Below are 112987 nucleotides of genomic sequence, written 5' to 3'. Positions count from 1 at the left end.
CGCTGAGCGTGGTCGCGGCGATCGCCCCGCCCAACCTGACCCTGCTGGCGCTCGGCCGGCTCGACCTGGCGATGTACACGATGGCCGGATCCCTCTGCGCGCTGTACGCCCACAACCGGCCCTACGCCGCCCGGGCCGGGGCCCTGGTGTGGGTGGTGCTCGGCATGCTCGGCGGGCTCGCCGTCGCCCTGGTCGCGGCCTCGCTCACCGGCAGCGCCGTCGTGCTGGTCACCGTCGGCGCACTGCTGGCCGCCGCGCAGAAGGCGCTGTGCGACGCGACCCGGGTCGGACCGCCCGGCCATGTCGTCCTCACGTTCGTCAGCTCCGCCTCGCTCTTCGCGCCGCAGACCCTCGCCCAGGTCCCCGGTCATCTGGCACTGGCCGCCGCGACGGGTGGCTGGGCCTGGCTGGTCTGCATGGCGCCCGCGATGGTCCGCCCGCACGGCCCTGAGCGCCGCGCCACCGCCGCCGCGCTGAAGGCCGCCGCCGCGTACGCCGACATGAGCGGCACCGGCGGCACCGGCGAGGGCCGGGCCCGGGCCCGCGCTGCGGGCTACGCCGCCGTGCAGGCCGCCTGGCAGTCGCTGCTGTCCACGGGCGCCGGGTTCCGTACCCGGCGCGCGCTCGAACGGCTCGTCGTCCGTGCCGAGGTGGCCCTCGCCGCACCGGCGGAGGCGGACGCCGGCCGGCTGCGGGCATGGGCGGACGCGCTGCGCGGCACCGGGCCCGTCCCGCAGGCCGGGCTGCCCCGGGCGGCCGCCGACGAACTCGTCGGTGTGGACGCCGCCCGCGGCCTCTGGGCGCGGCTCGGCCCGCTGTCTCCGCTCGCGGTACGCACCGCGCTCGGCTGCGCGCTCGCCGGCTACGCCTCCCTGGCCCTCGGTATCGGCCGCCCCTACTGGGCCCTGGTCACCGCCGCCTCGCTCTACCAGGCGAACATCACCCTGACCTGGAGCCGGGCCGTCCAGCGCGTGGTGGGCAACGTCGTCGGAGTGCTCGTCTTCGCGGCCGTCGTACCGCTCGCGCACCTGGGCGAGGCGGCCCTCGTGGTGTGCTGCCTCGCCTTCAGCTTCGGCGCCGAGCTGCTGATCAGCCGCAACTACTGGCTCGGCAGCGTCTGCGTGACCCCCATGGCCCTGCTCATCACCGAATTCGCCGGGTACCAGAAGCCGGGCGAGCTGATGACCGAGCGGCTCGTGGACACGGTCGTCGGTGCCCTGGTCGGCTTCGCCGCCGCCGTGGCCGTCACCAACCGGCGGGCGGGCGACCGGGTCGAACGCGCCCTGACCGCCGCCGACCGGGCCCGCGAGCGCGCCGCCCGCCTCCTGGCCGAGCCGCACCCCGACCCCGCCGCCCTGGAGGCCGCCCGCCGCGCACTCGCCGTCGCCCTGGCCGATCTGCGCGCCACCGCCGACGCGGCGGCCGGCGAATGGTGGCAGCGCGCCCTGCCCCAGGAGCGGGTCGTGCTCGCCGAACAGTCCGGACACCGTACGCTCGCGGCGACGGCACGACGCCAGGGGCTGCTCCCGGACCTGGGCACGGACACGAAGACGGAGGACGCACGGCCATGACGGCGACGGAGGGACCATCGCCCAACGGAGGCGGCACCGGGGACGGCCCCCAGCCGGCGACGGGGGCCGTGGGCCCGGGGCCGGGGGCGGAGGTTTCTGCCCTGGGCAGGGGAGCTTCCGCCGCTCAAGCCGGCCAGGGCAGCGATGCCTCTGCGGCTGATGGGAATCCGGGCCGTGAGGGAGCTGCGGCTCCGGCCGGTGAAACCCCTGCGGCCGGAGCAGGCCTGGACGGTGAGCCCCCGGCGGCTGGACGGGCACCGGTCGGTGAGCCCCCCGCGGCCGGGCGGGAACCGGTCGGTGGGGACCCGGGCGGGCCGCGGCGGGGCGATACCGTCGCCGGCGTCGTCCGGCAGTGGCAGGCCGTTCATCCCGGGCTCGACACCGGGCCGATGGAGATCATCGGGCGGATCAACCGTTGCGCCGCCCTCCTCCAGCAGGCCGAGGACGCGCCGCTGCGCAGGGCGGGGCTCACCCGTCCCGAGTTCGATCTGCTCGGCGCGCTGCGCCGCACCGGGCACGAGCTGACGCCCGGGGAACTGGCCCGGGAGACCTTCTCCTCGGGCGCCGCCGTCACCAAGCGCCTCAAGCAGCTGACCGAACGCGGCCTGGTCGAACGACGGGGAGACACCCGCGACCGCCGTGTCGCCCATCTCCGCCTCACCGACGCCGGACGCGAACTCGTCGACGGCATCCTGCCCGCCCAGCTCGCCTACGAGACCGCCGCCCTGTCCGGCCTGGATGCCCCCGAGCAGAGCGAACTGGCCATCCTGCTGGGAGAGTTGCTCGCCCAGCTGGAAGGCCGTCTGGGCGCGCTGCGGAGTTGACGCGTCCACCACGGCCCGCCCGTACCGTCAGAGCACGTCGTGCGCTGTGCGGCGGTGTGTGGAGCGGCGGTCGTCGATCGCCGGCCAGCGGTCGCCGTAGACGTTCCCGGTGATGGCCGGATCACGGAGGAAGTCGTGCGGGAAGCCCAGCGGCACCGCGCTCACCTCGTCGAGACGGGCGAGGGCGTCCGCGTCGAGGCGGACGTCGACGCTGCCCAGATTGTCGGCGAGCTGGCTCTCCTTGGTCGCGGCGATGATCGGGACCACGTTGCCCGGCCGGGCCAGCAGCCACGCGAGCGCCACCTGGGCCGGACTCCAGCCGCCCTGCTCCGCGACCTCCAGGACGGCGCTGATCACCGCCTCCTCATGCGGGTCGACATCCCCGCCCGTGGTGTCCAGCCGCCCGGTCTCGCCCCTGCGGTACTTGCCGGTGAGCTTCCCGGCCGCGAGCGGCGCCCAGGCCAGCACCGCCAGATCGAACGCCCGGGCCTGGGGCAGCAGTTCGCGCTCCGGGGCCCGATCCAGCAGGCGGTAGCGCAGCTGCGATCCGGCGAACGCGGTCCAGCCCCGCAGCTCCGCCATCGTGTTGGCCTGCGCGATCTCCCAGGCCGGCCAGTCCGAGACACCGACGTACAGCACCTTGCCCGTGCGGACCAGGTCGTCGAGCGCCCGCATGACCTCCTCGACGGGCGTGAAGTTGTCCCGGGCGTGCACCCACAGCACGTCCAGCCGGTCGGTGCGCAGCCGCTCAAGGCTCGCCTCCACCGACTGGACCAGGTTCTTGCGGTGGTTGCCGGCGGCGTTGACGTCGCCGTCGCGGATCGCGCAGGTGTACTTGCTGGCCAGTACGAACGTGTCGCGCCGGCCCTGGAGCAGCTCGCCCAGGATCCGCTCCGAGCTGCCGTCGGTGTAGTTGTTGGCGGTGTCGATGAAGTTGCCGCCGGCCTCCGCGTAGGCGTCGACGATCCGGGCGCTGGCCTCCTTGCCGGCGCCCCAGCCCCAGTCGTCGCCGATGGTCATGGCGCCGAGGCTGAGCTCGCTCACGCGCAGACCGGTCTTGCCGAACAGTGTGTAACGCACGGTCTTCCCTCCGGGCAGGTCGTCCGCACGACGCTATGAGCTGGAGCGCACTTCAACGCAAACCACGGCCCCGGCGTCACACGCCTTCTTCAGCCCTCGTCGCCCGCCCGGTACACACCGAACATCGCCCCCTGCGGGTCCCGCAGCACCGCGATGCGCCGGCCGCCGGGCAGGGAGGTGGGGACCATCAGGACGTCGCCGAGCTTCTGGACGACGGCCGTCGTGGCGTCCACGTCCGCCACGGCGAAGTACGGCAGCCAGTGCGCCGGAACCTCCGGCGGGAACTTGTCGTCCATCGTCACCATGCCGCCGAAGTCCGCCCCGTCGACGCCCCACTGGGTGTACCGCTCCGCGGCCTTGACGGTCCAGCCGAAGACCCGGCTGTAGAAGGCCACGGCCTGTTCGGGATCCCGGGTGTACAGCTCGGCCCAGCCCAGCGAACCCGGCGCGTTGAACAGCCCGGCACCCGGGAAGGTGCCCGCCTGCCACAGCTGGAACAGGGCACCGCCCGGATCGGCGGCCACCGCGAACCGGCCCGCGTCGAGCACGTCCACCGGGCCGAACAGCACCGTCCCGCCCGCCTCGATCACCTCACGGGTGGTGGCATCGGCGTCGGTCACCGCGAACGACACGTTCCACGCGACCGGCTGCGACGGCTGGTACAGCGGGGCGAGCGCGGCGACGGCCGCGTCCCCGAGGTGCGCGACGGTGTAGCCGCCCACCTCCTGACGCGGGTCCGTCCTGGGCCGCCAGCCGAACAGTCTGGTGTAGAACCGCTGGGCCGCCTCCAGGTCGGTGGTCCCGAGCTCGGTCCAGCAGGGCCCGCCGGTCACCGGTGCGTCGAGCTTCATGGTGTTCCTTCCGCAGGGAGTCCCCGGGCATGGGCCTCTCCAGCACGCTAAGCCGCAGCCCGTTCTCCCTGCCATCCGAGGAAACCCACTGGTGTTCCGCACCGGCCCCGGCCTACCCTCGTCCCGTACCGCACCGCGTGGCGGCCTCCAGCTCCTTCACCCTGCCCGGAGGTTGTCCCATGCCCGCGCTCGAGGTGCGCCCCTTCCGCCGAGCCGACCGCGACCAGCTCACCGACCTGGTCAACATGCACGTGGCGGCCGTCGTCCCCGGAGTCTCCGTCTCGGTGAACACCGTCCTCAGCGACCTGGAGCGGCAGCCAGGCGAGTTCATCACCGACCCGTGGGTGGCCGAGCGGACGACGCTCGTCGCCGAGCAGCGCGAGTACGTCGTCGCCGCGGCCCATCTGCTGCGCTACCGCGCCGACGCCGAGGTGGGGGAGGCCTACCGGGACGCCGCCGAGATCAACTGGTTCGTGTGCCGTCCGGCGGCGTCGTTCTGGCCGGACGCCGACCAGGCCGCGGACTTGCTGATGCGGGCGTGCCTGGCACAGTTCGCACGCTGGAACGCCCGCGTCCGGTACGCCGACGGCGCGCTGCCCGCCCCCCTCGTCTACGGCCTGCCCCGCAACTGGCCGCACATCCGGGCCGTCTACGAACGCGCGGGCTTCCGGCACGCCGGGGACACCGAGGTCATCCTGATCGCCCGGGTGGCCGACCTGCCGGAGCCCGAGCCCCGGCCGGGTGTCACGGTCGAGCGCACACTGGGGGAGTGCGGCACCCGCTTCACGGCCCGCGCCGGCACCGGCGCCCCAGGGGGTGTCCGTAGAGTCCCGCCTGCCCTGCGACGCCCGGCACGCCCTCTCGCCGCACCGGGCGAACACCCGCGTACAACCAGTACGCGGGCGTCCGCCCGGCAGGCCGAGAGCCCGCACCGGACGCCGCCGGGCCCGCCCTCCGGGCGGACGGCGGGACTTTACGGACACCCCCTGGGCTTCGTCGAGATCGACACGGCCCTGGCCCGCCCGGAACGGCACGCCCGCGCCGCCGGTCTGGCCGACATCGGCAACCTGCACATCGACCCGGCGCAGCACGGCACCGGACTGGAGCACTGGCTGCTCGCCCAGGCCGCCGACTGGCTCCGGCTGTGCGGCGTGGACCGGCTCGTCGCCTACGAATCCGCCGCCGACAGCACCATGCTCGGGCACCTGACCGGCGCGGGCTTTCGCGAACTGACCCGGACCGACCGGGGCTGGGAGCACCGCCCCGGGTGACCTCAGATGCCCGGCCGGTAGCGCATCGGGTGGTCCGCCGGGACCTCCACCAGCACGATCGGCGTCCCGTCCGGATCCGCGATCCACATCTCGACCAGCCCCCAGGGCTCCTTCACCGGCGGCCGGACGATCTCCACGCCCTTCGCCCGCAGCTCGTCCTGCGCCGCCGCCGCGTCGGCGACCTGGAGCCACAGCCGCGTGGCCGGCACGGGCGGGGTCTCGGACCGGCCCGAGACCTCCAGGAAGCCTCCGCCGAGGAAGTAGACGGTGCCGCGTTCCGGCCCCGTACCGAACTCCCGGTACACGGCGAGCCCGAGCTGTTCACCGTAGAAGGCACGGGAGCGCTCGGGGTCGGTGGGACGGAGCAGAATCCGGCTGCTGAGTACATGCACCATGCACCGGAGCCTAGTGGCGGAGTTACTCTCATCCCTGCCCGCGCGCCCCACGAAACGGAGACCTGCCCATGGACACCGCCGCCACCGGACTGACCTTCCGCGATGCCACGGACGCCGACGTGGACGAGCTGGTCGCGCTGATCGAGTCGGCGTACCGGGGCGACGCGAGCCGGGCCGGGTGGACCACCGAGGCGGACATCCTCCAGGGGCAGCGGACCGACCCGGAGGGGGTGCTGGCCGTCATCAAGTCGCCCGACGGCCGGCTGCTGACGGTGGAGCAAGAGGGGCGGATCGTCGCCTGCTGCCAGCTGGAGCACCGGGGAGACCACGCCTACTTCGGCATGTTCGCGGTCAGCCCGCGGCTCCAGGGCGCGGGACTCGGCAAAGTGATCCTCACGGAGGCGGAGCGGCTGGCCCGTGAAACGTGGGGTGCGACGGAGATGCACATGACCGTGATCTCCGTACGCGACGACCTCATCGCCTGGTACGAGCGGCGCGGCTACCGCCGTACGGGACGGATGACCCCGTTCCCGTACGGCGACGAGCGCTTCGGCGTCCCGCAGCGCGACGACCTGCAGTTCGAGCTGCTGGTCAAGGAGCTCGCCTGACCGCTAAGCGGTGAAGCGGCCCGTGCGCTTGATGTCCGGGTGGTCGGTGGTCGCGCCGTCCAGGCCGAAGGCGCGGACGAGACGCAGATGGTCCTGCGTGTTCACCACCCAGCCGATGATCCTCAGGTCGGCCTTGCGGGCCCGCTCCACGATCTCCAGGGTGAGCCGCCGGATGTTCAGGCAGACGGTCTCGGCACCGGCCGCGACCGCGCGGTCCACGATGTCGGTGCCGTAGCGGCTGGCGATCAGCGCCGTGCGCACACCCGGCACCAGTGGCTTGATCTCGGCGATCGCCTCATCGTGGAACGAGGACACCTCCACCCGGCCGGCCAGCCCGCGCCGGTTCATCACCTCGGCCAGGGCCCGCGCCGCCTGCGCGTCCTTGATCTCCGCCTGGAGCGGCGTCCGCACCGCGTCCAGGACCTCCTCGAAGACCGGCACCCGCTCACCCCGGCCCGCGTCCAGGGCCCGCAGTTCGGCGAGGGTCTTCTCGGCGATCGGCCCGGTGCCGTCGGTCGTGCGGTCCACGTCCGTGTCGTGCATGACGACGAGCGCGCCGTCCTTGCTCAGATGCAGATCGAGTTCGATGGCGTCGAGACCGGCCTCTTGCGCGGCGACGAAGGACCGGAGGGTGTTCTCGGGTTCCACACCCATGACTCCGCGGTGACCGATGGTGAGGAAGTTCAAGACGCGACTCTCTTCCGTCGACAGGCGGCACTGGGGGCCTGACGGCCCACCTGACCGTATCGCCTGCACCCGCCCTGTGCAGAGGGCGAGGGCATGGTCGGCGCGCGTGCGGGCAGAAGGGTGACCGGCAGGAAAAAGTGCGGTGAAGGGCCGGGTGAGGCAGGATAATTTCCCGAGGTGGCCCTTGCTGGGAGGAACCTCGTACGTATACGGTCGGCGTACGCGAGATTCTCCCGTGGAAGGTGTGACATGACGGAAATTCTTGTGCAGGTGGGTTCGGAGGAGCGGGTTCCTCCCGTGGCCAGGGTGGTGGAGCACCCGGCATGGCCCGTGCTCAAGGATGCCGTGGAGCGGATCCGGCCATGGCAGTCCAAGGACGGGTCGATCGACTTCGACGCCGAGGGCGCGCCCGACCGCGCCGACGCCGAGCTCGCCGTCCGCCGGGTCACGGACGCGGTCCTGGAGCTCTCCCCGCTGCTCCCGCACGACCGCGCCTACCACGAGGCCCTGGCCAAGGATCTGACCCGGTGGGCCGACGGCGGCTTCCAGGTGCCCGACTTCCTCGACTCGCTGCTGGCCTTCCAGCCCGCCGCCAACCGCGCGGACGGCCTCCAGCACCTGGTCGTCTTCCCGATGTACACGCAGAACGGCAACCCGGACCGCAACCTCGAAGCGGTCGTGCTGCGCATGGTCTGGCCGGACTGGCTGGCCGAACTGGAGCGTACCCGCTACGACAACCCGCTGTTCTGCGGCATCAAGTTCGAGGACTTCACGGCGGGCTACGACACCAACTCCGCCGTGCTCTTCCCCGAGACCATCGCCGTGCGCGAGGCCCCCGAGCGGTTCAGCTGGGGCGGCATCTTCTGCGACCGCGAGGCCGCCCGCTTCCGCCGGGTCACCGACGCCGCCGTCGAGATCCTCGGCCTGGAGCTGCCCGAGGACGTCGCCGCGATGGTCCACGACCAGAAGCGCTGCGAGGAGGCGTTCGTCCTGTGGGACATGGTCCACGACCGCACCCACAGCCATGGCGACCTGCCGTTCGACCCGTTCATGATCAAGCAGCGCCAGCCGTTCTGGATGTACGGCCTGGAGGAGCTGCGCTGCGACCTCACCGCCTTCAAGGAGGCCGTGAAGCTGGAGAGGGACGGTGTTCCCCAGGCCCGTGACGTGCAGGTCGCGGTGCTCTTCGACCGTATGTTCCGCTTCCCGGTCACCGGTGAGCGCGTGCGCAACTACGACGGCCTCGGCGGCCAGCTCCTCTTCGCCTACCTGCACAAGCACGACGTCGTCCGCTGGCGGGACAACAAGCTCTCCATCGACTGGGAGCGCGCCCCGCAGGTCACCAACGAGCTGTGCGCCGAGATCGAGCAGCTGTACCGCGACGGCATCGACCGCCCCAAGCTCGTCCACTGGTTCGCCGGGTACGAGCTCGTCTCCACCTACCTCGCCCCGCACCCGGGGTCGAAGTGGGCCAAGGGCCCGGACGCCCTGGATCTGACGCAGCCGCCGCGCAAACTCGTCGATGACGTGCTTCCGGACGAGTTTCCGCTGAGCATGTTCTATGAGGCACTGTCCAAGAAGCTCAAGAACGTGATCGCCTCCACCAAGGGCATCACGGCGGACGGCGCCGAGCGGATCGCCGCGTGAGCGATCGGCGAAGCGAGAACACGGCTCAGGAGGCGAAGACCATGGCGGGGAACGGGGCGCTCAGCGGCGCGGTGATCGCGGTGGCCGGAGCGGGAGGACCCGCCGGGCGGGCCGCGCTGCTCAGGCTGGCCGAGGCGGGGGCGACCGTCATCGGCTCGGACAACGATCCGGAGCGGCTGGCGGAGGCGGTGGACGCGGCGAGTTACGCGACCGGCGGCGCCACCGTCACCGGTGACACGGTCGACCTGCTCGACCTGCGGGCCACCCGAGACTGGGCCACCCGCATCGAGAAGGACTTCGGCCACGTCGACGGCCTGGTCCATCTCGTCGGCGGCTGGCGCGGCAGCGAGACCTTCACCCGGACCAGCCTCGACGACTGGGACTTCCTGGAGATGCTGCTCGTGCGCACCGTGCAGCACACCTCCCTCGCCTTCCACGAGGCGCTCCAGCGCAGCGACCGCGGCCGGTACGTGCTGATCAGCGCGGCGGGCGCCAGTAAGCCCACCGCGGGCAACGCCGCGTACGCCGCCGGCAAGGCGGCGGCCGAGGCGTGGACGCTGGCCATGGCCGACTACTTCCGCAAGGCCGGGGGCCCCGAGGGCCCGACCTCGGCGGCTGCCATCCTGGTGGTGAAGGCACTGGTGCACGACGCGATGCGCGCCGAGCGACCCAACGCGAAGTTCGCGGGCTTCACCGATGTCAAGGACCTGGCCGAGGCCATCGTCGAGGTCTGGGAGAAGCCCGCCGCCGAAGTGAACGGAAACCGTCTGTGGCTCACCGAGAAGCCGTGAACCCGCCGAAGACCGACGCCCGTCGCCATCACGACCCCGAGGTCCGCGGTTTCGCCAGCGACAACTACGCCGGGGCCCACCCGGAGGTGCTCGCCGCCCTGGCCCTGGCCAACGGCGGGCACCAGGTCGCCTACGGCGAGGACGCGTACACCGAGAACCTCCAGCACCTGGTCCGCAGCCACTTCGGGCCCACGGCCGAGGCGTTCCCGGTCTTCAACGGCACCGGCGCCAACGTCGTCGCCCTCCAGGCGGTCACCGACCGCTGGGGCGCGGTGATCTGCGCCGAGAGCGCGCACATCAACGTCGACGAGTGCGGGGCGCCCGAGCGGGTCGGCGGCCTGAAGCTGCTCACGGTGCCAACGCCCGACGGCAAGCTCACCCCCGAGCTGATCGACCGGCAGGCATACGGCTGGGACGACGAGCACCGGGCGATGCCCCAGGTCGTCTCCATCGCCCAGGCCACCGAGCTGGGCACGGTCTACACGCCGGACGAGATACGCGCCATCTGCGAGCACGCCCACGCGCACGGCATGAAGGTGCACCTGGACGGCTCCCGGCTGGCCAACGCCGCGGCCACCCTGGACGTCCCGATGCGCACGCTCACCAACGCCGCCGGCGTCGACCTCCTCTCCCTGGGCGGCACAAAGAACGGCGCCCTGTTCGGCGAGGCGGTCGTGGTCCTGAACCAGGACGCCGTCAGCCACATGAAGCACCTGCGCAAGCTGTCCATGCAGCTCGCCTCCAAGATGCGCTTCGTGTCGGTGCAGCTGGAGGCCCTGCTCGCCCGGGACCTGTGGCTGCGCAACGCCCGCCACTCCAACGAGATGGCCCAGCGCCTCGCCGAGGGCGTACGCGCCGTGCACGGCGTGGAGATCCTCTACCCGGTGCAGGCCAACGCGGTGTTCGCCCGCCTGCCGCACGACGTGAGCGAGCGCCTCCAGAAGCGGTTCCGCTTCTACTTCTGGGACGAGGCCGCGGGCGACGTCCGCTGGATGTGCGCCTTCGACACGACCGAGGAGGACGTGGACGCGTTCGTCGCAGCACTGAAGGAGGAGATGGCCCGCTGAGGCCGCCACCCGCCCGCTGCATAAGTATGCGGAGAAGTGAAAATGGATTGACCGGGTGGAGATCTCGTCCCTATGCTCTGCGTGCATGCAGCTGATCCAGGAAACCCCGGACCTCTCCGCCTACTTGGCCGCTGACGAGGCGATAGACCATCACCATCCGCTCGTTCGCGAGACAGCGGCCCAGCTGGCCAGAGGTGTGGCGAACTCGTATGAGTATGCGAGGGCGGCGTTCGAGTTCGTGCGTGACACGATTCCGCACTCGCAGGATGCGGGCGACCCGCGCGTCACCTGGCGCGCCTCCGACGTCCTGGAACAGCGCACCGGCATCTGTTACGCCAAGGCCCACGCGCTCGCGGCGCTGCTCCGGGCCGAGGACATCCCGACCGCTTTGTGCTACCAGACGTTCGACGTCGTGCACGGTCTGGTCGCCGTGCGGTTCAACGGGGCATGGCACCGGCAGGACCCCCGGGGCAACAAACCCGGGGTGGACGCGCAGTTCTCCCTCGACGGCGAGCGGCTCGCCTTCACGCCCGATCCGGCACTCGGCGAGACCGACTGTCCGGTCCTGTACGCCGCGCCTCACCCGGTCGTGCTCGACACCCTCAAGTCGGCCGTCGACCGGCCCCACTTGTGGAGGACACTTCCCACCGCGCTCTGAGGCGGGGCCGGAGGCCGGGCCGACCGGCCCCGGGTGTCAGTGCGCCTCGGTCTCCCGTACCTGCTCCGGCGTCGGAGCCGTGCCGCCGAGGTGGGCCGGCATCCACCAGGTGTCGTCCGGGCCCTTCGGGCGTACGGGGTAGGCGCGCTGGGCGGCCTCCAGGAGTTCCTGGACGCGCTCACGCAGCTGACGGGTGATCGCGCCGGCGTACTTGTCGCGGGAGGCCTCGATCGCCTCGCCGACCCGGATCGTGATGGGGATGTGGCTGCGCTTGAAGTTGCGGGGGTGGCCCTTGGTCCACAGCCGCTGCGTGCCCCACACCGCCATCGGGATCAGCGGGACGCCGGCCTCCTGCGCCATGCGCGCGGCACCCGACTTGAAGCTCTTCAGCGTGAACGACTGCGAGATGGTCGCCTCCGGGAAGACCCCGACGATCTCGCCCGACCGCAGCGAGTCGAGGGCGTGCGCGTAGGCCGCCTCGCCCTGCTTGCGGTCCACCGGGATGTGCTTCATCCCGCGCATCAGCGGGCCCGAGATCTTGTGGCGGAAGACGGACTCCTTCGCCATGAAGCGCACGAGACGTTTCTGCGGCAGCGCCGCCAGGCCGTTGAAGACGAAGTCCAGGTAGCTGATGTGGTTGCTCACCAGCACGGCGCCGCCCGAGCGCGGGATGTTCTCCGAACCCTGACAGTCGATCTTGAGGTCCCACGCCTTGAACAGCGTGCGGGCGAAACCGACGACGGGACGGTAGACGAGCTCTGCCATGGGCGGGTCGGACCCTTCCTGCTCTGCCTGGGAAGGGATTCCCAGTGGAAGTTACGCAGCCGTAGGTTTACGGCTTGTCGCAGATCGTGCCCCAAGAACGGCCGGGTAGCCAGCCCCCGTGCCCGCGCGGGAGGAGATTCTCGTCACGTAGTCGCCGGATCCCACCTCGTGCTTTTACGCGCCCATTACTCCGCGCGTACCGTCACCCGCCGCATGAGCAGGTACATCTCGCACCCCATGCAGTACCCGAACGCGGCGTTCAGGAAGGCGGCCGCGAGTGCGGCGCCGGTCGCCGCGAGACCCAGCCAGCCGGGCCCCAGGGCGTAGCCGACAAGCCCGAGTCCGGCGAAGACCAGCCCCACCGCCTGGGCGAAACGCGGCGGTTCGGGCGCCTCGAACGCGCTCGGCGGCCCGAGTCGCGGTCGTACGGCCTTGGCGAACAGCAGGCCGTAGGGCGACCGGGCCACCCCGCCGGCCGCGCCCAGCAGGAACGCCAGCGTCTGCCACGCCAGCAGCCACGCGCTCCCCGTGACCAGGACGACCGCCAGGACGACGGTCGTCACCGCCGCACCGAAACGCGGCCCTCGTGCATCGATGTCCATGGGAACCAAGCATTCCGCACCACGGGCCGCTGGGGTGGGCGGGAATCTTTGCGGTCTCGTGAACGCTTGCAGCAGGTGATGACCGGACTGGTGGTGTGCGTACTGGTGCTCGCGGCGGCGAGCGCCTACGGAGTGCTGCGACGGCGGCGGAGCGGGAGAGTGCGGGTGCGCGGGCGGGACGACGGCAAGCGGCTATACGCGGCCGAGCTGGGCGCGGACCTGGGGGAGCGGGCCACACTCGTGCAGTTCTCCAGCGCGTTCTGCGCGCCCTGCCGGGCGACCCGGCGGGTCCTCGGCGAGGTCGCCGGCATGGTCCCGGGCGTGACCCACGTCGAGATCGACGCCGAGGCCCATCTGGACCTCGTACGACGGCTGGACATCCTCAAGACCCCGACCGTGCTGGTCCTCGACGCCGACGGCCGGGTGGTGCGGCGGGCCACCGGCCAGCCGCGCAAGGCGGATGTGATCGCCGCGCTGGGGGAGGCGGTGTGAGGGACGTGACCCGGTCAGTGAGTCATCTCCCACATCGGGGAACGAACTTGACTGCGCCAACCATTTATCGTCAGCCTGACCCCATGCCTGCGGACCTTCTCGCCACGCCCGACCTCCTGCGCTCGGTCTTCCGGCGGCACGCGGCAGGGGTCGCCGTGATCACCGCCCGTGGCGACACCGGCCCGGTGGGCTTCACCGCCACCTCCCTCGCCTCCGTCTCCGCCGAGCCGCCCCTGCTGTCCTTCGGGATCGGCACCGGCTCCTCGAGCTGGCCCGTGATCGCGACGGCCGGCCATGTCGGCGTCCACATCCTCGGCGAGCACCAGCAGGAACTGGCGGCCACCTTCGCTCGCAGCGGAGCCGACCGCTTCGCGCCGCCCACCGTCTGGCGGGACGGACCCGAGGGGGTCCCCGTGCTCGACGGCGTGCCGGCCTGGCTGGTGGGGCGGGTCGTCGCGCGCGTGCCCGCCGGAGACCACTGGATCGTGATCGCGGAGGTCGTGCACGGAGACGACGCAGGCACCGGGCGGCCGCTCCTCTACCACCAGGGGCGTTACAACCGCCTGCGCGACTGATCCGTGCGTCCCCCGGGCTGCGTGACGGTCGAGTTCCGGTTACGCTGCGTTGCGAAGGTCACAGTTCAAAGCGCTTGCTTAGCGGGAACGAACTGGGTGTACTGACGAGTAATATTTCGCTCGGAGCGTGGATCGCCCCGACCGGGATCGGCCGCTTGAGGCGCCTATGCTGCCTGCGAGTAGGCAGCATGGAAATGACGATGCAGTAGGAGAGCCGGCGTGAGCTTGAGGATCGTTGTCACTGTGAAGTACGTGCCCGACGCCACTGGCGACCGGCACTTCGCCGATGACCTGACCGTCGACCGGGACGACGTGGACGGTCTGCTCTCCGAGCTCGACGAGTACGCGGTCGAGCAGGCGCTGCAGATCTCCGAGAACTCCGACGACGACGTGGAGATCACCGTCCTGACGGTGGGCCCCGAGGACGCCAAGGACGCCCTGCGCAAGGCGCTGTCCATGGGCGCCGACAAGGCGATCCACGTCGAGGACGACGACATTCACGGCACCGACGCCATCGGCACCTCCCTGGTTCTGGCCAAGGCGATCGAGAAGGCCGGCTACGACCTGGTGATCTCCGGCATGGCCTCCACCGACGGCACCATGGGCGTCGTCCCCGCGCTGCTCGCCGAGCGTCTGGGCGTGCCGCAGGTGACCCTGCTCTCCGAGGTGTCGGTCGAGGACGGCACGGTCAAGGGCCGCCGCGACGGCGACGCCGCCTCCGAGAACCTTGAGGCCTCCCTGCCGGCGGTCGTGTCGGTCACCGACCAGTCGGGCGAGGCGCGTTACCCCTCCTTCAAGGGCATCATGGCGGCCAAGAAGAAGCCGGTTCAGTCCTGGGACCTGTCCGACCTCGACATCGAGGCGGAGGAGGTCGGCCTGGAGGGCTCCTACACCACCGTCGAGAACGTGGCCGAGCGTCCGGCCCGTACCGCGGGCACGATCGTCAAGGACGAGGGCGAGGGCGGCAAGCAGCTCGCTGAGTTCCTCGCGGGCCAGAAGTTCATCTGAGCCCCGCATTCGCTGACCGCCCCTCATCTTTCGCAAGCAGGAGAGAAGAAGTCCCATGGCTGAAGTTCTCGTCTACGTCGACCACGTGGACGGTGCCGTCCGCAAGCCCACCCTGGAGCTGCTGACCCTGGCCCGCCGCATCGGCGAGCCGGTCGCCGTCGCGCTGGGCAACGGCGCCGCCGACACCGCCTCCGCCCTCGCCGAGCACGGTGCGGTGAAGGTGCTCACACACGAGGCGTCCGAGTACGCCGACTACCTGGTCGTACCGAAGGTGGACGCCCTCCAGGCCGCGGTCGAGGCCGTGTCCCCGGCCGCCGTGCTGGTGCCGTCCTCCGCCGAGGGCAAGGAGATCGCCGCCCGTCTGGCGCTGCGTCTGGGCTCCGGCATCATCACCGACGCCGTCGACCTGGAGGCCGGCGACGAGGGCCCCGTGGCCACCCAGTCGGTGTTCGCCGCGTCCTTCACCACCAAGTCCCGTGTCTCCAAGGGCACCCCGGTCATCACGGTCAAGCCCAACAGCGCGGCCGTAGAGGCAGCCCCGGCCGCCGGTGCGGTCGAGGCGCTGTCCGTGACCTTCTCCGACCAGGCCACCGGCACCAAGGTCACCGGCCGTACGCCGCGTGAGTCGACGGGCCGTCCGGAGCTGACCGAGGCCGCGATCGTGGTCTCCGGCGGCCGTGGCGTCAACGGCGCGGAGAACTTCGCGATCATCGAGGCCCTCGCCGACTCCCTCGGCGCGGCCGTCGGTGCCTCGCGCGCCGCCGTCGACGCCGGCTGGTACCCGCACACCAACCAGGTCGGCCAGACGGGCAAGTCGGTCTCGCCGCAGCTGTACATCGCCTCCGGCATCTCCGGCGCGATCCAGCACCGCGCCGGTATGCAGACCTCGAAGACGATCGTGGCGATCAACAAGGACGCCGAGGCCCCGATCTTCGACCTGGTCGACTACGGCGTCGTCGGCGACCTCTTCGACGTCGTCCCGCAGCTGACCGAGGAGATCAAGACCCGCAAGGGCTGATCGACTCCGTTTGTGGAAGGCCCCTGTGACCGTACGAACGGTCATGGGGGCTTCTTCTCATCCCAGGGTCATCGAGGCCTGCACCGGCAGGTGGTCGCTCGGGTACGTCCCGTCCATGGAGAAGGTGTTCATCCCGGCCCAGTGCGTGGTCACCCCGGGCGTGGTGAGGATCCAGTCGATGCGCCGCCCGCCCGGCTTGGGCCCCCGGTAGCCGTGGTGCGTCCCGTACGCCGGACCCCGCGAGGCCGCCGCGTCCCAGGCGTCCACCAGTCCGATGTCCAGCATGAGGTCGTACACCCGGTTGGCGTGGGCCTCCGCGTTGAAGTCGCCGGTGACGATGACCCGTAACGACCGGTCCCACCCGGCGATCGTCTCGCCGATGAGCCCCGCCGAGCGTTCCCGGGCGTACTGGCTGACGCTGTCCAGGTGGGTGTTGAGGACGTAGAACTCCCGTCCCCCGTCGGCGCGATCGGCGAAACGGACCCAGGTCACCATGCGCAGCCAGTCCGCGCCCCAGGTGTTCGAGGCGATCGTGTACGGGGTGTCGGACAGCCAGAAGTGGTCGAACTCGATCGGGTCGAGTCTGCGCGTGTCGTAGAAGACCGCCATGAACTCGTCCTTGCTGCCGCCCCCACGTCCGGTGCCGATCCAGTCGTAGTGCCCGCCGAGATCCTTCTCGATCGCGCGCACTTGCCGGTAGAGCCCTTCCTGAGTGCCGATGACGTGCGGTCGCTCGCGGCGCAGCAGTTCTCGCATCACCGGTCGGCGCACGTCCCAGCGCGGTGTCGTGTCGACGACGGTCCCGAAGCGCACGTTGAACGTCATGACGTTCAGGGCGCCCGGGTGCTCGCCGGCGGAAGCGGGCGGTGTGGGGCCCGCGGTGGTGAGCAGCGGCCCGGTGATGGCGGCGGCCGCCGCCGCCTTGAGCCCGTGGCGGCGCGTCACTCCGACCTCGTTCGGCACGTGATCTCCCTCCCCTTGCACGTCAGGATGACGCTTGCCTTCTGAATACGGAAGAAGACGGCGGGTCGACAGTGGCCAAAGGTGAAGGATGGGGAACACCACTTCAAGACGGTGTTGACCAGGCGGAAGGGTGGCCGATAACTTCGCTCTACGGATTGTTGATTCCGTAGAGCGGAAAATAGGAGGGTCTCGGAATGGGTCAGGGCCAGCAGGAGAAGGTGGCGACGAGCCTCGCGGGCGCCGTCAGCGAGGAGATCAGCGCCTCCCTCGCGCCGGTCGACGCCGAACTGGAGCGCCGCTACCCCGGAGACCCCGGCACCCGCCAGCCCGTCCACACCGTCTACGTCCCCGGTGATGTCTTCGCCGCCGACACCCTCCGCTCCTGGGGCGACCGGGCCCTGGCCGCCCTCGACGAACACGCCCCGGACGCCGCGTCCTTCGCCGCCGTCCTCGGCCTCTCGGACGAACTCGCCGAGCCCGTCCACGCGCGCGTGCGCGCCAAGCTGGAGCGCGAGCCGATCGAGGACCTGCGCGTCGACTTCGAGGACGGCTACGGCAACCGCCCCGACGCCGAGGAGGACGAGGACGCGGCCCGCGCCGCCCGGCTGATCGCCGAGGCGTACGAGGACGGCACCGCGGCTGCGTACATGGGCATCCGCATGAAGTGCATGGAGGTGCCCGTACGGGCCCGGGGCATCCGCACCCTCGACATCTTCCTCACCGGCCTGATGGAGGCCGGCGGACTGCCCGGCGGACTGGTCCTCACCCTGCCGAAGGTGACCTACGCCGAGCAGGTCACCGCCATGGCGCGGCTGCTGGACGCCTTCGAGAAGACGCACGGCCTGGAGCCCGGCCGGATCGGCTTCGAGATACAGATCGAGACCAGCCAGTCCATCCTCGCCGCCGACGGCACCGCCACCGTCGCCCGCATGATCCAGGCCGCCGAGGGCCGCGCCACGGGTCTGCACTACGGCACCTTCGACTACAGCGCCTGCCTCGGCGTCTCCGCCGCCCACCAGGCCAGCGACCACCCGGCCGCCGACCACGCCAAGGCCGTCATGCAGGTCGCCGCGGCCGGCACCGGCGTCCGCGTCTCCGACGGCTCCACCAACGTCCTGCCCATCGGCCCGACCGAGAAGGTGCACGCCGCCTGGCGCCTGCACTACGGCCTCACCCGCCGCGCCCTGGCCCGCGCCTACTACCAGGGCTGGGACATGCACCCCGGCCACATCCCCACCCGCTACGCGGCCGTCTTCGCCTTCTACCGCGAGGGCTTCGAGCAGGCCGCCGCCCGCCTCGCCCGCTACGCCAACCGCACCGGCGGCGACGTCATGGACGAGCCCGCCACCGCCAAGGCCCTCAGTGGCTACCTGCTGCGCGGCCTGGACTGCGGCGCCCTGGACATCGGGGAGGTCGCCCGGCTGACCGGTCTGACCCGCGCCGACCTGGAGAGCTTCGCGGTGCCCCGGCGGGGGAACCTGACGGCGTCCGCCTGACCGCTTCTCCCCGGGCCTGCCCGGAGGTTCCGTCCCACGTACCGGCCTTGTCACAGCCGCCACCACCGGCTGTCCGTGTCACCGCCGCCCCGTACTCTGTACGCCACACACTGACGTGTCAGTGATCCAGGGGCGTCACGAGAACGGGGCAGCAGTGCCGACGGGGGAGTACGGGCAGGCCGACGGGACCGGCCGGCTGCTGGCAGGCCGTTATCGCGTCACGGCCCAGCTGGGGCGCGGCGGCATGGGCGTCGTATGGAGGGCCGTCGACGAGGTCCTCGGCCGTGAGGTGGCCGTCAAGGAACTGCGCACCTACACCGACACGGCCGGCCCCGAACTGGCCGGTCTGCGACTGCGGATGCAGCGCGAGGCGCGTGCGGCGGCCCGCGTGCGCCACCCCGGCGTCATCGCCGTGCACGACATCGCCGAGGTCGACGGCCGCCCCCTCATCGTCATGGAGCTGGTCGACGGGCCGTCCCTGGACGACGTCCTGCGCGAGCGCGGCACGCTGGACGCGCGCGAGGCGGCCGGGATCGGCGCCAAGGTCATGGACGCCCTGGCCGCCGCCCACCGGGCGGGCGTCCTGCACCGCGACGTGAAGCCCGGCAACATCCTGCTCGACCGCTCAGGCCGGGTCGTCCTCACCGACTTCGGCATCGCCACCATGGACGACCCCGGCGACGGTTCGGCCACGCACCTCACTCGCAGCGGCGAACTCGTCGGCTCCCTCGACTACCTCGCCCCCGAGCGGGCCCAGGGCGCCGACCCGGGCCCCGCCTCCGACGTCTGGGCCCTCGGCGCCACGCTGTACGCGGCCGTCGAGGGCGCCTCGCCCTTCCGCCGTACGTCCACGTTCTCGACGCTCACCGCGATCGTCACGGAGCCGCTGCCCGAGCCCCGCCGCGCCGGGCCCCTCGCCCCCGTCCTCCAGCAGTTGTTGGACAAGCGCCCCGAGGGCCGCCCGGAGGCGGACCAGGCCCGCGAGACACTCCAGGCCGTCGCGGACTCGTCCGGCACGGACACGCCGACGTCATCGCTGCGAGGGCCGGTGCCCGCTCCGTCCTCACGCCCGGAGACAGAGCGCGGTGTCCCGTCGGTGCCGCCCGGGTTCGGGCCGCCGCAGCAGGCGCGGCCGGGCGCCGCCGGGCCGCACGAGAGTCAGAGCACGCCCGGGTTCGGCCCGGCAGCGGCCTCCGGGGCCGCTGGGGCACCGGGAGCGACAGGGCAGCGGCCGGGAGCTGACGGGCCGGGCACCGGGCAGCCGGCACAAGCAGGCCCCGGCCCGCAGGGCCCGAACGCCGGCCTTCAGACCCCGGGCCCCGGTCAGCAGGCGTCAGGACCGCAGGGTCCGAACCCCGGCACCGAGGCCTCGGGCCCCGGCCCACAGATGTCAGGACCGCAAGGCCCGGGTCCCGGCACCCGGGCCTCGGACCCCGGCACCCAGGGCTTCGGCCCGGCCGCCCCGGGCGGCACCTCGCCGACCGGCCCGATGAACCCGAGCCCTGCCCCCCGCCGCAAGACGACCCGCGCCCTGCTCGCCGCCGCGGCCGTCACGGTCGTCCTCGCAGCGGCCGGCACCACGGTCGCCGTGCTCAGAGGCTCGGGCGGCACGGACCCCGGCAAACGGACCGACGCCGCCGGCGTGGACGCGGCGGCCTCCTCCGAGCCCGGCCGCACCGACGACGGCTCGAACGAGCAGAGGCCCACCCCCCAGGGCGACGAGCAGGGCAGGTCCCCCTCCGAGAAGGCCGAGGACGACAAGACGCCCGAGTCCTCCGGCCGACCCTCCGCCCCGGCCCCGGAGAAGTCCTCCGGCGGCGCCACCACCGGCGGTTCCGGCGACGGCACGACAGGCGGCGGCTCCACCACGCCCGCACCGGTCTGCGACCCCATCGGCGGCGGCAAGTACAACTGCACCGTCTGGAAGACCGCCACGTCGTACACCGCCTCCGGCACCGAGGTCGGCGTCCTCAACGCCGGCACCAACTACTTCTACTGCCAGCAGAACCTGGGCCGGAGGGAGACCGACGGCCGGTGGACCAACATCTGGTGGGCCAGGACGGACGACGACAGCGGCAACACGGACGTCTGGGTCAGCGACGTCTACATCAAGGGCGGCGACAACGACGCGCCCGTCCCCGGACTCCCGGTCTGCTGAGCGCGCAGCGACACCGCCGCGTACCGCTCCAGCCCGGAGGCCGTCACCAGCTTCTCCTCGACGAACAGCCGCGTGCCCCGTTCACACAGCCGCCGGTCGGAGCGGGCCCGTGCGCAGAACTCCTCGGGCACGACACCGAACAGCTCCCGGAAGCGCGGCAGGCCGACGAGCAGCTCGGTGAGCAGCACGCGCTGGCCCGGGTGGGTGCGCGGTACGCCCGTGCCGTCGTGCAGGACGCCGTGCCGGTTGACGTACGCGTACGCGCCCGGCAGGCGGCTGCCGTCCTCGAGGTCGATGCGCACGTCGGGCGAGGGCAGCCAGGCACGGTCGTAGTTGCCCGTCGGCACCGGCACGCCCTCGCTCGCGTCGATCACGGCGAGCTGCTCGGCGTCGAGCCAGATGACGAACAACTCCCGCACAGTGTCCGGGGCGCTGACCGGCGAGGCCGACACGTACCCCATGCGGCTCACATGCGCCGACACGCCGGCGTCGACGCCCGTCACCCGCGCCTTCACCATAGGGATCGGCGACATGATCCCGAACTCCTCCATCTTGTGGCGCAGTTGCCCTGGGCAGGCGTTGGAGCCGATGGCGAGAACGGGGGCGCGGTCCTCGTGCACGAGCCGGTCGAGCGGCAGGTAGCGGTCCCCGTCGAGGAGCCCGGAGCCGGCGGGCCACGCGCCCGGGTAGAGCAGGGGGTGCTCGCGCGGGGCCTCGGCCAGGCCCAGTGCGCGCAGCGTGCGATCGGTGAGGTGCTCCATGCGCTCCGTATGTTCCGTCGGATGTTCCGTGGGATGGTCCATGGGCCGCTCAGGCCGCCGGGGGCAGCTCGCCCGAGCCGCGGGTGATCAGCCGGGTCGGCAGCTCGATGCGTTCGGGGGCGACGAGGGTGCCGTCCAACTGCCGGAAGAGGCGCTCCGCCGCGGTACGGCCGATGGCCGCCGCGTCCTGGGCGACGACGGTGACGCCCGGCTGGAGCAGGTCGGCGAGCTCGATGTCGTCGAAGCCGACCAGGGCGACGCGGCGGGGGTGCTCGGCGAGCACGCGGATCACGGTGACCGTCACCCGGTTGTTGCCCGCGAAGACCGCGGTGACCGGCTGCGGGCCGGACAGCATCTCCTCGGCCGCTCTGCGCACCCGCTCGGGATCGGTCACACCGAGGGACATCCAGGAGTCCGCGACAGGTATGCCCGCGTCCTCCATCGCGGCCCGGTAGCCGCGCAGCCGCTCGGCGGCGGTGTGGATGCGGGGCATGTCGCCGATGAAGCCGATCCGGCGGTGCCCGTGCGCGATGAGGTGGGCGACGCCGTCCCGGGCACCGCCGAAGTTGTCCGACAGCACCACGTCGGCGTCGATGTGCCCGGCCGGCCGGTCCACGAACACCGTGGCGACACCCGCCTTGAGCTCCGGCTCCAGATACCGGTGGTCGTCACCGGCCGGGATCACCACCAGCCCGTCCACCCGCCGCGCGCACAGGGCCAGTACCAGCTCCTGCTCGCGCTCCGGGTCCTCCGCGCTGGAGCCGTTGATCAGCAGGGCGCCGTGCGCGCGTGCCACCTCCTCGACCGACCGGCTCAGCGGCCCGTAGAACGGGTCAGCGAGGTCCTCCAGCACCAGACCGATGCTCGCCGTCCGGCCCTTGCGCAGCACACGCGCGCTGTCGTTGCGGCGGAAACCGAGCGCCTCGATCGCCTCCTGGACGCGCCGCTCCGTCTCCGGGGTCACGCCCGGCTCCCCGTTCACGACGCGGGAGACCGTCTTCAGTCCGACCCCGGCCCGTGCGGCGACGTCCTTCATGGTCGGCCTGGTGCCGTAGCGCGCTGCGGATCGGAGGTTGGTCTGGGGCACGGTGCGGTGTCCTGTCCTGTCGTCCACGGGGGTGCGTCGGTCCTGGGTTTTGTATGAGGATGTGGCGTCGAGCATAGAGCCTGGACAACGTTGTCAGGCTCGGGGGAGACTGTCCACCGCAATCTCCGGACCGTGCTCCGCTGCTGGCCGGCCAGTTCTTTCACCGTAGACGGGGAGTTCCGACACTCATGCACACCGACCTCGTGGCCGCGCTCGACATCGGCGGTACAAAGATCGCCGGCGCTCTCGTGGACGGCCAGGGACGGATCCTGGTCCGCGCCCAGCGGCCGACGCCCGCCCGGGAGGACGGCGACACCGTGATGCGGGCCGTGGAGCAGGTGCTCGGCGAACTCACCGGGGCGCCCCTGTGGGCGCGGGTCACGGCCGTGGGGATCGGCAGCGCCGGACCGGTCGACCGGTTGGCGGGCACGGTGAGCCCGGTGAACGTGCCCGGCTGGCGCGACTACCCGCTCGTCGGGCGCGTGCGGGCCGCGGCCGGGGACCTGCCCGTCGAGCTGATCGGCGACGGTGTGGCGATCACGGCGGCCGAACACTGGCAGGGCGCCGCCCGCGGCCATGACAACGCGCTGTGCATGGTCGTCTCCACGGGCGTCGGCGGCGGCCTGGTGCTCGACGGCCGGCTGCACGCAGGGCCCACCGGCAACGCCGGCCACATCGGCCACATCAGCGTGGACCTTGACGGCGATCTGTGCCCGTGCGGCTCGCACGGCTGCGTGGAGCGCATCGCGAGCGGCCCCAACATCGCCCGGCGCGCCCTGGAGAACGGCTGGCGGCCCGGCCCCGACGGCGACACCTCCGCCGCCGCGGTGGCCGCCGCGGCCCGGGCCGGTGACGCGGTCGCCGTCGCGTCCTTCGAGCGGGCCGCCCAGGCCCTGGCCGCAGGGATCGCCGCGACCGCGACCCTCGTGGAGATCGACATCGCCGTGATCGGCGGGGGAGTGGGCAAGGCGGGCGAGGTCCTGTTCGCCCCCCTGCGCAAGGCCCTGAGCGCCTACGCGACGCTGTCCTTCGTCCGGCACCTGACCGTGGCCCCGGCCCAGATGGGCACCGACGCCGGGCTGGTGGGCGCGGCGGCGGCAGCGCTGGCGAAGCGGACGGACGCGGCCGCGGCGGGGGTGTGAGACCGGGCAGGAACGTTCATGCGGGGTATCTCCGGAGCCCGCCGCGTTTCTGACCCCGGCACGTTCCTGACCCCGGCAGCTCCTGACCCCGGGCAGTCGCTGATGCGGAGGGAACCACTCCGGCGCGGGCGGCATCTGGCCCGGCGTGGGTGTCGGGATGATGTTCTTCGGGCTCGTGTTCATGGGTGGCTGGGCGGCGGCGGCCGGCGCCCTGGTGTACGCCGCCGCCACGCTCGTCCGTGTCTGGCCGGAGGACTGGATGCGGCGCGACGGACACCCCGCGGCGCGGCTGCTGCTGCCGGCACCCGCTTACCTGCGCTTCGACGTGGCGCTCGCCGTGACGGCCTTTCTGGCCGACCTGTGGCTCGTGTCGGTGGTCCTCGTGTTCGGGGCGGACGGCGTCTTCACCGAGGACTGGATGGGCTACCCCGGCATGATGGACCCGACCGGGCACGGATACCAGGCCGGAGTGGTGAACGTGTTGCACGGGACGGCCTGGTGGACCTTCGGGACAGCGGTCCTGTGCCGGTGCTGGATCACGGCCGGCGTGCAGGTCTGCCTCCTGCCGCTCACCGCGTGGTGGATCGCATCGTTCGACACCTACTACACCTGACGGGGGCCGATCCGGAATACACGCTTTCCCGCGGAAAGCGACCGAATGTCAGTGCGATGTGGCACGATCGCGCATGTGAGCAGCAGACCCGCCCCGACGCAGCATCTGCGCGACCTCGCCCTTCTGCGCCGGGTCAAGGACCGGATCGACCGGGAGTACGCACGGCCGCTGGACGTCGAGGCGCTGGCCCGGGGTGTGCACATGTCGGCCGGGCATCTCAGCCGCGAATTCAAACGCGCCTACGGTGAGTCGCCGTACAGCTATCTCATGACGCGCCGCATCGAGCGCGCCATGGCGTTGCTGCGCCGTGGGGACCTCAGCGTCACCGAGGTGTGTTTCGAGGTCGGCTGCTCGTCGCTGGGCACGTTCAGCACCCGCTTCACGGAACTGGTCGGCATGCCGCCCAGCGCCTTCCGGCGCCAGGCCGTCCTCGCCACCGCGGGCATTCCGTCGTGCGTGGCGAAACAGGTGACCAGACCGATCAGGAATCGAGAAGCGCCCGCCCCGGGCCGAAACTAGCGTGATGGCCATGGACCTCACCATTCACGCCAGCTTCCTCCCGCACGACGACCCGGACGCCGCCCTGGCGTTCTACCGCGACACCCTCGGCTTCGAAGTCCGCAACGACGTCGGGTACCAGGGCATGCGCTGGCTCACGGTCGGCCCCGTCGGGCAGCCCGGCACGAACATCGTGCTGCATCCGCCGGCCGCCGACCCCGGCATCACCGAGGACGAGCGCAAGACCATCGCCGAGATGATGGCCAAGGGCACCTACGCCAGCATCGTGCTGGCCACCCGCGACGTCGACGCCGTATTCGAACAGGTGCAGGCGAGCGACGCCGAGGTGGTCCAGGAGCCCGTGGACCAGCCGTACGGCGTTCGCGACTGCGCCTTCCGCGACCCCGCGGGCAACATGGTCCGCATCCAGCAGCTCAAGCCGTGACGGCCCGGTAGCGCCGGCCCACGGATCCACCCGCACCATCCCCGCGCCGCACCTCCGGGCCGGTGCGGGGAGAGCAGATCGCCCGACCGCGACAGCGCCGCCCGACAGAGGGAGACCGATGAGCATGGCCACGAGGACGGACAGAGAGTCGTCCGGACCGCACGTCGCCGACAGCCACGATGTGATCCGTGTGCACGGCGCGCGCGAGAACAACCTCAAGGACGTCAGCATCGAGATCCCCAAGCGCCGGCTGACGGTGTTCACCGGCGTGTCCGGCTCGGGCAAGAGCTCCCTCGTGTTCGACACGATCGCCGCCGAGTCGCAGCGGCTGATCAACGAGACGTACAGCGCCTTCCTGCAGGGCTTCATGCCCAACCGGGCCCGGCCCGAGGTCGACGTGCTCGACGGGCTGACGACCGCGATCGCCGTGGACCAGCAGCGGATGGGCGGCGACCCCCGCTCCACGGTCGGCACCGCCACCGACGCCAACGCGATGCTGCGCATCCTCTTCAGCCGGCTCGGCAAGCCGCACATCGGCCCGCCCAGCGCGTACTCCTTCAACACCGCCTCGGTCCGGGCGAGCGGCGCGATCACCGTCGAGCGCGGCGCCAGGACCAAGGCCCAGAAGGCGACCTTCGAGCGCACCGGCGGCATGTGCAACCGCTGCGAGGGCCGCGGCAAGGTCTCCGACATCGACCTCACCCAGCTCTACGACGACTCCAAGTCGCTGTCCGAGGGGGCGTTCACCATCCCCGGCTGGAAGGCGGACAGCCAGTGGACCGTGCAGCTCTACGCCCAGTCGGGCTTCGTCGACCCGGACAAGCCGATCCGCGAGTACACCAAGAAGGAGATGCACGCCTTCCTCTACGGGGAACCGGTCAAGATCAAGGTCAACGGTGTCAACCTCACCTACGAGGGACTGATCCCCAAGATCCAGAAGTCCTTCCTGTCCAAGGACAAGGAGGCGATGCAGCCGCACATCCGGGCGTTCGTGGAGCGGGCGGTCACGTTCACCGTCTGTCCCGAGTGCGACGGCACCCGGCTGAGCGAGGGCGCCAGATCCTCGAAGATCGACGGCATCAGCATCGCCGACGCCTGCGCGATGGAGATCAGGGACCTGGCCGAGTGGGTCCGGAAGCTCTCGGAGCCGTCCGTGGCGCCGCTGCTCACCGCGCTGCAGGGGACGCTCGACTCGTTCGTGGAGATCGGCCTGGGCTATCTCTCGCTCGACCGGCCGGCGGGCACGCTGTCCGGCGGTGAGGCGCAGCGCGTGAAGATGATCCGCCACCTCGGCTCCTCGCTCACGGACGTCACCTACGTCTTCGACGAGCCGACCATCGGCCTGCACCCGCATGACATCCAGCGGATGAACAACCTGCTGCTGCGGCTGCGGGACAAGGGCAACACGGTGCTCGTCGTGGAGCACAAGCCGGAGGCGATCGCGATCGCCGACCACGTCGTCGACCTCGGTCCCGGCGCCGGTACGGCGGGCGGCACCGTCTGCTTCGAGGGCACGCTCGAGGGGCTGCGGGCCGCGGACACCGTCACCGGCCGTCATCTCGACGACCGGGCCACCCTCAAGGAGACGGTGCGCAAGGCCACCGGCGCGCTGGAGATCCGGGGCGCGTCGGCGAACAACCTCCGGGACGTCGACGTCGACATCCCGCTCGGGGTGCTCACCGTCGTCACCGGTGTCGCCGGCTCCGGCAAGAGCTCCCTGCTGCACGGGTCGATGCCGGCCGACGCGGGGGTCGTCTCGGTGGACCAGAGCCCGATCAAGGGCTCGCGGCGCAGCAACCCCGCGACCTACACCGGGCTGGCCGACCCGATCCGCAAGGCCTTCGCGAAGGTCAACGGCGTGAAGCCGGCCCTGTTCAGCGCCAACTCCGAGGGCGCCTGCCCCACCTGCAACGGCGCCGGCGTCATCTACCTCGACCTCGGCATGATGGCCGGCGTCGACACCCCCTGCGAGGACTGCGAGGGGAGGCGGTTCCAGGCCTCGGTGCTGGAGTACCACCTCGGCGGCCGGGACATCAGCGAGGTGCTGGCGATGTCGGTGGCCGAGGCCGAGGAGTTCTTCGGTGCCGGCGAGGCCCGCACCCCGGCCGCGCACAAGATCCTCGAGCGGCTCGCCGACGTCGGGCTCGGCTACCTCACCCTCGGCCAGCCGCTCACCACCCTCTCCGGCGGCGAGCGGCAGCGCCTCAAGCTGGCCACGCACATGGCGGAGAAGGGCGGCATCTACGTCCTCGACGAGCCGACCACCGGCCTCCACCTCGCGGACGTGGAGCAGCTGCTCGGCCTGCTCGACCGGCTCGTGGACTCCGGCAAGTCGGTCGTCGTCATCGAGCACCACCAGGCGGTCATGGCCCACGCCGACTGGATCATCGACCTCGGCCCCGGCGCCGGCCACGACGGCGGCCGGATCGTCTTCGAGGGCACACCGGCCGACCTCGTGGCGGCCCGCTCCACCCTGACCGGGGAGCACCTGGCCGCCTACGTGGGCGCCTGACGACGTTCCGCGGAGGCCGTGAGACGAGTACACCGAGCTCGTCGCACGGCCCCTGCCTTTTTGGACATAAGCGGCAAAAGTGTGAATACCGGCACACCTTCGAGGGCACTCCGTCCCCTGACCCCTGGTCCCCCCACAGAACGGAGCCGCTGATGATCATCAAGAAGATGCACGAGATGGGCGTCCGCAGCGAGCACGCCTACATGGCCGCCATGGCATCCATCGGCCTCAGTGTCGCCGCCTGGGTGGGCTCCCTGAAGATGGAACCCGGCGTCAACGTCGCCCGCGCCGACCGCTGGGGCATCTTCGTCGGCGAATGGGCGCCCACCTTCTTCGGTCTCGGACTCGCCCTGTCCCACTACGAACAGCACGACGGCACGCTCACCGCGGACGTCCACGAGTTCCGCCAGACGCAGAAGGCGGGCTGAACGGCCCACTCCGGCGAGCGCCCGGCACCGTTCCCGCGCACGCTGGTGCCATGGCGTCCGTGAAACCCGTCGTCGTCTACCCGCCCGCCGCGGACGGTGGCCGGCGGGTGCGCGTGGACGACCAGTTCCTCGGGATCGCCTACGGGCTGCTGGACGTCGCCGAGTTCCTGCGGCGGGCGGGGATCGAGGACGCGGACGAGGCGTACGTGGCGGCATCCGGGCTGATCGAGTGGCGTGGCGGCGGCCCCGCCGCCTGGGGCACCGCCCCGGACGACGACTCGGCGTGACGCCCCGGCTTCGCCCGGTCGGGTCCGGGTGCGTGACCGCGCGGCGGATCCGGCAGTTGAGCCGGGCATGAAGAAGCGCAGCATGCTCGCCATCGCCTCCCTCGCCACCGGGTTCGTCGTCGCGGCGGTCACCCCGTCGCACGCCCTCGGAGAGAACCTCGGCCCTCTCAACATGGACGAGACCCTCCGCACCCTCCCCGACACCGTCGCCAAGGACAGCCTGTCCCTGGACAGGGAGGACGGCGCCCAGGGGAAGGAGAAGGGCTGACGGCTCGCCCGTCCCCGGGCCACGGCGCCGGCGCACCCCAGTGAGGGGGCGCCGGCGCCGTCGTCATGCGCCCTCAACTGCGGCTGGTTTCCGTGGCAGGGTGGAGCGGGCAAGCCTCAGGGGGCCAACAGAAGAGGGGGACCTGTGACCGTCGTCTGGATCAACGGCGCGTTCGGTGCGGGGAAGACCACCACCGCACAGGAACTGATCGAACTGATCCCGAACAGCACGCTCTTCGACCCCGAGGTCATCGGCGGAGCGCTCCGGTACCTGCTGCCGCCCAAACACCTCGCCGAGGTCGGCGACTTCCAGGACCTGCCGATCTGGCGACGGCTCGTGATCGACACGGCGGCCGCGATGCTCGCCGAGCTCGGCGGGACCCTGGTGGTTCCCATGACCCTGCTGCGCCAGGAGTACCGCGACGAGATCTTCGGCGGCCTGGCCGCCCGCAGGATTCCGGTCAGCCACATCCTGCTCGCTCCGGCCGAAACGATACTGCGGGAGCGGATAGCGGGCCGCGAGGTTCCGCCGGACCTGCCGGACGGCGAGACGCGAATACGCCGGTGGTCCTTCGACCACATCGAGCCGTACCGCGCCGCCCTCGCCTCCTGGCTCACCACCGACGCCCACCTCGTCGACAGCAGCGACCTCACGCCCCGCGAGACCGCCGCCCGGATAGCCGAGGCCGTCACCAGCGGGTCCGTGTCCGCCTGCGACATCGTGCAGACGCCCGAGCCCACCGCTGAGACGCTCGCCGCCGGAGTGCTCCTCTTCGACGAACAGGATCGGGTGCTGCTCGTCGACCCCACCTACAAGGCCGGCTGGGAGTTCCCCGGCGGGGTCGTCGAACCCGGTGAGGCGCCCGCGCGTGCCGGAGTGCGAGAGGTCGCCGAGGAGACCGGCATCCACCTCGACGAGGTACCGAGCCTCCTCGTCGTCGACTGGGAGCGTCCCTCGCCCCCCGGATTCGGCGGACTGCGGCTCCTCTTCGACGGTGGCGTCCTCGACTCCGCCGAGGCCGGGCGGCTGCTGCTGCCCGGGCCGGAGCTGCGCGCCTGGCGGTTCGTCACCGAGGAGGAGGCCGCCGACCTGCTGCCACCGGTGCGCTACGAGCGGCTGCGCTGGGCCCTGCGGGCCCGCGAACGCGGAGCGGCGTTCTATCTGGAAGCCGGGGTGCCGGTCGGCTGACGCCGAGCTTTCCGCTCGCCCTTTACCCGGCGCGGGGGATTCCGAGGCAAAAGCAAAAGGAAACGTCCACGGCGCCACTGCCAACCGCTGCCCAAGGAATCTCCCGCACTCCCTCACGCGGCGGGTAATCACACTCCCCGTGCTCGTCAACACTTTTCCATGACCGCAAACAATCCCTTTTCCGGCCCCTGCTCGGCTTGACCGGACTCGCACGCCGTTGCGAAAGTCCGCAGAGTCTCACGGCGGCACTTTCGACCGCCACTCAATTTCCTTGCCTCAGGGGCAGATCCGGGATGTCCGTACGATGACCACGCAACACCAGCCGGCCGACGCCGGCGGCACCGCCCTGCTGGCCGAGCCGTCGACGCAGGACCCCCGACCCGCCGGCACGGCCGTCGCCGGCCGCTCACCGGCCCGCATGGCCTGGAAGCGGATCAGGCGGGACAAGGTCACCACGGCCGCCCTGGCGGCCACCCTCCTGTTCATCGCGGTCGCACTGCTCGCACCGGTCCTCACCGCGCTGACCAGCTGGGGACCGATCACCCCCGACAACAAGGCGATCAATCCCGACACGGGCAACTTCCCCCACGGATCCCTGGGCGGCATCAGCGCCCAGCACCTCCTCGGCGTCGAACCGGGCACCGGCTACGACCTGTTCGCCCGCATCGTCTACGGCCTGCGCACCTCCCTCTACGTGGGTTTCGCCTCGGCCCTGCTGTCCACCGCGGTCGGTGTCGTGGCGGGGCTCGCGGCCGGCTACTTCGGCGGCTGGGTCGACTCCCTGCTGTCCCGGGTCATGGACGTCATGCTGGCCTTCCCGCAGCTGCTGTTCATCATCGCGCTCACCCCGGTGATCCAGAACGCCCTGCAGACCAACAGCCACGGCGGCACCGACGAGAACCTCCGGCTGCTCGTCCTCGTCCTCAACATCGCCGTCTTCGCCTGGGCGTACACCGCCCGGCTGGTGCGCGGACAGGTGCTGTCCCTGCGCGAGCGGGAGTTCGTCGACGCCGCGCGGCTGATGAGCGCCGGCCGGCGGCACATCCTCTTCCGGCAGCTGCTGCCCAACCTGTGGGCGCCGATCCTGATCTCCTTCGCCCTCGCCGTCCCGCAGAACATCACCACCGAGGCGGCCCTGTCGTACCTGGGCGTCGGCGTCATCCCGCCCAACCCCGACTGGGGATCCCTGCTGTCGGACGCCTCCCAGTTCTTCCTCCAGGACCCGATGTACCTCTTCGTGCCCGGCGTCCTGCTCTTCCTCCTGGTCCTGGCGCTCAATCTCCTCGGGGACGGCGTCCGGGACGCCCTGGACCCCCGCGCCCGGCGCGGCTGACAAGCCACCCCCCGAGTGTCGGCCCGGCGGCCCCACGAACGGCCGCCGAGCCCGTAGCAAGAAACGGAGTTTCCTCAATGACGCGCAGCACGCGCAGATCGCGCACGGTCGCTCTCACGGCCTCTGCCGTGGTGATCGCCCTGGGGGCCACCGCATGCGGAGGGTCCTCCGGCAACAGCGCCGGCGGCTCCCCGTCCAAGGGCGGCACGCTGACGATCCTCGACGACGCCGACTTCAACCACATCGACCCTCAGCGGACGTACACCACCGAGGGTTCGAGCATGGACTACGAACTCGTCCGCACCCTGACCGGATGGAACGAGACGGGATCCGCGCCCAAGCTGGTCGGCGACCTGGCCACCGACACGGGCACGCCCAGCAAGGGCGCCACCGTCTGGACGTTCCACCTGCGCCACGGCGTCAAATGGCAGGACGGGTCGGAGGTCACCGCGCAGGACGTCAAGTACGGCGTCGAGCGGGCCTTCTCCCCGGACATCAACGGCGGCCCGCCGTACGCCAGTCAGTGGCTGGTCGGCGGCGACTCCTACAAGGGCCCGTACCAGGGCAAGCAACTGGCCTCGATCCAGACACCGGACAAGTACACCCTCGTCTTCCATCTCAACCAGCCCGTCGCCGACTTCAACGAGACCACCACCATGACCGGGTGGTCGGCGGTCCCCAAGGCCCATGACACCGGCGCCACCTACGACACGCACGTCTGGTCCGACGGGCCCTACATGATCAAGTCGTACGCCAAGAACAAGGAAATGGTCCTCGTCCGGAACAAGAACTGGAGCCAGGCGACCGACCCGATCCGTCAGCAGAACCTCGACGAGATCGACGCGAAGTTCGGGCAGGACCAGGCCGCCATCGACCAGCAGATCAAGTCCGACGGCGGCTCCGCCCAGACCGCGATCACGCAGACGCCGATCGCCGGATCCGACCTGACGACGATGGCGAACGACCCGTCGCTCAAGTCGCGCTACTACAAGATCCCGGCCCCGGGCATCAACTACATGGCGATCAACATGAACCGGGTCAAGGACATCAAGGTCCGCGAGGCGATCGAGTACGCCGTCGACAAGACCACCGTACGCGGCGCCTTCGGCGGCTCGGCCTACGGCAACTACGCCACCACGATGCTCGCCCCCGGGATCGACGGCCACAAGGACTTCAACCTCTACAGCAGCAACCCCGCCGGTGACCTCACCAAGGCCAAGGCCCTGATGAAGCAGGCCGGCAACCCCAAGCCGACGATGTCGCTCGCGGTGGAGAACATCCCCACGCACGAGCACTTCGCCGACGCCGTGAAGACCGCGCTGGCGAAGATCGGCATCACGGTGAACATCACCCCGATCGACAAGAACAACTACTTCAGCACCGTGGACAACGTGAAGAACCAGTACGACCTGACGTGGGGCGACTGGATCGCGGACTGGCCGAACGCCTCCACCGTGCTGCCCACCCTCTTCGACGGGCGCCAGATCAAGAAGCTCCCGCAGTCCAACAACGACATCTCGTACCTGAACGACCCGAAGGTCAACGCCCAGATCGACAAGATCGGCAAGATGACCGACATCAAGCAGCGCAACGTCGCCTACGGGGCGCTGGACGAGCAGATCCTGAAGGACGCCGCCGTGGTCCCGCTGATGTACATGAACTTCAGCGAGGTCAGCGGCTCGAAGGTCGGCGGTGTCATCGACGACTCGATCATGGCCGAACCCAGCCTGGTGCACGCCTACATCAAGCAGTGACGCACCCCCTCTGAACCCCGCCGGCGGCCCGGTCCGCCGGCGGGCACCCCACTCACGTCAGGTCCCGGCACCCCATGTTTCGTTACCTCATCAGACGCCTGCTGGCAGCGGCCGTGATCATGCTGGTGATCACGACGATCACGTTCTTCATCTTCTTCGCGCTGCCGTCCAACCCCGCGCTCCTGGCCTGCGGAAAGACCTGCTCGCCCTCCCGCCTCGCGGAGATCAAGCACTCGCTGGGCCTGGACCAGAGCTATCTGACGCAGTACTGGGAGTTCGTCAAGGGACTGGTCGCGGGCCGCGACTACGGCGACCAGAGCGTCCGCATCCACTGCGCGGCGCCCTGCCTCGGCATCTCCTTCCAGACCGACACCCCCGTGCTGACGACGCTCCTCCAGGACTTCCCGGCGGACCTCTCCCTCGGGCTCGGCGCCGCGGTGGCGTTCCTCGTCCTGGGTGTGGGCCTCGGCACCGTCGCCGCCGTCCGCAGGGGCAAGGCCGCCGACAAGGCGGCGGTCGGACTGGCCCTGTTCGGTGTGTCGGTGCAGATCTACTTCATCGGTCTGCTCCTGCTGTACCTCTTCGTCGACAAGTTCCAGATCCTGCCGACCTCCGGCTACACCTCGATCACCGAGGACCCGGCCGGCTGGTTCAAGGGCCTGATCCTGCCCTGGGCCACCCTGGTCATCGTCTACCTCGCGATGTACACCCGGCTCACCCGCTCCTCCATGCTGGAGGTCTTCGCCGAGGACTACATGCGCACCGCCCGCGCCAAGGGACTGCCGGCTGCCACCGTCGTCCTCAAGCACGGACTGCGCGCCGCCATCACCCCCATCATCACCATCTTCGGCATGGACGTCGGCTCCCTGATCGGCGGCTCCGCGGTCATCACCGAGTCCGTGTTCGGCATCAACGGCATCGGCAAGCTCGCGGTCGACTCCGTCCAGAACTCGGACCTGCCGGTCATCCTCGGCACCACGCTCTTCGCCGCGACGTTCGTCGTCCTCGCCAACGTGATCGTCGACCTGGTGTACGGCCTCGTCGACCCGCGCGTCCGCCTCGCCTGAGCCCCTCTTTTCGTCCTTAGGAACACCCGTGTCCGTTCAGACCTCACCGCAGCCCGCGGACGTCACCCCCGCGCCCGCCCCCTTCCTCGACGTACGCGACCTGAGGGTGCACTTCCCCACCGAGGACGGCCTCGTCAAGTCCGTCGACGGCGTCTCCTTCACCCTGGAGAAGGGCAGCACCCTCGGCATCGTCGGCGAGTCCGGCTCCGGCAAGTCGGTGACCTCGCTGGCCCTGCTCGGACTGCACAAGGGCACCCGCGCACAGGTCTCCGGAGAGATCTGGCTGGAGGGCAGGGAACTCGTCGCGCTGCCCGAGGCCGAGACGCGCGCACTGCGCGGCCGCACGGTCTCCATGATCTTCCAGGACCCGCTGTCCGCGCTGCACCCCTTCTTCACCGTCGGCTCCCAGATCGCCGAGGCCTACCGCGTCCACCACAAGGTCTCCAAGAAGGAGGCCAGGGAGCGCGCGGTCGAGATGCTGAAGCGGGTCGGCATCCCGCAGCCGGAACGCCGGGTCAGGGACTACCCGCACCAGTTCTCCGGCGGCATGCGTCAACGCGCCATGATCGCCATGTCCCTGGTCTGCGACCCCGCCCTGCTCATCGCCGACGAGCCCACCACCGCCCTGGATGTCACCGTCCAGGCGCAGATCCTGGACCTGATCCGCGATCTCCAGGAGGAGTTCGGCTCCGCCGTCGTCGTCATCACGCACGACCTCGGCGTGGTCTCCGACATCGCCGACGACATCCTGGTGATGTACGGCGGCCGTCGCATCGAGTACGGCACCACCCGCGAGGTCCTCAAGCAGCCCCAGCACCCCTACACCTGGGGTCTGCTGCAGTCCATGCCGCACCTCACCGGCGACGTCGGAGAACGGCTCAACCCGATCCCCGGCACCCCGCCGAGCCTGATCAACCTGCCGGACGGTTGCTCCTTCCACCCGCGCTGCGCCTACAAGGGCTGGGTCCCGGAAGGCCGTTGCACCGCGGAGCGGCCCGAGCTGCGCCTCGTCCCCGGCACCGCAGGGCACCTCGCCGCGTGCCATCTCAGCGATGAGGCCAAGCACGAGATCCGTGACGGCGTACGAAAGGGAGCATGACGTGAGCACCCCCCAGTCCCTCGCCGGGCCGACCACCGACCGCCCCACCGGCGAGAACCTCCTCGAAGTGCGCGGTCTCCAGAAGCACTTCCCCCTCCGGCAGGGCATCATCTTCCAGCGTCAGATCGGAGCCGTACGAGCCGTCGACGGCATCGACTTCTCGGTCGGACCGGCCGAGTCGCTGGGCCTGGTCGGCGAGTCCGGCTGCGGCAAGTCGACCACCGGCCGTCTGATCACCCGGCTGCTCGAACCCACCGGCGGCTCCGTCGTGTTCGACGGCGAGGACATCACCCACCGGCCCCCCGGACGGATGCTGCAGGCCCGTCGCAACCTCCAGATGATCTTCCAGGACCCGTACTCCTCCCTGAACCCCCGGCACACCGTCGGCACCATCATCGAGACGCCGATGCGGCTCAACGGCATCAACCCGCCCCAGGGCCACAAGCGGCGCGCCCAGGAACTCCTGGAGACGGTCGGGCTCAACCCCGAGCACTACAACCGCTACCCGAACGAGTTCTCCGGCGGCCAGCGCCAGCGCATCGGCATCGCCCGCGCCCTCGCCCTGCGGCCCAAGCTGATCGTCGCCGACGAACCCGTCTCCGCGCTGGACGTGTCCATCCAGGCGCAGGTCGTCAACCTGCTCCAGGACCTCCAGCGGGAGTTCGGCATCGCCTTCGTCTTCATCGCTCACGACCTCGCCGTCGTACGGCACTTCTCCGAACGCGTCGCCGTGATGTACCTCGGCAAGATCGTCGAGGTCGCCGACCGGGAGTCGCTCTACACCCGGCCACGGCACCCCTACACGCACGCGCTGCTGTCCGCCGTACCCGAGGCCGACCCGGACGCCACCGAGCGACGCGAGCGCATCCGGCTGGCCGGCGACGTGCCCTCACCGATCGACCCGCCCTCCGGCTGTCGCTTCCGCACCCGCTGCTGGAAGGCCCAGGACAAGTGCGCCACCGAGGAACCGCGGCTGGCGCGGGCCGAGGGCAGCCCCTCGGGCCATCTCACCGCCTGCCACTTCCCCGAGGAGCCGACGGTCGCACCGCGCGAGGAGGACATCGTCCTCGATCCGGCGCTCGGCTAGGGGGGTTCGCCAGGGGCCGGCTACCCCCGCGCCGCGTTCCGCAGCGCCCGGGTCGCCTGCCCCAGCACTGGATCCCCGTGACCGAAGCAGGCCACGTCTGCGTCGAGCTTGGCCAGTCGCCCGCAGGCGGCGAGGACCTGGCCGCGATCGAGGTTGAACACACCGGGGATCACCGAGCCGTCCACGGGTGACGCCGCGACCGTGTCACCCGTGAACAGCACGCCGTGCCCCGGGAGATGGAGCGCGATGCTGCCCGGCGTGTGGCCCGGCACGTGGACCACGTGCGCGCCGCCGCCCACGTCCAGCACGTCCCCGTCCGACACCGCGGTGACCGCCCGGGGCCGGACGTGGTCGCCCTCGGGCAGATGCTTGAGCGCCTGCTCGTGCAGGGGCCGCTCCCAGTCCTCGAACACCGGCTCCGGGCCCGGGACTTCGCCCCCTACGACGGGCGCCTCCAGCCGATGCGCCAGCACCTCCGCACCGCTGAGCGCGGCGAACTCGCCCGCCCCGCCCGCGTGGTCCCAGTGGAAGTGGGTGAGCACGATCCGCCGTACGTCCCGCGGATCACGGCCGAGCGCTGTCACGGCCTCGGCGATCGGGGCGCCGGAGCCGGGCGGCCCGGCGTCGATCAGCGTCAGTTCGGCGTGGCCGGCGCGGTCGTCGCCGTCGCACCAGAGGTAGGCCTGGCCGACGGGGAAACGCAGTAAGTGGAGGCGGGGGAGGAGCTCGATGACGTCCATCGGACGACCGTAGGCAAGGCCCCCGTCAGCGGACGAGGGCCTTGGCTGTCGGCAGAGCGGTCAGCTCGCCGCGTAGTTGCGCAGGAACAGCACCTCCGCCACCGACAGCCGCTCCAGCTCCTCCGGCGACACGCTCTCGTTCACGGCGTGGATCTGGGCCTCCGGCTCGCTCAGCCCGATGAGCAGGATCTCCGCACGCGGGTAGAGGGCGGCGAGGGTGTTGCACAGCGGGATGGAGCCGCCCTGCCCCGCGTACTGCATCTCCTGCCCCGGGTACGCCACCGCCATCGCGTCCGCCATGGCCTGGTAGGCCGGGCTGGTGGTGTCGGCGCGGAAGGCCTGGCCCTGGCCGATCTGCTCGGTGCTCACCCGCGCGCCCCACGGCGTGTGCGCCTCCAGGTGCGCCTGGAGCAGCTTGGTCGCCTCGGCCGCGTCCACGCCCGGCGGCACCCGCAGGCTGATCAGCGCCCGGGCGCTCGCCTGCACGGACGGGGTGGCGCCGACGACGGGCGGGCAGTCGATGCCGAGGACCGTCACGGCCGGGCGCGCCCAGATGCGGTCGGCGACCGTCCCGGAGCCGATCAGCTCCACGCCCTCCAGCACCTTGGCGTCCTGCCGGAACCGCTCCTCGTCGTACTGGAGGCCCTCCCAGGCCGAGTCCCCGGTGAGTCCGTCGACGGTCGTCGAACCGTCCTCGGCGCGCAGCGAGTCCAGGACCCGGATCAGGGCGGCCAGCGCGTCGGGCGCGGCACCGCCGAACTGGCCCGAGTGCAGATTGCCGGCGAGCGTGTCGATCCGCACGCGGACGAGCGTCATACCGCGCAGGGTGGAGGTGACGGTCGGCAGCCCGACCCGGAAGTTGCCCGCGTCGCCGATGACGATCGTGTCGGCCTCCAGCAGGTCCGGGTGCGCCTCCGCGTACCGCTCAAGGCCGCCAGTGCCCTGCTCCTCCGAGCCCTCGGCGATCACCTTCACGTGGACCGGGACACCGCCGTTCGCCTTCAGCGCACGCAGCGCCAGCAGGTGCATGATGACACCGCCCTTGCAGTCGGCGGCCCCGCGCCCGTACCAGCGACCGTCCCGCTCGGTCAGTTCGAACGGCGGGGTCGCCCAGCCGGCCTCGTCCAGCGGCGGCTGCACGTCGTAGTGCGCGTACAGCAGGACCGTCTTCGCGCCCTCGGGGCCGGGCAGGTAGCCGTAGACCGACTGCGTGCCGTCGGGGGTGTCGAGCAGGACCACGTCCTGGAACCCCTCGGCGGCGAGCGCGTCCGCGACCCAGCGGGCGGCGCCCTCGCTCTCGCTCCTGGGGAACTGGTCGAAGTCCGCCACCGACCGGAAGGCCACCAGTTCGGTGAGCTCTTCCTTCGCCCTGGGCATCAGGGAGGCGACGGTCTCGGCGACCGGATGCGACGACATGGGCACGCTCCTCGTGGGTGCGACGTTGTAGCGGTGGGTGCCGTAGATCCTCCCACAGCGGCCTGTGGCCGGGTCCGCCGTAGGATGCGGGAGACAGCAGGGGCAGGCGGCTTGATCGGGAGCAGTAGACCATCGTGAGCAGCGAGAACTCTTCGGCGGACGACGTGCGACAGGTGTGGGACGTCGTCGTGGTGGGCGCGGGACCCGCGGGCGCTTCGGCCGCGTACGCGGCGGCGGTCGCCGGCAGACGCGTGCTGTTGCTGGAGAAGGCGGAGCTGCCGCGGTACAAGACGTGCGGCGGCGGCATCATCGGCCCCTCGCGCGACGCCCTCCCGCCCGGCTTCGAGCTGCCGCTCAGGGACCGCGTGCACGCGGTGACGTTCTCCAACAACGGCCGCTTCACACGCACCCGCCGGTCCAAGCAGATGCTGTTCGGGCTGATCAACCGCCCCGAGTTCGACCAGCAGCTCGTCGAGCACGCGCAGAAGGCGGGCGCCGAGCTGCGCACCGGTGTCACGGTCCAGCGGGTCGAGCAGCACGGCTCGGCGGTGCCCGACCGGCGCACGGTCGCCGTGCTCCTCCAGGGCGGCGAGGTCCTGCTCGCCCGGGCCGTGGTCGGCGCGGACGGCAGCGCCAGCCGCATAGGGGCGCACGTCGGGGTCAAGGTCGACCAGGTGGACCTCGGCCTGGAGGTGGAGATCCCGGTGCCGCAGACCGTCGCCGAGGACTGGCAGGGGCGGGTGCTCCTCGACTGGGGCCCGATGCCCGGCAGTTACGGCTGGGTCTTCCCCAAGGGGGACACCCTGACGGTCGGGGTGATCTCGACGCGGGGCGAAGGCGCCGCGACGAAGCGGTACTTGGAGGAGTTCGTCGGGCGGCTCGGCCTCGCCGGCTTCGAGCCGAGCATCTCCTCCGGGCACTTGACCCGCTGCCGCGCCGACGACTCGCCGCTCTCGCGCGGGCGGGTGCTGGTGTGCGGCGACGCGGCGGGGCTGCTGGAGCCGTGGACCCGCGAGGGCATCTCCTTCGCGCTGCGGTCCGGGCGGCTCGCGGGGGAGTGGGCGGTGCGGATCGCCGAGGCGCACGACGCGGTGGACACCCGCCGGCAGGCCCTCAACTACGCGTTCGCGGTCAAGGCCGGGCTCGGGGTGGAGATGAGCGTCGGCAAGCGGCTGCTGACCGTGTTCGAGCGCCGCCCCGGGCTGTTCCACGCTGCGCTGACGAGCTTCCGTCCGGCCTGGCGGGCGTTCAAGGAGATCACGCAGGGCTCGACGTCGCTGGGTGAGATCGTCCGCACGTATCCGGTGGCCCAGCGGGCCCTGACCGCGCTGGACCGCCGTCCCGCCGGGACGGGCGGGGAGATCAGCTCTTCAGAGTGATCTCGAAGACCGGGTGGTCGGGGGCGATCCGGCGCAGCTGGTCGTCCGGGGAGTCGGGTCCGACGCCGTTGAAGAAGACCCCGACCTCCGCCTTCCAGCGCTTGAGGTAGGCGCGCAGGACCGGGGTCTTGTCGTCGTCGGCCACCTCGGTCGCGGTGAAGGCGTCCACGCGCTTGCCGAGGTGCAGTTCGCCGCCGCCCGCCGCCCGCATGTTGTGTGTCCACTGGACGTGGCCGCGGGGCGCGACCAGGTACTGCCGGCCGTCCAGGGTCAGCAGGTTGACCGGAGTGGTGCGCCACTGGCCGCTCTTGCGGCCGCGGACGGCGAGGACGCGGGAGCCCCAGACGCTGATGCCGCGGCGGGTCAGCCAGGCGACGAGCCGGTTGAAGACGTTGACGGTGAACCAGCCGGGCTTGCGGACGTGTGCGGACATGGGATCCCCCTGGTCGATGTGGAGCGCCGATGTGGAGCGGTGCTCTCTTTTGTGAGCGCTGCTCTCGCTCTCTGGTGTCAGTCTGCACGAGGTCGGTGCTCCACGACAAGAGCACTGCTCTCGTTTTTGATTACTGCTCTCGTTTGTGTGCACTGCTCTGCTTTCGTGGCACGATGACACGCATGAGCACCGCACACGGCGCCCGTGCCCGGGCCAGGATCGAAGTCACCGCGGCCATCAAGGACGAGGCCCGCAGACAGCTCGCGGCCGACGGCGCCGCCCGGCTCTCGCTACGGGCCGTCGCCCGCGAGCTCGGCATGGTCTCCTCCGCGCTGTACCGCTACTTCCCCAGCCGTGACGACCTGCTGACCGCCCTCATCATCGACGCCTACGACTCCCTCGGCGAGGCCGCCGAGGCCGCCCACGAGGCCGCCGCCGGCTCCGGCCCCCTGCAGCGCTGGGTCGCGGTGTGCGAGGCGGTGCGGAGCTGGGCGCTCGGCCATCCGCACGAGTACGCCCTCATCTACGGATCGCCCGTCCCGGGCTACACCGCCCCCGACACCACCGTCCCGCCCGCCGCCCGCGTCGGTCTCCTGCTCATCGGCATCGTGCGCGACGCGTACCGCGGCCTCGGCCTGGCCCGGCCCTCGCTCCCGGCGGACCTGCGCCCGGAGGCCGAGCGGATGGCCGCCGACCTCGCGCCGGACCTCCCGCCGGAGGTGGTGACGGTGCTCGTCGCGGCCTGGGCCCAGCTGTACGGGCTGGTCGGGTTCGAGCTGTTCGGGCAGTTCAACCGGGTGGTGGAGGACCGGGAGGCGTTCTTCCGGTACGCGGTGGGCCAACTCGCCCACGGGGTGGGGCTGGTGTATCCGCAGAAGGAGTGACCAGAACTCTCAGCCCACCGGAACCGGCGTCCCGGGCAGCAGCGCCGGATCCTGGCGCAGGACCCGGGCGTGCAGGGCTCGCAGGCCGGGCCCCGGGTCCGCGCCCAACGCGTCGGCGAGCCGCCGCCGTGCCTCCTCGTACACGGTGAGCGCGTCCGCCGGGCGGCCGGTTCGGCACAGGGCGAGCATCAGCAGTTCGGCGAGGCGTTCGCGCAGTGGGTGGGCCGCGACGAGCCGGACGAGTTCATGGACGTACTCGAAGGAGCGGTCCAGTTCGATCTCGCCCTCCAGCCGCGCTTCGAGGACCGTGAGCCGCTTCTCCGTCCAGCGCAGCCGTTCCGCGGTGAGGTACGGCGCCCGCAGGCCCTCGGCGAAGTCGCCGCGCCACAGTTCCTCGGCGCGGCGGGCCAGTTCGACCGCACGCCGCACCTCGCCGGCCCGCCGTGCCGCGAGCGCCTCGTCCACCAGCAGCCGGCGCTCCGCCAGATCGTCGGCGCGGATGCCGGTCAGCCGGTAACCGGAGCCGGTCCAGGACAGCTCGGGTCCGTCCCCGAGCGCCCGGCGCAGCCCGGAGACGTACTTCTGCACGAGGTTGCGCACATGCACCGGCGGCGCGCCGCCCCACACGGCCTCGACCAGACCGTCGTACGACAGGGGGCGGCCCTCCTGCAGCAGCAGGACGGCGAACACCACCCGCTGCTTGGGCGGGCCGAGCGGGATCTCCGTGCCGTCGCGCACCGCGCGCAGCGGGCCGAGCAGTTCGATGCGCACGGCGTGCGAGGTCCCGGACGTCTGCTCAGCCATGCGCCGAGCGTATCCCGAGCCCCGCGTTCCAGTGGATCTTCCAGTGGGCCTTCCAGCGGGCGGGCCGACGGTGTTCGCACACCGAAGTCCCTGCGACTTCCCCGGACTCGCTGCGAAAGGCCACCTCATGCTCACCCGGCTCGGCCGTCGGTCCGCGCGGTACAGCCGTGCCGTGCTGCTCGGCTTCCTCCTGCTCTTCCTCGGCCTCGGCGGCTACGGCGCCGGCGCCCAGAACGACCTCGACCTCTCCCGCTGGAGTTCCCCCGGCACGGAGTCGGTGCGCGCCGCCGACGCACTGCGCGACGGCTTCCGCACCGGCAACCCCAACCTCGCCCTCCTGGTCACCGCGCGCGACGGCGACGTGGACAGCCCGCGCACCGAGCGGGCGGCGAGGCAACTCACCGACGAGATCGAGCGGTTGCCCCTCGTCACGGACGTCACCGCCTACTGGGACGCCGACAGCCCCGCCCTGCGCGGCAAGGACGGCCGACGGGCCCTGATCCTCGTCCACCTGGAGGGCACCGCCACCGAGACCCGCGAGGAACTCGCCTCCCTCTCACCCCGGTTGACCCGCACCACCTCCGACATCGAGGTCCGCGTCGGCGGCCAGGAGGAGATCTCCCGGCAGGTCGGCGAGCAGGCCCGCGCCGACTTCCTGCGCGCGGAGGCGTTCGCGCTCCCCGTCGTGCTGCTCCTGCTGATCCTGGTCTACCGGCGCACGGTCGCCGCCCTGCTGACCGTGGCGGTCGGGCTGTTCTCCGTCGTCGGCACGCTCGCCGGGCTGCGGGTGATCGCGCAGTTCACGGAGGTGTCGACGTTCGCCGCCAACCTCGCGCTGGTGCTCGGACTGGGACTGGGCATCGACTACAGCCTGTTCATGATCAACCGGTACCGCGAGGAGCGGGCCGCCGGGCACGACCAGTGGGCGGCCGTGCCCCGCGCCACCGCCGCCGCGGGACGCACGGTCCTCTTCAGCGGCGTCACCGTCGCGGTGTCGCTGTGCGCGCTGCTGGTGTTCCCGTTCTTCTTCCTGAGTTCGTTCGCCTACGCGGGTGTGCTCGTGGTGGTGACGGCGGTCGCCGGGGCGGTGCTGTTCCTGCCCGCCGCCCTCGCCCGCTGGGGGCACCGTGTGGAGCGTGCCGCCGCGCCCCCCTCCGGCTTCTGGCACCGCGCCGCCCTCACCGCCATGCGCCGCCCGTTCCTCGCCGGCGCCGGAGTGCTGACCGTTCTGCTCGTCGCCGCCTCACCCCTGCTCGGGCTGCGGTTCGGCCTGCCCGACGAGCGCACGCTGCCCGAGGGCACCTCCTCGCGCACCACCTCGGAGATCGTGCACCGGGAGTTCGCCGCCGAACCCACGGACACCGTCCAGGTCGTCCTCGGCGCACCCGCGGCCGAACCGGCCGGCACGCGCGCCTACGCCGCCGAACTCTCCCGCCTGCCCGGCGTGTTCCAGGTCGACGCGCCCGAAGGCGCCTACCGGGACGGCCTGCGCACCGGTCCGCCCGGCCAGGACCGGATGACGGCGTCCGACGGACGGGTGCGCCTGGCCGTCGTACCCACCCAGCAGGCCCTGTACGGTGACGTGCCCGCGTTCGTCGAAGGCGTCCGGCAGGCACCGGCTCCGGCGCCCGTCCTGGTCGGCGGCTATCCCGGCGAGACCACCGACTTCCGCTCCACGCTCCTGGACCGGCTCCCGTTCGCCGTGGGGATCGTGCTGGTGGCGACGTACGTGATCCTCTTCCTGATGACGAACAGCGTGCTGCTGCCGGCGAAGGCCACCGTGCTGAACCTGCTCAGCCTGTCGGTGATGTTCGGCTGCCTGGTGTGGGTCTTCCAGGACGGTCACCTGTCCGGCCCTCTCGGCTTCACCGCCACCGGGTCGATCGAGCCGAGCGTCCCGGTGCTGATGTTCTGCGTGGCCTACGGATTGTCGATGGACTACGAGGTGTTCCTGCTGGCCCGGATCAAGGAGGAGTACGAGCGCACCGGCGACACCCGGCGCGCGGTCGGCGAGGGCATCCGGCGCAGTGCCCCGCTGATCACGGCCGCCGCGGGGATCCTGGCGCTGTCCTTCCTGGCGTACGCCACCGGAGGGGTCGTCTTCCTCAAGGAACTCGGCATCGGCACGGCCCTGACGATCCTCGTCGACGCCACCCTGATCCGGGTCGTGCTGCTGCCGGTGACCATGCGGCTGGCCGGCCGGGCGAACTGGTGGGCGCCGCGGCGGCTGCGCCGGCTGCGGATCAGGGAGGGCGAGGCCGTCCCGGCGGATGACGTACTCCGCGGGGAGTACGTGTGATCACCACGCCCGGGTGACGCCGCCGCGACCCGGCGGCGTCTAGCGTGGCCGGTATGGACGAGCAGCGGGTGCGGGGCGGTCCGCCGCAGTGGTGGCGGCACGGGCCTCCCTGGTGGGACCGGTGGGGCGAGGGGGAGCGTGCGCCCCGGTGGCCCTGGCGGTCCACCGTCGTCGTCACGGTCTTCGTGCTGGTCGGCTCGAACTTCGCCGCTCATGGCCAGGAGGGCGGGCGGGCGGCCCTGGACCCGTTCGCGCGGGTGCTGCTGCTGGTGGCCGGGGCGCTGCTGGTGTGGCGCAAGCGGTATCCGGTGGCCGTGGTCTTCGGCACCGCGGGTGCCGTCTTGGTCTACCTGGGGGCCGGGTATCCGTACGGGCCGGTGCTCCTCACCGTCGCTCTGGCGTGCTTCAGCGCGATCGTCGCCGGGCATCGCCGGGCGGCATGGGCGGCGATGGGCACCCTCTGGGCCGGGCACGTCCTGGTGGCGCACTGGCTCTACCAGTGGCTGCCGCCGTCGGGGGACTCCGCCGCATCCTGGGGCGAGGAACTGGTGGTCGCCACTTGGGTGGTGGCGATCGCGGCGGTGTCGGAGCTGGCCCGGGTCCGGCGCGAGCAGTGGGCCCGGGACCGGGCCGAGCGCGCCGAGGCCGCGCGGCGGCGGGCCGACGAGGAACGGCTGCGGATCGCGCGGGAGCTGCACGACGTGCTCGCCCACAGCATTTCCGTGATCAACGTGCAGGCGGGTGTCGGCCTCGCGCTCCTCGACTCCGATCCCGAACAGGCCCGTACGGCACTCACCACGATCAAGGCCCAGAGCAAGGAGGCACTCGGCGAGGTGCGCCAGGTGCTCCACACGCTGCGCGCCCCCGGTGACGCGCCGCGCGCGCCCGCGCCCGGGCTGGACCGGCTGCCCGAGCTGGTGGAGCAGGCCGCGAGCGCGGGTCTCACGGTGGCGGTCGAGGGGGAGCCGCCCCGGCTCGCTCCCGGCACGGACCTCGCCGCCTTCCGGATCGTCCAGGAGGCCCTGACCAACGTCGTACGGCACTCGGGCTCGCGCCACGCGCGCGTGCGCCTGGCGCACGACGCGGACGTGCTGCGGCTGCAGGTCGACGACGACGGGCCCGCGACCGGCGCCGATGCGGGCGGCAGCGGCAACGGGCTGGCCGGGATGCGGGAGCGGGCCGCCGCGCTGGGTGGCACCATCGAGGCGGGACCCCGCCCGGACGGCGGCTTCCGGGTGCTCGCCGTCCTTCCGTTGAGGGCTTCCGCCGGCCGTTGAGCCGTACCCCAGAACCACGTCAGGAGGACGACGGTGATCCGCGTACTGCTCGCCGACGACCAGGCACTGGTCCGGGCCGGGTTCCGGGCGCTGCTCGACGCGCAGCCCGACATCGAGGTGGCCGCGGAGGCCGCCGACGGGGAGGAGGCCGTGAACGGGATCCGCGAACTGCGGCCCGACGTCGTCCTGATGGACATCCGCATGCCCGTGCTCGACGGCCTGGCCGCGACCCGCCGGGTCACCGAGGACCCGGACCTGAAGGACGTCAAGGTGGTCATGCTCACGACCTTCGAACTCGACGAGTACGTCTTCGAGGCGATCCGCTCGGGCGCCTCCGGCTTCCTGGTCAAGGACACCGAGCCGGACGAACTCCTTCGCGCCGTACGGGCGGTGGTCGCCGGCGACGCGCTGCTCTCGCCGGGGGTGACGCGCCGCCTGATCGCCGAGTTCGCGGCGCGCTCCAAGGAACCCGCGGCGGACGGCGCGCTGACCGGGCTCACCGAGCGGGAGCGGGAGGTGATGGCCCTGGTCGGCATCGGCCTGTCCAACGAGGAGATCGCCCGCCGCCTGGTCGTCAGCCCGCTCACCGCTAAGACCCACGTCAGCCGCACGATGGTGAAGCTGGGCGCCCGCGACCGGGCCCAACTGGTCGTGCTCGCCTACGAGTCCGGGCTGGTGCGGCCGGGCTGGCTGGGCTGAGCCGCCGAGCGGAACCGGACCAGCACACTGACGACCCGGGCGGTGAAGAGGACGGGCGCGAGCACCATCCCGGCGCGCAGCAGCAGACGTTCCGGCGTGTCCGGGAGGTCGAAGAGCAGCGCGGGACCGGCCACGGCCCCGAAGACGACAGCCGCCGCGAACGCCGCGCTGCACAGCGCGTACCCGATCTCGACGGTGACGGCATCCCGCTCGGCCTGCGTGCGGCGTCCCCCGTGACTGGTCATACGGTGAGTCAAACAGGAGTGCGCCCGGTGGACAAGCAATCAGGGGGCAACGCCTACGACCCGTCCGCCGGTTTGTCGAGGACGTACGCCGTGTAGCGAGTGACGCGCCCGATGGCCCGGTGGGCCCGGACGACGGCGATGACCTCGTCCCAGTCCTGTGCGTCGAGTGTCCTGAGGCCCGGCCACCGCACGCACAGGGCCCGTCGGCCGGCCCGGGTGGACGCGGTGGCGGCGAACAGGGCGCAGAGCTGGGCCGCCCGGTGGAGCACTGGAGTGGTCCAGTCGAGGATCCGGCGCGTGGTGAAGCCGGCGGCGGAGGCCATCAGCGGGTACCGCTCGTACGGTTCGATGTCCTCGAAACGCCAGGTCCCGCGTACGAGGCCGTCCGGGTCGAGGGTGCCGAGCGGCTGGTCCGTACGGGACGTGACGTCCACCAGGACGAGCCGGCCTCCCGGGCGGAGCAGGCGGAAGCTCTCGCTCAGGAACGACCTGCGGCCCTCATGGCCGAAGTGGAAGGCGGCCTCCAGGCAGTGCACGCGGTCGAAGGAACCATCCGTCAGCGGGATCCGCGCCGCCTGCCGCGGCAGAGCCGTGGCGTCGGCGACGGCGAAACGCACGCCGGAAAGGCCGCCGAAGCGGCGCCGTGCCTGGTCGATCTGCTCGGGCTGGATGTCCACCCCCAGCGCCCGGCATCCCACGGCGCCCAACCGTGCCGTGGTGTCACCGCGACCGCATGCGGCGTCCAGGACGAGCTGCCCGGGCCGGGCGTCCAGCAATGCCAGCGACCGGCGAGCCAGCCGGCGCTGGAAGGGCGCCGGCCCGGCCAGGGCCACGAGCGGCAGGGTGGGCAGCGTGAAGTAGCCGATGTCGACCAGGCTGTCCCAGCCGAGGTGCCGCAGCACCCGGAAGAGCACGCTGTCGTCGTTGTACGCACTCGCGAGGTCCCCGCTGTCACCCATCCCGCATCCTCCCCTTTCCGAGGGCACTCACGCCGGGCCCACTGTCCGTGTCACCGCCACGACCTGCGTTTACACTGATGCCATAAGGGACGTTCGTGACGTACCGGAATCGCCGTGCGCTCTCAGCGGATGCTCGTACCGGCCCTCGCCCTGGTCCTCTTGACGGTGCCCGCGATCTCAGCCCGGGCACAGGGTGGGGAAGTTCCGCGCGGCCCCACCTTCGCCGCACGCGCTCTGCAGGCGCTGATCGACGGCATCCAGTTCGGGGTGATCATCGCGATCACCTCGGTCGGGCTCTCGCTGATCTTCGGCACCATCCATCTGATCAACTTCGCGCACGGTGAGTTCGTGACGATCGGCGCCACCTTCGCGTTCTTCCTCAACGTCTCCGCGGCCGGTCCGGGCTGGCACCTGATCCCCGCCGCCCTCGCCGCGGTGGTCTTCGGCGCCCTGCTGGGCGGCGTGGTCGAACGCGGCATCTGGCGCCCGCTGCGAGCGCGCGGCACCGGGCTGATCAACATGTTCATCGTCACCATCGGGCTCTCGCTGCTGCTGCGCCACGTCGTCCTCGTGCTGTACGGAACCCGGCCCGCCTCCTACGCGCAGTACGACATCCAGAGCACGATCGACCTGGGCCCGGCCGGCATCACCCCGCGGGACCTCACCGTCACCCTGCTCGCCGTGCTGGTGCTGCTCGGTGTCGCCGCGCTCCTGCAGAAGACGCGGATCGGCACGGCCGTGCGGGCCGTCTCCGCCAACCGCGACCTCGCGGAGGCGTCGGGCATCGACGTGCAGCGGGTGGTGCTGTTCGTGTGGATGCTCGCCGGCGGGCTGGCCGCCCTCGGCGGGGTCTTCTTCGGCCTGGTGGAGATCGTCACCTGGGACATGGGCTTCAAGCTCCTGCTGCTCATGTTCGCGGGGATCATCCTGGGCGGCCTCGGCTCCGCCTACGGTGCGATGGTCGGCAGCCTCGTCATCGGGATCGTCGCCCAGATGTCCACCCTGTGGTTCCCGGTCGACCTGCAGTACGCCTGGGCGCTGCTCGTTCTCATCCTCGTCCTCCTCGTCCGGCCGCAAGGCATCCTCGGCCGGGCCGAACGCGTCGGGTGAGGGGGTGTGCCATGGACTTCCCGGCCATCGTCTCCGACGCCCTGCGCTCGGGAATCGGCCCCATCGCCGCCGTCTACGCGCTCGCCGCGATGGGGCTGAACCTGCACTTCGGCTACACGGGGCTGCTGAACTTCGGCCAGGTCGGTTTCATGCTGGTCGGCGGCTACGGGCTCGCCATCACCGTGTCGACGTACGACGGCCCGATGTGGCTCGGTGTGCTGGGCGGCATCGCCTGCGCGATCGTGCTGGCCCTGCTGCTCGGCCTGCCCACCCTGCGGCTGCGCGCCGACTACCTCGCGATCACCACGATCGCGGCGGGGGAGACCCTCCGGCTGTTCTACCGGTCCAGCTGGGCCGAGCCGGTCACCGGTGGGGTGTTCGGGCTGCAGAGGTTCGCGAACGACTTCTACGACCTGAACCCCATCGAGCCCGGCACCTACGGCGTGTGGCTCGTGCGGTTCAGCTCCCGCGACCTCTGGGTGATGATCGTCGGATGGGCGCTGGTGCTCGTGGTCGGAGGCCTGCTGGCCCTGCTGATCCACAGCCCCTGGGGCCGTGTCATCCGGTCGATCCGTGAGGACGAGGTCGCCGCGCGCAGCCTCGGCAAGAACGTCTACGCGTACAAGATGCAGAGCCTCGTGCTCGGCGGCGTCATCGGGGCGGTCGCGGGCATGATGCAGGCGATCCAGGTGCAGTCCGTGAACCCGGACAACTACGACCCCGGCGTCACGTTCTTCCTGTACACGCTGCTCGTGCTGGGAGGTGCCGGGCGGATTCTCGGGCCGGTCGTCGGCTCGGTCCTGTTCTGGTTCGTTCTCAGCTTCCTCGACAGCGCGCTCCGCCAGGCCATCGACGCCGAGTACATCTCGCCGGACCTCATCAGCACGTCGGAGGTCGGCGCGGTGCGCTTCGCCCTGGTCGGCATCGCCCTGATCCTGCTGGTCGCGTTCCGGCCGCAGGGCATCCTCGGCAGCCGGAAGGAGATGCTGCTCAGTGGCCGCTGACACCCGCGCATTTGGCACCGGCCGGCTCTCCGCGACCGCTCCCGAGCCGGGGGTGCGCAAGCCCGACCCCCTGCTGGTCCTGGACCAGGTGACCCGTACCTTCGGCGGTCTCGTCGCCGTTCGGGTCGAGCACCTGGAGGTGCAGCGCGGGGCCATCACCGCGCTCATCGGGCCCAACGGTGCCGGCAAGACCACCCTGTTCAACGTGGTGAGCGGCTTCGACCGGGCCGACGGCGGCCGATGGTCGTTCGACGGACAGCCGCTCACCGGCGCCCCGGCGCACCGGGTGGCGCGGCGGGGAATGGTCCGTACGTTCCAGCTCACCAGGACCCTCGCCCGGCTCACCGTGCTGGAGAACCTGCTGCTCGCCGCGCCCGGGCAACGCGGTGAGCGGGTGCTGCCCGCGCTGCTGCGGCCGCTGTGGCGCGGGCAGGAGCGGGAGTGCGAGCGCCGGGCCGGTGAACTGCTGGACCGGTTCCGGCTCGGGCCCCTGCGCGACGACCACGCCGGCACGCTCTCCGGGGGGCAGCGCAAACTGCTGGAACTGGCCCGCGCGCTGATGGCCCGGCCGGTCATGCTCCTGCTCGACGAGCCGATGGCCGGGGTGAATCCCGCGCTGACCCAGTCGCTGCTCGGGCACATCACGCAGTTGCGGGACGAGGGCCTCACGGTGTGCTTCGTCGAGCACGACATGGACGTGGTGATGGGCATCAGCGACTGGGTGGCGGTCATGGCCGACGGCCACCTGGTGGCCGAGGGCCCACCGCACACGATCGGCCGGAACGCCGCCGTCGTGGACGCCTACCTGGGCAAGCGGCACGACGAACCGGGGACGACCGAGGGGAAGGAGTGAGCGATGACCGCCGAGGAGCAGGCACCGGTGCTGGCGGCCGACGACATCGTCGCCGGGTACGTCCCCGGTGTCGACGTGCTGCGCGGATGCAGCGTCGAGGTGCGGCCGGGCGAGGTGGTCGGGGTGATCGGCCCCAACGGGGCCGGCAAGTCGACGCTGGTCAAGGCCGTCTTCGGGCTGCTGCGTGTGCGCGGCGGGACCGTGCGGCTGCGCGGCGAGGACGTCACCAACCGCCCCGCGCACGAGCTGGTCCGGCGCGGCGTGGGCTACGTACCGCAGCTGCAGAACGTGTTCCCCACGCTGACCGTCGAGGAGAACCTGCGGATGGGGGTCTACCTGCGGCCCAAGGACCACGCGCGGCGGGTCGCGGCGGTCGAGGAGCTCTTCCCCGTGCTGGCCGACCGCCGCAGGCAGAAGGCCGGCGCGATGTCCGGCGGCGAACGCCAGATGCTCGCGATGGCCCGCGCCCTGATGATGGAGCCGCAGCTGCTGTTGCTCGACGAGCCGTCGGCCGGCCTGTCACCGCTCCATCAGGACCACGTCTTCGACCGGTGCAGAATGATCAACAGCGCGGGCGTCGCCGTGCTCATGGTCGAGCAGAACGCCCGCCGGTGCCTTCAGCTCTGCGACCGCGGCTACGTCCTCGACCAGGGCCGCAACGCGTACACCGGCACGGGTACGGCCCTGCTGCACGACGAGAAGGTGATCGAGCTCTACCTCGGCACGCTCGCCCGCGTCCGTTGACTGTCGTCCCTGTCGGTCCTCCCGTTCAGTCCTGGGCCTTGCTGGTCTCGGTGCGCAGGGTCTGCAGCTTCCCTTCGTCGTCGTAGCCGTACACCTCGATCGTCGCCTGGCCGGGTTCGCCCTTGTCGGTGAAGTCGAGCGGACCGCTTACACCGTCGTAGTCGATGTCCCTGCCGTCGGCGAGCAGTTCCTTGCACGCGGCGAACGAGTTGCACTTCTCGCCGTCCTTGGTGATCCCGTTCATCTCCTTCGCGTAGTCGCCGGGATCATCGGACTCCGCCTTCTCGGCGGCGAGCGCGATCGTCGTCGCACAGTCGAACGCCTGCGGTGCGAACTGCAGCTCCTTCAGGTCCGGCGCGAACTTCTTGAGGTCCTTCACGTACTGCGCGTTCTCCGCCGATGCCGGGGCGGTCCCCTTCATCCCGGAGAGCCTCTCGGGCTGGCCGGGGGCGACCAGCGAGGCCAGTTCCTCACTGCGCAGTCCGTCGGCGCCGTAGACGCCGATCCGGTCGGGTCCGAGTCCGGACTCGATCATGCCCTGCAGGATCTGGGTGCCTTCCTCGAAGGCGATCACCACGGCGGCGTCCGGCCTGGAGTTCTCGATCTGCTGGGCGACCTGGTCGAAGTTGGTCGCCTTCGGGTCGTAGGTCTCGGCGAGCGTCACCGTCGCGCCACGTTCCTCCAGCGACTTGCGGGTGGCCTCCATCAGGCCGCGCCCGTAGTCGTCCGCCCGTGCGACCAGGGCCACCCGGTCGTGGCCGTCGTCGCGGACGACATCCGCGAGGATGGGCCCCTGCAGCACGTCGCTCGGGACGGTGCGGAAGTAGAAGCCGTCGTCCTCGTAGTCGGTGAAGGTGGGAGCGGTGTTCGACGCCGAACACTGCACGACGCCCGCTCCGGTCACCCGGTCGATGAACGCCAGCGACATGCCGGAAGCCGCGGCGCCTACGATCGCGTCCACCCCTGCCGCGAGGACCCGGTCCGCCGACTGCGCGGCAACGGCCTCCTGGCCCGCCTCGTCACTGGAGACCACGCTCGGCACCGGCTTGCCCAGGACTCCGCCGGCGTCGTTGATCTTCTGTATCGCGAACTTCAGCGATTCGATCTGGGGTGGGCCGAGGTAGGCCAGCTGTCCCGTCTCCGGCAGGACGTAGCCGAACTGGAGCTCGCCATCGCCCGGCTCGGCCTGGGCAGTGCCCGTCGTACCGCAGACGGCAATCGCGAGAGCGGCCGCGCTTGCGAAGACCGCGGACCGCCGTATCGACGCTTTCATCTCCGCCTCCGCTCGTTACAGGCGGCGGTGGTCGACTGGCCGGCCTCCGCCCGCCATCTGTACATGAGCGTAGAACTCTTTCGGATTACGGAAAAGTAGGAAACGTACACATTTCGACGGGTACGGAAACGCTCCCTAGTCGCGCACGGCGACGCGCTCCGCCTCCCTCGGGGTGGACTGGGCGACCACGACGGACGGCTGCTCGCGCCGGGTCCGCAGGCCCGTGAGGGTGATCAGCAGGCCGGCGAGGGCGATGAGCGTCACGACCAGCAGGCCGGGCCGGTAGCTGTCGAGGACGGCCTGCGGGGAGGTGTCGCCCTGCTCGGGGGCGTTCGCGGTCACCACCGCCGTCACCACGGCGAGGAAGATCGCGCCGCCCACCTGGACCGAGGTGTTGAGCAGCCCGGAGACCATGCCCTGCTCGTGCTCGTCGACGCCGTTGGTGGCCTGGACGTTGAGGGACGGGAAGGTCAGCGCGAAGCCGGAGCCGACCAGCAGCATTGTCGGCAGGATCACCGCCGCGTAGACCGGGTCGAGGTCGATGCGCAGGAACAGCACGTAGCCGGTCACCATCAGGGCGAAGCCCAGCACCATCAGCCGGGCCGTGCCGAACCGGTCGATGACGGCCCCCACCTTCGTCGCGGACAGCGCCACCAGCGCACCCGCCGGCAGGAAGGCCAGGGCCGTTTGCAGCGCCGACCAGCCGAGCAGCTGCTGCATGTAGAGGGTCACCAGGAACTGGAAGCCGATGTAGCTGCCGACGAACGTCAACGCGCCCAGCTGCGCCCGCACTTGCGGACCCGAGCGCAGCACGCCGAGGCGGACCAGCGGACTGGGGCTGCGCCGCTCGACGGCGACGAAGGCCGCCAGCAGGACGGCGACGGCGGCGAAGGACAGGACGGTCCGGGCCGACCCCCAGCCCGCCTCGGGCGCCTCGACGACGGTGAAGACGAGCAGCAGCATCGAGGCCGTGCCGAGCACGGCGCCGGGAATGTCGTAGCCGCCCCGGCCGCGCTCGCGCTCCGTGCGCGGCAGCAGCTTCATGCCCACGAGCAGGGCGATCAGCGCGATGGGGGCGGGCAGGAGCATCGTGAGCCGCCAGCTGGCCTGAGTGAGCAGGCCGGAGAAGACCAGGCCCATCGAGTAGCCGGTGGCGCCGCAGGTGGTGTAGATGGCCAGGGCGCGGTTGCGCAACGGGCCTTCGGGGAACGTCGTGGTGATGATCGACAGGCCGGCGGGGGCCGTGAAGGCCGCGCTCAGGCCCTTGACGAAGCGGCTGGCGATGAGCAGCGGGCCCGAGTCGACGAGGCCGCCGAGCAGCGAGGCCAGCGCGAAGACGCCCAGTGCCACCAGGAAGACCTGACGCCGGCCCAGCAGGTCGGCGGCGCGTCCGCCGAGGAGCAGCAGGCCGCCGTAGCCCAGGATGTAGCCGCTGACGATCCATTGCAGCGCCGAGGTCGACAGGTCGAGGTCGGCACCGATGGAGGGCAGCGCGACGCCGACCATGGACACGTCCAGGGCGTCCAGGAACATCGCGGCGCAGAGCACCAGGAGGGTGCCCCAGAGTCGGGGAGTCCAACGCCCGTCGGACATGGGGGAGGTGAGCGGAGAGGTCATGCCCGAGAGATTACATGCGCATGCATCACATGTAAGAGCATTTAATTCGGGTGCAACAATCTCCGGTCTCTGTTACGGTGCGGCGCATGGCGGCGAAGCAGGCCGAGCAGGCGCTCGTGGAACAGTGGCGCGACATTCTGGCGCTGCACGCGCGAACACAGTGCGAACTCGACCGGGTTCTGCATGAACACGGCCTGTGCGCCAGCGACTTCGAGGTGCTCGACGTCCTCGCCGGGTGCCGGGCGGCCAAGGGCGCGCCCTCCTATCGCGTCCAGGAGATCTCGGAGCGGGTCCACCTGAGCCAGAGCGCCCTGTCGCGGCTGATCGCCCGGCTGGAGAAGGACGGACTCGTCGAGCGCTGCATGTGTCCGGAGGACCGGCGGGGGGTTCGCGTCGCCCTCACGGCGAAGGGGCGCACGCTGCACGGTGAGGTACTGCCCGTGCAGCGTGCGGTGCTGGCGCGGATGCTGGCGGACGGCTAGGGCCGGCCTGTCAGACCCCTGACGTCTCCCGCCACAGCTCGGCGAGCGCCCGGTCGCCCGTGACCGACGGCAGGGGAGCCCGGTTCCACAGCGCCAGGTACAACTGCTCGGCCGGTCCGGACAGTTCGCACTCGGCGTCTCCGGACCCGCCCGGCGTGGTCACGGGCGGCTCGGACGACAGCCGTACAGTCCACACCGCGCCGGTGTCGTCCGCGCGCACGCGCAGGACGCGCGGCTCGGGGGTGCGCACCCGGCTCCTGGAGCGGGCGTGGAAGCCGCGCAGCAGTTCGTCGATGCCGTCGGTCGCGAACTCCGGGGCGACGGCGGTGATGCCGGCTCCGCGCGCGGACTCCGCGTCGACCCGGTGCACCGCCGTCTCGTGTGCCTGCCGCCGGGTCCAGAAGGCCAGCGGGGACGGGGCGGGCAGGAAGAACCAGCAGTCCACGTCCGGTGCGGCGGCGGCCAGCGTGTCGACGAGGCGGCGGTGACTGTCGCGGTACCAGGCCACGAGGTCCGCGCCGTCGAGGTCCGGGACCTCACCCAGCGGACGGCGCTCGCCGTACCCCTCGGCGACGTACGACGCGGCCCAGCGGTGGACCGCGCCCGTGTGCCGCAGCAGATCGCGCACGTGCCACTCCGGGCACGTCGGCACCTTGGCGTCGGTCCCCGCCTCCTCGGCGGCCGCGGCCAGCAAACGGCCCTCTGTCTCCAGCGCTTGAAGGAACTCGGCGGTCTCCATGCCGTGAGTCTGCCGTACGGGGCGCACTCCGAGCGCCGGAATTTCCGCTGGGGCGCTACGGCAGCGGTGTGCCGCCCGTGGCGTTGACGATCTCGGCGGTGATGTACGACGCCTCCTGGGAGGCGAGGAAGACGTACGCAGGTGCCATCTCGGCCGGCTGAGCGGGCCGCCCGATGGGTGCCTGCTTGCCGAACTTCTGGGTGTCCGGCATGGTCGCCGGGATCAGCGGCGTCCACACCGGGCCGGGCGCCACGGCGTTGACGCGGACGCCCTTGTCGATCACCATCTGCGCCAGCCCCTGCGTGAAGGTGACGATCGCGCCCTTGGTCGTCGCGTAGTCCAGCAGATGCGGGCTGGGCTTGTAGGCCTGCACCGACGTGGAGTTGATGATGCTGCCGCCCTCCGGGATGTGCGGCAGGGCCATCTTGCACAGCCAGAACATGCCGTACAGGTTGGTGCGCAGCACCCGGTCGAACTGCTCGGTGGAGATCGCCTCGATGCCGTCGGGCTGCGACATCTGGTACGCCGCGTTGTTCACCAGGACGTCGATCCGGCCGAACTCCGCGACGGCACGGTCGATCAGCGCGCGGCAGTTGTCCTCCTCCCGTACGTCGCACGAGACGGGCACAGCACGCCGCCCGGCGTCCTCGACCAGACGGGCGGTCTCGGCGGCGTCGTCCTTCTCGTCGTCCAGGTGGGTGAAGAGCACGTCGGCTCCCTCCCGGGCGAACGCCAGGGCGACCGCGCGGCCGATCCCGGAGTCCCCGCCGGTGATCACGGCCTTGCGTCCGTCCAGCCGGCCGCTGCCCCGGTAGGACTTCTCCCCGTGGTCCGGGGGCGGGTCCATGGGGCCGGTCCAGCCCGGGTGCGGCTGGTCCTGGGAGGGAAACTCCGGGGTGGGGTGCTGGTCGACGGGGTGCTGTTGATCGGTCACGGGTCTGCCTCCTCGTCCATGGCGTACGGCCCGGTGATCACAGCCGGTGATCACAACGGGCGAGGCCCCGGGTACCCCGCTGCCGGGGCGCCGATCACCTGGTTGGCCACCGGGTTGTCCGGCAGGCCGGTCCGCCGGGTCAGCCCGCCGCCGCGCGTGGCGTCGCGAGACCGATGAGCGCGGCCACGGCGGCCAGGACCGCCACGCTGGTGAGCGCGGCCGGGAGGGAGAACCAGTCCGCCATGAACCCGATGGCGGGCGGCCCCAGCAGCATGCCGCCGTAGCCCAGCGTGGAGGCCGTGGCGACTCCGCTGGGACCGGCCAGCGCGCCCGCGCGTTCCACGGCCACGGGGAAGAGGTTCGCGAGGCCGATGCCCGTGACCGCGTACCCGAGCAGGGCCGCCCACAGGGCGGGGGCGAGCGAGCCGAGCAGCATCCCGGCCGCCGCCGTGGCGCCGCCCGCCACGACGGTCCGGGTCCGCCCCAGGCGCTCCAGGAGCGTGGTGCCGGTCAGGCGGCCCACCGTCATGGCGAGCGCGAAGCAGGAGTAGCCGATGGCCGCGGCCCCCGGCGAGGCGGCCAGGTCCTCTTCCAGGTGCAGGGCGCCCCAGTCGGCCAGCGCCCCCTCGCCGTACGCGGTACAGCCCGCGATCAGGCCGAAGACGAGCACGAGCCCCCGGGTGCGGCCGTCCAGGCGGCGCGGGGTGTCCTGTGCCGGCCGTTCCGGTTCCGGCGGCGCCGGCGGTTCGTGCCGGAGCAGCACGGGGCCCGCCACGGCGGTCACGAGCAGTCCGGTGACGGTGAGCAGCAGCAGGTGCCGCGTGGGGGAGAGGGACCCGGCGACCAGGGCGCCCAGCCCGGCGCCGACCATGCCGCCCAGGCTGAACGCGGCGTGGAAGCTCGGCATGATCGGCCGCCGCATCGCGGCCACGAGATCCACGGCGGCGCTGTTGAAGGCGACGTTGATCCCGCCGTACGCGGCGCCGAAGACCAGCAGGACGAGGCCGAGCGCGAGGACCGAGTGGGTCAGCGGGGGCAGGGCCACGCTGAGGGAGAGCAGGACGGCGCAGGCGACGGTGACCCGCTGGTTGCCGAAGCGGCGGCACAGACGGCCGGTGAGGACCATGGTGACGACGGCTCCGGCGGAGACGCCCAGGAGGGCGAGGCCGAGAGCGCTGGCGGAGGCGTCGGTCTGTTCCTTGATGGCGGGGATGCGCACGACCCAGCCGGCGAAGACGAAGCCGTCGAGGGCGAAGAAGACAGTGATCGCCGTACGGAGTCGGGTGAGGGAGTTGCCGTTGCCCGGCACGGCACTGTGCGTTCGGGGTTTGTTTATTTGCGGCACAAACTCAGGCTAGGTGGGTGCGGCCACCGCGACAAGGTGCGACGCTGGGACGAGAGCCATCCGCCGAGGGACCTCGGGAGCGTACATGGGACGTGACGTGCCGGCCCTGGTGTTCACACGGGAGGACCGCCGTCGGTACCGGGCCAAGATGCAGACCGGCCTGGAAGTGCTGGCGCGGATGCTGCGCGAGTCCAGCTTCGAGAGCGAGCGCCCCCGGGTCGGGCTGGAGATCGAACTCAACCTGGTGGACGACCAGGGGCTGCCCGCGATGCGCAGCACCGACGTCCTCCAGGCGATCGCCGACCCCGCCTGGTCCAGCGAGCTGGGCCGCTTCAACCTGGAGATCGACATCCCGCCGCGGGAGCTGACGACCGGCGGCCCCGGCGCGTGGGAGCAGACGATCCGGGACGCCCTGAACCACGCCGAGGACCGCGCCGCGGCCGTGGGCGCCCATCTGATCATGGTCGGCATCCTGCCCACCCTGGACGAGGCCGACGTCAGCGAGTCCGCCCTGTCCGGTGACCCGCGCTACCGGCTGCTCAACGAGCAGATCTTCGCGGCGCGCGGCGAGGACCTGCGGATCAGGGTCGAAGGCGTGGAGCGCCTGTCGACGTACGCCGACACCATCACCCCCGAGGCCGCCTGCACCAGCACCCAGTTCCATCTCCAGGTCGCCCCCAAGCAGTTCGCGGACTACTGGAACGCGGCCCAGGCCATCGCGGGCGTGCAGATCGCCCTCGCGGCGAACTCGCCCTTCCTGTTCGGCAAGGAACTGTGGCGCGAGACCCGCATCCCCCTGTTCGAGCAGGCCACCGACACCCGCCCGGAGGAGATCAAGGCCCAGGGCGTACGGCCCCGCGTGTGGTTCGGCGAGCGGTGGATCACCAGCGTCTTCGACCTCTTCGAGGAGAACGTGCGCTACTTCCCGGCGCTGCTGCCGCTGTGCGAGGACGAGGACCCGCAAGCGGAACTCGACCGCGGCGGCGTTCCGCAACTGGGCGAACTGACCCTGCACAACGGCACGATCTACCGCTGGAACCGCCCCGTCTACGCCGTCACCGAGAGCGGCCCGCATCTGCGCATCGAGAACCGCGTGCTGCCCGCCGGGCCCACCGTGGCCGACATCATCGCCAACGGCGCCTTCTACTACGGCCTCACCCGCGCGCTCGTCGACGAGGACAGGCCGGTGTGGACGCGGATGTCCTTCGCGGTCGCCGAGGAGAACCTGCACACGGCGGCCCGCGACGGCATCGACGCCCGCCTGTACTGGCCCGGCGTGGGCGAAGTACCGGCCACGGAACTGGTGTTGCGGCGTCTGCTCCCGCTGGCCCACCGGGGCCTGGAGCTGGCCGGCATGGACGCGGCCTGGCGCGAGCCCCTGCTCGGCATCGTGGAGCAGCGCTGTGTCACCGCCCGCAACGGCGCCCTGTGGCAGGCGGAGACGGTCCATCACCTGGAGAAGACCGGCGTCTCCGACCGGCGTGAGGCGCTGCGGCAGATGACCCGGACGTACATGGACTACATGCACATGAACGCGCCCGCGCACACCTGGCCCGTGGACTGACCGCCCTGACATCGCCGTCTCACGTGGGGCTGGGGGCGGCCTGGCCTCCCCACTCCTCGGCGGCCGTCAGCGGGACGGGATCGGGCGGCCGCGCCGACGTCGTCAGCTCGATCCGCCTCCCCTCGGCCGACGAACGCAGGAGCGCGGTCATCGTCTCCAGCACGTGCAGGGCGAGTTCGCCGTTCGCACGCGGTGCCCGCTGCCCGTCCGCGGCGACGAAGTCCAGCAGCCCGACGCCCCGCGCGCCGTCGACGTAGCCCGCCGACGGCGGGAGCGTGCGCCACTGGGTGTCGCCCAGACCGAAGAGCCGTACGTCGCCGTCGAAGCGGTTCGGATCCGGGACGGCGAGAGTGCCCACCTCGCCGTGGACCTCGATCGGCGACGCCGTGGTGGCCACCCCGTCGAAGCTCGTCGTGATCGTCGTCAGCGTCCCGCCCACGTGCTCCACCACACCGGAGACATGGCTGTCCACCTCCACCGGTATCCGCTCGCCCGCACGCGGACCCGAACCGATGACCCGCTCGGCGCGCAGCCGGCTGGACGCCCCCGTCACGGCCCGCACCGGACCCAGCAGGTGAATCAAGGACGCGAGGTAGTACGGCCCCATGTCCAGCAGGGGGCCGCCGCCCTCGGTGTAGTAGAAGTCCGGGTGCGGATGCCAGCGTTCGTGGCCCGCGGTCACCATCACGGCCGAGGCGAACAGGGGGCGTCCGATGCGCCCCGCCGCCACGGCCGCCCGCGCGGTCTGGACCCCGGTGCCCAGCACGGTGTCCGGCGCGCACCCCACACCGACGCACGCCCGCGCGGCGGCCGCCATGACGGCGTGGGCGTCGGCGAGCGTGGCGGCGAGCGGCTTCTCCCCGTAGACGTTCTTGCCGTGGCCGATGGCCCCGAGGGCGATGGCGGCGTGCGCCCCGGGGGTGGTGAGGTTCAGCACCGTGTCCACGTCCGGGCTGCTCAGCAGCTCGTCGACGGTCAGCGCCCGGACGCCTGGCAGGTCGGCGGCGACCGCGGCCGACCGGGAGGCGTCGAGGTCGGCGACCGCCGTCACCCGCACGGCGGAACGGCCGAGAAGCGTTTCCAGGTACGCGCGGGAGATGACGCCGAGCCCTACGACGCCGACGCGGTGCGCGTCGCCCACAGCATGCCCCTCTCGATGATGGCGCGGACGTTGGGGTTCTCGAGCACGTCGACGCTGTGCCCCGGTGTCGTCACCACGATCCGCCCCGCGCCCCACCGGCGGGTCCAGACCGCCGGCGAGGTGACCGGCCGGTGCCAGGGCTCCCACGGCCGGGTGGGGTGCGTGGTGGTGGCCAGGACGTCGATGAGGTCGTCGTGGAGCACCCAGTACTGCTCGGTGTCCAGCTCGAAGTCCTCGATGCCCGCGGTGACGGGGTGCTCGCGGCCGGCGTCGGTGAGGGTGATGGTGTGCGGCAGGAAGTTGTCCTCCGGCCCGCCCCGGCGCTCGCACGGCTCCTTGCCCGGGTGCGTGGCGAACTGCCCTCCCACCAGGTGCAGATAGTCGGAGGAGGCGCGGAACGAGTCGGCGATGCCGCCGTGCCAGCCGGTGAACCCGGCGCCGGCGACGACCGCCGAGCTCAGCCCCGCGAGTTGCTCGCGCGTGATCTCCGACATCGTGACGCACTGCACGATCAGGTCGGTGCCGGCCAACTCGGCGGCGTCGGCGTAGACGTCGGTCGACTCCTCGACCCGGACGGCGTATCCGTTGCTCCGCAGGAAGGGCAGGAACAGTTCCGTCGCCTCGACCGGCTGGTGCCCCTCCCAGCCGCCGCGGACCACCAGTGCTCTCTTCTGCGTCATCGTGATCTCACTATGCGGCGGGCGTCCGCGCTCACGAAAGAGGGCAGGGCCTCACGAAAATTTCGCTGTCGAGGCCCGGGCGCCGACCGTCCAACAGGCCGCCGTGAAGCGGACTTCCGAGCCGTGCACGAAGGGGTCGAAGGCGGCCCGGACCGTCTCGACGACCCGGCCGCGGGTCTGCTCGTCCACCTCGGGCAGATGCATGCCGACCGGACCGAGCCGGGTGAAGTAGCGGACCAGTTCCTTCTCGGGCAGGGTGCAGACGACGTCGACCGGCTGGATGTCGATCCCGGCCCAGCCGCTCTCGGTCAGGATGCGCCGGACCTTGTCCGGGTCCGCGAAGGCGAACTGCCCCGGTTCGTCCGGCCTGCGGACGGGCAGGTCGGGGAGCAGCGGTGACGCGGCGCGCTGGGCGGTCGTCATGAACGGGTTCTCCTCCGGATCGCGCCAGACGACGAACCGCAGCGCGGCCTCGTCCCGGGCCGCGCGCCGGAGGTTGGCGAAGGCCCGGACGGGATCGCTGAAGAACATGACGCCGAACCGCGAGATGACGGCGTCGAAGGTGCCGGGTTCGAAGGCGTGGTCCTGTGCGTCGGCGCAGAGGAAGGACACCGGTGCGTCCTCCTGTCCGGCGTACTCCCGGGCAGTGGTGATCATCGCGTCGGAGATGTCGACGCCGACACAGCGACCGGCCGGGCCGAGCCGTCGCGCGACGGCCAGCGTGACGCCCCCCGTGCCGCAGCCGACCTCGAGCACGTGCCGCGCCTGTTCGGCGGCGACGGCTTCGACGAGAAGCTCCTCGAAGGGCCTGAACATCCCGTCCAGCACGCCCTTCAGATCGCCCCAGGCGTGACCGGCGCGCCCCTTCCAGCGGGCTGCCTGCTCCTCGTCGGCCCTGCGCTCAGCGTCCATGGCTTTCTCTCCTTCTGGTTGCCCTCGGCGTACCGGGATGACAGCGTTCTACTTCAAGTCGACTTGAAGTCAAGGCAATGACGGACATGGCAGAAACGACAGAAACAGCAGACACGACAGAAACGGCAGAACTGGACATCGCCGAAGTGTCGCACCGCGCCGGTGTTCCGGCATCGACCCTGCGCTACTACGAGGAGAAAGGGCTGATCTCCTCGACGGGCCGGCGGGGCCTGCGCCGGCAGTACGACCCCGGCGTACTGGAGCGGCTGGCGCTGATCGCGCTGGGGCGGACGGCCGGGTTCTCCCTCGACGAGATCGCGCTCATGTTCGCGCCGGACGGGCAGCCGCGTATCGACCGGCGGATGCTGGCGGCCAAGGCGGACGAACTCGACCACAGAATCCGCGAACTGGGCGTCCTGCGCGACTCCCTGCGCCATGCCGCCGCGTGCCCCGCCCCCAGTCACATGGAGTGCCCGACCTTCCGCCGCCTCCTCGATGCCGCGGCCTCCGGCGCTGTCGCGGCGCCGCGAAGGCGGGTTCCGGGTCGCTAGGGCCTGTCGCGAAAGTGGCGTCGCGCGGCAGGCGGTACTTTCGCAACAGGCCCTTGCGGGGGCCGTCGGTGCTCTTGGTTCAATCGTGGTTCGTGCTTTGCCCGATTCCCGGTGTCGCCTGCCTAGCCTCGGCTGCGAACTTCGGGAGGCCGCAGTGCTGAACACCGTGAAAGTGCAGGCAGCGGGTCTGACGGCAGACCAGCGCAACGCCTTCGTGGCCGCCTATCTCGGCTGGGCGATGGACGCGTTCGACTACTTCCTGGTCGTGCTCGTCTACAGCGAGATAGCCGACGATTTCCATGTCTCCCTGACCGACATGGCCTTCCTCACCACCGCGACGCTGGTGATGCGGCCGATCGGCGCGCTGCTGTTCGGCATGTGGGCGGACCGGCGCGGTCGTCGCGTCCCGCTCATGGTGGATGTCGTCTTCTACTCGATCGTCGGTTTCGCCTGCGCCTTCGCACCCAACTACACCGTGCTGCTGGTGCTGCGCCTGCTCTACGGCATCGGCATGGGCGGCGAGTGGGGCCTGGGAGCGGCCCTGGCCATGGAGAAGATCCCGGCCGCGAGGCGTGGCTTCTGGTCGGGGCTGCTGCAGAGCGGCTATTCGCTGGGGTACCTGCTGGCCGCCGTGGCGTTCTTCGTCATCGAGCCGGTCTTCGGCTGGCGGGGACTGTTCGCCTTCAGCCTGCTGCCCGCCCTGGTCGCGCTGTGGGTGCGCAGCCGGGTGGAGGAGAGCGAGGTGTGGGAGAAGTCCGTCCGGCTCAACCGCACCCCCGCGCACCAGGTGTTCAAGAACCCCGCGGTGCTGCGGCGCTTCGTGTACCTGGTCGCGCTGATGACCGCCTTCAACTGGATGTCGCACGGCACGCAGGACATCTACCCGACCTTCGTGAAGAAGGGACTGGAGCTGTCCGCCAACACCTCGATCGCGATCGCCGTCGTCTACAACATCGGCGCCATGATCGGCGGCGTGCTGCTCGGTGCGTACTCCGAGCGGCTGGGCCGCCGCCGGACGATCATGATCGCGGCGGCCGGTGGCCTGGTCGTGGTGCCGTTCTTCGTGCTGTCCACGACCGTCGGCTGGCTGATGCTGTCGTCCTTCCTGATGCAGGTGTGCGTTCAGGGGGCCTGGGGCGTCATCCCGGCCCATCTGACGGAGATGAGCCCGGACGCCGTCCGGGGCTTCTACCCGGGCGTCACCTACCAGCTCGGCAACCTGATCGCCGCGTTGAACCTGCCGATCCAGGAGGCCATCGCCGAGCGTCACGGGTATCCGGCGGCGATGGCGTGGACCGTCGTGCCCACCCTGGCCGTGGTGATCCTGCTGAGCGCGATCGGCAAGGAGGCCAAGGGCGTCCACTTCGGAAGCAGCGGCCCGCAGGCCCCGACCACGGCGACGACGGGCACGGCCCAGCCCTGATGGACCAGTGGCGGGGGCGGCCGTGCCGAGCCGTCTACTCCGCCGCCACGATGCGCTGGGCCAACGCGCTGTACCCCGAGACCGTCCCGACCGCTTACCGCGCTGCCGTCGGGATCGCCGACGTCCCCAACCGGCGTTTCGACACCGTCGTCATGGGCCTCAACACCTACCGCCTCACCCTCGACAACGGGATCACCAGCCCGTACGTGCACCTGCGCCAGTACGTGGTGCCCAGCACCCTCAAGCCCGACATCGACCCTGCCGTCACCGTCGTGCCCGGCGACCCGCTCGCCCTCGTTCGCGAGCTCAAGGGCGAGGAGGGCCCCGGCCTGGACATCTGGCTCTGCGGGGGCGGCCGACTCGCGGGCACCCTGCTGCCCGAGATCGACGAACTGCTGATCAAGACCTATCCGGTCGTTGCCGGTTCCGGAATCCCGGTGGTCGACGGTGCCTTCGACCCCACGGTCTTCGACGTCGCCGAGCGCACCGCCTTCCCCAATGGGGTCACCCCCACCCGTCTCACGCGCCGCTGATGCCGCGTCAGGCAACGTCCGCCCTGCTCTCGCAGTTGGAAATCCCGGCCTGACCGGGTGCCCGCCCTCTTAGAGTGACCCGCATCGGACCAGGAAGCACCGGAAGTACCGAAAGCACCGGCAACACGGGAAACAGGGGGAACCCATGGGTGAGGACACCCGCAGCGCGGCACGCGCGATCATCGACCGGAACCTGTACATGGTGCTGGCCACCGTCGGCGCGGACGGCGCCCCCTGGGCCTCGCCCGTCTTCTACTCCACCGAGGACGGACGGGACTTGTACTGGGTCTCGTCCCCCGAGGTCACGCACTCCCGCAACATCGCACACGAACCCCGGATCGGCATCGTCCTCCACGACTCCCGCGCCCCGGTGGGCACGGCGAGCCCCTTCGCCCTGTACCTGAAGGCCACGGCGGAGGAACTCCACGGAGAGGCGGCCCTGGACGGCCTGCGGGTGATTCCCCGCCCCGCCGGCCGCGGTGGCCGCTCCCTCGGCCCGGAGGAGGTCCGTCCGCCCGCCCCGTGGCGGGTGTACCGGGCCCGGATCAGCGAGTACTCGATGATCTGCCCCCGCGGCGAGGGGCGTTGCGCCGAACACGGGCTGGATTACGAGCACCGCACCACGGTCGTCCTGTAACCGAGGTTTGGAACAGCGCTTCTCCTGCACTGCATCAGCGTTGTACGAGCGCTAACCGGCCTCCCACGACAGTTGGATCACCGCTCCCGCCAGGGAGGATGGAGACCGAAAGGGACGGCCACATGAGTACCGCCAGGACACCGCAGCGCAGGGCCATACTCACCGGCGGGCTGGCTGCCACCGCAGCCATGCTCACCGCCTGCTCGTCGAACTCGGGCAGCGCGAACGGGGAGAAGACGTCGGCCGTGGGCGCGGCGAAGACCCCCTCACCCTCGCCCGCGGCGGGCCCCCGACCGGACTCGCCCTGGGCGGCGTTCGCGCGGCTGATGGACGGCAACAAGCGCTGGGTGGACGGAAAGCTCCAGCACCCCGACCGTGACCCGGAGCGGCGCCAGTTCGTCGCCGAGGCACAGGAGCCCTACGGCGTCATCCTCTCCTGCATCGACTCCCGCGTCCCGCCGGAGCTCGTCTTCGACACCGGCCTCGGCGACCTGTTCGTGATGCGTACCGGCGGGCAGGTCGTGGGACCGGTGGTCGTCGGTTCCGTGGAGTACGGGCCGATGACGTCCGGCACCCCGCTCATCGTGGTCCTCGGACACCAGCGCTGCGGGGCCGTCAAGGCGGCCTACGAGGCGATGCGCGACGGCAAGAAGCTCCCCGGCAACCTCCAGGCGATCTCCGACGCCCTGCGGCCGGCCTACCGGGAGACCGCCAGGGGGAAGCACGCCGACCCGGTCGACGCCATGGTGCGGATCCACATCAAGCAGACCGCCGCCGAGCTGCGGACCAACCGGGACCTCGCCCCGCTCGTGAAGAAGGGCGACCTGGCCGTCGTCAGCGCCTACTACTCGCTCGACACCGGCCGCGTGGAAGTCCTCACCGGCGCGCCCTCCGCCTGACCCGAAGACAACGGCGACCGGGCGGGAAAAACGTTCCACGCCCGGTCACGTTATACTTGCGGCGCCCAAGAAGACCACGGTCGTGCCTGGTCGCACGGCTGCGACAGCGAGGGGGTGGACGCCGTTCCGGTACGCCCCGCCCGTATCCAGGACGTCGCGGCCGCCGCCGGCGTCTCGGTGTCCACGGTGTCGAACGTCCTCAACCGGCCCGAGCGCGTCACCGCACAGACCGCCGAGCGCGTCCGCATCGCCGTCGCCGCGCTCGACTACGTCCCGCACCCCGGAGCCGCCGGGCTGCGCACCGGGCGCGCCTCGGCCATCGGCCTGGTGCTGCCCGACGTGACCAACTCCTTCTACGCGCGCATCGCCCGGGGCGCCGCGGACGCGGCCTACGACCACGGCTACTCCCTCGTCCTCTGCCACAGCGGAGACGACCCGGAACGGGAGCAGGGCTACTTCAGCATGCTCGTCGAGCAACGGGCCGTCGGCGTCGTCGTCGTGCCGCTCAGCGCCGACCCGGGCCGGCTCGCCCGGCTGCGCGAGCGGGGCATCCCGCTCGTCCTGGCCGACCGCGCGATGCCCGACCGGGAGGGCTGCTCGGCCTCCGTCGACGACATCGCCGGCGGCCGGCTCGCCGTACAGCACCTCCTCGACCGCGGGGCGCGCGACATCCTCGTCGTCAACGGCGAGCGCGGCATACGCCAGTGCGCCGACCGCTACCAGGGTGCCCGGCAGGCCGTGCGCAGCCGGCGCGAGGCACGGCTGGACCAGGTCGTCGCCGAGCGGATGACCGTCGCGTACGGCACACAGATCGCGCACGGGCTCGGGGAACTGCCCGACGGGGTCTTCTGCACCAACGACTTCCTCGCGGCGGGCCTGTGCCGCGGGCTGACCGACCGGGGCGTGCGCATCCCCGAGGAGGTCCAGGTCGTCGGCTACGGCGACCTCGACGTCGCGACCTTCGGCGCCACCACCCTCACGACGGTCCGGCAGCCGGTCGAGGACCTCGGCCGGGCCGCCGTGGAGATGCTCCTCGACGAGATCGAAGCCCGCGCGGACCACGTCCACGAGACCCGCGTCTTCGCCCCCGGCCTCGTCGTACGCGACTCCACCCGACCGCCCGCCGACGACTGACCCCCGCCCGCCGACGACTAGACCCCGCCCTCCGGGGCGGACGGAATCCGCAGCGTCACGGGCCCCAGCAGCCCCGACGACAGCTGGGAGTCGAACGCCCAGGCCGTCGGCGTCGCCTCCGCGAGATACGGCGCCAGCGTGCCCCGGACGGTCACCTCCAGCCGCACGCTGCGCCCGGCGGCACCGCGCAACGGGAATCGATACGGGGCGCAGAACGCCTCACCGGCCGGCTCCCCGTCGACCGACACCTCCACACTGCCCCGCACCCGCCCGAGATCCAGTACGGGATCGGGTCCCGACGGCACGTCCAGGACCCGCGCGTACGTCACGCCTCCGCTCCAACTGCCCAGCCCCAGCTCCCGCCAGTCCCCGAGGGGCAGCGGCGCCGGTACGGCACGCACCCGCACCGGCCCCCGCCAAGCGGAGCCGCCCCGCAGGACCGCCGTCGGCTCGGTGACCACCTCGACAGGTGTGGGCTCCGCCAGAGGCTGACTGAGCGTCAATCGACTGTCTTCCAGGTTGAATTCAGGACCTCCTCCGATGCGTACGTGCGCGCGGAGCGCCAACGGCAGGCCGAGCGACACCGTTCCGGCCGGCACGGTGAACCGGAAGCGCTGCGGCATGTCGCGGACCTCGTCGGTGGATCGCGACGGCCATACGGTGCCGCCGAGTACAGGCCGGCCGATGAGCAACCCGGTGTCCGGCAACGGGTGCGGGCGTCCCACCGCGTGGCAGTGCTGCAGCTCGCCCCGCCGGCGCTCGTCCTCGACCGTCGACCCCCGCCACTCACCCGTCGTGGCTTCCCAGCCGGCGCCGCTGACCAGGGCCGTCACCCCGGCCCCGGACCGCACCACCAGGTCGACGAACACCGCGTCCCGGGCGTCGGCGCTGTCGGCCACGACCTCCAGCGTGTGCTCGCCCGACCCGAACTCCGGTTCGTGCCGGAAGAACATCGGCACGGCGCCCCAGACCGCCTCGTAGTACTCCACCTTCTCCTGCCGCGCCACGACCTCCCCGTCGAGTAACACGGTGACCGCCGAGGCGGCACCCACGACGAGCACCGCCCGGGCGTCGTGGCCCGGCACCCGGAGCCGTGCCCGGTAGGTGACGCGGCCGTCCGGCCGCACTGCGTCCGGCGGCCGCATGAACCGCGGACGCGGCCCGAGCCCGCCCGGCTCCGACAGACAGAAGAAGCTGCCCAGGGGCGTGCCGTCGGCGGCCGAGATCGTCGAGGGGCGGCCCTGGGCGCCGGACAGTTCGTACTCGAGCACGTTGCGGTCCCGGGCCACCGTGACCCGGGCGGAGGCCAGATAGCCGCCGCCGTCCGGGGCCAGCGGCTCCCCGTTCCACCACACGCGCTTGACGCACTCCGCGCCGACATGCAGTTCGGCCGGCCCCCGGTGGCCGGTCTCCACGATCGCCCGGACCCTGGCGGCCGTTGCGCCGACCGGCACCGGGACCCGTACGAACTCTTCGTTCACCAGCCCCTTGAGGCCCAGCAGGCCGCCCGGGTCCGGGACGCCCCGGCTCGACGAGTACACGGCGACCTCCCAGCCCGCGCCGGGTGGCACGAGCGGCAGTTCACCCGCCAGTACCCGCTCCACGGACACGGCGTCCAGCGGCTCCGGCACCTGGGCGAGCGGCACCGGCGGCAGGACCCGGACCCGGTTGCCGTACGTGACCCGCGAAGCCTCCCAAGTACCGCCCTCGGCCCACTCCATGGTCCAGATCTGCGGCTCGTCCACCGGCGCACCCGGGGGCAGCGCCAGATCACCCCAGGTGTTGTCCAGGGTGGGGACCAGACGGCCGTGCCAGCCGCTCGAGACGTCGATCACCCGGGCGGGTGCCTCCCCTTTCCCGTGTCGAGGACGCGTGGGCGCCGGCCGGCCCTCGCGCCACACGACGAGGACCGCGGGGGCGCCGTCCAGCGGCACCTCGATGGTCGAGACGTCACCGTTGCCGTTGCCGTTGCCGTTGCCGTCGTCGTCGCCGGAGACGGTGACGTGCGCGGGGGTGCGGGTACCGGTCGCCGGGTTCCAGACCTCGGCCTCCGCGACGGCGGCCCGCACGGTGACGGACGAGGTGCCGGCGGCGTCGCCCGACGGAGAGGACCCGGCCCGCAGCGGATGCGCGCCGATCTCAGGGAAGGCCGCTGTCACCAGCGCCACCGCCTCGTTCCCCCTCCGCCGGACGAGCAGCGGCACCTCGCCCGTGGCGTGACCGGCCGCGTCGGTGACGGCCTCCGCACCGGCCTCCGGATCGCTCACCCGCTCCAGCCGGGGATGCGCCACCAGGGCCGCCACCACCGCGTCGTCACAGGACCGGCCGGCGGCCGTGGCGGGAGGACGGCCCACGACGACGACGCGGCCACCCATGTCCAGCAGTTCGGTCAGCCGCCGTGCCGTCTCCTCCTCCAGCACACTCGCCGAGGGCAGCAGCACCGCGCGGTACGCCAGGTCCCTGATCAGCAGGGCGCCGTCGGCGGCCTTGGCGCGCTGCACCGAGTCGTCGTCGACGACGTCGAAGGAGATGCCGCGCCGGTCCAGGGCGCCGGCATGCGGGGCGAGCCAGTTGTTCGTGCCGCACAGGCCGAGGTAGTGGCGCTGCGTCTCGTCGGCGTCGGCGTGGCCGTCGCCCAGCCGGCCGTCGCCGAAGTGCCGGACGGGCGCGTCCAGCGGGACGAGGGCCTGCATGGTGGCGGTCGGGTGCAGGACCGCCACGTCGGCGGCGTAGCAGCCCCAGGTCATGATCGAGCAGATCCGGGCCACGGCCCGGGAGAACGCCGGGTACTGCTTCCAGTACGGCTGGCGCCAGTCGGTGGACGGCGGCGCCCACTCGAACCAGCCGCCCGCGGTGCCGAAGTAACTGGCGTGCGGGTTGTACAGGTTGGCGCCGCTGCGCAGGAACGGCAGCAGCCAGTGGTAGGTGTCCTCCAGCGTGCCGCCCCAGCCGGAGGAGTGGAACGCCTCGATCCAGACCCGCTCGTGGCCGTAGAGGTGGGCCATGGAGGAGTGCACCTTGGCGTCGCCGTGGTGGTCGCTGCCGGCCGCGCTGTACCAACGGTGGGTGCGGAAGTAGTCGGTGTAGATCTGCGTCGACTGGGCCGGGTAGCCGGCGCGGGCGGGGTGGCTCTGGTCGCTGCCCAGCAGCATCCCGCGCTCGCGGTGCCATGCGGACAGCGGCCGGAAGAGGGCCTCTTCGGTGAGTTCCGCGCGGACCCCGTAGTAGTCGGCGCGGATCTTCGTCTCCGGGACGGTGGCGTCCGTGCCGAACAGGGCCGGCAGGTGGTCGAGCAGGTCGTAGCCGCGCCGGGCGCGGAACTTCTCGGCGAAGCGGTGGCTCCAGGCGTTCGTGCCGGGCAGTTCGTCCTGGAAGCTGCCCGCGATGACGGTGCCCAGGTACTCGGGCACACGGCGGTCGTACTCGTGGTGCACGGCGTCCATCAACAGCCCGACGGCGTGCGGGTCCAGATAGTCGAACGCCGTGGGGACAGTGGTGACGAGGCGTACGCCGGTTCCGTCGGCGGCGGCGACGGCCAGGGTGTCCGGGCCGTCCGGGGCGAGGTCGAGGCGCCGGCCCTGCGCGGTGTACGCGGCCAGCGGGGACTCGGCATCCCGCAGAGCGACCGTCCCCCGGGAGACGGTGACGTCACGGCAGCGCAGCGCACAGCCCCTGGCCTCGGGATGACGCCGTGTCACACCGCCCTGCACATTGGCGCCGGAGAACCCGATCTGGTCGTAGAACCACAGGCGGGTGCCCAACTCCGCGGCGATCTCGCAGGCGTCGGTGAAGCGAGCCCACCACTCCTCGCCGAACCACGCCGGATCGTCCGCCCGGGCCCCGAACGTCGGGCCGGCCGGGGCCAGGTTGATCACGACGAGGTTGTGGACACCGCCCTCGGCGAACGCCCGCATCTGCCAGGCGAGTCGCTCGCGGGTGACCTTCGCACCCGACCACCACCACAGGGGAGCGGGGCCGAAATCGCGGGGCGGGTCGTCGAACAGCTGCCGGAGCGCGGGGGAGATCACGGACGCGGTCCTTCCCCTAAAACGTTTTTAGGCCACCTTCACCGTAGGCGACCTGGAACAGCCGCGCCATAACCCCGGACGGCAGGGCGGACGGCGACACGCTGTCACCGATGTCTGCGCGACACCTTGTTGCAACGTTTTTCCCGCCCTATATTCGCTGCGACCAGGCCCCCGGAACCGCGATGTCACCAGACGACGGAGTCGCATCATGGCCGGTACCCGCCCCATCCCCAAACCGCTCTGGAAGGCCGCCGCCCTGTCGGGCATGGCCTCCTATCTCGACGCCGGGCTGATCGTCAGCATCTCCGTCAACCTGGCCATCTACCGCGACAGTTACGACATGGGCGTGTGGATGGCCGGTGCGATCAGCGCGATCGTCACCGGCTGCATCGCCGTCGGCTCGCTCGTCGGCGGCCGGCTCGCCGACCTCTTCGGCCGCCGCCGCGTCTACAACTGGGACATCTTCTGCTTCGCGCTCGGGGCGATCGTCATCACGCTGGCGCCCGACGACATCACGCTGCTGATCGGCGTCCTCGTCGCGGGACTCGCCGCCGGCGCCGACCTGCCGACGTCCCTGGCCGTGGTCTCCGACGCCGCGCCCTCCTGGGCCCGCGGCAGGCTCGTCGCCTTCACGCAGGTCATGTGGATGCTGGGCATCACCGTCGCCATCTTCCTCGGCTTCGTCCTGTCCACCACGGGCATGACCGGGGCGCGGCTCATCACCGGACAGCTCGCCGTCGCCGCCCTCGTCACCTGGGCCCTGCGCTCCCGCCTGAAGCTGTCCGAGCACGACACGGCCGAGTTTGGGACGGAGGCCGCCCCGCAGCGCGTCGCCCTGAAGAACATCTGGACGCGCGCAGCCCTGCTGCCCATGATCGCGACGTTCGTCTTCTACGTCACCTGGGGCCTCGGGGCCAACACCTTCGGCCAGTTCGGCACCTACCTGCTCGTCACCGTCAGCGACGCCTCACAGAGCCTGGCCACCGGGATCAACCTGGCCTTCATCCCGATCGGGGTGCTGCTGACCTTCGCCTTCGTCCGGGTCGCCGACAGTCCCTGGCGCGACCGGCTGTTCCACGTGGCCGCGGTGGTGCAGATCCTCGCCTTCGTCATCGCGTCCCTGACCGCGGGCGCGCTCGTCGGCATGCTCGTGTTCTTCGTGCTCTACCAGCTCTCCAACCCCTTCGCGGGAGAGGCGAACTACAAGGTGTGGTCGCAGCTCACGCTGCCCGCGGACACGCGCGGCACCACCCAGGGCCTCACCTACGCCCTGTCCCGCGGGGTCTTCGCGGTCGCCGCGTTCTTCACTCCCGCCCTGGCCGACTACAGCCCGTCCGTCCTGCTCTGGACGATCACCGCCTGTATGACGGTGGCCGCGTTCGCGGGCGTGTTCATCATCCGCGTCCTCGTCCCCCGTGCCACCGGCGCCGCGCAGGACAGAGCGGACCTGCGTGTCCCGAGCACCTGAGCCGCAGCAGACCGACAAGGAGCACCGACCATGGCAACGACCGCGGACCGCACCGCCGTACGGGCCGCCGCCCTGCACGACCTGCTCCCGCCGGTCGCCCGGCGCCGGGCCCGGATCGGACTGGTCGCCGGCGGACTCGGCACGTACTGGCCGCAGTTCCCCGGGCTGCTCCCGCAGCTGAAGGAGTCGGCGGCCTATGTCGCCGAGCGCTTCCGGGGGATGGACGCGGAGGTGACCGACGCCGGGTTCGTCTCCGACGCCCGGGAAGGAGCGCGCGCCGCCGAGCAGTTGCGCAAGGCCGACTGCGACCTCATCGTGCTGTTCCTGACGACGTACCTCACCTCCTCGATGGTGCTGCCGATCGCGCAGCGCACGCACACGCCGGTCCTGGTCATCGACCTCCAGCCGACCGAGAAGATGGACCACGCCTCCTTCGACACCGGGGCCTGGCTGGCCTACTGCGGCCAGTGCCCCGTCCCCGAGGTCGGCAACGTCTTCCGGCGCGCCGGCATCCCCTTCCGGTCGGTGTCGGGCTGGCTGCGGCAGGAATCCGCCTGGCGGCGCATCGAACAGTGGATCCGGGCCGCGCACATCCGCGCCGCGCTCCGGCACGCCCGGCACGGCCTTATGGGGCACGTGTACCCGGGCATGCTCGACGTGCAGACCGATCCGACGCTGCTGTCCACGACGTTCGGCTCGCACGTGGAGGTGCTGGAGTTCGACGACCTGCGGCACCGGGTGGAGCGCGTGACCGAGGAGGAGACCAGGGAGCGGATGGCGCTCGCCCGGCAGGTCTTCACCCTCGACGACAGCGTGGTGGAGGAGGACTTCGCCTGGGGCGCGACCGTGTCGGTCGCCCTGGACCGGCTCGTGGCGGACTTCCAGCTCGACAGCCTCGCGTACTACCACCGGGGCCTCGACGGGGAACTGCACGAGCGCCTCGGTGCCGGCATGATCCTGGGCGCCTCCCTGCTCACGGCCCGGGGCGTGCCGGCGGCCGGGGAGTACGAACTGCGCACCAGCGTCGCCCAGCTCGCCTCCCAGAGCGTCGGCGCCGGAGGCTCCTTCACCGAGATCCAGGCCCTGAACTTCGAGGACGGCGTCGTGGAGATGGGCCACGACGGCCCGGCCCACCTCGCGGTCAGCGCCCGCGACCCGCTGCTGCGCGGGCTCGGCGTCTACCACGGCAAGCGCGGCTGGGGCGTGAGCGTCGAGTTCGACGTCCAGCACGGGCCCGTCACCCTGCTCGGTCTCGGCCAGGACGCCGACGGCAGCCTGTCCTTCGTCACCTCCGAGGGCACGGTCGTACCGGGACCCCTGCTGGAGATCGGCAACACCACCAGCCGCGTCGACTTCGGCCGCGATCCCGGCGAATGGGTGGACGCGTGGAGCGCGACGGGTGTCGGCCACCACTGGTCCCTCGCGGTCGGCCACCACGCGGCCGACTTCAGGGCGGCGGCTAGCTTGCTGGGCATCGAACACCGTCACGCGTGACGGGGAGACGGGTGGACGCGGCTCCGCGACGGGGGCGGCGCCTGCGATGGGGCGGCATCCGCGATGGGTGCGGCTCCCGCGACGGGTGGCGGCCCCAGCGACGGGGGCCGGCCCCAGCGCCGGGCCGACGGTCGCGATGAGTGTCGCCTCCGCGATGGGTCTCGCCTCGCGCCGGGTGTCGCCCCCGTGACGGGTGCGGGCCCCGCGATGGGTCTCGCCCTCGCGCCGGGTGTCGCCTCCGCGATGGGTGCGATCCGCGCCGGGTGTCGCCTCCGCGATGGGTGCGGCCCGCGGGATGGGTCCGGCCATGCGCAGGGTTCCCCCTCCGCGATGGGTCCCGCCCCGCGCAGGGTTCCCCTTCTGCCATGGGTCCCGCCCCGCGCCGGGTGTCGCCTCCGCGATGGATGCGATCCGCGCCGGATTCCGCCTCCGCAGGCTGTCGCCCGCGCGCTGGGTCTCGCCCTCGCGATGGATGTTGCCCCCTTGCGATGGCTCCCGCCCGCACAACGGGCCCCGCCCCCGCGGTGAGTGTCGCGCCCCCCGGCGATGGGTCCCGCGGCCCGGCGCGACGGGTCTCGCCTCCGCGATGGGTCCCGCCCGCGCGCCGGGTCTCGCTCCCGCGCCGGGTGTCCTCCGCGACGGGTGCGGCCCCAGTGACGGATCCCGCCCCCCGCGGTGGGTGTCGCCTCCGCGACGGGCCCCGCCCCCGCGAAGGGTCTCCCCGCGTCGGGTGTCTCCCCGCGAGGGGGCCCCCGCCCCCGCGAGGGTTCTCCCCCGCATAGGTCGGCGATCTTCTTCTGCGCCTTCGGGCTCTCCATCGACCCCGGCGACGTCGTCTCCGTCGTCGGCCCGGTCACCGCGGCGGCGGCCCTGACCGTCGTCATGAACATCGCCGCGGGACTCCTCGTTCGCCCGCGTGTACCGCTACGGCACCGAGCCCACCGCCGAGATGGCCACCACCCTTTCGGCCCGCGGCGAGTTCGCGCTCCTCCTGGCCGCCATGGCCGCCGACGCCGGACTCGACGCCCGGCTCGCCCCGTTCATTGCCGGGTACGTCCTCGTCCTCGCGATCCTCGGCCCCATCGCCGCCGGCCAGGCCCACGTGCTCGCCCGCGCCCTTCGGGCGGCCCAGGACCTCCTGCCCGGCCGCACGGCCCCGCCGTACGACACCGAGCCCCGCCCCCAGGACGACAGCACACCGTCGTCCGCCTCCGCCTCCGCCTCTGCCTCCGCCGCCGTGCCGGCCGAGGCCGAGCGGTAGGGCCACGCCGACGAGCAGGGCAGGGTGAACATCTGCCTTATGGCACGGCGTTCGTACGGGGCGGCCACCGGGAAGGATGAGGTGTGGGCCCCATGGCGGACGCCGCTGGAGGGGGGAGAAGCTGAAGCCCCGGTGAGACCGGCCGCGCCGCGCGTCAGCGGGCCGTCTCCCTTCGCACCGTCACGCGGGCCCGACACCCCAGGACTTGCCATGGCCTCGGCCGTGCCCTGCCTCGAAGCGCTGTCGGGTTCCGGGAAGGAGAAGCCGTGCCCCAGTCCGAAGACGCACGTCTCGTCGACCTCGAAGCACGACTCGAGCGGGAGGACCCCAAGTTCACCCGGGCCATGAGAGCCGGCCGCCCGGCCCGGCCCCGGGAGTACCGGCGTGCCGGAGCCTGGTGGGCCCTGGCCCTCGGCGTGGCCGTCCTGGGCTCCGGCATCGCCCTGGCACAAGGGCTGCTCATCGCGACCGGGCTGGTCCTCGTCGGCATGGCGGCCCAGCTGATCGACCCGGACCCGAGCCGCCTGGGCCGGCCGAGGCGTTGGTGAGTGACGGTCGAGAAGTCGGACGGCCGCGAGCCGAGCGGGTTCGCCGCCGTGCTCCAGGGCCTCATGGCGGAGCGGGCCCGGGCGCTCACAGTGATTCCGAAGGGCGTCCACGACGATCAGGCAGCTCAGAAGAGTTCGTGCCGAGTTCCGTCGGCGACCGCGTGGAGCTTGTCGGGGTTGGCCACGTTGTGGATGGTCGAGATGCGGCCCTCCGGATCGAAGTCGAAGGTCAGCGTGGCGACCACGCGGTCCGGGCCGCGGAAGACCACGCCCGGGCCTCCGTTGATCCAGGTGAGCTCTGCCTGCATCTGTCCGGGCTTGATGCCCTGGTAGGTCGCGGTGCCGAGCGCGGCGAACCAACGGGCCACGGTCTCCACGCCGATGACCGGCTTGAGGGCCTGGCGGACCTTGCCGCCGCCATCGGTCCACAGGGTCACGTCCGGGGAGAGAAGCTCCATGAGGGTGTTGATGTCACCGCCCGCCGTCGCCGCGAAGAAGCGCTCGGCGACGTCGCGTTGGCGGGTGCGGTCCGCGGTGAAACGGGGCCGGCGGGCCTGGACGTGCTCGCGGGCGCGGTGCGCTGCCTGTCGGACCGCCGCCTCCGAGCGCTCCACCGCTTCGGCGATCTCCACATAGCTGAACGCGAAGACCTCCTTCAGGACGAAGACCGCGCGCTCCAGGGGACTCAGCGTCTCCAGCACGACCAGCAGGGCCATGGAGACCAAGTCCGTTGTGGCAACGCCGTCAGCTGTGTCCGGGCCGGTGAGGATCGGCTCGGGGAGCCATGGCCCGACGTAGGTCTCGCGCTGGTGACGCGTCGAACGAAGCTGCTCCATCGCCAGGTTGGAGACGATCCGGGTCAGGTAGGACTTGGGTTCGGCGACCTGCGAACGGTCGGCCGCCGACCACTTGAGCCAAGCGTCCTGGACCACGTCCTCGGCATCGGCGGCGGTCCCGAGGATGCGGTAGGCGACGGAGAAGAGCAGGGTGCGGTACTGCTGGAAGGCCAGCTGGTCGGGGCCGGGCTGCTGCGGCTGGGTCACTTGGCACTCCGAATCCGGGTGTAGCGGCCGCCGTGCGGCCAGAACGCGCCCGAGGCGGGCATCTTCTTCATGCGGGCGAAGGTCGGCCACGGCGCGGCGGTGACCGTCTCCTTGTACTTTGCGGCTCGCGTGCCGGTCAGCACGATCCGGCGCGGGCTGTCGTCGGCGTGGGTGAACTGCACGACGGCGTCGTTCCGGCCCAGACTGACAGGGGTGTGGTAGTAGCCGAAACGGAAGGGCTTGGGCTCCTTGCCCGCCAGCACCCGCAGGATCGAGAGGGCCGCGTGCACGCCGGTGGGCATACCCCCCTGACAGGTCCCGTGCATCACGCCGTAGCCCTGACGGATCGCCGCCGCATCGCCCACCGCATACACGTCCGGGTGGGATACCGAGCGCAGGGCGCTGTCGGTGACCACTCGGCCGCGCTCGTCGACGGCCAGGCCCGCGGCGGCCGCCAGCGGCGAGACACGGGTGCCGCTGGTCCACAGCACCGCGCTCGCCGGGATGCTGGAGCCGTCCGCGAGCTCGACACTGTCCGGCAGCACCTTGGCCACCTCGACGCCGCTGCGCACCCGCACACCGAGCCGGGCGAGCGCCGCGTCCATGTAGGCCTTGCCCTTCGGGTGCATGCTCGCGCCCGGCTCCTGCCGTCCCAGCAGCACCACCTCGAGCTCCGGGTGCCGCTCGGCGATCTCCGCGGCGGCCTCGACGCCGGTGAGGCCGCTGCCGCCGACCACGACGGTCCCACCGTCGAGTCGGGTCAGCCGGTCGGCGAGTGCGGCGGCGTCCTCCGGGCTGTTGAGGGTGTAGGCGTGGTCGTCCACGCCGGGGACGGCAACGGTGTTCGCGATGCTGCCCAGGCCGTAGACCAGGGTGTCGTAGCGCAGGACCCGGTCGTCGTCGATCCGGACGGTCTTCGTCCCGGCTTCCACGGCGGTGACCCAGCCACGGACGAACCTCGCACCGGTGCCGTCCAGCAGCCCCGGGATGTCCATCTCGGCCGTCTCCTGACCGGTGGCGGTCATGTGCAGTCGGAGCCGCTCGGTGAAGGTGTCGTAGGGGTTGACCAGCGTCACTCGCAGGTTTCCGCGTTTCCTGGTGCGGGCCGCGAGCTGGATCGCGGCGGAGAGCCCGGCGTAACCGGCGCCCAGGACCAGGACCTCGTGCTGCTGCGCTGCTGTCGCGTTCATCGCTCTGCTGTCTCTTTCGTGTCGGTCGTTCCCGCTGCATGGACGACCACCAGACGCAAGCTGCCCTTCCGTTCGTGACATCGGGCCCATGTGACCCGCGTCATACCGAGAGTGGAGAGCGTGCGCGGCACCTCACGTTGAGCGTGCGTGAGGGAGGAGACTGCAGTGCTTCCTCGCATACGGATGCCCGACTAGTCGTGACGTCGGCGCGGTACCGGCGATCAGCGGCGACTTCCCAGAGCGGATCAGGCGCGGCGGCAAGCCTGGTTCGCGCCAGATCTGTATCGCTGAAGGAATGCGGAGCATGTCGTCCCCCGTTCGGCATGGTCGGCTGGGAGATCGTAGGTCGCGCAGATCAACACGCGATAAACGGGGGTTCAACAGACATGAGGCATTTGTTGGGTAGCGGGAGGCGTTGCGCGCCAGGTCAAGCGCCGTCGATGCGGTCGAGCAGCGCCCGAGCCTCGACGGTGCGGCGATGGTCCGGGCCGAAGGAGGCCAGGCAGGCGTCGTGAGCGGCTGCGGCCCGCAGGCGGGCCTCGCTAGCGCGGCCCAGCCCCAGGAGGGCGGTGGCCACGGCCAGCTCGGCGGCGCCGGTCTCCGGGCGGCGCTGCTCCTCGGGCAGGCCGCGGCGCAGCTCGTCGGCGCGCTCCGCCTCGGCGAGAGCCTCCTCGTGGCGGGCCCGGCCGTTGAGGCTGCGGGCCAGGCCGAGCCGCAGGACCAGGGAGAACCGGTCCGGTACGCGATGGGCGGCCAGGGCCTCGCGGGCGAGCGCCTCGGCCTCCGGGTGGCGTCCCTGCGCGTTGAGGGCGAAGACGAGTCCGTTGCGGGCGGCCGCCGCTATGAGCGGCATCTCCGGCCCTGTCCCGCGGGTCGCGGCCAGCGCGACGGCCACACACTCGGTCTCGCACTCGGCGTGCCGGGCGAGCGCGGTCAGCTCCTGGGCGCGGTCCGAGCGCAGCTTCAGGGTCTGCGGGTGTTCGGCCCCGAAGATCCGGCCGAAGGCCGGCAACACTGCGTCGTACAGAGCGAGGGCCTCGGCGTGGCGGCCCTGGGCGCCCGTCGCGAGCGCGGCGATGCTCAGCGCCAGCGGTGCGTACATGTCGTCGCGTGGCCGCGACCGGGCCGCGGCCACAGCGCGGGCCTCGGCCTCCGCCTCGGCATAGCGACCGGCCTCGTACAGCGCCATGGCCTGGGACACAGGGGACCTCGGCATCCTCCCGGCGTCGTTTCGGTCGCGCGGCCGGAAGAGTTTCATGGCCGGAGCATACGGATGCCGGGCACGCCGTTCGGCGAGGGGCGGGAGCTGGTCGGAGGCCCCGATGCCCCGCGGTCAGGCGGGTGCGCCGCCAGAAGGAGGACGCCGAAGCCGCCCGCCGCGCCGCCCTCACCCCGGACGTGCTGCGCCACGCCTTGCAGCGCACCCTCACCCGGACGTGCTGCGCCACGCCCTGCTGCGTACCCCCACGCCACCGCCCTGCTGAACTCCCTGAGCAAGGCCGCGGCCGCTGGCGACCGGCTGCCCGACCCCGACCCCGCAGCGGCGCTCGCCGTCAACGCGCTGCTGACCCGCGCGTACGAGTCCGGAGCAGGCCTTCGTCCGAGGGGGGCCACGTCATGACCGGCGACCTGGACAGGGTGATCGCCACATGGGTGACATCGACGGGCTGCGGCGCCGGCCGGGGCGGGTGCAGCCGTCAGGGTGAGGTCGTAACCCGTGTGAACGCCCTGGATGGTGGGACGGCCCGGCATGACTGACGGTGGTCACGTCGAGGCCGGGTCTCGTGAGCTGGCGAGGCGTCAGCGCCCGGCCCGCGACGGAAGGACTCACCGATGCGCTCTGCCCGCATGCTGCTCGCGACGGCCACGGCCACGGCCGCCCTCGCGATCGCCGCACCCGCCGCCTACGCCGAGGCGATGGGTGACTGGGACCACGACACCACTTCCTACAGCAAGGAGCACCACAAGGACGGCAAACACCACAAGCCGCACGGCGGGATGCACACGGGTGGCGGAGCCCTGACCGGGGTGACCGCGGACGACGACCAGGACCACCGCAAGGACGGCGAGCACGGCAAGCACGAGGAGCAAGGCAAGCACGAGGAGCACGGCAAGCACGAGGAGCACGGCAAGCACGAGGAGCACGGCAAGCACGAGGGCCATGGCAAGGACTCCTGGCACGGCGACAAGCACCACAAGCCGCGTGGCGGGGTGCACACGGGCGGCGGAGCCCTGACCGTGGTGAACGCGGACGACGACTGGGAAAACCCCAAGCACGACCGGGACGCCCTCAAGGACGGCGGGGGCGGCGACGACTCCTGGGGCGACAAGCAGGACGAGGACCCCTGGGGCGACAAGCACGGCAAGCACGAAGACCACGACAAGGGCTCCTGGCACGGCGACAAGCACCACAAGCCGCGCGGCGGGGTGCACACCGGTGGCGGCGCACTGGCCGCCGGTCCGGGCGTGACGGCCGGCGGTCTCGCGGTGCTCGCGGTGGCCGGCACCGGCCTGTACGCACTGAGGCGCCAGAAGGCCTCCCAGGGCGCGGCATGACCGAGGCATGAACCCGTAGCCGCCGTGGCCGCCGCACGTGCTCCTCGCGTCGCGGCGGCCCGGTTCGTCCCGGCTCGTCCTCCCGCGTGCCGTGTCCGCTGCTGTGTCCGTTCCCCTGCCGTGCCCGAATGAGGTGGTCTCCGATGGCAGCCAGCCCCAGCCCCCCGTCCCCTGCCGAGCCCGGCCCCACGCCGTCGAAGCGGCGATTCCGCACCGTCGTGTCGGTCTTCTGGGGTCTCGCGGCCCTGGTCCTGACCGTGAGCCTGGTCGCCGGCCGTGGCGAGTCGTCGTCCGACACCGGCGGCCCGCCGCACGCCCCGCCGGCCGTCCCGACGGCGGCGCCCGCCACCTCCGCCGCGCCCGCCGTGCCCGACGCGCCGCCCTCGTCCGCGGCGCCCCACCGGACCGCCGCGTCCGGGGCCGGACCCCATCTGCCGCGGTCCCGGCCGGTCCGCCTGCACATCCCCAAGATCTCGGTGAACGCGCCCTTCACCGACCTCGCCATCGGCCCTTCGGGTCAGCTCGAACCGCCTCCGGCCGACGACACCAACCTCGTCGGCTGGTACGCCAAGGGCGCCTCGCCCGGCGAGGCCGGAACCGCGATCATCGCGGGGCACGTGGATACCGCGACCTCCCCGGCCGTGTTCGCCCGGCTCAGCGAACTGAGGAAGGGCGACCGGTTCCACGTGGCGCGAGCCGACGGCAGCAGGGCCACCTTCGTGGTCGACGACGCGCAGTCCTTCGACAAGGACGACTTCCCCAGCGAGCGCGTGTACGGCGACACCCCCGGCGCCCAGGTCCGGCTCATCACGTGCGCGGGTGCCTACGACCGTCAGGCCCGGGACTACACCGAGAACCTGGTCGTGTTCGCCCACCTCGTCTGACTTCCGGGCCTCCGGCCTGACGTGGTGTTTTAAAGTGACTGCACCAGTTCAGGCGACTGTGGGACCTGTGAGGGATTCGCGAACCATGACGACCGAAACGTTTGAGTTCCAGGTAGAGGCACGTCAGCTGCTCCAGCTGATGATCCACTCGGTCTACTCGAACAAGGATGTCTTCCTGCGGGAGCTCGTCTCCAACGCCTCCGACGCGCTGGACAAGCTGCGCCTGGAGAAGCTGCGGGACGACTCGCTCGACGCCGACGTGTCCGACCTGCACATCGAGATCGACGTCGACAAGGAGGCCCGGACCCTCACGGTGCGGGACAACGGCATCGGGATGTCGTACGACGAGGTCGGAAAGCTCATCGGCACCATCGCCAACTCCGGTACGGCCACCTTCCTGAAGGAGCTGCGGGAGGCCCAGGACGCGGCCAATGCCGAGGGGCTGATCGGCCAGTTCGGCGTCGGCTTCTACTCCGGCTTCATGGTGGCGGACGAGGTGACGCTGGTGACCCGGCGCGCCGGCGAGAGCCAGGGGACCCGCTGGACGTCCCGCGGCGAGTCCACGTACACGCTGGAGAAGGTCGACGACGCCCCGCAAGGCACCTCCGTGACGCTCCACCTCAAGCCCGCCGACCCGGACAATCAGCTCCACGACTACACCTCGCCGTGGAAGATCCGGGAGATCGTCAAGCGGTACTCGGACTTCATCACCTGGCCCATCCGGATGGTCCCGGAGAAGGGCGACGGCGAGGACGCGCCCGAGCCCGAGACGCTGAACTCGATGAAGGCCCTGTGGGCGCGGTCGCGCGACGAGGTCTCCGACGACGAGTACCACGAGCTGTACAAGCACATCAGCCACGACTGGCGCGAGCCGCTGGAGACGATCCGGCTCCAGGCCGAGGGCACCTTCGAGTACCAGGCCCTGCTCTTCGTGCCCTCGCACGCCCCGCACGACCTGTTCACGCGGGACTTCAAGCGCGGCGTCCAGCTGTACGTGAAGCGCGTCTTCATCATGGACGACTGCGAGGCGCTGCTGCCGCCCTACCTCCGCTTCGTCAAGGGCGTCGTCGACGCGCAGGACCTCTCGCTCAACGTCTCCCGCGAGATCCTCCAGCAGGACCGGCACATCCGGATGATGCAGCGCCGGCTGACGAAGAAGGTCCTCTCCACGGTCAAGGAGATCAAGACCAAGGACGCCGACCGCTACGCGACGTTCTGGCGCGAGTTCGGCACCGTCCTGAAGGAAGGCCTGGTCACCGACTCCGAGAACCGGGACGCCATCCTCGCCGTCGCGTCGTTCGCGACCACGCACGCCGAGGACGAGCCGACCACCCTCGCGCAGTACGTGGAGCGGATGAAGGACGGCCAGGACGACATCTACTACATCACCGGCGAGTCCCGGCAGAGCATCGAGAACTCCCCGCACATGGAGGCGTTCCGGGACAAGGGCATCGAGGTCCTGCTGCTCACTGACCCGGTCGACGAGGTGTGGGTCGACGCCGTCGGCGAGTATGAGGGCAAGAAGCTGCGCTCCGTCGCCAAGGGCGAGATCGACCTCGACGCAGAGAAGGACGAGAAGGCCGAGGGGGAGCGGGAGAAGCAGGCCGAGGACTACGCGGGACTGGTCGGCTGGATGCGGGAGCAGCTGGACGAGGACATCAAGGAAGTGCGTCTGTCGGCGCGGCTCACCGTCTCCCCGGCCTGCGTCGTCTCGGACGCGCACGACCTGACCCCGGCCCTGGAGAACATGTACCGGGCGATGGGCCAGGAGGTGCCGCGCACCAAGCGGATCCTCGAACTCAACCCCGACCACCTGCTGGTGAAGAACCTGAACCAGGCGTACAAGGAGCGCGAGGACCGCTCGGGTCTCGTCGAGTCCGCCGAGCTGCTCCACACGCTGGCGGTGCTCGCCGAGGGCGGTCAGCCCAAGGACCCCGCACGCTTCGTCAAGCTCGTGGCCGACCGCCTGGAGCGCACGCTGTAGGCAGGGGGAGGATCAGCGGGGGTCCGGGGCGTCCGCGGCCCGCGCGCCGGACGGGGCCGGGCCGGTGCCCGGCGGGACGATCTCGCCCTGGACCACCCGCGGCGCGGGGGCCGTCCCGGCCTCCTCGTCCCTCGCGGCGCGGGCCTCGGCCTTGAGGATGCGGGCGGACTTGCCGGCCGACCGGGCCAGTTCGGGCAGCTTCCTCGCCCCGATCACGGCTATGACGACGATGAGGATGATCGCGAGCTCGCTCAGTCCGAACATGGTGTCCTGTCCTTTCCCGCCCGGGCCGGGCACGGCGCGAGCGTATCGGGCGCGGAGCCCGGTGTGACCCCCGCCTCCGTGTCTGCCACCGCCGGATACCGGAGCAGATGGGGCAGCATGCCGCGGTCGAACAGGGCCTGCCGCCAGGCGAGCCGGGCGTGCTCCACGCGGTCGGCCCGCCGGGCCAGGGCCGAGCGCAGCAGCGCACCCAGGGCGAGGAGGCCGGTCACGGCCGCGACGAGTGCCAGCGTCCAGCCGGCCGCGACGAGCGAGCCGGGCAACGGGCCCGGGGCGCCCGCGACCTGGAGCAGGCAGCCGAGCAGGAGCAGGGCACCGGCGGACGCCCCCGCCACGAGCGGCGTGAGCACCGCGAGGGCGGGCAGCAGACTCCCGGCGGCGAGCGGGCGCCGCACGTCCTGGCGGGCGGCCGCTCGTACGGCGAGGTAGGCGCGGTACGGCTCGCCGGCCGCCGCCGTGATGGAGTCGGCGTGGGCGAGCGCGTGGGCACGCAGCTGCGCGGCCGTCCGGCCGGTCGGGTCGGCGCGCACGGCGCCATGGATGTCCGCGGTGCGCAGCGCCTGGCCCAGTACAGCTTCGAAGTCCGCGCGGTCCTCGGGGTGGAGGCGGGGCGGATCGGTCACAAGGTCTCCTTGTCGGTTGCTGTGTCGGGCGTCGGTTGCTGTGTCGGACGTCGGTACCGAACGCATTTAAATCTACAGCACTGTAGAAGTAGGCGGGTTCAGGCCCCGCGGATCTATACGATGTCCGCACGGGCACGGCAGGGCGGCGAAGGGAGGCAGGGCGGTGACGGATCCCCGGCAGCGGCCCCGGCGGGGGCAGGGCGAGCTGGAGACGCTGGTGCTGTCGGCACTGCGGGAGGCGGACGGACCGGCGACGGCCGGCTGGGTGCAGGAACGCCTCGGCGGCGACCTCGCGTACACGACGGTGATCACGATCCTGACCCGGCTGCTGGGCAAGGGCGCGGTCACCCGGGAGCGGGTGGGCCGGTCCTTCACCTGGACGCCCGCCTCGGACCAGGCGGGCCTGGCCGCCCGGAAGATGCGCAAGGTGCTGGACGCCGAGAGTGACCGCGAGGCCGTGCTGGCGAGCTTCCTCACCGGCCTCGGCCCGGACGACGAACGGCTGCTGCGCGACCTGCTGGATCAGGCCCACGGCGAGGGGGAAGGCTGAAGCCTCATGGGGGTCTTCGTCTTTCTGCCACTGGTTCTCCCGCTCACGGCCTGGCCGGTCGCCCGCCTGGCCGAGCAGCATCTGCACCCGCGCACCGCGACCCGGTTACTGACCGCGATGGCGGCGGTGCTGGCGCTGTGCAGCACGGTGTGCCTGGGACTCGTCATGGTGGTCGGCACCGCCCAACTGCCCGGCAACCCCTTGCCCGACGGCTGGTCGGACCCCGAGGTACGGGCGGCGGTGCCGTACGACGAGGTCGTCGGCAAGGCCGCGATCCCCGCGCTGTGCGCGGTGGTCGTGGCCTGCGCCCGCACACTGTGGCGACACGCCCGGGTACGCCGCCAGGCCCACCGCGCGCTGTCCGGCCTTCCGGACACGGAGGTGGCCGTCCTGCCGGACGGCGTCCCCTACGCGTATGCGCTGCCCGGTGGCCGCCGGGGCGGTGGTGCGCCGGCCGGGGGCCGCGGGGGTGGTGGTGTGCTGCGTGTCTTTCGCGGGGGTGGTGGTGTGCCGCGAGACGGGCGCCATGGCGGTGGTGTGCTGCGTGTCCTTCGCGGGTGCGGTCGTGTGCTGCCTGGCGGTCGCCATGGCACTGGCGTCCTGCCGGGCCGTCGCGAGGACGATGGTGTGCCGGGTGTCGGTCGCCAGGGCGGTGTGCGCCAGGACAGCAGGGGTCCAGGTGATGATCGCCGTGCTCGGCGTGGCGGTGCCGGGCGTCGTGTCCGCCGTCGGCGTGGGCGTGTCGTGGTGACGACGGCCCTGTTGGAGCGGCTCCGGCCGGCCGAGCGGCGGGCCCTGTTCGCCCATGAGCGGGCGCACCTCGCCGCCCGGCACGACCGCCACCTGCTCGTCGTACAGCTCGCGGCCCGGGTCAATCCGTTCCTGCGGCCGCTGCGCACGGCCGTCGCCTACACGGCGGAGCGGTGGGCGGACGAGGAGGCGGCCCGGGTGGTCGGCAGCCGCCGCACGGTGGTGCGTGCCATCGGCACGGCCGCCCTGGTTTCCCGGGGCACCCCGGCGCCCACGCTCGCCGGACTCGCCGCTCCGGGCCCGGTGCCGCGCCGGGTGGCAGCCCTGCTCGGCCCGCCCCCCGCCGTGCGCACCTGGCCCCCGGTGTCCACCTCGGTCGGACTGGCGGCCTGGGGCGCGGCCGCAGGAACGGCCGTGTCGGCGATGTCCTCCGCGAACTCCGCCGTCACGATGGTGCTCATCCTGCATGCCGCGACCCCTCTTTAGAGGGGAGGGGGCTCAGCCCTCCTCTTCCTCCTCGCCCTCGAAGAAGTCCCCGGCCTCGTCGATCACTTCGTCCGCGACCATGCCGCCGACGACCCCGGCCGCGAGTCCGGCCGCGCCCGCGGCGACGGCGGTCCCCATGCCGGGGCCCGAGCGGTGGCCGTCCTGATGCTGCCCGCCGTGCCCGTGACCGCCCGGGCCGAAGGCGACGGGGGAGGCGTGGCCCATGGGCGGGCCGTAGCCCGCGGGGGAGCCGTACGAGGCCCGGTGCTCGACCAGTTGCCGGATCCAGCCGTCGACGATCGTCGGCCAGTCCTGATGCTCCACTCCCTCGTGGGAGACGGTGAAGCGGGTCAGCGCGTCGTGGCCGGGCGACAGGAAGCCGCCGCGCTTGTCCGCCTCCAGCACGACCTCCGTGCCGCCCGGGCCCGCCAGGAACGTCAGCTCGATCTCGTTCACCTGGTGCGCGTACCGGGGGGACGGGGCGAGTTCGATCTCCTGGTAGAAGGGCAGTTGCTGGCCGGTCCCGCCGATGCGCCCGTATTCGAGGTCGGCCGACCTGAAGCCGAACCCGAGCGCGCCGAGGGCTTCCAGCACGGCCTCCTGGACGGGCAGCGGCGTGACGTTCAGCTGGTCCAGGTCGCCCTTGTCCTTCGCGCCGGCCACCGCCAACTCGGTGCGCACGCCCAGGACGACGCCCAGGCTCTGGCCGTGCAGCTCGGTGACCGGCGTCTCCCACGGCAGGGTCATGCTGAACGGCACACCGCGCTGCTCGCCCTCGGCGATCCGGAAGCCGCCGCCGACGGTGAAGCGGCCGAAGACGACGAAGCCCTCGCTCTCGCCACCCTGGTGCCCGGCCTCGACCCGGGCCACCAGCTCCAGGGTGATGTGCTCGATGTCGAAGTCGGCTTTGCCGCCCACCAGCCGGACCTCACCGGTGAGTGTGCCGCCGGGCCGGACGGGAGCCGGGTCGAGGACCGTGTCGACCGTGGGGCCGCCCACGCCGAGCGTGCCGAGCAGTCGTTTGAACACCATGGTGGCGTCCACTCCTCACATGCGTGTACGGAAGTTCTACAAGCATGTAGAAGTATAGGGGATGCCCCGCGGACGTGATCTTGCGCGTGGGTGGCGGAGGAGAACCGCTCACTCCTCCGCAACCGCATCCGTCAGCGCGCGACTCAGCCCACGACCCGGCCCAGTTCGATCCGGTCGATGTTCGGCGCCCAGGCGCTCGCGTTGCCGAACGTCACCCTGTTCGCGCCCTTCGCCAGATCGACCGGGACACCGACGGTCCAGTAGTCGTCCCAGCTCCAGGTGTTCTTGAAGGTGACCTTCACCGGGTCCGCGGACCCGACCGTGATGTCCGCCGTACGGGACATGATGTCCGTGTTGTAGGCGTGGCCGTTGTCCCGGCGGTCGTTGTGCGCGTAGTGGACGACCAGCAGATAGCGGCCGGACCGGGGCGCGTCCACCGTGAACTCGGCGGTGCTGGAGGCGCTGTTGCCGAGCCAGCCGATGTACGAGCCGGCGGACGCGTGCGGGGAGTCGACGAGCTTGGCCCCGCCGGCGAGCGTGGCCTTGGCGCCCTCGTAGGAGAGGGTGCCGGCGGCCGAGCCGTCGCCGCAGACGTCGAGTGAGCGGACGGCGGAGTGGCCCGACGTCATCGCGATCCGGTTGTTGCCCGCGACCAGGTAGAGCCGCAGCGGACGGCCGGGCGCGGCCGTCACGGTCTCCCCGTGCAGCGACAGCTTCACGGCCGCCGAGGTCCGCGGCACCACCGTGTAGTAGCCGTCGCGCGGGGCGTAGACGTCGAACACGGCCTTGTCACCGGAGCGCAGCACGAGGGAGCCCGTGCCGACACCGGCCGACGAGGTGTAGTCGTACGACGGCTTGCCACTGATGTCCGCCAGCGTGGCCTCGTAGGAGGCGGAGGGTGCGCCCGTACGGGTGGTCAGGTCGATCCGGTCCAGGGTGACCTCGGCGTCACCCTTGGCCAGGGTCAGTTGGTGCGTGCCCGCCTTCAGTTGGACGCGGACGTCCTTCTTCGCGCGGTACGTCCAGTTCTCCGTGGAGGGGTAGGTGACCGTCACCGGGTCGCCGCCGTCGACCGCCAGCTTCTGCGTGGCGGGGCCGCCCGACTGGTTGCCGTACAGGATCGCCAGGTCGTACGTGCCGTCCTTCGGGACCGTCACGGAGAAAGCGACCTTGCTGCCGGGCTGGTTGAGCGAGCCGACGTCCTTGGTGCCGGAGGCCGCGTAGCCGTTGGCGTTCTGGACCGTGCCCTGCGTGTAGACCTTGCCGTCGGTGATCACCGCGTCCTCGGCCTCGTACGACGCCGACCACGGCACGGAGGTGGCGGACGGGTCGCCGGAGCCGCCGGGGGTGAGGACGACCCGGTAGGCCGACATCTTGTGCAGGCCGCGCAGCGGGACGGTCACCGAACCGTCGTCCGCGACCTTCACCTTGGTGCGCGCGAGGACCCGCGGCGCCGCGTGCTGCCCCTCGTATCCGGACCAGGCGGCCTCGGCGACGGTCGCGGTGACCGTACGGCCGAACACCGACCGGGGGACATTGCGCACGACCACGTCAGAGTCACCCGCCGAGCCGCCCAGCAGGACCTGCGCCTGGCGGCGGGAGGTGTCGAGGGAGGCCAGCCCCTGGAGGGTGTCGATGGTGTTGGGCTGCGGCGGCGTCACCTTCACGGTGTTGCCGGTCATGCCCGCGTACCAACGGAACAGCCACCAGCCGCCGTTGGGAATGTTCGAGCGCACCACCTGGCCGCTGAGATTGCCGGCCGCGTCCCAGTACGCCATGTTGGCGTACACCTTGTTGCGCTCGAACATCGAGACCCACTGCACGAGCTGCCCGGGCACGGACAGGTCGCGGCGGTTGGCGTACTCGTCGATGTTGATCTTCAGCGGGGCTATGCCCGCCTCGCGCTCCAGCTTGCGGTAGTCGTCGTAGTGCGCCTGGAAGTCGCGCAGCGAGCCGGAGCCGAGCTCGTGCCAGGTCATCACCTGGGGGAGCACGTTCTCGCGCTTGGCGAAGGCGAGGAAGTCCTTCAGCAGACGGGTGTGGTACGCGGCTTCGTTGGGTCCGGCGATCCTCGCGTCCGGGTCGATCGCGCGGATGCGCTGGTACACCGTCTTCCAGTCCTTGAAGAACCGGTCGCGGTTCTTCTCGTACTGCGCCTGGTCGGCGACGTCGAGCTTGTACCAGATCTGGTCGGGCTCGTTGAACGGGATGTAGACGAAGCGCTCGCTGTTCGGGTCGGCCGAGACCTCCTTGGCGATCTTGTCGACCTTGGGGAGGTAGTCGTCGATACCGAGGTCCTCGTACGGCCACTTGGCGTAGATGTCCTGCATCATCACGTTGATCTCGCCGCCGCCGTTGCGGAAGAACGACTTCGAGACCGTGAGCGCGTCGCCGTTGGGGTGCTGCGCGCCGCCCTCCGGCTTCTGCGAGATGCTCGTGATCTTCAGGGGTTCCATAGCGGCGTCGCTGGGAACGCCGTCGTCGCTGACCCCGTACAGCGAACCGTTGGCGCCGAGCATCACCGGGCCCTCGGAGGCTTTGAGGTCGACCGTGAGGCGCTGTGGGTCGGCTGCCGCAGCCGCGTTGCCGGCTGCGGGGAGAGTGGCTGCCATGGCGGCTGCTCCAAGTAGTGCTGTCATCAAGGCGGTTCTGGTACGGGACCTCGTACCGGCTCTCGTGCGGGTGGGGGTGATCACGCTGCTGGACCTCCAGTCACTTCACGGCTCCACTGGTGATTCCGGACACGATCTTTCGCTGGCCGACGAGGAACACGGCGACCATGGGCAGGCTCATCACCACGACGTACGCGAAGACGAGATGCCAGTTGTTGAGGTAGAGCTGGGCGCTGGCGACCTGGTAGAGGTTGAGCGGCAGGGTCGCCCGGTCTCCGCCGCCGAGGACGAAGAACGCGTAGAAGATGTCGCTCCAGGCGTAGAGCATCACCATGATCGTCGCGGTGGCGATCACCGGCCGGAGCAGCGGCAGGACGATCCGCCAGAAGATCCGTGACGGGCTCGCCCCGTCCATCCGGGCCGCCTCCTCCAGCTCCATGGGGACGGCGCGGATGAAGCCCGTCATGAAGAAGATCGACGTCGACAGGTACATCCCGGTGTAGACGGCGATCATGCCGGGGCGGGTGTTGGACAGCCCGAGCTGCCGCAGTTCCATCACGATGGTGATGACGGCGGGCGGCAGCAGCAGCCCGCTGATGCACAGCGCGTACGCCGCCGAGACCAGCTTGGACTTGCGGCGGGCGAAGACCCAGGCGGCGCCCGCGCCCAGGATCAGCACCAGGACCACCGAAGGCACCACGACCAGCAGCGAGTTGAGGAATCCACGCAGCATCTCACCCTGGCTGACGGCGTCCGCGTAGTTGCTCGCGGGCTGCCAGTGCCGGGGCAGGTCCAGGTTCGGCTTGATCGCCTCGGCCTGCGGCTTGGCCGAGGTGACGGCGACCAGCCACAGTGGCACGCCCACGGCCAGCGCGGCGAGCAGGACGACGAGACAGGGGCGGCCGTACCGCCACACCGCGGTCACGGCAGCTGCTCCCTTCGCCGGAGCCCCACGACCAGCGGGATCGCCACGGCGACCACCACCAGGAACAGGACGAGGCTCATCGCGGACGCCTGCGCGTACAGGCCCTGCCCGAAGATCCGGAACATGTAGATGTTGAAGACCTCCGTGGAGGCCGCGGGGCCGCCGCCCGTCGTGGCCTGCACGATGTCGAAGGTGTTCATCGAACCGATCAGCGCGGTGGTGACGTTGAAGGTGACGGCCGGCGCGAGCATCGGCCAGCGCACCGACCAGAAGGTCCGCCAGGGCCCCGCGCCGTCGCACTTCGCGGCCTCCAGCATCTCGCCGGGGATGCCCTTGAGACCGGCCAGATAGATGAGCATCGACAGGCCCATCCACTTCCACCCGTGGATGAGCGTGACGATCACCAGCGTCCAGGTCGTCGAGCCCAGCCACGGGATGTCCGTACCCAGAACGGAGTTGACGGCTCCGTCCTGGTCGAGCAGCGCCTGGAAGACGTAACCGGTCGCCAGCGCCGAGATCAGCACCGGCAGGAAGAAGACGGCACGGAAGAACCGGTTGAAGCGGCTGTCGTCCTCCAGCAGCAGCGCCAGCACGAGCCCGAAGCCGTTCTGGAACAGCGCCGCCAGCAGCGCGTACACCAGGGTCGTGCGGATCGCCCGCAGCAGCGAGCCGTCCTCGGCGATGGTCCGGAAGTTGTCCAGGCCCGTGAAGGCGATGTCCGCGTGGTACGAGGACCAGTTGGTGAACGGGTAGTAGAAGTTCAGCAGGTTGGGCACCAGGAAGAAGCCCGCGAAGACGACGATCGCGGGGAGCGCGAACCACCAGGGGTGGTGCACGGCGGCGCGTGGCAGCCGTCCCACGCCCTTCGGTGCGCCCTGTGCAGCCGGCTGCTTGCGCGTACGTACGACCGTGTCCGCCATGGTCAGAACCCGGGGGCGCCCTGGGCCTTGGCCACCTGCGCGAACTGGTCCTGGATCGCCTGCGCCACCTGCTGCGGGCTCTTCTTGCCGAAGATCATGTCGGCCAGGTAGAGGTGGGTGTCGGGGGCGACGATCGCCTTGGCCTGGAAGACGCCGATGGCCTTGGGCAGGGCCGCCACCTGCGCCTTGGACGCCTCGGGCAGGCCGTCGGGGGTGGGCACGGACGGCTGAACGGACGGGATCTTCATCGCCTTGATGTAGTCCGGGTAGTCCGGGCCGAGCCAGAAGGCGAGGAACTGCCGGGCCGCGTTCTGCCGCTTGTCGTCACCGGTCCTGAAGGCGACGACACCGTTGGTCTGGTCGGGGGAGTACAGGCCGGTGGCCGAGGAGTTGGCGACCGGGAACCAGCCGATCTTCTTGTCGATCTCGGCGGTGGAGTACTTGGCCTGCAACTGGCTCTGGAAGGAGGTGACGTTGAGGACCATGCCGGCGTCGCCCTTCCACAGCGCGTCGGCCTGCCCGGTGAAGGTGCCCGTCCGGTAGTTCTTCTGGGCCAGCCCCGCGTCGAGCAGCTTCTCCTTGTACTTCTTGATCGCGCCGACGACGACCGGGTCGGTCCACTTCTTCTTGCCGGCGTTCAGGTCGGCCCACCACTGCCGGTCGAGGTCGGTGAGCTGGACCTGCATCTGCCACTGGAGCGGCCACTTGTCGCCGCCGGCCTCGTAGAAGGCGGCCGCGTCGGTCTTGTCGACGACCTTGCGGCCGAGGGCGAGCAGCTCGTCGTAGGACTTCGGGAAGTCCTTCTCGCTCAGCCCGGCCTGCTTGAAGACGTCCTTGTTGTAGTAGACGCCGAGCATGGCGGGGCTGGTGACGATCGCCGCGTACCGCTTGCCGTCGATGACGCCGAGGGACCTCTCGGTGTCGCCGAGCTTGGCCTCCCACGGCTCCCCGTCGAGAGTCAGCAGGTTCTGCTTCGGCTGGATGAACGGCAGCGTGGAGATGGACGGCTGCCAGAACATCAGGTCGGGGCGGTCGCCGGAGGCCAGCTTCGTCGGCACGTTCTGCTCGTAGAGGTCCGGGATCGCCTGGGTGTCGACCTCGGCCCCGGTGGCCTTCTCGAAGGCGTCGATGACCTGCTTGGGCGCGTTCACCGTGTTCTGCGCGGTCCACATGGTCAGCTTCACGCCGTCCAGCCGGGCGGTCGGATTCACCGCCGTCCGCTTGGCGTCCGAACCGTCCGAACCGGAGTCCCCGGCGGTCGGGTCACTGCACGCGGTGGCGGCCAGGCCGACGGCACATATCAGCGCCAGGGCGGGGAGAGCTCTTGTCTTCATCTCGTGCCTTTCGGAGCAGGCGGTTCGATTCACAAAGCGGGACTCACAACTGCTGGGCTCGTGCGGGCTGTTCGGGCACCGGTGGTTCAGGCGTCGGCGGGCGGTGGTCCCGAGCTCTCCCGCACCACCAGTTCCGGTACGGACACGGGATGCGGGGCGACCGGCGCGGACTCCTCCAGCACGCCGTGCAGCAGGGCGAACGCGGACCGCCCGAGGCCGGTGAAGTCCAGGCGTACGGTCGTCAGGGACGGGGTGAGGAAGGCGGAGTGCGGGGCGTCGTCGAAACCGGCCACGCTGACCTCGCCCGGTACCGAGCGGCCGGACTCGTGCAGGGCGCGCAGCACGCCGAGCGCGAGGTCGTCGTTGCCGCACAGGATCGCGGTGACGGACTGGTCCTTCGCCAGCTTGAGCCCGGCCGCGTGGCCGCCCGCCGGTCCCCAACTGCTCTGCACGGGGCGGGGTTCCGGGGCGCCGGCCTCCTTCAGCGCCTGCCGCCAGCCGCTGGTGCGGGCGCTGGTGCGGCGGGTGCTGGACGGGATGGCCACGTAGTGCACGGTCTCGTGGCCGAGCGAGAGCAGATGGCGGGTCGCTTGGTAGGCGGCCTCGCGGTCGTCGGCCCACACCCACGGGCGGTCGCCGCCGGGCGGACTCGCCGGGGTCTCGACCACGCCCACCACCGGCAGCCCGGCGGGCACGGCCTCCAGCGCCCGGACACCGGCCGGATCGTATGCGATCACGACGATCCCGCCGCCCGCGTCCGCCGCGCGCTGCACCTCGGCGGCGACGGCCGCGTCCTCGGCCGACTCCAGCACCCCGATCCCGACCGCGTACGACGCCGCGCGGGCCGCCTCCTCGATGCCCTGGAGGATCGAGGCGTAGCCGTAGTGGGTGGTGTTCGCGGTGAGCACGGTCACGGCCCGGCTGCGCCCGCTGGCCAGGGCGAGGGCGGTCGCGTTGCGGCGGAAGCCCAGTTCCTCGATGGCGGCGAGCACCCGCTCCCGGGTGGACGGCCGGACGCTGGGATGACCGTTGATCACCCGCGAGACCGTCTGGTACGAGACCCCCGCGGCTGTCGCGACGTCCCTGATGCTCGCCGGGCGCCTTGTGTGACCGGTCACATTCATGCGAGGATTGTGACCGGTCACACATGGGTCGTCAAGAGACCGTAACGAGGGATTCACGCGGACCTCCGCTCTCCGAGGACGGGACGGGGTCAGGAGGGGGAGCACCTTGACCGGAACGGCGGATGCGGCGCACATGGCCTCCAACCAGCGGGAGGACGAGTTCACTTGGGGGCATCAAGCCCTCCGGGCAGGGTTCGCGATCGCCGCCGACGGGACCCTGCGGCTGGTCCGGCTGGCCCACCCCGACGACGACCTCCACGCCGCCCCGCACTCCGCGCTCCCGCTCGTGGAACTCACCGCCCTCGGTCACGGCAGCGGCTGGTCCGGCCCCCGCTTCACCGGCACGGCCTTCGGCGCCCGGCTCGCCTACCGGACCCATCGGACGGAGAGACGTGACGGCTGGGAGTGGCTGACCGTGGTACTCCACGACCCGGACACCGGTTTGACGGCGTTCGTCGAACTCGCGTCACCCACCGGCGTGTCCGTCCTGCGCTCCCGAGTCCGCCTCCGCAACGAGGGCCGGGTGCCCGTGGTCGTCCAGTCCGTCAGCAGCCTCCTGCTCGGTGGCCTGCCCGGCCCGGACGCCCTCGACGTCCACCGGGCCCGCAACGACTGGCTCGCCGAGTGCCGTTGGCACGCCGAGCCGCTGCGCGCCGCCGTCGCCGACATCCACGTCGACGCCCACCAGCACGACAGCCGGGCCGCCCTCGCCCTCACCGGGCGCGGCAGCTGGCCCACCGACGGCCATCTGGCCATGGGGGCGCTGACGGAGCGCGGCGGCGGTCGGGCCTGGGCGTGGCAGGTCGAGTCCCCGGCCGGCTGGCGCTGGGACGTGGGCGAACGCGCACACGGCAGCTACCTGGCGCTGAACGGCCCCACCGACGCGGAACACCAGTGGCGGGTCCGGCTCGCCCCGGGCGAGGAGTTCACCACCGTGTACGGGGCCCTGGCCCTCGGCTCCGACCTCGACACGGCGATGGGCGCCCTGACCTCCTACCGCCGGGCGATCCGCCGCCCGCACCCGGACCACACCGCCCTCCCCGTCGTCTTCAACGACTACATGAACACCCTGATGGGCGACCCGACCACGGCCAAGCTCCTGCCGCTGATCGACGCCGCCGCGGACGCCGGCGCCGAGTACTTCTGCATCGACTCGGGCTGGTACGACGACGACACCCGAGGCTGGTGGGACAGCGTCGGCGCCTGGCAGCCCTCGCCGCGCCGCTTCCCCGACGGCGGCATCCGGGCCGTCCTGGACCGGATCCGGGAGCGCGGGATGGTGCCCGGGCTGTGGCTGGAGCCGGAGGTCGTCGGGGTGCGCAGCCCCGTCGCGGCCGAACTGCCCGACGAGGCGTTCTTCCAGCGCGACGGCGTGCGCCTGGCCGAGCAGGGCCGCCACCAGCTCGACCTGCGGAACCCGGCCGCCCGCGCCCACCTCGACAAGACCGTGGACCGGATCGTCGGCGACTGGGGCGTGGGCTACCTCAAGCTGGACTACAACATCGTGGTCGACCCCGGCACCCAGGCACCCGGCGACCTCGCGCCGGGAGCCGGGCTGCTGGGCCACGCCCACGCCTACCTGGATTGGCTGTCCGGCGTACTGGACCGCCACCCCGGCCTCGTCGTGGAGAACTGCGCCTCGGGCGGTATGCGCATGGACGGCGCCACCCTGGCCGTCGCCCAGCTCCAGTCCACCAGCGACCAGCAGGACCCCCTGCGTTACCCGCCCATTGCCGCCGCCGCTCCGACCGCCGTGCCGCCCGAACAGGGCGCCGTCTGGGCCTATCCGCAGCCCGGCTTCGACGACGACCTGATCACCACGACCCTCGGCGGTGCACTGCTCGGCCGTATCCACCTCTCGGGCCATCTCGACCGCATGTCGGACCACCAGCTGGCCCTCGTACGGGATGCCGTCGCGGTCTACAAGTCGATCCGCGGTGACCTCGCGCGGGCCCTGCCGTTCTGGCCGCTCGGTCTGCCCGGCTGGACGGACGAGTGGCTCGCCCTGGGGCTGAAGGTCCCCGGGGACCGCACGGCGTACCTGTCGGTGTGGCGGCGCGGCGGACCGGCCGAACTGCGCGTCCCCGTCCGGCAGCTGGCGGGCCGGACCTTCCGTGCGGACGTCCTGCACCCGTCCTCCGCGGAGGCGGGCCGGGCCCTCTGGGACGGGGACGGGCTGACGGTGTCCGTGCCGCGCACGCCCGGCGCGCTGCTGATCCGGCTCACGCAGGACGGCTAGATGATCTATTCCAAGGCCGTGAGGTCGGCATGCGGCTCGTGAGGCCTCGTGCGCCGGCAGGGCAGAGATGGGAGTGGGCGGTCATGACACGCGCGATCTGGACCGGTGTGGTGTCGTTCGGGCTGGTCACCTCTCTGAACTTTGGAGCCGTTCTGTCCCAAAGCCTCTGATCTGCAGCTCTCGGAAACCGAATTGGTGATGCCGGAGAAATCACAGCAGATGCTCAGCCGCTTCGCCTGCCGCCTCAGTACTGTGACTTCGCATGACCGACACCGAGATCGAGATCACCGCAGACCTGGTGCGCGACCTGCTGCGGGAGCAGCATCCAGACCTTGCGGGGCTGGCCATCCGCGAGGTGGCGGGCGGCTGGGGCAACCAAATGTGGCGCCTCGGGGACGAGTTGGCCGTGCGCATGCAGCGCATGGACCCCACCCCGGAACTCCAGCTCAAGGAGCGGCGGTGGCTACCCGTGCTGGCTCCGCGCCTGCCGCTCCCGGTGCCGACTCCGGTGCGGTTCGGCGACCCGTCCGAGCGCTTCCCCAAGCACTGGACCGTGATGACGTGGGTTCCCGGCGAGCCGCTGGACCACGGCTCGATCAGCCGCGGCGCCCACGCGGCCGACACGCTGGCGGGCTTCCTCCGGGCGCTTCATGTGGAGGCGCCCGCCGAGGCGCCGATCAGCTCGGACTTCGGCGCTCACCCAAAGAAGTGCACCGACGGCTTCGAGAGCTTCTTCCAGGCCGTTGCTCCCGTCGACATCGCTGCCGATGTCCGGGCCGTCTGGGACGATGCCGTCGCGGCTCCCGAGTGGGATGGTCCGCAGGTATGGGTGCATGGCGACCTCCATCCCGCGAACGTCGTCGTCTCGGACGGGACGCTCTCGGGCGTGATCGATTTCGGTGCCCTGTTCGCCGGCGATCCGGCGTGGGACCTCGCCGCCGCTTGGGTGCTGCTCCCCGCGGGCTCGGCCTCACGGTTCTTCGACGTATACGCCCATGCGGACGAGGCGGCGATCCGGCGCGCCCGCGGGCTGGCCGCGATGAAAAGCCTTTTCCTGATGCTCATGGGGCAGAACGGAGAGCGGGGTCTTCCCGGGGGCAAGCCGAACTGGGGCCCTGTAGGCCGGGCGGCACTTGATCGTGTTCTGAAGGGCGTTTGACGAGCGCGGTGAATCTTCCTGGGGCCAGCGACCTACGTGTCGGCAGCACTGTTGAGTTGGCGCTTGATGAGCCGGATTTCGTTGCCGGAACCCCTGGGGTGGTCGAGGTTGTGCATGCCGATCCTGCAGACGGCTTCGACGTGAGGCTGAGCGACGGGCCTCGACCCGCACGACCGTGTCGATCACCTCGACCGATTCCACCAACACGCCCTCGACCGAGGAAAACAGCAGCTCGTTCAACTGCGGCAGCACTTCGTTCACCGCGAAGGACCGTCGACCACACCATCATCCAGCCAAGCGATTTTCGGGCGGACTTCAGCGGTCGTAGACGGTCAGTGCGCGCATGACTTGCTGGCCGCGCATGAACCCCTGGCTCTGCTCATCAGGCCCCCTTGGAGTCGATCATCCAGACCCAGGCCGGGCAGACCCAGGCCAGGCAGACCAGGCCGGGCAGACCAAGGCCGGGCAGGCGGGGCGCCTGGCGTCAGCCGTGTACGGCGCTTCCCTCGCGGACGGCGTTCCGTTCCCGCGCCTGCTGCTGCGCGTCCCGGCGGAACGCCCATGTCATCTCGGGCTCCATCACAAAGCGGAACAGCCGCCGCACCGGCGGCGTGCACAGGGCGGTCACGAGCACCGCGGCGAAGACCGTCACCACGACCATGCCCACGGGCCGGTGCACCCACGCCGGCTCGTACCAGCCCCAGAACTTGGACCCCTGGGCGACGAAGCCGTGCAGCAGGTAGCCGTACAGCGTCCCCGCGCCCAGCACCGTGAACCACGCGCGGCGCCCGGGCACCCACGCGAGGAAGCAGGCCACCAGGACCAGCGAGCAGCCGAAGGTCACCAGTGTCATCACGGGCCCGTACCAGGCGGGCGCGGCGAGTTCCTCGGCGCTGTCGCGGTGGTAGAACCAGGCGCCGCTCATCCGCGGGACCGCCCAGTAGGCCACCACGACCGCGACGGCGAAGACCGGCACGGCCAGCACACGTGCCGAGCGGCGGCGCACCAGCTGGAAGTGCTCCGGCTTCAGCAGTAGACCGAGGACGAAGTACGGCAGGAACTGAAGGGTGCGTTGCAGGTCGAGGTCGTTGCCGACGGACGACGAGAGCGTCGCCAGCATCGCGATGACGAGGGCGACCGGCAGCGGCCACCGCACGCGCCGCCACACCGGCGTGGTCAGCCGCCAGATGAACAGCGCCGCCAGGAACCACGTCAGATACAGCGGGTCCAGCAGGCTGACGGGCCGGTAGGGCTCCTGGTCGGTCCAGCGCGTGAACAGCGTGTACGCCGTCTCGAAGACGACGTACGGAACGGCGAGCCCGGTGACCAGACGCTTGATCCGCCCCGGGCTCGCCTCGAAGGAGCGCGAGAAGTAGCCGGAGATGACGATGAACGCCGGCATGTGGAAGGCGTAGACGACCATGTAGAGCGTGCTGACGGTCCGGCTGCCGTCCCGCAACGGTTCCCAGGCGTGCCCGATCGCCACCAGAACGATCGCCAGGTACTTGGCGTTGTCGAAGAACGCGTCGCGCTGCCCGGCCTGCTGCGGCGGGGCGGCGGCGAGTGAGGTGCGTGCCCCGGTCTCGCCGCTCCTGCTCGTCACCGCCCGCATGCGCAGGGTGTCCTCGCTCATCGCGCCTCCCCCGCACGGTGCGGGGGACACGGACGGGCGGGTACACGTCTGGCCGGAGTGACGGCGGTGGGGTGCCGGTGCGACATCTCCGCCGCCTCACCACTCCGGCCTGGCGCAAACCACTTACTGGTGTGGATGTTGTGCGGATCACACTCAGGTGGGTGATGCTGCCGATCAGCTCACCGAGCAGGCCGCGCCGTTCAGCGTGAACGCCGTCGGGCTGGGGTTCGCCGTCGCCCGGGAGGCCGTGAACCCGAGGGTGACCGAACCCGCCGCGGGGATCGTCGCGGTGTACGGGGCGGCCGCGACGCTGACCTCGGAGCCGCTCTGCGTCGCCGTGCCGCCCCACAGGTTGGTGATGCGCTGGCTGTCCGGGAAGGTCCAGCGCAGCGTCCAGCCGTTGATCGCCGACGTGCCGGTGTTGCGCAGGGTGATCTCGCCCTGGAAGCCGCCGGGCCAGCTGCCCGTCACCCGGTAGCCGACGCCGCAGGACGCCGACGAACCGCCGGAGGACGTCGTGAACGTCACCGTGGCCGAGCGGGGCGAACGGTTGCCGGCGGCGTCACGGGCGTAGACGGCGAAGGTGTAGGAGGTGTCGGGGGACAGGCCGGTGAGGGTGGCGGTCGTGGTGGCCGTGCTGGTGGCGACCGTCTCACCGGCCCCGCTGACCCGGACGACGTCGTAACCCGTGACGCCGGTCGCGTCGGTGGCGGCGCCCCACTTCAGGGTGGCGGACGAGGAGGTCACCCCGGAGGCGGTCGGGGCGCCGGGAGCCGTCGGGGGAGTGGTGTCACCTCCGCCGGAGGAGTAGATCGCGGCCTCCTTGGCGGTGGCGGCGATGCCGTTCGCGCCGTTGAAGAGCCGCCGGCCCCAGCTGGTGAGCTGGTCCGGGTCGAAGTTCGTGACCATGTCCAGGTACTCGACCCCGCCGCCGTTGCCGCTCCAGGACCAGCCGAGGTAGCCCAGGCGGAGCTGCTGCGCGACGGCCAGGATGGTGTCCTCGTCGGGGTTGCCGTCCGAGTGGTCGTGGCCGAACTCCCCGACGACGATGGGGAGTTTCGCCGTGACGAAGCGGTTCAGATAGTCGGTGATCTCGGCGGCGGTGTCGAAGACGCCGTACATGTGGATCGAGAAGATCGTGTTGGCGTCCGGGTCGGCGGCGAAGACCGAGGCGGCGTTGTCCCGCATGGTGAACGCCCAGTCCTGGCCCCAGTTGGGCGCGTCGACCATGATCGTGTGGTCGAAGCCGGCGGTGCGGAGCTTCTGGATGGCCGCCTTGGTGTCGGCCGTCCAACTCGCGTAGTTGGTGTTGCCGTACGGCTCGTTGCCGATGTTGACGATGACGTAGTCCTCCTGACCGGCCAGCGCGCTCTGCACGCTGATCCAGTAGTCGGCGGCGCGGGAGAGCGTGACGGCTCCGCTCTGCTCGCCGTACCCGGTGGTGTCGTGCACCTCCAGGACACAGATCAGCCGGTTCTGCTTGCACTGGGAGACGACGTTCGCCACGTCGGTGGTGTCGTTGCGGGTCCAGCGGTCACCGCTGGAGAGGACCACGCGGACGGTGTTGGCGCCCTTGGCCTTGATATGGGAGAGGGAGCTGATCCGGTCCGGGAACCAGGTGTGGGCGTGGTTGACGCCACGCATCACGAAGTCGTTCCCGGACGCCTCCAGCAGCCGGCCGTTGTCGATGCGGAAGCCGGTGGGGGCGGCGTGCGCCGGCGTGCCGAGGGAGAGGAAGGAGAGCAGGAGGCCGAGGAGGGCGACGGCCACGGTGGCCACGCGCGGGGTGGGGGCGGTGCGGGGTCTCATGGCGGCTCCAGAGGTGGGGGTGGGAGGAGATGCGGCCTGTTCCGGGTCGTGTTCCGATCCTGGGGAGGGAGTGGTGAGTTGGTCGTCGATGCCGAATTGGTCGTCGATGTCGAGTTGGTCATCGGGCCGGTCCTGGGCCCGAGTCGGGCGTCAGGCGCCGGAACTCTTCCCCGTGCACGTGACGGTCGCCGCCGGGGCGCCGGCCGTTGCCGGGGCGGTGGCGACAAAACCGAACGTGGCACTCGCGCCGGGCGCCAGCGCCCCGTTCCACGCCGCGTTGGTGACCGTGGCCGTACCGTCCGCGGCGGTGGTGAGGGTGCCGTTCCAGACCTGGCCGATGCGCGCGCCGTCCGCCGGTACGACCGTCGCGGTCCACCCCGAGGCGGCGGAGGCGGACGTGTTCGTCACCGTCACCTCACCCTGATAGCCGCCCTGCCACGTGGAGACGGCTCGGAAGCGCGCCCTGCAGGCCGCGGGTTCGCCCGGGTCGCCGGGGTCCTGCGGGACGCCCGCGTCGAGGACGGCCTTCAGGGCCGGGAACCAGCGGGCGGCGATCTTGTCGTCACCGGAGGCGTTGGGGTGCACCCCGTCGTAGGTGTCCGTGGCCGTGCTGAAACCCGTCCACTGGTCGACCACGGTGATCGGGGAGCGTTCGGTGCCGGTGGCCCGGGCCCAGTCGGGGATCCGCGCGTTGAAGTCGACCACGCGCTGCGCGCAGGCCGCGCAACTGGCCGGGTTCATGGGGATGAGCTGCGCGACGAGGATCCGCATGTCCGGGTTCGAGGCCCTCATCTGCGACACGAGCTTGGTGTAGGCGGCGAGGATGCGGTCGGGGGCGATGCTGCTCCACACGTCGTTGGTGCCGAAGTGCATGACAACGATGTCCGGCCGCGTGGCCGCGAGTCTGCCCGGCAGTAGGTTCTGGTCGGCCACGTTGGTCACCAGCTCGCCGCCGTGCCCCTCGTTGTCGCCGTCGTGCGCCTGTCCGCAGCCCTGAGGCGGGAGGGTGCCGACGAAGTCGATGTCCTTGTATCCGCTGTTCAGCAGCCGGTTCCAGAGCACCGCACGCCAGCAGCCCGGGGAGCCGGTGATCGAGTCGCCGAGCGGCATGATGCGGACGGGGCCGGGTGCCGCCGGTGCGGCGGTGGCCGCGGGCGCGAAGGTGAGGCCGAGGGGGAGGAGCAGGGCGGCCAGGAGGCCGAGAACAGGGACGATCCGTAAGCGTGGGGACGAGCGGCGGGTTCTGCGCATGGTGATTCCCTTCCCTGAATGAGGTGGGAGCGCTCCCATGCATCAAGCCATTGTTGTCATTGACGCGTCAAGGGGCCGGGCATGCAACCAGGTCATTTCTTTCGGACCGCTCTCGCGGGCCTGCGATAAGTTGCCCGCCATGACTGGATTAGGGCCCGTCGCCTGGCCGCCTGCCCCGATGAAGACCGAACGGCTCGTGCTCCGCGAGTCCGAGGCCCGGGACCGTGCCGCGTTCATCGAGTTGTTCGCCTCGCCGGAGGTGCGCACCTACCTCGGTGGCGCCCAACCGCGTGTCGAGCTCGAACGCGTGGTGCCCGAGGTGCCCGGGCGGCGCCCCGGCGTGTTCGTGATCGACCTCGACGGAGCGATGATCGGCACCGTCACGCTCGACCGGCGTGACGCGCAGCGCCCGGGGCGCGTCCGTGCGGAGGGTGGTGAGGCCGAGCTCGGCTACATGTTCGTGCCGGAGGCGTGGGGACGCGGGTACGCCGCCGAGGCGTGTGCCGCGGCACTCGGCTGGTTCGCCGACGCGCTGCCCGGCGAGCCGGTGGTGCTCTGCACCCAGACCGCCAACGACCGCTCGATGCGGCTCGCGGCGAAGCTGGGGTTCACCGAGGTGGAGCGGTTCGAGGAGTTCGGCGCCGAGCAGTGGTTCGGCGTGTGGTCCTCGACCACGTCGTCCGGTTGAGTTCCGGTTGAGCCGGGCCCCGCACCCTCCGCTGGGCCCTGATGGGGAGGTGGACGCCGGACTTTTGCCGTGCCGTGAGGCTTTCATGACCGGATGCCCAGAGAGTCGAAGTCATGATGGTCGGCGTCGGTAAGGCATGCCTTGGCTAACTCGCTTGCGCGGTGGCCGGGGCGGAGGGCCGGGAGGGCCGCAGCACATGTGGGACGACGCGTTTCCCAGCTTCCTGATCGGACTGCGGGAGGGACTGGAAGCCGGTCTCATCGTCTCCGTGCTGGTCGCCACCCTCGTGCGGGCGGGCGCCAAGTCACGTCTGCCGCAGGTGTGGACCGGCGTGCTGGCCGCGATCGCGCTCTCGATGAGCTTCGGCGCGGTCCTCACGTTCACCGCGGCGTCCCTCTCCACCGCCGCCCAGGAGGCCTTCGGCGGCACGCTGAGCATCGTCGCCGTCGCCTTCGTGACCGCGATGGTGTTCTGGATGCGCCGCTCCGCCCGCAGCCTGGCGGGCGAGATCAAGGAGAAGGTCACCGGGGCACTGACCATGGGCGCCGGCGTACTGGTCCTCACCTCCTTCCTGGCGGTGGGGCGCGAGGGCCTGGAGACCGCCCTGTTCCTGTGGACCACGGCCCGCGCGGCACAGGAGTCGGCCGGGCCGCTGACCGGGGCGGGCGTCGGCCTCGTGCTCGCGGCGGTGCTGTGCTGGGGGCTCTACCGCCGGGTGCTCTCCATCAACCTCACCCGCTTCTTCACCTCCACCGGCGCCGTCCTCATCGTGGTCGCCGCGGGCGTCCTCGGCTACGGACTGCGCGACCTCCAGGAGGGCGGGGTCCTGCCCGGCGGGACGGCCTACGCCGTTGACCTCAGCGGCAGCGTCGACGCCGGGGCCTGGTACAGCACCCTGCTCCAGGGCGTGCTCAACCTGACGCCGACGATGACGTGGCTTCAGGTGGCCGGGTACATCGCGTATCTCGGCGTGGTGATGACGCTGTTCGTGAGGGGTGTGCGGGGAGGTGCTCCGAGCCCGAGTCAGCGCCCCAGTCCGAGTTCGCGCCCGAGCCCCACCCCCGAGCCCACCCGCCGCCCCGCCTGGCTCGTCCCCGTCGCCGTGGTCGCCGTGCCCGCGGTCCTGGCCGGACTCGTCGTCGCCCTGGCACGCCCCAAGCCCGCCGGGGGCGAGACGGTCGCCGTCTCCGTCAAGGACTGCGGTCAGGGCTTCACCGCGCCCGGGCCGGGGCGGCAGACCTTCCAGCTGCGCAACACCGGGGACCAGACGTCCGAGGTGTACCTCATCGACCCGGCCACCCACGCGGTTTACGGCGAGATCGAGGGCCTGGCCCCCGGCACCACCCGGGACCTCGTCGCCACCGTGGCAGGCGGTACGTACGCCTGGCGCTGTGTCCCCGCCGACGGCAAGGCCGTCACCTCCAAGGCGGTCCGGGTCGGCGGCGCCGCCGGTGCCGGAGCCGTCGTCCCCGTCTCCGCGCGGGATCTCGCGGGACCGCTGCGGGCGTACAAGGCGTACGTGAACCGGGGCCTGGCCACCCTCGTCACCGAGACCCGGACACTCAGGGACGACATCCGCGGCGGGCACCTGGACACGGCACGCGCCGACTGGCTGACCGCGCACCGCACCTACGCCTCCCTCGGCGCCGCCTACGGCACCTTCGAGGACTTCGACCAGAAGATCAACGGCCGCCCCGACGGTCTGCCGGGCGGGATCCACGACAAGGACTTCACCGGCTTCCACCGGATCGAGTACGGGCTGTGGCACGGCCGGTCGGCCGGTGAGCTCAAGGGCCCGGCGGATCAACTCGCAGCCGACGTGGAAGGGTTGCGCAAGGCCTTCCCACATCAGGACTTCGACCCCTCCGACCTGCCTCTGCGCGCCCACGAGATCCTGGAGAACACCCTCCAGTTCGAGCTGACCGGCGACACCGACCAGGGCAGCGGCACCGGACTGGCCACGGCCGACGCCAACCTCGCCGGTACGCGCGAACTCCTCACCGTACTGCGGCCGTTGCTCACCACACGGGCCCCGCATCTGCTGCCCACCGTCGACGCGGACATCGCGCGACTCCAGGCGCTGCTCGACGCCGAGCACCGCGACGGCCGCTGGACTCCCGCCGACCGGCTCGGCCGGACCGGGAAGGCCCGGATCGACGGGGCCACGGGGCAGCTCCTGGAAGACCTGTCGCCCGTACCGGACCTGCTAGAGATCAGGAAGTCCGCGTGAGTACCGGCCCCCACCGCCAGCACGACGAACACGCCGAAGGGAACACCCTCATGCCGTCCGCCGACACGCCTCCGCCGGGCTGCCCCGCCCACGCCGGCCGCCGTTCCTTCGTCAGGGCGGCCCTGGGTGCCGGAGCCGTGGGAGCCGTACTGGCCGGGGGCGGGTCAGCCCTCGCCGAGAGCGGTGACGGCACGACCCGGGCCGCCGAAGGGACGAGCGATGCCGCCGTGCCCTTCCACGGGATCCACCAGGCCGGAATCCTCACCCCCCAGCAGAAGGCCGCCGCATTCGTCTCCTTCGACGTCATCGCCGGCGACCGCGCGGAACTGGCCGACCTGCTGCGGACCCTGACCCAGCGAGCCCGTTTCCTCACCGCCGGCGGCACCCCCGCCGACCTGGGTGTCGGCGCCCCGCCCTCGGACAACGGCATCCTCGGCCCGGTCGTCCCGGCCGACGCGCTCACCGTGACGGTCGGGGTCGGTGCCTCCCTCTTCGACGACCGTTACGGACTCGCCGACGCGAAGCCGCGCAGGCTCACACCCATGCGCACCTTCCCCAACGACAACCTGAACCCCGCCGAGTGCCACGGCGACCTGTCCCTCCAGATCTGCGCGGCCCGCCAGGACACCGTGCTGCACGCGCTGCGCGACATCGCCAAGCACACCCGGGGCGCGATGCAGATCCGCTGGCGCGTCGACGGCTTCCAGAACGCGCCCCGGCCCAGCGGCGCCCAGCGCAACCTGCTGGGTTTCAAGGACGGCATAGCCAACCCGGACGTCGGGTCGGCCCGCGAGATGGACCAGCTCATCTGGGTCGGCGACGGGCAGGGTGAACCCGGCTGGGCGACCGGGGGCAGTTACCAGGTCGTCCGGATCATCCGGATGCTCGTGGAGTTCTGGGACCGCGTCTCGCTGACCGAGCAGGAGCAGATGTTCGGCCGGCGCAAGGACACCGGTGCCCCGCTGGACGGCGCCCAGGAGACCGACAGCCCGAACTACGCCAAGGACCCACACGGCGCCGCCATCCCGCTCGACGCCCACATCCGCCTCGCGAACCCGCGCACCGCGGCGACCGACGACTCCCGCATCCTGCGCCGGGGTTACAACTACGACCGGGGCGTCGACAGCGTCGGCAACCTCGACATGGGTCTGGTCTTCTGCTGCTACCAGCAGGACGTGCGGCGCCAGTTCGAGGCCACGCAGACCCGCCTGATCGACGAACCGCTCGTGGACTACATCTCCCCGACCGGCGGCGGGTACTTCTTCGCCCTGCCCGGCGTGCGCTCGTCCGCCGACTGGTTCGGCCGGGGACTGCTCTCGGTCTGAAGTCCGGCCGGACCCGCGGACGGGGCCGTGGGTCAACTCCTGCCGGCGTCAGAAGTGTTGACCCGATAGTGAAAACGTTTTAACTTCCCTTCACCGGACACGCCGAGGTGAGGGGGAGCCGTGGCAACTGCCTTACGAGAACCAGCAGGTACTAAGGGGGCAAGTCCGGGCCGACGCGATCCCCGCGGGGTGCAGCGCAAGCGTAAAGGTTTTCAGAGCAAGGCGTTGTTCCTGCTCATGCTGCCCGGCGTCGCCTACTTCCTGCTGTTCCACTACGGCGCACTCGTCGGCAACGTCATCGCGTTCAAGGAGTACGTGCCGTTCGACGGCCTGTGGGGCAGCCCCTGGGTGGGCTGGGGCAACTTCCAGCGCATGTTCGAGGACGCGGCGTTCTGGGACTCGGTCCTCAACACCCTCTGGATCGCCGTCCTCCAGCTGGTCTTCTACTTCCCGGTGCCGCTCGGTCTCGCCCTGCTGCTGCACACCCTCACCTGGAGCTCGGTGCGCCGGTTCGTGCAGTCGGTGGCGTATCTGCCGCACTTCATCTCGTGGGTGATCGTCGTCGCGCTGTTCCAGCAGGTGCTGGGGGACACCGGCCTGCTCAACAGCGGCCTGAGCGGGGCCGGTCTGCACACCGTCGACATCATCGGCAACCCGGACGCGTTCGAGCCGCTCGTCGTCGCCCAGGTCATCTGGAAGGACGCCGGCTGGGGCACGATCATCTTCCTCGCCGCGCTCGCCCAGGTCGACGAGCAGCAGTACGAGGCCGCCGCCATCGACGGCGCCGGACCCTGGCGGCGCTTCTGGCACGTCACCCTGCCCGCCATCCGCCCGGTGGTCGTGCTGCTGCTCATCATGCGGCTCGGCGACATCCTCTCCGTCGGCTTCGAGCAGATGCTGCTGCAACGCGACGCGGTCGGACCTCAGACCGCCGAGGTCATCGACACCTTCGTCTACTACCAGGGCATCGTCGGCGGCGACTACGGATTCGCCGCGGCCGCGGGCCTGTTCAAGGGTGTCGTCGGCGCCCTCCTCGTCTACGCGGCCAACAAGGTCGCCCACCGCCTCGGCGAACAGGGGGTCTACAAGTGAGCGCGTCCGCCCGGCCCGGCTGGATGGAGAAACCCCGGCCCCTCACCCAGGCCGCGAAGGCCCTCGCCCTCGCCGCCGTCGTGCTGCTGGTGTGCGTGCCGTTCCTGGTGATCGTGTCGACCTCGCTGGCGTCCACCCGGGAGGTCGTCGACAACGGCGGCTGGGTGCTGTGGCCCACCGAACCCTCGCTCGACGCCTACCGCGACATCTTCGACGGCGGCATTGTCACCCACGCCCTCGGCGTCAGCGCCGGTGTCACGATCGTCGGCACCCTGCTCAGTCTCGCCTGCACGGTGACCCTGGCCTACGCGCTGTCCCGCCCGGGCGTCTTCGGCGGCAAACCGGTCCTGCTGCTGGTGCTGTTCACGTTCCTCTTCCCGCCCGGCATGATCCCGAGCTTCCTGCTCGTCAAGGAACTCGGCCTGCTCGACTCGTACGCCTCGCTCGTCCTGCCCGTCCTGGTCAACGTGTTCAACCTGGTCGTCCTGCGCGGCTTCTTCCAGTCGGTCCCCGACGAGCTGTACGAGGCGGCCCGGCTGGACGGGGCGGGGGACTGGCGGGTGCTGGTGTCGGTGGTGCTGCCGCTGTCCAAGGCCGCGCTCGCCGTCGTCGGCCTGTTCTACGCCGTCGCCTACTGGAACTCCTGGTTCTACGCCTCGCTGTACCTGGAGAGCGACCACTGGCCGCTCCAGCAGGTGCTGCGCACGTACGTGGTGTCCGGCGCCGGACTCACCGACGCCACCACCGGCGAGGCCACCGTCACCGCTCCGCAGACCGTGCAGATGGCGGTGCTCGTGATCGCCACCGTGCCGATCCTGCTCGTCTACCCGTTCCTCCAGAAGTACTTCACCAAGGGCGTGCTCACCGGCGCCATCAAGAGCTGAACCGAGCCGACACGAGGTGATTCACCCATGCCCAGCATGTCCCGACGCACCCTGCTGCGTACCGTGGCCGCCGGTGGTGCCGCCGTCTCCGTCCCCGGTCTGCTGACCGCCTGCTCCTCCTCGGACTCCGGCGACGGCGACGTCTCCAACGCCGGCAAGAAGCTCGCCCCCTGGCCGGCCTACCGGCCCGCCGCCGGGCCCAAGCCCGACCTGGCCCCCACTGACGCCGGTGTCCAGGCCGGCTACACCACCTACCCGTCCGACCTGGTCAAGTCGGTCTCCCGCACCCCGGGCGACGGCTCCACCGTCCGCGTCATGACCGTCTCCTTCGGTACCCCGCCCAAGCCCGCCTCGCAGAACCGCTTCTGGGCGGCCGTCGAGAAGGCCCTCGGCGTGAAGATCGAGTACACGATCATCTCCCAGGCCGACTACCAGAAGAAGATGGCGACGGTCATGGCCGGCGACGCCGACGCCCTGCCCGACATCATCAACATGTTCGCCGGCTTCACGCTGCCCCGCGAGGCGCAGTTCGTGCAGCGCCGCGCCCAGGACCTCACGCCGTACCTGTCGGGTGACGCGATCGCCGACTACCCCAACCTCGCGGGCATCCCCACCCACGCCTGGCGCGACATGGGCCGTATCGGCGGCCGCATCTACGGCATCCCGCTGGAGCGCCCGCTGCCCGGCTCCACCCTCTGGATCAACCAGGACATGTTCGCCGACGCGGGCATGAAGGAGGGCTGGACGGCTGAGGACTTCACCGCGGTGGCCCGGCGGGGCACCCGCGGCAGGACGTACATGCTCGGCGCCGCCAACGGCTCCCTGTTCGGCAACGCCTACCATTCGGCCGCCCACAACGCCCCCCAGCGCTGGGCCGTCACCAAGGACGGCACCTTCCTGCCGGCCGCCGCCGACGAGCGCTACAAGGCGTCGATCGCCTTCCAGGCCCAGCTGCGCAAGAACGGCTCCTACCACCCCGACGCCACGTCCATCTCCCAGATCGACCTGACGACCCTCTACTACAACGGCACCGTCGGCTCCATGCAGGACGGGTTCGGCGCCTACCTGCCCAAGTACCGGGAATCCAAGGGCAAGATGAGCCCCGCCGCGGCCCTGCCGTACAGCGTCGGCGGCGAGCCCGGCGGCATCGTCGCCGCCCGCCGGTCCTTCGGCTACACCGTCCTGAAGCAGGCCAAGAAGGAGCGCATCGAACTGCTGCTGCGCATCCTCGACTACCTCGCCGCGCCCTTCGGCAGTCAGGAGTGGGAACTCGTCCACTACGGCGTCGAGGGCGTCCACTTCACCCGCGGCAAGGACGGCTCGCCCGAGTTCACCAAGCTCGGCGAGGTCGAGAACAACACCAACCTGCCGCTGAAGTACCTCGCCGAAGGCCCCCAGGTGCTGTTCGTGCCCGGCATGCCCGACGCCGTGCGCGCCCTGCACGCCTGGCAGCGGAAGGTCGTACCGCACGCCATCCGCGACGCCTCCTTCGGGCTCCAGTCCGCGACGAACAACTCCCAGGGCGCCACCCTCAAGACCTTCCTGGACGACACGATCACCGGGATCATCGCCGGGCGCCTGCCCATGTCCGAGTGGGACGCGGCCGTGCAGAAGTGGCGGAGCCGGGGCGGCGACAGAATGGCCGAGGAATACGCCAAGGACTACGCGGCCAACACCTGAGCAGCGGTGGGCCGACAGGAGACGCGGGGGATGGGGAACGACATGGTGTCCAAGGGACGGGTCACGATCCGCGAGGTCGCCGAGCGGGCGGGCGTGTCGACGGCCACCGCCTCCCGCGCGCTCAGCGGCAACCACCCGGTGCCCCCGGCGACCCGGGCCCGGGTCCTGCGCGCGGCCCGCGACCTCGACTACGTGGCCAACGCGCACGCCCGCGCCCTGGTCGGCGGCGGCCGCAAGATGGCCGCCGTCGTGGTCCGCCAGGTCACCAGCCCCTTCTACGCCCAGGTCGCCGAGGGCGTGGAGGCGGAGGCCGCCGACCGGGGCTGGCTCTGCGTGGTCGGCGCCACCGGCGGCGACGCCCAGCGCGAGATGGAGTTCGTGCAGCTCATGCGGGAGGAGGGCGCCCGGCTGGTGATCCTGGTCGGCGGGGTCGTCGAGGACGACGCCTACCGCGAGCGCGTCGCCCACTACGCCCACGCCCTCGACTCCTCCGGAGCCCGGCTGGTGCTCTGCGGCCGGCCCGCGCCCGACCCGGAGATCCCGGCGCTCGTCGTCGAGTTCGACAACGAGGCCGGGGCCCGCGCCATCACCGCCCACCTGCTGTCGGCCGGGCACCGCGGGATCGTCTTCCTCGGCGGACTGCCCGGCAACACCGCCCTCGACGCCCGCGTCGCCGGTTACCGGGCCGCCCTCGCCGAGCACGGGCTGCCGCCCGAGGCCGCACACGTCGTCGACTGCGGCCTCGGCCGGGCCGCCGGCCACCGCGCGATGGCCGAACTCCTCAAATCCCCAAGGGAGTTCACCGCGGTGTTCGCCGGGGACGACATGGTCGCCGCCGGAGCCCTGCGCGCCATCGCCGACACCGGACTGCGCGTCCCCGGCGACATCTCCGTCGTCGGCTACAACGACATCCCGCTCGCGGAGGACTTCAACCCGCCCCTCACCACCGTCCGCACCCCCGCCGAGGAACTCGGCCGCGCCGCCGTGCGCATCGCGCTGCGCGACCCCGAGCACGCCGCCGGGGCCCACCATCTGCTCGGCACCCACATCGTCGTACGCGACAGCGTCGGCGCGCCCCCGCCCGGGCGCGCCCTGTGACCAACGGAGGAACCGCACCCGCATGAGCGCGCCGCACGTGTCGCTCCCCGACCCGACGCACCTCCCGAACCTGCCACACCTGCCACCCCCCGACCCGCTGACCTCGCCGCTCACCGGCTGGACCCGCGCTCACTGGGAGGCGATCGCCGACCGCCTCCTCGACGCCCTGACGCCCTACGCCTCCCCGGGCCTGGCCCAGTACCGGCTGCCCGGCCCGCCCAGCCACTCCGGGCCCTGGTCGGACGGGTTGGAGGGCTTCACCCGCTCCTTCCTGCTGGCCGCGTTCCGCATCGCCGGTTCGGGCGGGCAGGGCGTGTCCGGCCTGATCGAGCGGTACGCGGCAGGGCTCACGGCCGGCACCGACCCGCGCGGCCCCGACCGCTGGCCGCCCATCACCGACCGGTCCCAGCCCATGGTCGAGGCCGCGTCGCTGGCCGTCGCCCTGCACGAGACCCGCCCGTGGATCTGGGACCGGCTCGACGACCGGGTACGGCAGCGGGTCGCCGACTGGCTCGGCGGCTTCGTCGGAGCCGTGGTCAACGACTCCAACTGGCGGCTGTTCCAGGTCATCACCGAGGAGTTCCTCGCCTCCGTCGGCGCCCCGCACAACCGCACCGAGATCGACGCCGGCCTCGCCCGCCTGGAGGACTGGTACCGGGGCGACGGCTGGTACACCGACGGCGACGGCCGCAAGTTCGACTACTACAACGCCTGGGCGCTGCACCTCTATCCGGTCCTGTGGGCCCGTATCGCCGGGCCGCGCGCGGACCCCCGGCTGGTCTCGGAACACCGGACGCGCCTGCGGTCGTTCCTCCACGCCCACCAGCACTTCTTCGGCGCCGACGGCGCGCCGGTCCACCAGGGCCGCTCGCTCACCTACCGGTTCGCGACGGCGGCGCCGTTGTGGGCGGGTGCCCTCGCCGACGCTACCCCGCTGCCGCCCGGCCGCACCCGCCGTCTCGCCTCCGGCGCGCTGAAGCACTTCGCCGAGCGCGGTGTACCCGACGCCCGGGGACTGCTCACGCTCGGCTGGTACGGGCCCTTCCTCCCCGTCACCCAGCGGTACTCGGGCCCGGCCTCCCCGTACTGGGCGAGCAAGGCCTTCCTCGGCCTGCTCCTGCCCGCCGACCACCCCGTGTGGACGGCGCCCGAGGACCCCGGCCCGGTGGAGACGGCCGACATTCGCCTCGCGTTACGGGCGCCGGGCTGGCTCCTGCACTCCACCGCCGCCGACGGGATCGTCCGGCTCGTCAACCACGGCAGCGACCGGCTGCCACCCCCACCCGCAAGGGCCGAGGACAGCCCGCACTACGCCCGATTCGCCTACTCCAGTGCGACGGCGCCCGAGACACCACCGGCACCGCGGGTGGGTCCCGACAACCACATCGCCCTGCTCGCCCCCGACGGCACGCCCACCCCGCGCGGCCGCATCCACCCGCTCGGCGTCGAAGGCACGCGGGCCGCCTCCTGGCACCGGGCGGTGCTCCCGGGCAGCGACGAAGGACACCGCATCGAGACGGTCAGCGTGGTGCACGGCCCCTGGGAGGTCCGGGCGCACCGCGTCGACGCGCCCCCCGGCACGCCCGTACGCGAAGGAGGCTGGGCCGTCGCCGACGACGGTGCGCCGCCGGTCGCGTCGACCGGCCCCGGCTGGGCACTGGCCCGCCGCGCGGACGGCCTGACCAGCACGCTCGTCGGCCTGCACGGGTGGCAGGACGCCGCGACGGCGGTGGCCCACGCGGTCGGCACCAATGCCTGCGGCCACCACTCGGCGACCCCGTACCTGACCCTGCCCGCCCACCCGGGCGGCACCCACCTCCTGGTGACTCTCGTCGTGTTGAGCGCCGACCCTAAGACGAACGGCGACCCGCACGCGTGGCGTTCAGGACCGCGCGTACGGGTCGCCGCGACCGGCGAGGTGGAGATCCGCTTCCCGGACGGCACCCGGGAACGGGTGCCGCGGTAACCGGGTCAGGCCGCAGCGCGGCCCCGCGTCACC

General features: G+C 71.5%; 102 protein-coding genes and 1 pseudogene (2 of these 103 cut by a window edge). 64 read left to right on the top strand and 39 right to left on the bottom strand.

The features are described 5' to 3' along the window. Together ACIBL4_RS19230 and ACIBL4_RS19225 are read left to right on the top strand one after the other, a co-directional pair. Positions 1-1571: the 3' portion of an FUSC family protein gene (locus tag ACIBL4_RS19230; protein ID WP_399411483.1), read on the top strand. The gene continues 106 nt to the left of window position 1, outside the view; 1571 of the gene's 1677 nt are visible here — the last part of the coding sequence; the start codon falls outside the window, past its left edge; the stop codon is at positions 1569-1571. Between the two features lie 224 nt (positions 1572-1795). After that, a complete protein-coding gene (locus ACIBL4_RS19225) occupies positions 1796-2395 on the top strand; it encodes a MarR family winged helix-turn-helix transcriptional regulator (protein ID WP_399411601.1) in 600 nt (199 codons plus the stop codon). Between the two features lie 27 nt (positions 2396-2422). Here the strand turns inward: ACIBL4_RS19225 and ACIBL4_RS19220 are convergent, their stop codons facing one another. Together ACIBL4_RS19220 and ACIBL4_RS19215 are read right to left on the bottom strand one after the other, a co-directional pair. Then, a complete protein-coding gene (locus ACIBL4_RS19220; RefSeq protein ID WP_399411481.1) occupies positions 2423-3475 on the bottom strand; it encodes an aldo/keto reductase in 1053 nt (350 codons plus the stop codon). 89 nt (positions 3476-3564) lie between these two features. Then, a complete protein-coding gene (locus tag ACIBL4_RS19215) occupies positions 3565-4326 on the bottom strand; it encodes a VOC family protein (protein ID WP_399411479.1) in 762 nt (253 codons plus the stop codon). Positions 4327-4505: 179 nt separating this feature from the next. Between ACIBL4_RS19215 and ACIBL4_RS19210 the strand changes: the two genes are divergently transcribed. Next, the gene (locus tag ACIBL4_RS19210; RefSeq protein WP_399411477.1) at positions 4506-5597 is read left to right on the top strand and encodes an N-acetyltransferase; all 1092 of its coding nucleotides are present in this window, start codon (positions 4506-4508) and stop codon (positions 5595-5597) included. A gap of 2 nt (positions 5598-5599) precedes the next feature. On the opposite strand, the gene ACIBL4_RS19205 is transcribed toward ACIBL4_RS19210, so the two are convergent. Beyond that, positions 5600-5992: a VOC family protein gene (locus ACIBL4_RS19205; RefSeq protein WP_399411475.1), complete on the bottom strand. Its 393-nt coding sequence runs from the start codon at positions 5990-5992 to the stop codon at positions 5600-5602. A 68-nt stretch (positions 5993-6060) separates the two neighbouring features. On the opposite strand from ACIBL4_RS19205, the gene ACIBL4_RS19200 reads away from it, so the two are divergent. Then, complete coding sequence (locus tag ACIBL4_RS19200; RefSeq protein ID WP_399411473.1) at positions 6061-6600, top strand: GNAT family N-acetyltransferase; 540 nt, start codon at positions 6061-6063, stop codon at positions 6598-6600. A 3-nt stretch (positions 6601-6603) separates the two neighbouring features. Here ACIBL4_RS19200 and ACIBL4_RS19195 read toward each other — a convergent pair whose 3' ends face one another. Then, entirely contained in the window at positions 6604-7287 is a 684-nt protein-coding gene (locus tag ACIBL4_RS19195; RefSeq protein WP_399411471.1) for a glycerophosphodiester phosphodiesterase, read from the bottom strand. Positions 7288-7536: 249 nt separating this feature from the next. Between ACIBL4_RS19195 and ACIBL4_RS19190 the strand changes: the two genes are divergently transcribed. From ACIBL4_RS19190 to ACIBL4_RS19175, 4 genes are all read left to right on the top strand, one after another. Continuing rightward, complete coding sequence (locus tag ACIBL4_RS19190) at positions 7537-8934, top strand: DUF6421 family protein (protein WP_399411469.1); 1398 nt, start codon at positions 7537-7539, stop codon at positions 8932-8934. A gap of 41 nt (positions 8935-8975) precedes the next feature. Beyond that, positions 8976-9725: an SDR family NAD(P)-dependent oxidoreductase gene (locus tag ACIBL4_RS19185; RefSeq protein ID WP_399411599.1), complete on the top strand. Its 750-nt coding sequence runs from the start codon at positions 8976-8978 to the stop codon at positions 9723-9725. Further along, on the top strand, positions 9722-10792 hold the full coding sequence (locus tag ACIBL4_RS19180; protein ID WP_399411597.1) for a threonine aldolase family protein: 1071 nt from the start codon (positions 9722-9724) through the stop codon (positions 10790-10792). Before ACIBL4_RS19185 ends, ACIBL4_RS19180 begins: the two co-directional genes overlap by 4 nt. 85 nt (positions 10793-10877) lie before the next feature. Then, entirely contained in the window at positions 10878-11450 is a 573-nt protein-coding gene (locus ACIBL4_RS19175) for a transglutaminase domain-containing protein (protein WP_399411467.1), read from the top strand. Between the two features lie 36 nt (positions 11451-11486). Here ACIBL4_RS19175 and ACIBL4_RS19170 read toward each other — a convergent pair whose 3' ends face one another. Beyond that, positions 11487-12215 carry a lysophospholipid acyltransferase family protein gene (locus ACIBL4_RS19170; protein ID WP_399411465.1) on the bottom strand — a complete coding sequence of 243 codons (729 nt, stop codon included), beginning with the start codon at positions 12213-12215 and terminating at the stop codon, positions 11487-11489. Positions 12216-12400: 185 nt separating this feature from the next. Next, positions 12401-12817 carry a DUF4395 domain-containing protein gene (locus tag ACIBL4_RS19165; RefSeq protein WP_399411463.1) on the bottom strand — a complete coding sequence of 139 codons (417 nt, stop codon included), beginning with the start codon at positions 12815-12817 and terminating at the stop codon, positions 12401-12403. Positions 12818-12895: 78 nt separating this feature from the next. On the opposite strand from ACIBL4_RS19165, the gene ACIBL4_RS19160 reads away from it, so the two are divergent. The 4 genes from ACIBL4_RS19160 (at position 12896) to ACIBL4_RS19145 (ending at position 15910) form a co-directional block, all read left to right on the top strand. Next, positions 12896-13309, top strand: a complete 414-nt coding sequence (locus ACIBL4_RS19160; RefSeq protein WP_399411595.1) for a thioredoxin family protein — start codon at positions 12896-12898, stop codon at positions 13307-13309. An 83-nt stretch (positions 13310-13392) separates the two neighbouring features. Then, positions 13393-13884 (top strand): flavin reductase family protein, encoded by a 492-nt coding sequence (locus tag ACIBL4_RS19155; protein WP_399411461.1) that lies wholly within the window; start codon positions 13393-13395, stop codon positions 13882-13884. 219 nt (positions 13885-14103) lie between these two features. Further along, complete coding sequence (locus ACIBL4_RS19150) at positions 14104-14892, top strand: electron transfer flavoprotein subunit beta/FixA family protein (RefSeq protein ID WP_399411459.1); 789 nt, start codon at positions 14104-14106, stop codon at positions 14890-14892. Between the two features lie 55 nt (positions 14893-14947). After that, complete coding sequence (locus ACIBL4_RS19145) at positions 14948-15910, top strand: electron transfer flavoprotein subunit alpha/FixB family protein (RefSeq protein ID WP_399411457.1); 963 nt, start codon at positions 14948-14950, stop codon at positions 15908-15910. A gap of 57 nt (positions 15911-15967) precedes the next feature. On the opposite strand, the gene ACIBL4_RS19140 is transcribed toward ACIBL4_RS19145, so the two are convergent. Next, positions 15968-16873 (bottom strand): endonuclease/exonuclease/phosphatase family protein, encoded by a 906-nt coding sequence (locus ACIBL4_RS19140; RefSeq protein WP_399411455.1) that lies wholly within the window; start codon positions 16871-16873, stop codon positions 15968-15970. Positions 16874-17067: 194 nt separating this feature from the next. Here ACIBL4_RS19140 and ACIBL4_RS19135 point away from each other — a divergent pair, with 194 nt between their 5' ends. Together ACIBL4_RS19135 and ACIBL4_RS19130 are read left to right on the top strand one after the other, a co-directional pair. Beyond that, positions 17068-18369 (top strand): DUF6986 family protein, encoded by a 1302-nt coding sequence (locus ACIBL4_RS19135; RefSeq protein ID WP_399411453.1) that lies wholly within the window; start codon positions 17068-17070, stop codon positions 18367-18369. 154 nt (positions 18370-18523) lie between these two features. Then, on the top strand, positions 18524-20527 hold the full coding sequence (locus ACIBL4_RS19130; RefSeq protein ID WP_399411593.1) for a protein kinase: 2004 nt from the start codon (positions 18524-18526) through the stop codon (positions 20525-20527). On the opposite strand, the gene ACIBL4_RS19125 is transcribed toward ACIBL4_RS19130, so the two are convergent. Continuing rightward, complete coding sequence (locus ACIBL4_RS19125) at positions 20473-21288, bottom strand: hypothetical protein (protein WP_399411451.1); 816 nt, start codon at positions 21286-21288, stop codon at positions 20473-20475. The two genes, ACIBL4_RS19130 and ACIBL4_RS19125, sit on opposite strands and share 55 nt — an antisense overlap. A 49-nt stretch (positions 21289-21337) precedes the next feature. Next, complete coding sequence (locus tag ACIBL4_RS19120) at positions 21338-22402, bottom strand: LacI family DNA-binding transcriptional regulator (RefSeq protein WP_399411449.1); 1065 nt, start codon at positions 22400-22402, stop codon at positions 21338-21340. A 161-nt stretch (positions 22403-22563) separates the two neighbouring features. On the opposite strand from ACIBL4_RS19120, the gene ACIBL4_RS19115 reads away from it, so the two are divergent. From ACIBL4_RS19115 to ACIBL4_RS19050, 14 genes are all read left to right on the top strand, one after another. After that, positions 22564-23517 carry an ROK family protein gene (locus tag ACIBL4_RS19115; protein ID WP_399411447.1) on the top strand — a complete coding sequence of 318 codons (954 nt, stop codon included), beginning with the start codon at positions 22564-22566 and terminating at the stop codon, positions 23515-23517. Positions 23518-23674: 157 nt separating this feature from the next. Then, positions 23675-24130 (top strand): hypothetical protein, encoded by a 456-nt coding sequence (locus tag ACIBL4_RS19110; protein ID WP_399411445.1) that lies wholly within the window; start codon positions 23675-23677, stop codon positions 24128-24130. 45 nt (positions 24131-24175) lie between these two features. After that, on the top strand, positions 24176-24649 hold the full coding sequence (locus ACIBL4_RS19105; protein WP_399411442.1) for a helix-turn-helix transcriptional regulator: 474 nt from the start codon (positions 24176-24178) through the stop codon (positions 24647-24649). Positions 24650-24659: 10 nt separating this feature from the next. Beyond that, on the top strand, positions 24660-25073 hold the full coding sequence (locus tag ACIBL4_RS19100) for a VOC family protein (protein ID WP_399411440.1): 414 nt from the start codon (positions 24660-24662) through the stop codon (positions 25071-25073). 118 nt (positions 25074-25191) lie between these two features. Beyond that, complete coding sequence (locus ACIBL4_RS19095; RefSeq protein ID WP_399411438.1) at positions 25192-27585, top strand: ATP-binding cassette domain-containing protein; 2394 nt, start codon at positions 25192-25194, stop codon at positions 27583-27585. 152 nt (positions 27586-27737) lie between these two features. After that, on the top strand, positions 27738-28013 hold the full coding sequence (locus tag ACIBL4_RS19090) for a hypothetical protein (RefSeq protein WP_399411436.1): 276 nt from the start codon (positions 27738-27740) through the stop codon (positions 28011-28013). A 50-nt stretch (positions 28014-28063) separates the two neighbouring features. Beyond that, the gene (locus ACIBL4_RS19085; protein ID WP_399411434.1) at positions 28064-28300 is read left to right on the top strand and encodes a hypothetical protein; all 237 of its coding nucleotides are present in this window, start codon (positions 28064-28066) and stop codon (positions 28298-28300) included. 67 nt (positions 28301-28367) lie between these two features. Then, positions 28368-28568 (top strand): hypothetical protein, encoded by a 201-nt coding sequence (locus tag ACIBL4_RS19080; protein WP_399411432.1) that lies wholly within the window; start codon positions 28368-28370, stop codon positions 28566-28568. A 144-nt stretch (positions 28569-28712) separates the two neighbouring features. Beyond that, positions 28713-29756, top strand: coding sequence for an NUDIX domain-containing protein (locus tag ACIBL4_RS19075; RefSeq protein WP_399411430.1), 1044 nt, complete (start codon positions 28713-28715; stop codon positions 29754-29756). 304 nt (positions 29757-30060) lie between these two features. Further along, positions 30061-31089, top strand: a complete 1029-nt coding sequence (locus tag ACIBL4_RS19070; RefSeq protein ID WP_399411428.1) for an ABC transporter permease — start codon at positions 30061-30063, stop codon at positions 31087-31089. Positions 31090-31166: 77 nt separating this feature from the next. Then, entirely contained in the window at positions 31167-32843 is a 1677-nt protein-coding gene (locus ACIBL4_RS19065; RefSeq protein ID WP_399411426.1) for an ABC transporter substrate-binding protein, read from the top strand. Between the two features lie 74 nt (positions 32844-32917). Then, positions 32918-33910, top strand: coding sequence for an ABC transporter permease (locus ACIBL4_RS19060; RefSeq protein WP_399411424.1), 993 nt, complete (start codon positions 32918-32920; stop codon positions 33908-33910). Between the two features lie 28 nt (positions 33911-33938). Then, positions 33939-35009: an ABC transporter ATP-binding protein gene (locus ACIBL4_RS19055; protein WP_399411422.1), complete on the top strand. Its 1071-nt coding sequence runs from the start codon at positions 33939-33941 to the stop codon at positions 35007-35009. Further along, positions 34963-36096: an ABC transporter ATP-binding protein gene (locus ACIBL4_RS19050; RefSeq protein ID WP_399411420.1), complete on the top strand. Its 1134-nt coding sequence runs from the start codon at positions 34963-34965 to the stop codon at positions 36094-36096. Before ACIBL4_RS19055 ends, ACIBL4_RS19050 begins: the two co-directional genes overlap by 47 nt. A 20-nt stretch (positions 36097-36116) precedes the next feature. On the opposite strand, the gene ACIBL4_RS19045 is transcribed toward ACIBL4_RS19050, so the two are convergent. After that, on the bottom strand, positions 36117-36836 hold the full coding sequence (locus ACIBL4_RS19045; protein ID WP_399411418.1) for an MBL fold metallo-hydrolase: 720 nt from the start codon (positions 36834-36836) through the stop codon (positions 36117-36119). Between the two features lie 60 nt (positions 36837-36896). Next, complete coding sequence (locus ACIBL4_RS19040; RefSeq protein WP_399411416.1) at positions 36897-38252, bottom strand: dipeptidase; 1356 nt, start codon at positions 38250-38252, stop codon at positions 36897-36899. A gap of 134 nt (positions 38253-38386) precedes the next feature. Here ACIBL4_RS19040 and ACIBL4_RS19035 point away from each other — a divergent pair, with 134 nt between their 5' ends. Continuing rightward, on the top strand, positions 38387-39631 hold the full coding sequence (locus tag ACIBL4_RS19035) for a geranylgeranyl reductase family protein (RefSeq protein ID WP_399411414.1): 1245 nt from the start codon (positions 38387-38389) through the stop codon (positions 39629-39631). On the opposite strand, the gene ACIBL4_RS19030 is transcribed toward ACIBL4_RS19035, so the two are convergent. Next, a complete protein-coding gene (locus tag ACIBL4_RS19030; protein WP_399411412.1) occupies positions 39615-40064 on the bottom strand; it encodes a nitroreductase family deazaflavin-dependent oxidoreductase in 450 nt (149 codons plus the stop codon). The genes ACIBL4_RS19035 and ACIBL4_RS19030 overlap by 17 nt on opposite strands. Positions 40065-40246: 182 nt before the next feature. Between ACIBL4_RS19030 and ACIBL4_RS19025 the strand changes: the two genes are divergently transcribed. Next, a complete protein-coding gene (locus ACIBL4_RS19025; RefSeq protein ID WP_399411410.1) occupies positions 40247-40948 on the top strand; it encodes a TetR/AcrR family transcriptional regulator in 702 nt (233 codons plus the stop codon). Between the two features lie 9 nt (positions 40949-40957). On the opposite strand, the gene ACIBL4_RS19020 is transcribed toward ACIBL4_RS19025, so the two are convergent. Then, positions 40958-41752, bottom strand: a complete 795-nt coding sequence (locus tag ACIBL4_RS19020; RefSeq protein ID WP_399411408.1) for a BTAD domain-containing putative transcriptional regulator — start codon at positions 41750-41752, stop codon at positions 40958-40960. A 127-nt stretch (positions 41753-41879) separates the two neighbouring features. Here ACIBL4_RS19020 and ACIBL4_RS19015 point away from each other — a divergent pair, with 127 nt between their 5' ends. The 3 genes from ACIBL4_RS19015 to ACIBL4_RS19005 are packed head-to-tail and all read left to right on the top strand — an operon-like array spanning position 41880 to position 46027. Beyond that, positions 41880-44051, top strand: a complete 2172-nt coding sequence (locus ACIBL4_RS19015; protein ID WP_399411406.1) for an MMPL family transporter — start codon at positions 41880-41882, stop codon at positions 44049-44051. 53 nt (positions 44052-44104) lie between these two features. Then, positions 44105-45328: a sensor histidine kinase gene (locus ACIBL4_RS19010; RefSeq protein ID WP_399411404.1), complete on the top strand. Its 1224-nt coding sequence runs from the start codon at positions 44105-44107 to the stop codon at positions 45326-45328. 33 nt (positions 45329-45361) lie between these two features. Further along, positions 45362-46027 carry a response regulator gene (locus ACIBL4_RS19005; RefSeq protein WP_399411402.1) on the top strand — a complete coding sequence of 222 codons (666 nt, stop codon included), beginning with the start codon at positions 45362-45364 and terminating at the stop codon, positions 46025-46027. Here the strand turns inward: ACIBL4_RS19005 and ACIBL4_RS19000 are convergent. Continuing rightward, positions 45988-46272 (bottom strand): DUF6332 family protein, encoded by a 285-nt coding sequence (locus ACIBL4_RS19000; protein WP_399411400.1) that lies wholly within the window; start codon positions 46270-46272, stop codon positions 45988-45990. The genes ACIBL4_RS19005 and ACIBL4_RS19000 overlap by 40 nt on opposite strands. A gap of 53 nt (positions 46273-46325) precedes the next feature. Then, positions 46326-47231: an SAM-dependent methyltransferase gene (locus tag ACIBL4_RS18995; RefSeq protein ID WP_399411397.1), complete on the bottom strand. Its 906-nt coding sequence runs from the start codon at positions 47229-47231 to the stop codon at positions 46326-46328. 114 nt (positions 47232-47345) lie between these two features. Between ACIBL4_RS18995 and ACIBL4_RS18990 the strand changes: the two genes are divergently transcribed. Genes ACIBL4_RS18990 through ACIBL4_RS18975 form a run of 4 tightly spaced genes read left to right on the top strand, consistent with a single transcriptional unit; the run spans position 47346 to position 50942 of the window. Continuing rightward, on the top strand, positions 47346-48341 hold the full coding sequence (locus ACIBL4_RS18990) for a branched-chain amino acid ABC transporter permease (protein ID WP_399411395.1): 996 nt from the start codon (positions 47346-47348) through the stop codon (positions 48339-48341). Positions 48342-48352: 11 nt separating this feature from the next. Continuing rightward, a complete protein-coding gene (locus ACIBL4_RS18985; protein ID WP_399411393.1) occupies positions 48353-49345 on the top strand; it encodes a branched-chain amino acid ABC transporter permease in 993 nt (330 codons plus the stop codon). Next, positions 49335-50198 (top strand): ABC transporter ATP-binding protein, encoded by an 864-nt coding sequence (locus ACIBL4_RS18980; protein WP_399411390.1) that lies wholly within the window; start codon positions 49335-49337, stop codon positions 50196-50198. Before ACIBL4_RS18985 ends, ACIBL4_RS18980 begins: the two co-directional genes overlap by 11 nt. Positions 50199-50201: 3 nt before the next feature. Continuing rightward, a complete protein-coding gene (locus tag ACIBL4_RS18975) occupies positions 50202-50942 on the top strand; it encodes an ABC transporter ATP-binding protein (RefSeq protein WP_399411388.1) in 741 nt (246 codons plus the stop codon). A gap of 25 nt (positions 50943-50967) precedes the next feature. Here ACIBL4_RS18975 and ACIBL4_RS18970 read toward each other — a convergent pair whose 3' ends face one another. Then, entirely contained in the window at positions 50968-52215 is a 1248-nt protein-coding gene (locus tag ACIBL4_RS18970) for an ABC transporter substrate-binding protein (RefSeq protein ID WP_399411386.1), read from the bottom strand. A gap of 135 nt (positions 52216-52350) precedes the next feature. Then, entirely contained in the window at positions 52351-53832 is a 1482-nt protein-coding gene (locus ACIBL4_RS18965) for an MFS transporter (protein WP_399411384.1), read from the bottom strand. An 86-nt stretch (positions 53833-53918) separates the two neighbouring features. On the opposite strand from ACIBL4_RS18965, the gene ACIBL4_RS18960 reads away from it, so the two are divergent. After that, positions 53919-54314: a MarR family winged helix-turn-helix transcriptional regulator gene (locus ACIBL4_RS18960; RefSeq protein ID WP_399411382.1), complete on the top strand. Its 396-nt coding sequence runs from the start codon at positions 53919-53921 to the stop codon at positions 54312-54314. A gap of 10 nt (positions 54315-54324) precedes the next feature. Here the strand turns inward: ACIBL4_RS18960 and ACIBL4_RS18955 are convergent, their stop codons facing one another. The 3 genes from ACIBL4_RS18955 to ACIBL4_RS18945 form a co-directional block, all read right to left on the bottom strand. Further along, positions 54325-55053, bottom strand: a complete 729-nt coding sequence (locus ACIBL4_RS18955) for a maleylpyruvate isomerase family mycothiol-dependent enzyme (protein WP_399411378.1) — start codon at positions 55051-55053, stop codon at positions 54325-54327. Positions 55054-55108: 55 nt separating this feature from the next. Continuing rightward, positions 55109-55987 carry an SDR family oxidoreductase gene (locus ACIBL4_RS18950; RefSeq protein ID WP_399411376.1) on the bottom strand — a complete coding sequence of 293 codons (879 nt, stop codon included), beginning with the start codon at positions 55985-55987 and terminating at the stop codon, positions 55109-55111. A gap of 139 nt (positions 55988-56126) precedes the next feature. Continuing rightward, the gene (locus ACIBL4_RS18945; protein WP_399411374.1) at positions 56127-57296 is read right to left on the bottom strand and encodes an MFS transporter; all 1170 of its coding nucleotides are present in this window, start codon (positions 57294-57296) and stop codon (positions 56127-56129) included. Between the two features lie 121 nt (positions 57297-57417). Here ACIBL4_RS18945 and ACIBL4_RS18940 point away from each other — a divergent pair, with 121 nt between their 5' ends. Further along, entirely contained in the window at positions 57418-58896 is a 1479-nt protein-coding gene (locus ACIBL4_RS18940; RefSeq protein WP_399411372.1) for a glutamate--cysteine ligase, read from the top strand. Between the two features lie 19 nt (positions 58897-58915). On the opposite strand, the gene ACIBL4_RS18935 is transcribed toward ACIBL4_RS18940, so the two are convergent. The 3 genes from ACIBL4_RS18935 to ACIBL4_RS18925 are packed head-to-tail and all read right to left on the bottom strand — an operon-like array spanning position 58916 to position 61629. After that, positions 58916-60037 (bottom strand): Gfo/Idh/MocA family protein, encoded by a 1122-nt coding sequence (locus ACIBL4_RS18935; protein WP_399411370.1) that lies wholly within the window; start codon positions 60035-60037, stop codon positions 58916-58918. Next, positions 60007-60717 (bottom strand): ThuA domain-containing protein, encoded by a 711-nt coding sequence (locus ACIBL4_RS18930; RefSeq protein WP_399411368.1) that lies wholly within the window; start codon positions 60715-60717, stop codon positions 60007-60009. The genes ACIBL4_RS18935 and ACIBL4_RS18930 overlap by 31 nt, the downstream gene beginning before the upstream one ends. A 51-nt stretch (positions 60718-60768) precedes the next feature. Then, on the bottom strand, positions 60769-61629 hold the full coding sequence (locus ACIBL4_RS18925; RefSeq protein WP_399411366.1) for a class I SAM-dependent methyltransferase: 861 nt from the start codon (positions 61627-61629) through the stop codon (positions 60769-60771). An 86-nt stretch (positions 61630-61715) separates the two neighbouring features. Between ACIBL4_RS18925 and ACIBL4_RS18920 the strand changes: the two genes are divergently transcribed. The 6 genes from ACIBL4_RS18920 to ACIBL4_RS18895 all read left to right on the top strand — a co-directional run bounded on the left by ACIBL4_RS18920 (position 61716) and on the right by ACIBL4_RS18895 (position 66806). Continuing rightward, entirely contained in the window at positions 61716-62180 is a 465-nt protein-coding gene (locus tag ACIBL4_RS18920; RefSeq protein WP_399411364.1) for a helix-turn-helix domain-containing protein, read from the top strand. Between the two features lie 154 nt (positions 62181-62334). Next, positions 62335-63603, top strand: coding sequence for an MFS transporter (locus tag ACIBL4_RS18915; protein ID WP_399411362.1), 1269 nt, complete (start codon positions 62335-62337; stop codon positions 63601-63603). Beyond that, positions 63603-64136, top strand: coding sequence for a dihydrofolate reductase family protein (locus ACIBL4_RS18910; protein WP_399411360.1), 534 nt, complete (start codon positions 63603-63605; stop codon positions 64134-64136). Before ACIBL4_RS18915 ends, ACIBL4_RS18910 begins: the two co-directional genes overlap by 1 nt. Positions 64137-64281: 145 nt before the next feature. Beyond that, positions 64282-64773 carry a pyridoxamine 5'-phosphate oxidase family protein gene (locus tag ACIBL4_RS18905; RefSeq protein WP_399411358.1) on the top strand — a complete coding sequence of 164 codons (492 nt, stop codon included), beginning with the start codon at positions 64282-64284 and terminating at the stop codon, positions 64771-64773. Positions 64774-64895: 122 nt separating this feature from the next. After that, entirely contained in the window at positions 64896-65672 is a 777-nt protein-coding gene (locus ACIBL4_RS18900; RefSeq protein ID WP_399411356.1) for a carbonic anhydrase, read from the top strand. 114 nt (positions 65673-65786) lie between these two features. After that, a complete protein-coding gene (locus ACIBL4_RS18895) occupies positions 65787-66806 on the top strand; it encodes a LacI family DNA-binding transcriptional regulator (RefSeq protein WP_399411354.1) in 1020 nt (339 codons plus the stop codon). Between the two features lie 17 nt (positions 66807-66823). On the opposite strand, the gene ACIBL4_RS18890 is transcribed toward ACIBL4_RS18895, so the two are convergent. Then, a complete protein-coding gene (locus ACIBL4_RS18890) occupies positions 66824-70834 on the bottom strand; it encodes a glycosyl hydrolase (RefSeq protein ID WP_399411352.1) in 4011 nt (1336 codons plus the stop codon). A gap of 208 nt (positions 70835-71042) precedes the next feature. Between ACIBL4_RS18890 and ACIBL4_RS18885 the strand changes: the two genes are divergently transcribed. The 4 genes and pseudogenes from ACIBL4_RS18885 to ACIBL4_RS18870 all read left to right on the top strand — a co-directional run bounded on the left by ACIBL4_RS18885 (position 71043) and on the right by ACIBL4_RS18870 (position 75605). Beyond that, on the top strand, positions 71043-72302 hold the full coding sequence (locus ACIBL4_RS18885) for an MFS transporter (protein ID WP_399411350.1): 1260 nt from the start codon (positions 71043-71045) through the stop codon (positions 72300-72302). 30 nt (positions 72303-72332) lie between these two features. Further along, a complete protein-coding gene (locus ACIBL4_RS18880; protein WP_399411348.1) occupies positions 72333-73796 on the top strand; it encodes an arabinose isomerase in 1464 nt (487 codons plus the stop codon). A 678-nt stretch (positions 73797-74474) separates the two neighbouring features. Further along, a pseudogene (locus tag ACIBL4_RS18875) lies at positions 74475-75057 on the top strand (cation:proton antiporter); the annotation flags it as partial. Between the two features lie 266 nt (positions 75058-75323). Further along, on the top strand, positions 75324-75605 hold the full coding sequence (locus tag ACIBL4_RS18870; RefSeq protein ID WP_399411346.1) for a DUF3040 domain-containing protein: 282 nt from the start codon (positions 75324-75326) through the stop codon (positions 75603-75605). A 125-nt stretch (positions 75606-75730) separates the two neighbouring features. Here the strand turns inward: ACIBL4_RS18870 and ACIBL4_RS18865 are convergent, their stop codons facing one another. The 3 genes from ACIBL4_RS18865 to ACIBL4_RS18855 all read right to left on the bottom strand — a co-directional run bounded on the left by ACIBL4_RS18865 (position 75731) and on the right by ACIBL4_RS18855 (position 79054). Then, a complete protein-coding gene (locus ACIBL4_RS18865; protein ID WP_399411344.1) occupies positions 75731-76648 on the bottom strand; it encodes an RNA polymerase sigma-70 factor in 918 nt (305 codons plus the stop codon). Continuing rightward, positions 76645-77838, bottom strand: a complete 1194-nt coding sequence (locus ACIBL4_RS18860; protein WP_399411342.1) for an NAD(P)/FAD-dependent oxidoreductase — start codon at positions 77836-77838, stop codon at positions 76645-76647. Before ACIBL4_RS18860 ends, ACIBL4_RS18865 begins: the two co-directional genes overlap by 4 nt. 427 nt (positions 77839-78265) lie before the next feature. Then, entirely contained in the window at positions 78266-79054 is a 789-nt protein-coding gene (locus ACIBL4_RS18855) for a tetratricopeptide repeat protein (RefSeq protein WP_399411340.1), read from the bottom strand. A 617-nt stretch (positions 79055-79671) separates the two neighbouring features. On the opposite strand from ACIBL4_RS18855, the gene ACIBL4_RS18850 reads away from it, so the two are divergent. The 3 genes from ACIBL4_RS18850 to htpG all read left to right on the top strand — a co-directional run bounded on the left by ACIBL4_RS18850 (position 79672) and on the right by htpG (position 83262). Then, positions 79672-80394: a hypothetical protein gene (locus tag ACIBL4_RS18850; protein ID WP_399411338.1), complete on the top strand. Its 723-nt coding sequence runs from the start codon at positions 79672-79674 to the stop codon at positions 80392-80394. Positions 80395-80537: 143 nt separating this feature from the next. After that, positions 80538-81278 carry a class F sortase gene (locus ACIBL4_RS18845; RefSeq protein ID WP_399411336.1) on the top strand — a complete coding sequence of 247 codons (741 nt, stop codon included), beginning with the start codon at positions 80538-80540 and terminating at the stop codon, positions 81276-81278. 85 nt (positions 81279-81363) lie between these two features. Further along, positions 81364-83262: a molecular chaperone HtpG gene (gene htpG / locus ACIBL4_RS18840; RefSeq protein ID WP_399411334.1), complete on the top strand. Its 1899-nt coding sequence runs from the start codon at positions 81364-81366 to the stop codon at positions 83260-83262. 12 nt (positions 83263-83274) lie between these two features. Here the strand turns inward: htpG and ACIBL4_RS18835 are convergent, their stop codons facing one another. Further along, a complete protein-coding gene (locus ACIBL4_RS18835) occupies positions 83275-83526 on the bottom strand; it encodes a twin-arginine translocase TatA/TatE family subunit (protein WP_399411332.1) in 252 nt (83 codons plus the stop codon). Further along, complete coding sequence (locus ACIBL4_RS18830) at positions 83514-84167, bottom strand: hypothetical protein (RefSeq protein WP_399411330.1); 654 nt, start codon at positions 84165-84167, stop codon at positions 83514-83516. Before ACIBL4_RS18830 ends, ACIBL4_RS18835 begins: the two co-directional genes overlap by 13 nt. A 163-nt stretch (positions 84168-84330) precedes the next feature. On the opposite strand from ACIBL4_RS18830, the gene ACIBL4_RS18825 reads away from it, so the two are divergent. After that, complete coding sequence (locus tag ACIBL4_RS18825; protein WP_399411327.1) at positions 84331-84717, top strand: BlaI/MecI/CopY family transcriptional regulator; 387 nt, start codon at positions 84331-84333, stop codon at positions 84715-84717. A gap of 6 nt (positions 84718-84723) precedes the next feature. Then, on the top strand, positions 84724-85953 hold the full coding sequence (locus ACIBL4_RS18820) for a M56 family metallopeptidase (RefSeq protein WP_399411325.1): 1230 nt from the start codon (positions 84724-84726) through the stop codon (positions 85951-85953). A 12-nt stretch (positions 85954-85965) separates the two neighbouring features. On the opposite strand, the gene ACIBL4_RS18815 is transcribed toward ACIBL4_RS18820, so the two are convergent. From ACIBL4_RS18815 to ACIBL4_RS18790, 6 genes are all read right to left on the bottom strand, one after another. Then, on the bottom strand, positions 85966-86985 hold the full coding sequence (locus tag ACIBL4_RS18815) for a sporulation protein (protein WP_399411323.1): 1020 nt from the start codon (positions 86983-86985) through the stop codon (positions 85966-85968). 143 nt (positions 86986-87128) lie between these two features. Further along, positions 87129-89597, bottom strand: a complete 2469-nt coding sequence (locus ACIBL4_RS18810; protein ID WP_399411321.1) for a CBM35 domain-containing protein — start codon at positions 89595-89597, stop codon at positions 87129-87131. Between the two features lie 100 nt (positions 89598-89697). Then, positions 89698-90522, bottom strand: coding sequence for a carbohydrate ABC transporter permease (locus ACIBL4_RS18805; protein WP_399411319.1), 825 nt, complete (start codon positions 90520-90522; stop codon positions 89698-89700). Beyond that, positions 90519-91442, bottom strand: a complete 924-nt coding sequence (locus ACIBL4_RS18800) for a carbohydrate ABC transporter permease (protein WP_399411317.1) — start codon at positions 91440-91442, stop codon at positions 90519-90521. The genes ACIBL4_RS18805 and ACIBL4_RS18800 overlap by 4 nt, the downstream gene beginning before the upstream one ends. Positions 91443-91444: 2 nt before the next feature. Beyond that, complete coding sequence (locus ACIBL4_RS18795) at positions 91445-92776, bottom strand: ABC transporter substrate-binding protein (protein ID WP_399411315.1); 1332 nt, start codon at positions 92774-92776, stop codon at positions 91445-91447. A gap of 86 nt (positions 92777-92862) precedes the next feature. Further along, positions 92863-93900, bottom strand: coding sequence for a LacI family DNA-binding transcriptional regulator (locus tag ACIBL4_RS18790; RefSeq protein ID WP_399411313.1), 1038 nt, complete (start codon positions 93898-93900; stop codon positions 92863-92865). Positions 93901-94033: 133 nt separating this feature from the next. Here ACIBL4_RS18790 and ACIBL4_RS18785 point away from each other — a divergent pair, with 133 nt between their 5' ends. Then, positions 94034-96139, top strand: coding sequence for a glycoside hydrolase family 36 protein (locus ACIBL4_RS18785; protein ID WP_399411591.1), 2106 nt, complete (start codon positions 94034-94036; stop codon positions 96137-96139). 262 nt (positions 96140-96401) lie between these two features. Next, positions 96402-97298: an aminoglycoside phosphotransferase family protein gene (locus tag ACIBL4_RS18780; RefSeq protein WP_399411311.1), complete on the top strand. Its 897-nt coding sequence runs from the start codon at positions 96402-96404 to the stop codon at positions 97296-97298. Between the two features lie 484 nt (positions 97299-97782). Here the strand turns inward: ACIBL4_RS18780 and ACIBL4_RS18775 are convergent, their stop codons facing one another. The 3 genes from ACIBL4_RS18775 to ACIBL4_RS18765 form a co-directional block, all read right to left on the bottom strand. Beyond that, complete coding sequence (locus ACIBL4_RS18775; RefSeq protein ID WP_399411308.1) at positions 97783-98931, bottom strand: acyltransferase family protein; 1149 nt, start codon at positions 98929-98931, stop codon at positions 97783-97785. A 174-nt stretch (positions 98932-99105) separates the two neighbouring features. Beyond that, positions 99106-100740 (bottom strand): cellulase family glycosylhydrolase, encoded by a 1635-nt coding sequence (locus ACIBL4_RS18770; protein ID WP_399411306.1) that lies wholly within the window; start codon positions 100738-100740, stop codon positions 99106-99108. Positions 100741-100890: 150 nt separating this feature from the next. Next, positions 100891-101991: a GDSL-type esterase/lipase family protein gene (locus tag ACIBL4_RS18765; RefSeq protein WP_399411304.1), complete on the bottom strand. Its 1101-nt coding sequence runs from the start codon at positions 101989-101991 to the stop codon at positions 100891-100893. A 139-nt stretch (positions 101992-102130) separates the two neighbouring features. Between ACIBL4_RS18765 and ACIBL4_RS18760 the strand changes: the two genes are divergently transcribed. From ACIBL4_RS18760 to ACIBL4_RS18725, 8 genes are all read left to right on the top strand, one after another. Then, complete coding sequence (locus ACIBL4_RS18760) at positions 102131-102679, top strand: GNAT family N-acetyltransferase (RefSeq protein WP_399411302.1); 549 nt, start codon at positions 102131-102133, stop codon at positions 102677-102679. Positions 102680-102875: 196 nt separating this feature from the next. Next, complete coding sequence (gene efeU / locus ACIBL4_RS18755) at positions 102876-104909, top strand: iron uptake transporter permease EfeU (RefSeq protein ID WP_399411300.1); 2034 nt, start codon at positions 102876-102878, stop codon at positions 104907-104909. A 50-nt stretch (positions 104910-104959) separates the two neighbouring features. Further along, positions 104960-106234, top strand: a complete 1275-nt coding sequence (efeB, locus tag ACIBL4_RS18750) for an iron uptake transporter deferrochelatase/peroxidase subunit (RefSeq protein WP_399411589.1) — start codon at positions 104960-104962, stop codon at positions 106232-106234. A 237-nt stretch (positions 106235-106471) separates the two neighbouring features. Further along, positions 106472-107326 (top strand): ABC transporter permease, encoded by an 855-nt coding sequence (locus ACIBL4_RS18745; RefSeq protein ID WP_399411587.1) that lies wholly within the window; start codon positions 106472-106474, stop codon positions 107324-107326. After that, entirely contained in the window at positions 107323-108210 is an 888-nt protein-coding gene (locus ACIBL4_RS18740) for a carbohydrate ABC transporter permease (RefSeq protein WP_399411298.1), read from the top strand. Before ACIBL4_RS18745 ends, ACIBL4_RS18740 begins: the two co-directional genes overlap by 4 nt. Before the next feature lie 27 nt (positions 108211-108237). After that, a complete protein-coding gene (locus ACIBL4_RS18735; protein WP_399411296.1) occupies positions 108238-109890 on the top strand; it encodes an extracellular solute-binding protein in 1653 nt (550 codons plus the stop codon). A 30-nt stretch (positions 109891-109920) separates the two neighbouring features. Next, entirely contained in the window at positions 109921-110988 is a 1068-nt protein-coding gene (locus ACIBL4_RS18730) for a LacI family DNA-binding transcriptional regulator (protein ID WP_399411294.1), read from the top strand. 22 nt (positions 110989-111010) lie between these two features. Further along, entirely contained in the window at positions 111011-112954 is a 1944-nt protein-coding gene (locus tag ACIBL4_RS18725; RefSeq protein ID WP_399411292.1) for a DUF2264 domain-containing protein, read from the top strand. A gap of 5 nt (positions 112955-112959) precedes the next feature. On the opposite strand, the gene ACIBL4_RS18720 is transcribed toward ACIBL4_RS18725, so the two are convergent. Beyond that, positions 112960-112987, bottom strand: partial view of a tripartite tricarboxylate transporter permease gene (locus ACIBL4_RS18720; RefSeq protein ID WP_399411290.1) — the 3' portion only. The gene runs 1466 nt beyond the window's last position; the window shows 28 of its 1494 coding nt (coding positions 1467-1494); the start codon falls outside the window, past its right edge; it ends in the stop codon at positions 112960-112962.

Origin of the sequence: Streptomyces sp. NPDC050416 (assembly GCF_044458845.1) — a bacterium.
Taxonomy (GTDB): Bacteria; Actinomycetota; Actinomycetes; order Streptomycetales; family Streptomycetaceae; genus Streptomyces.
This window is presented reverse-complemented; position numbering and strand designations above follow the sequence as displayed.

What these genes read in the sequence shown, in the direction of transcription:
- efeB (WP_399411589.1), top strand. Translation starts at nt 104,960, where the DNA reads ATGCCGTCCGCCGACACGCCTCCGCCGGGCTGCCCCGCCCACGCCGGC.
- ACIBL4_RS19105 (WP_399411442.1), top strand. Translation starts at nt 24,176, where the DNA reads ATGTCAGTGCGATGTGGCACGATCGCGCATGTGAGCAGCAGACCCGCC.
- ACIBL4_RS18880 (WP_399411348.1), top strand. Translation starts at nt 72,333, where the DNA reads ATGGCAACGACCGCGGACCGCACCGCCGTACGGGCCGCCGCCCTGCAC.
- ACIBL4_RS19175 (WP_399411467.1), top strand. Translation starts at nt 10,878, where the DNA reads ATGCAGCTGATCCAGGAAACCCCGGACCTCTCCGCCTACTTGGCCGCT.
- ACIBL4_RS19185 (WP_399411599.1), top strand. Translation starts at nt 8,976, where the DNA reads ATGGCGGGGAACGGGGCGCTCAGCGGCGCGGTGATCGCGGTGGCCGGA.
- ACIBL4_RS18835 (WP_399411332.1), bottom strand. Translation starts at nt 83,526, where the DNA reads ATGTTCGGACTGAGCGAGCTCGCGATCATCCTCATCGTCGTCATAGCC.
- ACIBL4_RS19200 (WP_399411473.1), top strand. Translation starts at nt 6,061, where the DNA reads ATGGACACCGCCGCCACCGGACTGACCTTCCGCGATGCCACGGACGCC.
- ACIBL4_RS19095 (WP_399411438.1), top strand. Translation starts at nt 25,192, where the DNA reads ATGAGCATGGCCACGAGGACGGACAGAGAGTCGTCCGGACCGCACGTC.
- ACIBL4_RS18820 (WP_399411325.1), top strand. Translation starts at nt 84,724, where the DNA reads ATGGGGGTCTTCGTCTTTCTGCCACTGGTTCTCCCGCTCACGGCCTGG.
- ACIBL4_RS19210 (WP_399411477.1), top strand. Translation starts at nt 4,506, where the DNA reads ATGCCCGCGCTCGAGGTGCGCCCCTTCCGCCGAGCCGACCGCGACCAG.
- ACIBL4_RS19060 (WP_399411424.1), top strand. Translation starts at nt 32,918, where the DNA reads ATGTTTCGTTACCTCATCAGACGCCTGCTGGCAGCGGCCGTGATCATG.
- ACIBL4_RS18725 (WP_399411292.1), top strand. Translation starts at nt 111,011, where the DNA reads ATGAGCGCGCCGCACGTGTCGCTCCCCGACCCGACGCACCTCCCGAAC.
- ACIBL4_RS18775 (WP_399411308.1), bottom strand. Translation starts at nt 98,931, where the DNA reads ATGAGCGAGGACACCCTGCGCATGCGGGCGGTGACGAGCAGGAGCGGC.
- ACIBL4_RS19125 (WP_399411451.1), bottom strand. Translation starts at nt 21,288, where the DNA reads ATGGAGCACCTCACCGATCGCACGCTGCGCGCACTGGGCCTGGCCGAG.
- ACIBL4_RS18995 (WP_399411397.1), bottom strand. Translation starts at nt 47,231, where the DNA reads ATGGGTGACAGCGGGGACCTCGCGAGTGCGTACAACGACGACAGCGTG.
- ACIBL4_RS18800 (WP_399411317.1), bottom strand. Translation starts at nt 91,442, where the DNA reads ATGGCGGACACGGTCGTACGTACGCGCAAGCAGCCGGCTGCACAGGGC.
- ACIBL4_RS18785 (WP_399411591.1), top strand. Translation starts at nt 94,034, where the DNA reads ATGGCCTCCAACCAGCGGGAGGACGAGTTCACTTGGGGGCATCAAGCC.
- ACIBL4_RS19090 (WP_399411436.1), top strand. Translation starts at nt 27,738, where the DNA reads ATGATCATCAAGAAGATGCACGAGATGGGCGTCCGCAGCGAGCACGCC.
- ACIBL4_RS18730 (WP_399411294.1), top strand. Translation starts at nt 109,921, where the DNA reads ATGGGGAACGACATGGTGTCCAAGGGACGGGTCACGATCCGCGAGGTC.
- ACIBL4_RS18900 (WP_399411356.1), top strand. Translation starts at nt 64,896, where the DNA reads ATGAGTACCGCCAGGACACCGCAGCGCAGGGCCATACTCACCGGCGGG.
- ACIBL4_RS19085 (WP_399411434.1), top strand. Translation starts at nt 28,064, where the DNA reads ATGGCGTCCGTGAAACCCGTCGTCGTCTACCCGCCCGCCGCGGACGGT.
- ACIBL4_RS19135 (WP_399411453.1), top strand. Translation starts at nt 17,068, where the DNA reads ATGGGTCAGGGCCAGCAGGAGAAGGTGGCGACGAGCCTCGCGGGCGCC.
- ACIBL4_RS18910 (WP_399411360.1), top strand. Translation starts at nt 63,603, where the DNA reads ATGGACCAGTGGCGGGGGCGGCCGTGCCGAGCCGTCTACTCCGCCGCC.
- efeU (WP_399411300.1), top strand. Translation starts at nt 102,876, where the DNA reads ATGTGGGACGACGCGTTTCCCAGCTTCCTGATCGGACTGCGGGAGGGA.
- ACIBL4_RS18795 (WP_399411315.1), bottom strand. Translation starts at nt 92,776, where the DNA reads ATGAAGACAAGAGCTCTCCCCGCCCTGGCGCTGATATGTGCCGTCGGC.
- htpG (WP_399411334.1), top strand. Translation starts at nt 81,364, where the DNA reads ATGACGACCGAAACGTTTGAGTTCCAGGTAGAGGCACGTCAGCTGCTC.
- ACIBL4_RS18815 (WP_399411323.1), bottom strand. Translation starts at nt 86,985, where the DNA reads ATGGTGTTCAAACGACTGCTCGGCACGCTCGGCGTGGGCGGCCCCACG.
- ACIBL4_RS18905 (WP_399411358.1), top strand. Translation starts at nt 64,282, where the DNA reads ATGGGTGAGGACACCCGCAGCGCGGCACGCGCGATCATCGACCGGAAC.
- ACIBL4_RS19010 (WP_399411404.1), top strand. Translation starts at nt 44,105, where the DNA reads ATGGACGAGCAGCGGGTGCGGGGCGGTCCGCCGCAGTGGTGGCGGCAC.
- ACIBL4_RS19080 (WP_399411432.1), top strand. Translation starts at nt 28,368, where the DNA reads ATGAAGAAGCGCAGCATGCTCGCCATCGCCTCCCTCGCCACCGGGTTC.
- ACIBL4_RS18810 (WP_399411321.1), bottom strand. Translation starts at nt 89,597, where the DNA reads ATGGCAGCCACTCTCCCCGCAGCCGGCAACGCGGCTGCGGCAGCCGAC.
- ACIBL4_RS18735 (WP_399411296.1), top strand. Translation starts at nt 108,238, where the DNA reads ATGCCCAGCATGTCCCGACGCACCCTGCTGCGTACCGTGGCCGCCGGT.
- ACIBL4_RS18885 (WP_399411350.1), top strand. Translation starts at nt 71,043, where the DNA reads ATGGCCGGTACCCGCCCCATCCCCAAACCGCTCTGGAAGGCCGCCGCC.
- ACIBL4_RS19190 (WP_399411469.1), top strand. Translation starts at nt 7,537, where the DNA reads ATGACGGAAATTCTTGTGCAGGTGGGTTCGGAGGAGCGGGTTCCTCCC.
- ACIBL4_RS19155 (WP_399411461.1), top strand. Translation starts at nt 13,393, where the DNA reads ATGCCTGCGGACCTTCTCGCCACGCCCGACCTCCTGCGCTCGGTCTTC.
- ACIBL4_RS18765 (WP_399411304.1), bottom strand. Translation starts at nt 101,991, where the DNA reads ATGCGCAGAACCCGCCGCTCGTCCCCACGCTTACGGATCGTCCCTGTT.
- ACIBL4_RS19015 (WP_399411406.1), top strand. Translation starts at nt 41,880, where the DNA reads ATGCTCACCCGGCTCGGCCGTCGGTCCGCGCGGTACAGCCGTGCCGTG.
- ACIBL4_RS19040 (WP_399411416.1), bottom strand. Translation starts at nt 38,252, where the DNA reads ATGTCGTCGCATCCGGTCGCCGAGACCGTCGCCTCCCTGATGCCCAGG.
- ACIBL4_RS19205 (WP_399411475.1), bottom strand. Translation starts at nt 5,992, where the DNA reads ATGGTGCATGTACTCAGCAGCCGGATTCTGCTCCGTCCCACCGACCCC.
- ACIBL4_RS19070 (WP_399411428.1), top strand. Translation starts at nt 30,061, where the DNA reads ATGACCACGCAACACCAGCCGGCCGACGCCGGCGGCACCGCCCTGCTG.
- ACIBL4_RS19170 (WP_399411465.1), bottom strand. Translation starts at nt 12,215, where the DNA reads ATGGCAGAGCTCGTCTACCGTCCCGTCGTCGGTTTCGCCCGCACGCTG.
- ACIBL4_RS19020 (WP_399411408.1), bottom strand. Translation starts at nt 41,752, where the DNA reads ATGGCTGAGCAGACGTCCGGGACCTCGCACGCCGTGCGCATCGAACTG.
- ACIBL4_RS18975 (WP_399411388.1), top strand. Translation starts at nt 50,202, where the DNA reads ATGACCGCCGAGGAGCAGGCACCGGTGCTGGCGGCCGACGACATCGTC.
- ACIBL4_RS19115 (WP_399411447.1), top strand. Translation starts at nt 22,564, where the DNA reads ATGCACACCGACCTCGTGGCCGCGCTCGACATCGGCGGTACAAAGATC.
- ACIBL4_RS18760 (WP_399411302.1), top strand. Translation starts at nt 102,131, where the DNA reads ATGACTGGATTAGGGCCCGTCGCCTGGCCGCCTGCCCCGATGAAGACC.
- ACIBL4_RS18780 (WP_399411311.1), top strand. Translation starts at nt 96,402, where the DNA reads ATGACCGACACCGAGATCGAGATCACCGCAGACCTGGTGCGCGACCTG.
- ACIBL4_RS18845 (WP_399411336.1), top strand. Translation starts at nt 80,538, where the DNA reads ATGGCAGCCAGCCCCAGCCCCCCGTCCCCTGCCGAGCCCGGCCCCACG.
- ACIBL4_RS18965 (WP_399411384.1), bottom strand. Translation starts at nt 53,832, where the DNA reads ATGACCTCTCCGCTCACCTCCCCCATGTCCGACGGGCGTTGGACTCCC.
- ACIBL4_RS19050 (WP_399411420.1), top strand. Translation starts at nt 34,963, where the DNA reads ATGAGGCCAAGCACGAGATCCGTGACGGCGTACGAAAGGGAGCATGAC.
- ACIBL4_RS19160 (WP_399411595.1), top strand. Translation starts at nt 12,896, where the DNA reads ATGACCGGACTGGTGGTGTGCGTACTGGTGCTCGCGGCGGCGAGCGCC.
- ACIBL4_RS19215 (WP_399411479.1), bottom strand. Translation starts at nt 4,326, where the DNA reads ATGAAGCTCGACGCACCGGTGACCGGCGGGCCCTGCTGGACCGAGCTC.
- ACIBL4_RS18920 (WP_399411364.1), top strand. Translation starts at nt 61,716, where the DNA reads ATGGCAGAAACGACAGAAACAGCAGACACGACAGAAACGGCAGAACTG.
- ACIBL4_RS18745 (WP_399411587.1), top strand. Translation starts at nt 106,472, where the DNA reads ATGCTGCCCGGCGTCGCCTACTTCCTGCTGTTCCACTACGGCGCACTC.
- ACIBL4_RS18860 (WP_399411342.1), bottom strand. Translation starts at nt 77,838, where the DNA reads ATGAACGCGACAGCAGCGCAGCAGCACGAGGTCCTGGTCCTGGGCGCC.
- ACIBL4_RS19100 (WP_399411440.1), top strand. Translation starts at nt 24,660, where the DNA reads ATGGACCTCACCATTCACGCCAGCTTCCTCCCGCACGACGACCCGGAC.
- ACIBL4_RS19065 (WP_399411426.1), top strand. Translation starts at nt 31,167, where the DNA reads ATGACGCGCAGCACGCGCAGATCGCGCACGGTCGCTCTCACGGCCTCT.
- ACIBL4_RS18955 (WP_399411378.1), bottom strand. Translation starts at nt 55,053, where the DNA reads ATGGAGACCGCCGAGTTCCTTCAAGCGCTGGAGACAGAGGGCCGTTTG.
- ACIBL4_RS18850 (WP_399411338.1), top strand. Translation starts at nt 79,672, where the DNA reads ATGCGCTCTGCCCGCATGCTGCTCGCGACGGCCACGGCCACGGCCGCC.
- ACIBL4_RS18940 (WP_399411372.1), top strand. Translation starts at nt 57,418, where the DNA reads ATGGGACGTGACGTGCCGGCCCTGGTGTTCACACGGGAGGACCGCCGT.
- ACIBL4_RS19165 (WP_399411463.1), bottom strand. Translation starts at nt 12,817, where the DNA reads ATGGACATCGATGCACGAGGGCCGCGTTTCGGTGCGGCGGTGACGACC.
- ACIBL4_RS18960 (WP_399411382.1), top strand. Translation starts at nt 53,919, where the DNA reads ATGGCGGCGAAGCAGGCCGAGCAGGCGCTCGTGGAACAGTGGCGCGAC.
- ACIBL4_RS19000 (WP_399411400.1), bottom strand. Translation starts at nt 46,272, where the DNA reads ATGACCAGTCACGGGGGACGCCGCACGCAGGCCGAGCGGGATGCCGTC.
- ACIBL4_RS18855 (WP_399411340.1), bottom strand. Translation starts at nt 79,054, where the DNA reads ATGCCGAGGTCCCCTGTGTCCCAGGCCATGGCGCTGTACGAGGCCGGT.
- ACIBL4_RS18925 (WP_399411366.1), bottom strand. Translation starts at nt 61,629, where the DNA reads ATGGACGCTGAGCGCAGGGCCGACGAGGAGCAGGCAGCCCGCTGGAAG.
- ACIBL4_RS18970 (WP_399411386.1), bottom strand. Translation starts at nt 52,215, where the DNA reads ATGAAAGCGTCGATACGGCGGTCCGCGGTCTTCGCAAGCGCGGCCGCT.
- ACIBL4_RS18770 (WP_399411306.1), bottom strand. Translation starts at nt 100,740, where the DNA reads ATGAGACCCCGCACCGCCCCCACCCCGCGCGTGGCCACCGTGGCCGTC.
- ACIBL4_RS19045 (WP_399411418.1), bottom strand. Translation starts at nt 36,836, where the DNA reads ATGGACGTCATCGAGCTCCTCCCCCGCCTCCACTTACTGCGTTTCCCC.
- ACIBL4_RS18930 (WP_399411368.1), bottom strand. Translation starts at nt 60,717, where the DNA reads ATGACGCAGAAGAGAGCACTGGTGGTCCGCGGCGGCTGGGAGGGGCAC.
- ACIBL4_RS18790 (WP_399411313.1), bottom strand. Translation starts at nt 93,900, where the DNA reads ATGAATGTGACCGGTCACACAAGGCGCCCGGCGAGCATCAGGGACGTC.
- ACIBL4_RS19030 (WP_399411412.1), bottom strand. Translation starts at nt 40,064, where the DNA reads ATGTCCGCACACGTCCGCAAGCCCGGCTGGTTCACCGTCAACGTCTTC.
- ACIBL4_RS19025 (WP_399411410.1), top strand. Translation starts at nt 40,247, where the DNA reads ATGAGCACCGCACACGGCGCCCGTGCCCGGGCCAGGATCGAAGTCACC.
- ACIBL4_RS19145 (WP_399411457.1), top strand. Translation starts at nt 14,948, where the DNA reads ATGGCTGAAGTTCTCGTCTACGTCGACCACGTGGACGGTGCCGTCCGC.
- ACIBL4_RS18985 (WP_399411393.1), top strand. Translation starts at nt 48,353, where the DNA reads ATGGACTTCCCGGCCATCGTCTCCGACGCCCTGCGCTCGGGAATCGGC.
- ACIBL4_RS19110 (WP_399411445.1), top strand. Translation starts at nt 23,675, where the DNA reads ATGATGTTCTTCGGGCTCGTGTTCATGGGTGGCTGGGCGGCGGCGGCC.